The organism is Okeania sp. SIO1H4 (assembly GCF_010672695.1).
GTDB lineage: Bacteria > Cyanobacteriota > Cyanobacteriia > Cyanobacteriales > Microcoleaceae > Okeania > Okeania hirsuta.
The window spans coordinates 255743-371085 of sequence record NZ_JAAHGB010000005.1 but is presented as its reverse complement, the minus strand read 5'-3'; the positions used below and the strand labels follow the sequence as shown (position 1 = coordinate 371085).

General features: G+C 36.6%; 99 protein-coding genes, 1 tRNA gene and 4 pseudogenes (1 of these 104 cut by a window edge). 52 read left to right on the top strand and 52 right to left on the bottom strand.

Going from position 1 to position 115343, the window contains the following annotated elements; translation table 11 throughout:
• Both F6K06_RS04345 and F6K06_RS04340 read left to right on the top strand, forming a co-directional pair.
• Positions 1 to 355 carry the end of a glycosyltransferase family 39 protein gene (locus F6K06_RS04345; RefSeq protein WP_124143438.1) on the top strand. 1169 nt of this gene lie to the left of the window's left edge, so the window shows 355 of its 1524 coding nt (coding positions 1170–1524); its start codon lies off the left edge, out of view; it ends in the stop codon at positions 353 to 355.
• 359 nt (positions 356 to 714) lie between these two features.
• The gene (locus F6K06_RS04340; RefSeq protein ID WP_275670435.1) at positions 715 to 837 is read left to right on the top strand and encodes a hypothetical protein; all 123 of its coding nucleotides are present in this window, start codon (positions 715 to 717) and stop codon (positions 835 to 837) included.
• Between the two features lie 136 nt (positions 838 to 973).
• On the opposite strand, the gene F6K06_RS04335 is transcribed toward F6K06_RS04340, so the two are convergent.
• Both F6K06_RS04335 and F6K06_RS04330 read right to left on the bottom strand, forming a co-directional pair.
• Positions 974 to 1132: a hypothetical protein gene (locus tag F6K06_RS04335; RefSeq protein ID WP_205127242.1), complete on the bottom strand. Its 159-nt coding sequence runs from the start codon at positions 1130 to 1132 to the stop codon at positions 974 to 976.
• 5 nt (positions 1133 to 1137) lie between these two features.
• On the bottom strand, positions 1138 to 1422 hold the full coding sequence (locus F6K06_RS04330; protein ID WP_205127241.1) for a hypothetical protein: 285 nt from the start codon (positions 1420 to 1422) through the stop codon (positions 1138 to 1140).
• 111 nt (positions 1423 to 1533) lie between these two features.
• Here F6K06_RS04330 and F6K06_RS04325 point away from each other — a divergent pair, with 111 nt between their 5' ends.
• From F6K06_RS04325 to F6K06_RS04315, 3 genes are all read left to right on the top strand, one after another.
• A complete protein-coding gene (locus F6K06_RS04325) occupies positions 1534 to 2337 on the top strand; it encodes an EamA family transporter (protein WP_192901045.1) in 804 nt (267 codons plus the stop codon).
• 539 nt (positions 2338 to 2876) lie between these two features.
• The gene (locus F6K06_RS04320; RefSeq protein ID WP_287241490.1) at positions 2877 to 3560 is read left to right on the top strand and encodes a Crp/Fnr family transcriptional regulator; all 684 of its coding nucleotides are present in this window, start codon (positions 2877 to 2879) and stop codon (positions 3558 to 3560) included.
• Between the two features lie 23 nt (positions 3561 to 3583).
• Complete coding sequence (locus F6K06_RS04315; RefSeq protein WP_287308787.1) at positions 3584 to 3778, top strand: hypothetical protein; 195 nt, start codon at positions 3584 to 3586, stop codon at positions 3776 to 3778.
• Here F6K06_RS04315 and F6K06_RS04310 read toward each other — a convergent pair.
• Positions 3759 to 3890 (bottom strand): hypothetical protein, encoded by a 132-nt coding sequence (locus F6K06_RS04310; protein WP_287241488.1) that lies wholly within the window; start codon positions 3888 to 3890, stop codon positions 3759 to 3761. The two genes, F6K06_RS04315 and F6K06_RS04310, sit on opposite strands and share 20 nt — an antisense overlap.
• A 32-nt stretch (positions 3891 to 3922) precedes the next feature.
• On the opposite strand from F6K06_RS04310, the gene petC reads away from it, so the two are divergent.
• On the top strand, positions 3923 to 4456 hold the full coding sequence (gene petC / locus F6K06_RS04305; protein WP_287241486.1) for a cytochrome b6-f complex iron-sulfur subunit: 534 nt from the start codon (positions 3923 to 3925) through the stop codon (positions 4454 to 4456).
• A gap of 354 nt (positions 4457 to 4810) precedes the next feature.
• Here the strand turns inward: petC and F6K06_RS04300 are convergent, their stop codons facing one another.
• A complete protein-coding gene (locus F6K06_RS04300) occupies positions 4811 to 5047 on the bottom strand; it encodes a hypothetical protein (RefSeq protein WP_124143435.1) in 237 nt (78 codons plus the stop codon).
• Entirely contained in the window at positions 5029 to 6189 is a 1161-nt protein-coding gene (locus F6K06_RS04295; RefSeq protein WP_124143434.1) for a radical SAM protein, read from the bottom strand. Before F6K06_RS04295 ends, F6K06_RS04300 begins: the two co-directional genes overlap by 19 nt.
• A 196-nt stretch (positions 6190 to 6385) precedes the next feature.
• Between F6K06_RS04295 and F6K06_RS04290 the strand changes: the two genes are divergently transcribed.
• Positions 6386 to 7102 carry a Uma2 family endonuclease gene (locus F6K06_RS04290; RefSeq protein ID WP_161564351.1) on the top strand — a complete coding sequence of 239 codons (717 nt, stop codon included), beginning with the start codon at positions 6386 to 6388 and terminating at the stop codon, positions 7100 to 7102.
• Between the two features lie 478 nt (positions 7103 to 7580).
• Positions 7581 to 7784, top strand: coding sequence for a hypothetical protein (locus tag F6K06_RS04285; RefSeq protein WP_287308786.1), 204 nt, complete (start codon positions 7581 to 7583; stop codon positions 7782 to 7784).
• Positions 7785 to 7792: 8 nt separating this feature from the next.
• On the opposite strand, the gene F6K06_RS04280 is transcribed toward F6K06_RS04285, so the two are convergent.
• Positions 7793 to 7877 (bottom strand) — tRNA-Ser (locus tag F6K06_RS04280).
• 184 nt (positions 7878 to 8061) lie between these two features.
• Positions 8062 to 8994: a TIGR04168 family protein gene (locus tag F6K06_RS04275; RefSeq protein WP_124143431.1), complete on the bottom strand. Its 933-nt coding sequence runs from the start codon at positions 8992 to 8994 to the stop codon at positions 8062 to 8064.
• A gap of 217 nt (positions 8995 to 9211) precedes the next feature.
• On the opposite strand from F6K06_RS04275, the gene F6K06_RS04270 reads away from it, so the two are divergent.
• The 10 genes from F6K06_RS04270 to F6K06_RS04225 all read left to right on the top strand — a co-directional run bounded on the left by F6K06_RS04270 (position 9212) and on the right by F6K06_RS04225 (position 16346).
• On the top strand, positions 9212 to 9841 hold the full coding sequence (locus F6K06_RS04270; RefSeq protein WP_124143430.1) for a TIGR04282 family arsenosugar biosynthesis glycosyltransferase: 630 nt from the start codon (positions 9212 to 9214) through the stop codon (positions 9839 to 9841).
• Positions 9842 to 10182: 341 nt separating this feature from the next.
• Positions 10183 to 10869, top strand: a complete 687-nt coding sequence (locus F6K06_RS04265) for a TIGR04283 family arsenosugar biosynthesis glycosyltransferase (protein WP_287241484.1) — start codon at positions 10183 to 10185, stop codon at positions 10867 to 10869.
• Positions 10870 to 11088: 219 nt separating this feature from the next.
• Complete coding sequence (locus tag F6K06_RS04260) at positions 11089 to 11571, top strand: photosystem I reaction center protein subunit XI (protein ID WP_287241483.1); 483 nt, start codon at positions 11089 to 11091, stop codon at positions 11569 to 11571.
• A 164-nt stretch (positions 11572 to 11735) separates the two neighbouring features.
• Positions 11736 to 11852 carry a photosystem I reaction center subunit VIII gene (locus F6K06_RS04255; RefSeq protein WP_124143427.1) on the top strand — a complete coding sequence of 39 codons (117 nt, stop codon included), beginning with the start codon at positions 11736 to 11738 and terminating at the stop codon, positions 11850 to 11852.
• Positions 11853 to 12443: 591 nt separating this feature from the next.
• Positions 12444 to 12638 (top strand): hypothetical protein, encoded by a 195-nt coding sequence (locus F6K06_RS04250; protein WP_287241481.1) that lies wholly within the window; start codon positions 12444 to 12446, stop codon positions 12636 to 12638.
• Positions 12628 to 13848: an AAA family ATPase gene (locus tag F6K06_RS04245; RefSeq protein WP_287241479.1), complete on the top strand. Its 1221-nt coding sequence runs from the start codon at positions 12628 to 12630 to the stop codon at positions 13846 to 13848. Before F6K06_RS04250 ends, F6K06_RS04245 begins: the two co-directional genes overlap by 11 nt.
• Positions 13849 to 14343: 495 nt before the next feature.
• Positions 14344 to 14556 carry a hypothetical protein gene (locus F6K06_RS04240; protein WP_287241478.1) on the top strand — a complete coding sequence of 71 codons (213 nt, stop codon included), beginning with the start codon at positions 14344 to 14346 and terminating at the stop codon, positions 14554 to 14556.
• Complete coding sequence (locus F6K06_RS04235; protein WP_124143423.1) at positions 14553 to 14966, top strand: hypothetical protein; 414 nt, start codon at positions 14553 to 14555, stop codon at positions 14964 to 14966. Before F6K06_RS04240 ends, F6K06_RS04235 begins: the two co-directional genes overlap by 4 nt.
• Before the next feature lie 501 nt (positions 14967 to 15467).
• Positions 15468 to 16202 (top strand): 2-phosphosulfolactate phosphatase family protein, encoded by a 735-nt coding sequence (locus F6K06_RS04230; RefSeq protein WP_124143422.1) that lies wholly within the window; start codon positions 15468 to 15470, stop codon positions 16200 to 16202.
• Positions 16203 to 16346: a hypothetical protein gene (locus tag F6K06_RS04225; RefSeq protein WP_205127853.1), complete on the top strand. Its 144-nt coding sequence runs from the start codon at positions 16203 to 16205 to the stop codon at positions 16344 to 16346.
• A 367-nt stretch (positions 16347 to 16713) separates the two neighbouring features.
• Here the strand turns inward: F6K06_RS04225 and F6K06_RS04220 are convergent, their stop codons facing one another.
• From F6K06_RS04220 to F6K06_RS04195, 6 genes and pseudogenes are all read right to left on the bottom strand, one after another.
• Entirely contained in the window at positions 16714 to 17889 is a 1176-nt protein-coding gene (locus tag F6K06_RS04220) for a U32 family peptidase (protein WP_287241475.1), read from the bottom strand.
• 309 nt (positions 17890 to 18198) lie between these two features.
• Complete coding sequence (locus tag F6K06_RS04215) at positions 18199 to 18372, bottom strand: hypothetical protein (RefSeq protein ID WP_161564350.1); 174 nt, start codon at positions 18370 to 18372, stop codon at positions 18199 to 18201.
• 30 nt (positions 18373 to 18402) lie between these two features.
• The gene (locus F6K06_RS04210) at positions 18403 to 18948 is read right to left on the bottom strand and encodes a hypothetical protein (RefSeq protein ID WP_287241473.1); all 546 of its coding nucleotides are present in this window, start codon (positions 18946 to 18948) and stop codon (positions 18403 to 18405) included.
• A 924-nt stretch (positions 18949 to 19872) separates the two neighbouring features.
• A complete protein-coding gene (locus tag F6K06_RS04205; RefSeq protein WP_287323176.1) occupies positions 19873 to 23196 on the bottom strand; it encodes a tetratricopeptide repeat protein in 3324 nt (1107 codons plus the stop codon).
• 620 nt (positions 23197 to 23816) lie between these two features.
• Positions 23817 to 24470 (bottom strand): annotated as a pseudogene (locus F6K06_RS04200) (cytochrome b N-terminal domain-containing protein).
• A 575-nt stretch (positions 24471 to 25045) separates the two neighbouring features.
• Positions 25046 to 26002 carry a bestrophin family protein gene (locus tag F6K06_RS04195; RefSeq protein ID WP_124146227.1) on the bottom strand — a complete coding sequence of 319 codons (957 nt, stop codon included), beginning with the start codon at positions 26000 to 26002 and terminating at the stop codon, positions 25046 to 25048.
• Between the two features lie 803 nt (positions 26003 to 26805).
• Between F6K06_RS04195 and F6K06_RS04190 the strand changes: the two genes are divergently transcribed.
• A complete protein-coding gene (locus F6K06_RS04190) occupies positions 26806 to 31305 on the top strand; it encodes an AAA family ATPase (RefSeq protein ID WP_287241470.1) in 4500 nt (1499 codons plus the stop codon).
• A gap of 71 nt (positions 31306 to 31376) precedes the next feature.
• Here F6K06_RS04190 and F6K06_RS04185 read toward each other — a convergent pair whose 3' ends face one another.
• Both F6K06_RS04185 and F6K06_RS04180 read right to left on the bottom strand, forming a co-directional pair.
• Complete coding sequence (locus F6K06_RS04185; RefSeq protein ID WP_240039080.1) at positions 31377 to 31793, bottom strand: AMP-binding protein; 417 nt, start codon at positions 31791 to 31793, stop codon at positions 31377 to 31379.
• A gap of 89 nt (positions 31794 to 31882) precedes the next feature.
• Entirely contained in the window at positions 31883 to 33391 is a 1509-nt protein-coding gene (locus F6K06_RS04180; RefSeq protein WP_124146228.1) for a UbiD family decarboxylase, read from the bottom strand.
• Positions 33392 to 34201: 810 nt separating this feature from the next.
• Between F6K06_RS04180 and F6K06_RS04175 the strand changes: the two genes are divergently transcribed.
• From F6K06_RS04175 to F6K06_RS04155, 5 genes are all read left to right on the top strand, one after another.
• Positions 34202 to 34444, top strand: coding sequence for a hypothetical protein (locus tag F6K06_RS04175; protein ID WP_124146224.1), 243 nt, complete (start codon positions 34202 to 34204; stop codon positions 34442 to 34444).
• A 137-nt stretch (positions 34445 to 34581) separates the two neighbouring features.
• Complete coding sequence (locus F6K06_RS04170; protein WP_124146223.1) at positions 34582 to 35172, top strand: hypothetical protein; 591 nt, start codon at positions 34582 to 34584, stop codon at positions 35170 to 35172.
• A gap of 14 nt (positions 35173 to 35186) precedes the next feature.
• Positions 35187 to 35936, top strand: coding sequence for a hypothetical protein (locus tag F6K06_RS04165; RefSeq protein WP_192901161.1), 750 nt, complete (start codon positions 35187 to 35189; stop codon positions 35934 to 35936).
• Between the two features lie 250 nt (positions 35937 to 36186).
• Complete coding sequence (locus tag F6K06_RS04160; RefSeq protein ID WP_124146222.1) at positions 36187 to 37125, top strand: RimK family alpha-L-glutamate ligase; 939 nt, start codon at positions 36187 to 36189, stop codon at positions 37123 to 37125.
• A 492-nt stretch (positions 37126 to 37617) separates the two neighbouring features.
• Complete coding sequence (locus F6K06_RS04155) at positions 37618 to 38526, top strand: DUF1350 family protein (protein ID WP_287241465.1); 909 nt, start codon at positions 37618 to 37620, stop codon at positions 38524 to 38526.
• 56 nt (positions 38527 to 38582) lie between these two features.
• Here the strand turns inward: F6K06_RS04155 and F6K06_RS04150 are convergent, their stop codons facing one another.
• From F6K06_RS04150 to F6K06_RS04130, 5 genes and pseudogenes are all read right to left on the bottom strand, one after another.
• On the bottom strand, positions 38583 to 39119 hold the full coding sequence (locus F6K06_RS04150) for a hypothetical protein (protein ID WP_124146220.1): 537 nt from the start codon (positions 39117 to 39119) through the stop codon (positions 38583 to 38585).
• 412 nt (positions 39120 to 39531) lie between these two features.
• Positions 39532 to 39960 carry a DUF1822 family protein gene (locus F6K06_RS04145; protein ID WP_338043218.1) on the bottom strand — a complete coding sequence of 143 codons (429 nt, stop codon included), beginning with the start codon at positions 39958 to 39960 and terminating at the stop codon, positions 39532 to 39534.
• A gap of 72 nt (positions 39961 to 40032) precedes the next feature.
• A pseudogene (locus tag F6K06_RS04140) lies at positions 40033 to 40484 on the bottom strand (DUF1822 family protein); the annotation flags it as partial.
• Positions 40474 to 40782 carry a hypothetical protein gene (locus F6K06_RS04135; protein WP_124146217.1) on the bottom strand — a complete coding sequence of 103 codons (309 nt, stop codon included), beginning with the start codon at positions 40780 to 40782 and terminating at the stop codon, positions 40474 to 40476. The gene F6K06_RS04135 and the pseudogene F6K06_RS04140, both read right to left, overlap by 11 nt.
• Positions 40783 to 41004: 222 nt before the next feature.
• Complete coding sequence (locus F6K06_RS04130) at positions 41005 to 41367, bottom strand: hypothetical protein (protein ID WP_124146216.1); 363 nt, start codon at positions 41365 to 41367, stop codon at positions 41005 to 41007.
• A 393-nt stretch (positions 41368 to 41760) separates the two neighbouring features.
• On the opposite strand from F6K06_RS04130, the gene F6K06_RS04125 reads away from it, so the two are divergent.
• The gene (locus F6K06_RS04125; RefSeq protein WP_124146215.1) at positions 41761 to 42345 is read left to right on the top strand and encodes a Uma2 family endonuclease; all 585 of its coding nucleotides are present in this window, start codon (positions 41761 to 41763) and stop codon (positions 42343 to 42345) included.
• A gap of 312 nt (positions 42346 to 42657) precedes the next feature.
• Positions 42658 to 43545, top strand: a complete 888-nt coding sequence (locus F6K06_RS04120; RefSeq protein ID WP_124146214.1) for an Rpn family recombination-promoting nuclease/putative transposase — start codon at positions 42658 to 42660, stop codon at positions 43543 to 43545.
• Between the two features lie 58 nt (positions 43546 to 43603).
• Here the strand turns inward: F6K06_RS04120 and F6K06_RS04115 are convergent, their stop codons facing one another.
• From F6K06_RS04115 to F6K06_RS04085, 7 genes are all read right to left on the bottom strand, one after another.
• On the bottom strand, positions 43604 to 44005 hold the full coding sequence (locus tag F6K06_RS04115; protein ID WP_124146213.1) for a type II toxin-antitoxin system VapC family toxin: 402 nt from the start codon (positions 44003 to 44005) through the stop codon (positions 43604 to 43606).
• Positions 44002 to 44259 carry a hypothetical protein gene (locus F6K06_RS04110; protein WP_124146212.1) on the bottom strand — a complete coding sequence of 86 codons (258 nt, stop codon included), beginning with the start codon at positions 44257 to 44259 and terminating at the stop codon, positions 44002 to 44004. Before F6K06_RS04110 ends, F6K06_RS04115 begins: the two co-directional genes overlap by 4 nt.
• A 304-nt stretch (positions 44260 to 44563) precedes the next feature.
• Positions 44564 to 49189, bottom strand: a complete 4626-nt coding sequence (locus tag F6K06_RS04105) for a caspase family protein (RefSeq protein WP_287241460.1) — start codon at positions 49187 to 49189, stop codon at positions 44564 to 44566.
• A gap of 217 nt (positions 49190 to 49406) precedes the next feature.
• Positions 49407 to 50201 carry a phosphate ABC transporter ATP-binding protein PstB gene (gene pstB, locus F6K06_RS04100; RefSeq protein WP_287241459.1) on the bottom strand — a complete coding sequence of 265 codons (795 nt, stop codon included), beginning with the start codon at positions 50199 to 50201 and terminating at the stop codon, positions 49407 to 49409.
• Positions 50195 to 51139 (bottom strand): phosphate ABC transporter permease PstA, encoded by a 945-nt coding sequence (gene pstA / locus F6K06_RS04095; protein WP_287241457.1) that lies wholly within the window; start codon positions 51137 to 51139, stop codon positions 50195 to 50197. The genes pstB and pstA overlap by 7 nt, the downstream gene beginning before the upstream one ends.
• Positions 51140 to 51465: 326 nt before the next feature.
• Complete coding sequence (pstC, locus tag F6K06_RS04090) at positions 51466 to 52395, bottom strand: phosphate ABC transporter permease subunit PstC (RefSeq protein WP_287241455.1); 930 nt, start codon at positions 52393 to 52395, stop codon at positions 51466 to 51468.
• Between the two features lie 1248 nt (positions 52396 to 53643).
• The gene (locus F6K06_RS04085; protein WP_287241453.1) at positions 53644 to 54627 is read right to left on the bottom strand and encodes a PstS family phosphate ABC transporter substrate-binding protein; all 984 of its coding nucleotides are present in this window, start codon (positions 54625 to 54627) and stop codon (positions 53644 to 53646) included.
• 167 nt (positions 54628 to 54794) lie between these two features.
• On the opposite strand from F6K06_RS04085, the gene F6K06_RS04080 reads away from it, so the two are divergent.
• The 4 genes from F6K06_RS04080 (at position 54795) to F6K06_RS04065 (ending at position 58240) form a co-directional block, all read left to right on the top strand.
• Positions 54795 to 55775, top strand: a complete 981-nt coding sequence (locus F6K06_RS04080) for a UDP-3-O-acyl-N-acetylglucosamine deacetylase (protein ID WP_287241451.1) — start codon at positions 54795 to 54797, stop codon at positions 55773 to 55775.
• A 388-nt stretch (positions 55776 to 56163) separates the two neighbouring features.
• Positions 56164 to 56688 carry a 3-hydroxyacyl-ACP dehydratase FabZ gene (gene fabZ / locus F6K06_RS04075; RefSeq protein WP_287241449.1) on the top strand — a complete coding sequence of 175 codons (525 nt, stop codon included), beginning with the start codon at positions 56164 to 56166 and terminating at the stop codon, positions 56686 to 56688.
• Positions 56689 to 56691: 3 nt separating this feature from the next.
• On the top strand, positions 56692 to 57519 hold the full coding sequence (lpxA, locus tag F6K06_RS04070) for an acyl-ACP--UDP-N-acetylglucosamine O-acyltransferase (RefSeq protein ID WP_287241448.1): 828 nt from the start codon (positions 56692 to 56694) through the stop codon (positions 57517 to 57519).
• 460 nt (positions 57520 to 57979) lie between these two features.
• The gene (locus F6K06_RS04065) at positions 57980 to 58240 is read left to right on the top strand and encodes a hypothetical protein (protein WP_287241446.1); all 261 of its coding nucleotides are present in this window, start codon (positions 57980 to 57982) and stop codon (positions 58238 to 58240) included.
• Between the two features lie 137 nt (positions 58241 to 58377).
• Here the strand turns inward: F6K06_RS04065 and F6K06_RS04060 are convergent, their stop codons facing one another.
• The gene (locus tag F6K06_RS04060; RefSeq protein WP_275670412.1) at positions 58378 to 58536 is read right to left on the bottom strand and encodes a transposase; all 159 of its coding nucleotides are present in this window, start codon (positions 58534 to 58536) and stop codon (positions 58378 to 58380) included.
• An 826-nt stretch (positions 58537 to 59362) separates the two neighbouring features.
• Here F6K06_RS04060 and lpxB point away from each other — a divergent pair.
• Both lpxB and F6K06_RS04050 read left to right on the top strand, forming a co-directional pair.
• Positions 59363 to 60562: a lipid-A-disaccharide synthase gene (gene lpxB, locus F6K06_RS04055; protein WP_124146198.1), complete on the top strand. Its 1200-nt coding sequence runs from the start codon at positions 59363 to 59365 to the stop codon at positions 60560 to 60562.
• Positions 60563 to 61096: 534 nt separating this feature from the next.
• Positions 61097 to 61228, top strand: a pseudogene (locus F6K06_RS04050) (photosystem II q(b) protein); the annotation flags it as partial.
• Positions 61229 to 61857: 629 nt separating this feature from the next.
• Here F6K06_RS04050 and F6K06_RS04045 read toward each other — a convergent pair.
• Together F6K06_RS04045 and F6K06_RS04040 are read right to left on the bottom strand one after the other, a co-directional pair.
• Positions 61858 to 62193 carry a hypothetical protein gene (locus tag F6K06_RS04045; protein ID WP_124144647.1) on the bottom strand — a complete coding sequence of 112 codons (336 nt, stop codon included), beginning with the start codon at positions 62191 to 62193 and terminating at the stop codon, positions 61858 to 61860.
• A gap of 1121 nt (positions 62194 to 63314) precedes the next feature.
• On the bottom strand, positions 63315 to 64703 hold the full coding sequence (locus tag F6K06_RS04040; protein WP_287239176.1) for an ATP-binding protein: 1389 nt from the start codon (positions 64701 to 64703) through the stop codon (positions 63315 to 63317).
• 1431 nt (positions 64704 to 66134) lie between these two features.
• Between F6K06_RS04040 and murI the strand changes: the two genes are divergently transcribed.
• From murI to F6K06_RS04005, 9 genes are all read left to right on the top strand, one after another.
• Complete coding sequence (gene murI, locus F6K06_RS04035; RefSeq protein WP_124144649.1) at positions 66135 to 67037, top strand: glutamate racemase; 903 nt, start codon at positions 66135 to 66137, stop codon at positions 67035 to 67037.
• An 803-nt stretch (positions 67038 to 67840) separates the two neighbouring features.
• Positions 67841 to 69205 carry a spondin domain-containing protein gene (locus tag F6K06_RS04030; RefSeq protein WP_287239180.1) on the top strand — a complete coding sequence of 455 codons (1365 nt, stop codon included), beginning with the start codon at positions 67841 to 67843 and terminating at the stop codon, positions 69203 to 69205.
• A 675-nt stretch (positions 69206 to 69880) separates the two neighbouring features.
• The gene (locus tag F6K06_RS04025) at positions 69881 to 70957 is read left to right on the top strand and encodes an AAA family ATPase (RefSeq protein ID WP_124154657.1); all 1077 of its coding nucleotides are present in this window, start codon (positions 69881 to 69883) and stop codon (positions 70955 to 70957) included.
• 92 nt (positions 70958 to 71049) lie between these two features.
• Positions 71050 to 71325 carry a hypothetical protein gene (locus F6K06_RS33775; RefSeq protein ID WP_339379539.1) on the top strand — a complete coding sequence of 92 codons (276 nt, stop codon included), beginning with the start codon at positions 71050 to 71052 and terminating at the stop codon, positions 71323 to 71325.
• Between the two features lie 39 nt (positions 71326 to 71364).
• Positions 71365 to 71718 carry a hypothetical protein gene (locus F6K06_RS33770; protein WP_339379538.1) on the top strand — a complete coding sequence of 118 codons (354 nt, stop codon included), beginning with the start codon at positions 71365 to 71367 and terminating at the stop codon, positions 71716 to 71718.
• Positions 71719 to 71808: 90 nt separating this feature from the next.
• Positions 71809 to 71976: a hypothetical protein gene (locus tag F6K06_RS33765; protein WP_339379537.1), complete on the top strand. Its 168-nt coding sequence runs from the start codon at positions 71809 to 71811 to the stop codon at positions 71974 to 71976.
• Complete coding sequence (locus F6K06_RS04015; RefSeq protein ID WP_124154656.1) at positions 71973 to 72263, top strand: hypothetical protein; 291 nt, start codon at positions 71973 to 71975, stop codon at positions 72261 to 72263. The genes F6K06_RS33765 and F6K06_RS04015 overlap by 4 nt, the downstream gene beginning before the upstream one ends.
• Before the next feature lie 118 nt (positions 72264 to 72381).
• Complete coding sequence (locus F6K06_RS04010) at positions 72382 to 72993, top strand: hypothetical protein (RefSeq protein WP_124154655.1); 612 nt, start codon at positions 72382 to 72384, stop codon at positions 72991 to 72993.
• 195 nt (positions 72994 to 73188) lie between these two features.
• On the top strand, positions 73189 to 75912 hold the full coding sequence (locus tag F6K06_RS04005; protein ID WP_124154654.1) for an AAA family ATPase: 2724 nt from the start codon (positions 73189 to 73191) through the stop codon (positions 75910 to 75912).
• Positions 75913 to 76648: 736 nt separating this feature from the next.
• Here the strand turns inward: F6K06_RS04005 and recQ are convergent.
• Positions 76649 to 78844: a DNA helicase RecQ gene (gene recQ / locus F6K06_RS04000; RefSeq protein ID WP_124154653.1), complete on the bottom strand. Its 2196-nt coding sequence runs from the start codon at positions 78842 to 78844 to the stop codon at positions 76649 to 76651.
• A 120-nt stretch (positions 78845 to 78964) separates the two neighbouring features.
• Here recQ and F6K06_RS33760 point away from each other — a divergent pair, with 120 nt between their 5' ends.
• The 3 genes from F6K06_RS33760 to F6K06_RS03990 all read left to right on the top strand — a co-directional run bounded on the left by F6K06_RS33760 (position 78965) and on the right by F6K06_RS03990 (position 79804).
• Positions 78965 to 79093, top strand: a complete 129-nt coding sequence (locus F6K06_RS33760) for an element excision factor XisH family protein (RefSeq protein ID WP_353734833.1) — start codon at positions 78965 to 78967, stop codon at positions 79091 to 79093.
• Between the two features lie 202 nt (positions 79094 to 79295).
• Positions 79296 to 79478, top strand: coding sequence for an element excision factor XisH family protein (locus F6K06_RS03995; RefSeq protein ID WP_240038919.1), 183 nt, complete (start codon positions 79296 to 79298; stop codon positions 79476 to 79478).
• A complete protein-coding gene (locus F6K06_RS03990) occupies positions 79466 to 79804 on the top strand; it encodes a XisI protein (RefSeq protein ID WP_124144653.1) in 339 nt (112 codons plus the stop codon). Before F6K06_RS03995 ends, F6K06_RS03990 begins: the two co-directional genes overlap by 13 nt.
• 190 nt (positions 79805 to 79994) lie before the next feature.
• Here F6K06_RS03990 and F6K06_RS03985 read toward each other — a convergent pair whose 3' ends face one another.
• On the bottom strand, positions 79995 to 80927 hold the full coding sequence (locus tag F6K06_RS03985) for an Rpn family recombination-promoting nuclease/putative transposase (protein WP_124144654.1): 933 nt from the start codon (positions 80925 to 80927) through the stop codon (positions 79995 to 79997).
• 531 nt (positions 80928 to 81458) lie between these two features.
• Here F6K06_RS03985 and F6K06_RS03980 point away from each other — a divergent pair.
• Positions 81459 to 82310 (top strand): methyltransferase, encoded by an 852-nt coding sequence (locus F6K06_RS03980; protein WP_124144655.1) that lies wholly within the window; start codon positions 81459 to 81461, stop codon positions 82308 to 82310.
• Positions 82311 to 82498: 188 nt separating this feature from the next.
• Here F6K06_RS03980 and F6K06_RS03975 read toward each other — a convergent pair whose 3' ends face one another.
• The 4 genes from F6K06_RS03975 to F6K06_RS03960 all read right to left on the bottom strand — a co-directional run bounded on the left by F6K06_RS03975 (position 82499) and on the right by F6K06_RS03960 (position 86063).
• A complete protein-coding gene (locus tag F6K06_RS03975) occupies positions 82499 to 83059 on the bottom strand; it encodes a Uma2 family endonuclease (RefSeq protein WP_124144668.1) in 561 nt (186 codons plus the stop codon).
• 85 nt (positions 83060 to 83144) lie between these two features.
• On the bottom strand, positions 83145 to 84290 hold the full coding sequence (locus F6K06_RS03970) for a glycosyltransferase (RefSeq protein ID WP_287239191.1): 1146 nt from the start codon (positions 84288 to 84290) through the stop codon (positions 83145 to 83147).
• 443 nt (positions 84291 to 84733) lie between these two features.
• On the bottom strand, positions 84734 to 85393 hold the full coding sequence (gene nfi / locus F6K06_RS03965; protein ID WP_287239302.1) for a deoxyribonuclease V: 660 nt from the start codon (positions 85391 to 85393) through the stop codon (positions 84734 to 84736).
• Between the two features lie 286 nt (positions 85394 to 85679).
• Complete coding sequence (locus tag F6K06_RS03960) at positions 85680 to 86063, bottom strand: hypothetical protein (protein WP_124144670.1); 384 nt, start codon at positions 86061 to 86063, stop codon at positions 85680 to 85682.
• A 1047-nt stretch (positions 86064 to 87110) separates the two neighbouring features.
• On the opposite strand from F6K06_RS03960, the pseudogene F6K06_RS33755 reads away from it, so the two are divergent.
• The 3 genes and pseudogenes from F6K06_RS33755 (at position 87111) to F6K06_RS03945 (ending at position 89265) form a co-directional block, all read left to right on the top strand.
• Positions 87111 to 87895 (top strand): annotated as a pseudogene (locus F6K06_RS33755) (sensor histidine kinase).
• Positions 87896 to 88484: 589 nt separating this feature from the next.
• The gene (locus tag F6K06_RS03950; RefSeq protein ID WP_124144661.1) at positions 88485 to 89147 is read left to right on the top strand and encodes a M23 family metallopeptidase; all 663 of its coding nucleotides are present in this window, start codon (positions 88485 to 88487) and stop codon (positions 89145 to 89147) included.
• On the top strand, positions 89104 to 89265 hold the full coding sequence (locus F6K06_RS03945) for a hypothetical protein (RefSeq protein WP_287239197.1): 162 nt from the start codon (positions 89104 to 89106) through the stop codon (positions 89263 to 89265). The genes F6K06_RS03950 and F6K06_RS03945 overlap by 44 nt, the downstream gene beginning before the upstream one ends.
• A 312-nt stretch (positions 89266 to 89577) precedes the next feature.
• On the opposite strand, the gene ftsH is transcribed toward F6K06_RS03945, so the two are convergent.
• On the bottom strand, positions 89578 to 91569 hold the full coding sequence (gene ftsH / locus F6K06_RS03940; protein WP_124144662.1) for an ATP-dependent zinc metalloprotease FtsH: 1992 nt from the start codon (positions 91567 to 91569) through the stop codon (positions 89578 to 89580).
• A gap of 455 nt (positions 91570 to 92024) precedes the next feature.
• On the opposite strand from ftsH, the gene F6K06_RS03935 reads away from it, so the two are divergent.
• The 3 genes from F6K06_RS03935 (at position 92025) to F6K06_RS03925 (ending at position 95156) form a co-directional block, all read left to right on the top strand.
• Complete coding sequence (locus F6K06_RS03935) at positions 92025 to 92609, top strand: PadR family transcriptional regulator (protein ID WP_124144663.1); 585 nt, start codon at positions 92025 to 92027, stop codon at positions 92607 to 92609.
• A gap of 30 nt (positions 92610 to 92639) precedes the next feature.
• Positions 92640 to 94541 (top strand): efflux RND transporter periplasmic adaptor subunit, encoded by a 1902-nt coding sequence (locus tag F6K06_RS03930; protein WP_124144664.1) that lies wholly within the window; start codon positions 92640 to 92642, stop codon positions 94539 to 94541.
• A 378-nt stretch (positions 94542 to 94919) separates the two neighbouring features.
• Positions 94920 to 95156: a hypothetical protein gene (locus F6K06_RS03925; protein ID WP_124144665.1), complete on the top strand. Its 237-nt coding sequence runs from the start codon at positions 94920 to 94922 to the stop codon at positions 95154 to 95156.
• 240 nt (positions 95157 to 95396) lie between these two features.
• Here the strand turns inward: F6K06_RS03925 and F6K06_RS03920 are convergent, their stop codons facing one another.
• The 5 genes from F6K06_RS03920 to F6K06_RS03900 all read right to left on the bottom strand — a co-directional run bounded on the left by F6K06_RS03920 (position 95397) and on the right by F6K06_RS03900 (position 97855).
• Positions 95397 to 95600 (bottom strand): glycosyltransferase, encoded by a 204-nt coding sequence (locus F6K06_RS03920; RefSeq protein ID WP_275670351.1) that lies wholly within the window; start codon positions 95598 to 95600, stop codon positions 95397 to 95399.
• Positions 95601 to 95678: 78 nt separating this feature from the next.
• Positions 95679 to 95903 (bottom strand): glycosyltransferase family 4 protein, encoded by a 225-nt coding sequence (locus F6K06_RS03915; protein ID WP_124154645.1) that lies wholly within the window; start codon positions 95901 to 95903, stop codon positions 95679 to 95681.
• Positions 95904 to 96319: 416 nt separating this feature from the next.
• Positions 96320 to 96703 (bottom strand): glycosyltransferase, encoded by a 384-nt coding sequence (locus F6K06_RS03910; protein ID WP_124147325.1) that lies wholly within the window; start codon positions 96701 to 96703, stop codon positions 96320 to 96322.
• Between the two features lie 209 nt (positions 96704 to 96912).
• Positions 96913 to 97068 carry a hypothetical protein gene (locus F6K06_RS03905; RefSeq protein WP_161564717.1) on the bottom strand — a complete coding sequence of 52 codons (156 nt, stop codon included), beginning with the start codon at positions 97066 to 97068 and terminating at the stop codon, positions 96913 to 96915.
• A 304-nt stretch (positions 97069 to 97372) separates the two neighbouring features.
• Positions 97373 to 97855 (bottom strand): thioesterase family protein, encoded by a 483-nt coding sequence (locus tag F6K06_RS03900; RefSeq protein ID WP_124147324.1) that lies wholly within the window; start codon positions 97853 to 97855, stop codon positions 97373 to 97375.
• Between the two features lie 104 nt (positions 97856 to 97959).
• On the opposite strand from F6K06_RS03900, the gene F6K06_RS03895 reads away from it, so the two are divergent.
• The gene (locus F6K06_RS03895) at positions 97960 to 98814 is read left to right on the top strand and encodes a universal stress protein (RefSeq protein ID WP_287239203.1); all 855 of its coding nucleotides are present in this window, start codon (positions 97960 to 97962) and stop codon (positions 98812 to 98814) included.
• 72 nt (positions 98815 to 98886) lie between these two features.
• Here the strand turns inward: F6K06_RS03895 and psbM are convergent, their stop codons facing one another.
• The 10 genes from psbM to F6K06_RS03845 all read right to left on the bottom strand — a co-directional run bounded on the left by psbM (position 98887) and on the right by F6K06_RS03845 (position 115064).
• A complete protein-coding gene (gene psbM, locus F6K06_RS03890; RefSeq protein ID WP_124147322.1) occupies positions 98887 to 98991 on the bottom strand; it encodes a photosystem II reaction center protein PsbM in 105 nt (34 codons plus the stop codon).
• A gap of 54 nt (positions 98992 to 99045) precedes the next feature.
• Positions 99046 to 99351, bottom strand: a complete 306-nt coding sequence (locus F6K06_RS03885; protein ID WP_287239205.1) for a 2Fe-2S iron-sulfur cluster-binding protein — start codon at positions 99349 to 99351, stop codon at positions 99046 to 99048.
• 596 nt (positions 99352 to 99947) lie between these two features.
• The gene (locus F6K06_RS03880) at positions 99948 to 103412 is read right to left on the bottom strand and encodes a TolC family protein (RefSeq protein WP_287239207.1); all 3465 of its coding nucleotides are present in this window, start codon (positions 103410 to 103412) and stop codon (positions 99948 to 99950) included.
• An 86-nt stretch (positions 103413 to 103498) separates the two neighbouring features.
• Positions 103499 to 104842, bottom strand: a complete 1344-nt coding sequence (locus F6K06_RS03875; protein ID WP_124142992.1) for a TIGR03279 family radical SAM protein — start codon at positions 104840 to 104842, stop codon at positions 103499 to 103501.
• Positions 104843 to 105048: 206 nt separating this feature from the next.
• Positions 105049 to 105417, bottom strand: a complete 369-nt coding sequence (locus tag F6K06_RS03870; protein ID WP_287239210.1) for a hypothetical protein — start codon at positions 105415 to 105417, stop codon at positions 105049 to 105051.
• Positions 105362 to 105619, bottom strand: a complete 258-nt coding sequence (locus tag F6K06_RS03865) for a hypothetical protein (protein WP_287239212.1) — start codon at positions 105617 to 105619, stop codon at positions 105362 to 105364. The genes F6K06_RS03870 and F6K06_RS03865 overlap by 56 nt, the downstream gene beginning before the upstream one ends.
• Before the next feature lie 447 nt (positions 105620 to 106066).
• Positions 106067 to 106864: a precorrin-4 C(11)-methyltransferase gene (gene cobM, locus F6K06_RS03860; RefSeq protein ID WP_287239214.1), complete on the bottom strand. Its 798-nt coding sequence runs from the start codon at positions 106862 to 106864 to the stop codon at positions 106067 to 106069.
• Positions 106865 to 107564: 700 nt separating this feature from the next.
• Positions 107565 to 108449 (bottom strand): prolipoprotein diacylglyceryl transferase, encoded by an 885-nt coding sequence (gene lgt, locus F6K06_RS03855; protein WP_124142989.1) that lies wholly within the window; start codon positions 108447 to 108449, stop codon positions 107565 to 107567.
• A gap of 955 nt (positions 108450 to 109404) precedes the next feature.
• The gene (locus F6K06_RS03850) at positions 109405 to 111138 is read right to left on the bottom strand and encodes an iron uptake porin (protein WP_287239216.1); all 1734 of its coding nucleotides are present in this window, start codon (positions 111136 to 111138) and stop codon (positions 109405 to 109407) included.
• A 1721-nt stretch (positions 111139 to 112859) separates the two neighbouring features.
• Positions 112860 to 115064, bottom strand: coding sequence for a PhoX family phosphatase (locus F6K06_RS03845; RefSeq protein ID WP_287239218.1), 2205 nt, complete (start codon positions 115062 to 115064; stop codon positions 112860 to 112862).
• Positions 115065 to 115343 lie beyond the last annotated feature (279 nt).

The window sequence follows — 115343 nt, the reverse complement described above, 5'->3', positions numbered from 1 at the left end:
CCTACTCAGAAAAACCCAACAAAGACAGTATCAACGTTTATCTACTAATAGTTCCCGATTAGAAAAAGTCATCTCAAAATTGCCAATTCAACCACAGGTAGTTATGTCTGAAAAAAATCTTTATTTAGCGATCGCTAATTATCCAACTCAAGTAATTTGGCAATTACCCCAAACATTACATGAATTACGAGAAGTAGAAAAAAAAGTGAGAGTAGAATTGATAGAATTAAAAGATTCTGACCCAATTTTTCAAGAAAATTTACAAGTTTATCAGAATTTAAACCTATTAAATAACCGTTACATCTTACAATACCAAGACCAAAATTTTTATTACTATTTAAGATTGGATAAATAATATACATCAGATAAAATAATTTTCTAAATATGGAAGTATATTTTATGAAATATTCGCCGTTTTTTTTAGATAAAAAAAATGCTTATGTATAAAAAGAATCTATCAATTTATCTCTTTTAAATTCTGACTTATAGCATCCTAATATAAACGATACCAGAAGTAATTTAATCTCAAAAAATTCAAACAGGTAAATTTATATTGGTCACTAATATCTTCAACAAAAAACAGATGGAAATTTACAACCATTAAAACCTGGGAAACTAAGGTTTAGTCATTTGACAAATGCGGAACTAGACTTAAGATAACTAGTATCAGACTGTTGCTAATACTAAGTTATACCAGTTTGAAAAAATAATGCTTTGAAGAAGGAGACAGGAGACAGGAGACAGGAGACAGGAGGAAAATTACATGGGGATTCGCTCCCCCAAGTAATTTTGAACACTCCAGTTGACGGTGGGGTATTAAACCCACAAAGAAAATGATAAAAAGTGCATCTTGATCGGATATGCTTAAAAATAGCTTATCCAGTTCATTTTAGATAGTTATATCTATCGTTTTCCCTTTTTTTTCAATATTTATCCTTCTTCCTTCTTGCTTCTTCCTTCCTTCTTACTTCTACTATTTGTAACAAACGTTGATCAAATTGGTATTAACAATTGCATGGGGTTCTTCGCTGAATTTATATTTAGCTTCTACCCAATTTTCTCCTTTAGAAGTTTCCAGAAGAGTTGGTTTGACTTTTCCCATAAATCTTCGCTGTAAAAATTGATGATTCATATCAATTAAATTTTCTTTAATAAATGAATAATGAAAATTACCCGACGGGAAAAATACATGGTTTTATATTCATTATTAGACCAATTTTTAATGTCTGGAAAGGGCACGGTTTTAGCTAATTCTGTTTTTCTAGAAAAGACAAAAATATGACCATAAGCTTCCTGACAAGGATAACTTTTTACTCCTTTTGGTAAAGGGCAACCTGTTGGTAAATAAGAAACTTTTGTTATTTTTCCTGTGTTATCGTATTGCCATCCATGATAACTGAAGCAAACCAGATTTAATATCAATTTATGGGTAAAGCAGAAACTACTCAATATCTAGATGCAAAAAATTCCTAAATTCACCGATAATTGATATAATTAAGCCCATATAATATTACTATTTTTTTTGATTTAATAATGGCAAATTTAATCTTACTATTTCTGTTAAGTATTACTCAGGTTTTAGGAGATATTTGGTTAAGTAAAGCCATGAAACAATTTGGGGTAGTAAATCTAGTTAATTCTGAAAATTGGATACCATTAATATCTTATTTACTGACAAATTTTTGGATTTGGTTAGGAGTAATTTTTCTCATGCTTTCTCTGGGGTTATACCTCACTGTTATTTCTAAACTTGACCTGAGTTATGTACTATCAATACACTCTTCAACTTATTTATTAAATGCTTTATTTGCTTGGTTGATTTTAGGCGAAACAATTTCAAATATGCGGTGGATAGGAACTTTAATTATAACTATTGGTGTATTGATTGTGGGTTTAAGTAAAACTCTTTATGAAGACCGACGAAACCATAATTTTTATCTCCTCTTAATGGCATTATCTTTGAGTTTTTATCGGTCTAAAACTTGGTTGGCGATCGCGATTATTGCCTTGGCTGATTCAACAGGAGATTTGTATCTTGCCAGAGGAATGAAAGAAATCGAAGAAGTAAATTTACAATCAATGAAAAATCTCATTAAACAAGTAGGTATAATCCTCATAAATCCTTTAATTATTAGTGGAGTTTTTTGTCAAACAATTGCTTTTTTATCATTGATTTCGGTCTTAAGTTGGGCAGATGTTAGTTTTGTGCGACCTGCCACAGCTTTGACTTATGTTTGTAGTATTTTAGGAGCGAAAATTTGGTTAAAAGAAAAGGTTTCTCAAGGGAGGTTGATCGGAATTATTTTTATTGTAATTGGTCTGATAGTTAATCGATAAGGAAGAAGGAAGGAGGAAGAAGGAAGAAAGAAGAAGGATAAATATTGAAATTATATTACCGAATAATTAATAATTAATAATTAAATAATTCTGGTTTAAAGCCGACCCTTTTAAGGGGAAAAAAAGCCGTCGTTAGCGGAGATTCCCGTAGGGTGGGATGGATGGGTTTCCTAACCATATCCAATCGACCAAGAGAAGAAATAATATTTCCTTATATTCAATTCCGTAACGGTTTTAACCAGAGGTAATTATCAATTATCAGTCAATGAAAGTAGATTCCAAGTATATAAAGTACAAATATTAACAATTAAATGAATGCAAGTGCGTGCATCTTGCCCGCTTCGGGGTGTACTTCACCAAGGTAGAATCCGCTGTAAATCCAGCTCACCCTGTGAGCAAACTGAAAGTATAGATAGAGAAAGAGATTTAATGAATTGCCGGAATATTATTCAACTACAAGAAAAAGGTGATTGAGAATGAGGGGATAATTTGGACTATATTTTGGGTTAAATTAGATAAATAGCGGAGATTTAATACTGATGAATAAAGCAATAGCTCAAACCATTGCTTCTACATTTCATTTTTGGGAAAACCTAGATTCTGAAGCCAAAACAAACTTTCTTAACAAATGTCAACAAATCAGTTTGTCGCCCAGTCAATTTGTCTGTTTAGAGGGAGATATTTGTCATCATTTACCACTCATAATTTCTGGAAATGTTCGTGTTTACAAAATAGGAGAAAGTGGTAGAGAAATTACTCTTTATCATTTAGAAAAAGGTGATAGTTGTATTATGACAGCTTCTTGTATCATCAGTCAAAAAGTATTTCCAGCATTTGCCATTGCCGAGACGGAAATTGAAGCTTTGATTATTCCTGCAAATAGCCTCAAAAAATGGGTAAGGCACAACACCATTTGGCAAGAATATATCTTCGGAATACTTTCCCAACGATTAGCTAATGTAATTGAAATAATTGAAGAGGTTGCTTTTCGTCGCATGGATTCTCGAATTGCATCATATCTTTTACATAATGTCAATAGTAAGATACAAACTTTACAGATAACCCATGAAGCGATCGCTCAAGAATTAGGCAGTTCTAGAGAGGTAGTTAGTCGAATTCTCAAAACTTTTGAAAAACAAGAATTATTATCTCTTTCAAGAGGAAAGATTGAACTATATAACTGGGAAAAACTTGAGAAGATTGCCCAGTTAGGAAAATATTAATTAGAAAATTTATCTTTTTCCTTATGGGTTTAATACCCCACCGTCTACACGGTGCAAATTTGGTAGGTGAATTGAGAATCCTCATCAACCCAAATCTTCTGACTCCTGATACTAAATCCGGTTATACAGCGATCGCACTTTCTACTTCCATTCAATGCAGACAGAAAATGCCGGAATATCCCCAGATAATTCTCACTCTCATTCTTCCTTTCTCCTGACTCCTGACTTCCCCTCCTGGGAGGGGTTAGGGGTGGGTTGACTCCTGACTCCTTCTTCAATATGTGACTTTATCACAGAACAAATAGAGATAAATTGGCTATTGTTTTTCATAGATGACTAATTATTAGGAGGTCAAAATCACTATGGAAGAAAGTCTCCCTCTAGAATACCCTTCAATTTCTCGCCGACAATTACTTAACTTTCTAACTGGTGCAGTTGTCGCAACTACCGCTAGTGTCGCACTCTATCCTGCAGCAAAATTTTTTGTCACCCCAGGAGAAAGTAACGAGGATGGTTCAATTATTGCCAGAGACCGCTTGGGATATCCCATTCCTGCCAGTCAGATTTTAGCACAACCAAAAGGAACTCGTGCTTTAGTCGCAGGAATAGCTGGAGAACCAACATATCTGGCGATCGCAGAAGATGGTAAGTTAGACACCATGGGAATTGTCGATAATTGTACCCATCTCGGTTGTACTTTTCCCTGGAATCCCAATGACAATCAATTTCAATGTCCCTGTCATGGGTCTCGTTATGCTGCTGATGGTTCTGTTGTAAGAGGTCCTGCTCCTCTTCCTCTGAAGCTAGTACAGGTCAAAGTACAAGAAGATGTCATCTGGATTTTTCCTTGGACAAAAAATGATCCCCGAACAGGAGAAAAACCTTGGTGGATTTAAGCATCAATAGACATCTCCAGAAAAGAGGCAGTAGGCAGCTTTGCTGTAGGCAGTAGGGAACCCACCCCTCGCCCCTCCCCCTCCCACGAGGGGAAAGAATTGATATATCTAGTGTGAGAATTGATTTGATTTTTTATTATAGGAGATGTCTAATTTACATTTACAGCGGTTTTCATTTCGGTAGACTACAGGGCGAATGGCCATTTGCTAACTCAAAGCTCCGCTATCGCCTCTACAGGGTTTTGATGTGGTTCATCAATCAGCAAAAGCGCTGTAGTAGATCAAAAACTCTTCTATAAACTTTAAATAGATTAGTTTTTTGTATTTTTTTAGGCTATATTTTGAAGTGTGATATCAAATCCGTTTAATTGGACATAAAAAAATTCTTAAATCGTCATAACTACGCTCATCAAAGTGATTCTCTCTCCTCCTGACTCCTGACTCCTCTTGACTTAACCAATCTATAACTGTTTCACCGGATTTGATATGAAATGTGGGCGATAGACTAACTTTGGTTGAAGGTGCGTTGCAACGCACCCTACAGGTATAATTCCTGTGTAAGTTCTGAATAATTAAAACCGCATAATCCAAGGCAACTCTTCCATCACTGCCCGCAGAGAATCTACATTACCTTTTCTTATTAAAGCTTTTGCCGTATCTAACAACTTACCTTTTTTGATTGACTGATAAGCATCCTGCATCGACACTGCAATATTTTGCATTAGACTCGAATCTCGATAACAATTAATCATACATTTTGTACAACCATCCCTTACCAACTTTGAACTATCAAACTCATAAATAGAACACATCGGTTCATGCCAAAAATGACAACGCCATAAGTTTAAATCCCAGTCCAGAAAAAAGAAGCGATAACCCGCCAAACAAGGATAACGCTGTTCCTCATCCTGGACAAACCTCTGCATTTCTTCCAGAGAAAGGGTCGGATTAACTACACGAAATTTCTTTTTCAGTTGCTTCACCTTTTCATAAGCTTGCCAGAGACTTTCATTTGTGTGAGTGACCAGACCAGCATCAGAAAATCCCAAAAAATTAGAATCAAGTTTAGTTAATGGATAAGAAAAAACCACTGACTCAAAACCAAGTGATGTCAGAAAATCAGGCAGTGCATCATAATCAACCAAATGACTCATGGTTACAGAAGCAGTCGAATACATACCAATATCTTTCAGCACTTGGTTAGCTTCTTTGATTTTATTGCATACACCAGGCAACCCACGATTTTTCTCGTGAATTTCTTCAGTTGCGGCATCAACTGATATGATTAAACTAGACAAACCTGCATCAGCTAATTCGTGAATTTTGCTCGGCGTTAACAACCCACCGTTTGTCACCACCATGCACTTGATACCCAATTCTGCTGCATGGTCAACGAATTTTATAAGATTGGGATTAAGAGTAGGTTCCCCACCTGTAAAAACTAGATATCTAATACCTTCTCGAAACAGGATATTAATTGAGTCTAATCCCTCATCGAGGCCGACAAACTGTGTTTGTTCTTTAGGAAAAGTATCCCGTGCAAAGTTGCAGAAACCACAATTAGCGTTACAAACATTGTTAATGGCAAATTGACAAAATCCTGGTCCTCCTGCCTGAAAAACTAGCTGTAAGGTATCTATAATGCTAGTTGTAGTTGACATACCACGATGTTTTTGGTTGGCGGTGAGTTTTGTACTGCTGTTCTCAGGTGTGTTGTGGATGTTTGTTTTCATAGTTATTGGTAGTTACTTTACTTTCTAGGGGTGGGAAAATGGGTAGAGGTTTGGTAACCAAGATCCTACAGGAGTCATACTAACTTAAACCATGAGCGATCATCCTGTAAACTAAACTAGAAACTTGTTATTGTTTTCAAATTGAAATAGTGGTGCTGAAATACCTATAAATGTTCCTTTTATCGTTGCTGCTAATGTGGGTTTATTTTCTCATCTCCGAGATTCAGGAATTGTACCAGATGTGTTTTTAAGCTTAAATATTATTGGCAGTGAAGAATGGTGGGAACGTAATGTTCGTTCTTATTTATTCTGGGAATTTGGTAAACCACCAGATGTAGTAATTGAAATTGTTTCTCCCGCTCCCGGCAATGAATTAGGAAGTAAATTAACAGACTATGCAGAGTTACGAATTCCTTATTATGTTGTCTACGATCCATTGCAAAAACTCAGCCAAACTGTACTGCAAGTATTTCAACTTTATGGTAGTTCTTATATTCCTAAAAATGATGCTTGGTTTGCAGATGTTAATTTGGGATTAACTCTTTGGAATGGTGTATTTGAAAATCTGAATGGTACTTGGTTGCGTTGGTGCGATGCCGATAGAAATGTGATTAAAACAGGAGATGAAATAGCAGCAGAAAAAAATGCTGAAATCTCTCAAAAGGATACTGAAATATCCCAAAAGAATGCTGAAATATCCCAAAAGGATACTGAAATATCCCAAAAAGACATTCAAATCAAACAGGCGTTATTATTGGCAATTGAAATGGGATTAAAACTCAAGTTTGGTGATGAATATGTGGAGATATTATCTGAGATTTCCAAAATAGACGATCTGAAATTGTTGGAGGCGTTAGCGGAGCTTTGCGTCAACAATCGCTTCTCAAATTCCTCAGATGTCCTCAACGGATGAATTGCGCAAACTATAGCGCTGCGCGCAGGCAACAGCTCATCTGGCAACAGGCAACAGGCAATAGGGGGAATAAATTACCGATAATATAAGACTTTTGGGGTTGGTGATTAGGTAATGCCATTAAATATTTATGAACGGTACAATTTGGGGTTGGTGATTAGGTAATGCCATTAAATATTTATGAACGGTACAATTATAGTTTTTTTCATAGATATTTGAGACAAAAGCATTACGCATTCACCAATGCCAGACTTTTAGCTATTGGACACCTCCTGCAATTTGTAAATATGCCAGCCCACATTGCTATATATACTGAATAGCTCAAAAATCTGGTGCGAAACACACACTCTCATACCAGACCCGATAAATGTTTGCTGCAAATACACACCCGGTAGGGGCGAATGGCCATTCTCCACTACAAAGTTTTGGTTGTGACAATGTGGTTCAGAGATTGGAAAAAGCGCTATAAGTTAGGGCGTTGCTGAAGCACTTGTATGATATCGATCTTAATTATTTAGGAGTCAACCCACCCCTAACCCCTCCCAAGAGGGGGAGTCAGGAGGACCGAGTCAGGAGGGAAGAAATAAGAAGAAAGAGTAGTAAGAGTAGTAGAAGAGAAACTTTTTTGTTCACTAATTATCCAGGCATGATTCATACCTCAAATAACCAACGCCTAAGTTAGAAAAAAAACGGAGAGGGTGGGATTCGAACCCACGGAGGTTTGACCCTCACTCGATTTCAAGTCGAGCGCATTCGACCACTCTGCCACCTCTCCATTAATAAGTCAAAAGTCAAAAGTCAAAAGTTAAAAGTTAAAAGTCATTTTTAATTTTTGTTCAGGAGTTAGAAATACTCTATAGCGCTACCCGCAAGTCAGAAGTAATCTCTGACTGAGTTTGAGCATTTAGGAATGTCCTAAGCTTTGATTCGACTGCTATAACTGTTTTGACATTTATATATTATAGCACTTGTGCAGGCTCAACAACAGATTTGAATTGGGAATATAAAATTTCTTCAGAAACTACTTTCAAATCATGGCCAACCCAAACCAAAGCAGCTTGAGATACAATACCTGCCTTCATAGATACAATTGAGAAATTCCGTTCTTTCTGGCCCTCATTTTCTATGATGCGTGGCACACTTGCTGCATTCAAATATAATGTCCCTTCGGTATCTACATCAACACGCTTACGCAACTTTTCCTGAATATGTCTCAATCTATGGTGCATGTGACCAAAAGTCACTAAGGAAATATTCTTGCCCAATTGCCGAGATTTTACAATGGCATCCCTAAAATCAGGGTCGCCGAAATCTCCACCTCTGGGTTGCCAGTCACGTCCCACTGGATCTTCGGGGGCATCTCCTAAACCAACAGGCCCATTATGGCCAAGAAAAATTATATTTTGACATACTGCATTCTCTACTGCCTTGACTATTAAATTAGTAGATTCCTCAAAACTATTAACTCCAAACCTTTGCTGATAAAAATCTTGATATTTCCATTCTGGACCTCCCCAACTAAAAGGACGAGTCCCAATAACTGTCAAGTCTAACTCTGGAAAATCTCGCTTTCCATAACCTACATGAGCTTCTCCAAATAAGTCTATTTGTTGTTGTACTCTGTCTTCTTGAGTTTGGTCATAAGGGCATTTTTTTCTGCCCCATTCTGTTGCGGTATACCAAGCATCGTGATTACCAAAAACTACTGCTTTAGGGATATCAATAGCAGCGATCGCTTGTACCACTTCTACTGCTTCATTACCAAAATCTCCCACAAATAGTACTAAGTCAACTCCTAGATATTTGAGGGCTATTTCATCTTCTGGTTCCCATTGATCGTGAACATCTCCAACAATGGCAATTTTACTCAACTTTTCTAGATTATCTGTCATTTTTGCTTTTTTTTGCCAATATTATTTTCTGTGAATTACTAGAAATATTTGGAATACTTTAAAGATTAGCTGCTATTTGCTAAATCCAATCTATCTAATCATATTTTTTTTGAGATAGTGAATAACTCTATTGAAGTTTTATTTACTTATTTGTTGTAGAATTGAAATCAAATTTATTCTCAAAAATAGACTTAAATCTAGTTTATATTGTATCACAATGGAACATCAACAACTAATTATTTTTACTCGCTATCCAGAACCAGGAAAAACTAAAACACGATTAATACCTGCTTTGGGGGCTGAAGGTGCAGCAAATTTGCAACGTCAGATGACTGAAACAACTGTAAAAAAAGCTAATAAGTTATTTGATTTTATTTCATTATCTGTTGAAGTTAGATTTGTCGGTGGCGATTTACAATTAATGAAAAATTGGTTAGGTTCAGATTTAAAATATCAAGAACAAGGTATGGGGGATTTAGGGGAACGTATGGCAAGAGGGTTTCAATCTGCTTTTAATCGGGGGATGAAATCTGTGGTAATTATTGGTATAGATTGCCCTAGTTTAACTTCTGAAATTATTTTACAAGCTTTTGCTAAACTGACTGAATCTGATGTGATAATTGGTCCTGCAACAGATGGGGGTTATTATTTAATTGGTCTGAGAAAAATTACTCCAGAATTATTTCAAGGAATTAATTGGGGAACGTCCGAAGTATTGTCAAAAACTGTAGCGATCGCTCAAAGTTTGAAGTTAGTTATTGATTATTTACCTAAGCTTTCTGATATTGACCGTCCAGAAGATTTAGAAAAATCACAGTTTAAAATTAAGGGTACATCTCAGTTTTGAAGAAAGCCAAAAACTTATAGCTTTTAGGGAACAGAGAATAGGGAATAGAGAATAGGAGAAAAGTATTTTTGTAAATATGAGATGCACCCCAAAAATTAGGATGCTCTATAGTCTGAGTTTATACAGCATATTCCAAGTATATGAAGTACAAATATTAATAATTAAATGAATGCAAGTGCGGGCATCTTGTCCGCGAGGGATGTACTTCACCAAGGTGGAATCCGCTGTATCATATTCGGATAATCAGTTATAAAAAAAACTTCTGTCCTGGAACCTTTCTTTACCTTCTGCCTTCTGCCTTCTACCTTCTGCCTTTCTTTAACTGATAACTGATAACTGAAATGACCAGTATTTCGATTATTATTCCTGTTTTAAATGAAGTTAGTACGATTACCCAAACAATTTCAACAGCTCAAACGGCAAAAGATAAAGATATAGAAATAATAGTTGTTGATGGTGGCAGTAATGATGGAACAATTGAGCTGATTAAATGTTTAAATATCCAAGTTATTTCTTCTCTTCCTGGTCGTGCCACTCAGATGAATTGTGGAGCAAAAATAGCAAGGGGAAAAATTCTTTTATTTCTACATGGAGATACCCTTTTACCTTCAAACTTTGACCGAATGTTGGAAGAGATATTGGTCAAACCAAAAATTATTGCAGGTGCTTTTGAACTAAGTATTAGAGGAACAACAAAAAGTTTACGAATAGTTGAAAGAATGGTAAATTGGCGGTCGCGTTATTTGCAAATGCCTTATGGAGACCAAGGAATTTTTCTCCCAGCCAAAATTTTTCAAGAAATTGGTGGTTTCCCAGAAATACCAATTATGGAAGATTTTGAATTGATACGACAGTTAAAAAAAAGAGGACAAATAGCCATTGTACCAGCTCCAGTATTCACCTCTGGTCGTCGGTGGCAAAAATTAGGAATACTCAAAACTACTTTTATTAATCAAATAGTTATCATTGCTTATCTACTTGGGGTATCTCCAAAAAGACTAGCGCGATTTTACCGTAGCCATATTTAAGGAATCAATCAGAAGGTTTTGGACTTTCAGAACTACTACCAAAGGAGAATCACAAAATATTCAATAAACAAAAATTAAAAATTTATTAATAAAGACCAGATTAGATTAATTTTTTTAAAGTTGAAAACCAATTTTGAGAATAGAATGCACCTACCTCGTAAAATATGAGCTTAATATCTTCTAAAGATTTTTGAACTTCAATTCAGAGGAAAGCTAAGTATGCCAGAAGCTACAGATACAGGATTTGTTCAACCCTATAATGGAGACCCTTTCGTTGGTCATTTATCTACTCCAATCAGTGATTCTGACTTTACCAGAGCATTTATCGGTAATCTACCTGCTTACCGCAAAGGTCTATCCCCAATTTTACGGGGTCTAGAAGTAGGTATGGCCCATGGTTATTTTATCGTTGGCCCTTGGGCAAAGCTTGGTCCATTACGAGATTCTGCAGTTGCTAACATTGGGGGATTAATTTCTGCGATCGCCCTAATTCTAATTGCCACTATTTGCCTATCTGCTTATGGCATAGTTTCCTTCCAAGGAGAGAGCGCTGAAGATGCAGACCCACTAAAAACTTCTGAAGGTTGGAGTCAGTTTACTGGTGGTTTCTTCATTGGTGGTATGGGTGGTGCCGTTGTGGCTTTCTTCCTAATAGAAAACTTTGAAATTGTAGACTCTATTTTCCGAGGTGTATTTAATTAAATACCTCTTAATAATTAGGATGTAAATCTGATTTTTACACTTACATCCTGCTTCAAATGCTGGAATAATTACAATTAAAGTTTGCACAAAAAACAAGTCAAATTTTTTTTGTTAGACTAGATAACCACCTACTTTGAAATAGTGCAATTTAAGGAGAATTTGAAATGACTGGTTCTTATGCAGCAGCTTACTTACCTTGGATTTTAATTCCTGTAGTTACTTGGTTAATGCCAATTGTAGTTATGGGTTTATTGTTCATTTACATTGAGAGCGAAGCCTAGTTTTTTATCGTTCTAGGTCAATAAATTAATTGAATAAAGTGGCGTATGAATATCTATCTGATAATGCAGGGGGTAAAAACGCCACTTTTTTTATGTTTTTTGGGGTGGATTTTGGTAATATTTTCCATTATTAATTGTCAGCATTAGGAATATTAAAGTTATCGTATAATTACGGAGATAAAATAAATTTATAATATCTTATATATAGATTTTTCCGTATAAATATCAATGCTTTTCTTCCGATAAAGTGTTTCGATCAAAGTATATAGAATTTCTGCTTCTACTAGCTCGTCTAAACTAAAATTGTGAGTAAAACCCAACGCTAAAATCCCCTCCAACCCCCCTTGGAAAGGAGGGAGAGGTCTATATTTTCTAAAATTTACCCACATTTTTAAGCTAGGCGAGCTACTACATGAGGTAAAAAATTTTTGGATTTTAGGGAACACCTTAATATAGAAAAAAGACTGTATTCCATTAATATGAGAATCACTATAGTCATAATTAATAAATTAATAACTACAGAATATCTGTGGTGACCTGTAGAAAATAACTAATACTATTGAAATTTACTGAAGAATATCGAGTTAAGAAGTGGAAGAAAAACTACAAGAATTAGCAGAAAAATATGAAATTCCTCTGGGACTAATTACAGCAGCAATTGAACTTGAAAAACAAGAAATTTTCAAGCAAAAACGTAAGACTGCTCCGACAAAATTACTCGAAATGATTGAACGTTATACAGACTCATCACAATCATTTATGGAGGATACTAATTATGGCACTTAAACTCAGAAGTATTCGTCTAAAAAACTGGAAATGTTATCAAAATGAAGAAATAAAATTTAACCTAAATACTGATAAACAAATCTGGATTGTTTTTGGTCAAAATGGATTTGGCAAAACATCTCTACTAGAGGCAATTCAATGGTGTCTTTACGGTGCAAAAGCTGTTTCTGATTCTAAATTATTAGACCATTTTAATCGGGTAATAGTTAAACAGAATCCTAACTTAGAAATGTCAGTAGAACTTGTTTTTGAGCGTAATGGAGATATTTACAATATTAGCAGAGTTGCAAAAAGAGAAAAACAAGGCAAAACAGTTAGAGCAAAAGTAGAATTACCAGTAATCAATAAAAATGGTAAAAATATTAGAGATGTGCCAGAAAAAATTGAGGAACTATTGCCAAATTCCTGTAAAGAATTTTTCTTCTTTGATGGTGTAGAAATTAAACGTTATGCTCAAAGAATTCACACTAAAGAAACCCACAAAGCCATAGAACGAATACTCGGAATTACTGAATTACTAAATCTCCGGCACGATGTAAAAATTACTAGAAAAAAATTAGATCAAAAATTGAATGATGCAGATTCGGCTAATGAAAGTCTTAGACAAGTAAAACAAAAACTTCGAGAAATTCAAGAAAATATAGATGTAAAAACAGCACAACTTGAGGGAGCAGAATCAGCTTATGAGGAAGCTATGATTGACCTGAAAGAAACAAGAGAAGAAGCAAATAAAATTGAAGCACTACAACAGAAATTAGAACAATTAAAGGATTTAGAAAGAGAGCAAGAACGCTGTAAAGAAAACCTCAAAAAAGCCACAGAAAAATTAGAAAGTGGGTTGAGACAAGCACCTATTCCGCTATTGATAGAATTTGTGAGAGAAGTTGCAGATGATATGCAAAGTACAGCTATTACCACTGCTCGACGTTCTGGTTCAGTTAAGCTTTTACGAGAATTATTAGAAGATAAAACTTGTGTTTGTGGTCGTTGTATAGATGAAGATTCTCGTCAATTTATTATCAAAGAAATTGAAAGCTTAGAATCTTGTGTTAGTAGTACCCAAGAAGTAATCCGTCAGGATGAAATACGCAACCGTTTAGAAACAATTTCCGACTATAAAATACCTAATTTTGAAGACCTTTTGTTGGAGCGTGATTGTCTACAAGATGAACTAGAAACAATCAAACTAGACGCATATCGTCTGAAATGAGAAACTAAAGGAATTAATCAAGAAGACGCTCAAGTAACTTGGCAATTGGTAGGAACAGCAGAGCAAACTGCCAGACAGAAAAAAGAACAAATTGAGAGATTAAATAAGGAAATAGAAGATTAAAAAAAAGACGAAGAAAAACAGCGCCGAGAAATAGAAAAATTAGCCACTCAAAATAAACAAACAGAAACTTTAGCAAAGCAACTAAAACTAGCAAGAAGTCTTTATGAAGCCACAGATGAACTAATACAATGGCGCACAGAAGAAAGAAAACAAACCATCGAAGATAAAACCTCTAAAATTCATCGCCAAGTCACTAATAAACCAGAAGAATATCAAGGTATAAAAATTCAGCCAGACTATACTTTAGGAGTCAAAAATGCAGTAGGTCAAATTATCGACCCAGAAACCTTAAGTGCAGGAGAAAAAGAAGCTTTAGCCTTCACTTTTATCACAGGATTAAATTTAGCATCTGGTACAGCAGCACCTTTAATTATGGATACTCCTTTTGGTCATCTAGACACCAAACATCAGAAAAACTTAATTAAATCATTACCAGAAATTCCATCCCAGGTAATAGTTTTAGCAACAGACCGAGATTTTCCCTCGCATCTTTTAAATATTGTGGAACCTCACATTGCAGGTACTCTCAATATTCGCCGTCTTGGGGCAACAAAGGATGCTTCCGTAGTAGAGGAAGAAAAATGAAACGTATCGACCCCAACGCAACTATTCGCCCCACACCAGAAGCGAGAGGTTATTTGGACGCCCTCAAAAGTCAGGCCGTTTTCGGACGCATGATAGATGCTTATGTCTTTGCAGCAGCTTACGCCATCAAACAAAATGCTGATATCTCCCAAGTTACTCTCACAGGTCGCCAGGATATGGCAATTATGAAAATTGTTGATGATGAGGTACGTCTGGCACTAGAAGCAGGAGTTTATGCCATAACTAAACGCAACGGTCAACCCCAACCTAGTGAAAGTCGGGAAGTTCTGGAAATTATCACAAAATATGCAGAAGTGGGACTGAATTTGTTAAAAGTACGATGGGAAAGAAAGACTGGTACTCAAATTCAAGACGACATTCGCAGAATTATTACTGGCAAAACAGAATAAATGTCCACTTGACGAAGTCAGAAGTCAGAAGTCAGAAGCGAGTGTGTAATTCTGAGGTCCCCTCAGAATGTAAGACACACTTCATTTCAGTCAGAAGTTAACCCACCCCTAACCCCGACCGTGGAGGGGAAGTAGGGGATTTGAGCAACTCTCCAAAAACCCGATCGCCTTAAAAAGCGGGGTTTTAGACCCATATTATTTTGATTAGGACTTACGCAGATACCCTATATATAGTACTCATAACTATTGTCCAATAGTTACTGTACTCTATACACAGTGTCTTTGCGTAAGTCCTGTTGATAAAGCAATGTGCGCTGGTATATTTACAAAATTCAGGAGGTGTCCAATAGCTAAAAGTCTTATATGATCAGCAATTTATTCCCCTCCTGGGAGGGGGAGGGGCGAGGGGTGGGTTGCCTATTGCCAGATGAGCTGTTACCTGTGCACAGCGCTATAAAGCAATACAATAATTAATCAATAATATTACTCAGAATGTAAACCGTGAAAATATTCATCTACCACACTCCCGAAGAAACCCCCACCGAAAATATGCCAGACTGCGCGATCGCGGTTGATGTCCTCAGAGCAACAACAACAATGGCCACAGCATTAAATGCAGGTGCAGAAGCAGTACAAGTATTTAGCGATGTTCAAGAATTAATGGCAGTCAGCGAGCAATGGCCTGCTGACAAACGCATTCGTGTAGGAGAAAGAGGAGGCAAAAAAGTAGAAGGTTGTGATGAAGGCAACTCACCCCTCAACTTTACTTCAGAAGTTGTCAAAGATAAACGTTTATTTATGACTACTACTAATGGCACTCGTTGTCTTCAGCGGATTCAAAATGCTAAAGTTGTCCTAGCAGCAGCACTTGTCAATCGTCGCTCTGTAGTTGAATATCTCAAAACCAACAAACCAGAAACTATTTGGATCTTGGGTTCTGGGTGGGAAGGTAGTTATTCATTGGAAGATACAGTCTGTGCAGGAGCGATCGCTCACACCCTAATTACAGAAACTAATTCTCTCCCAGATGAAACTGTAGGAAATGATGAAGTATTTGGCGCAGTATCCCTCTATCTTCAGTGGGAGCAAAAATTATATGAACTATTAAATTATGCCAGTCACGGCAAACGTCTCCAACGCTTAGAATGTTATGAAGACCTCAAATATTGCTCTCAAACTGACACCTTAGATATTTTGCCTATGCAGAAAGAACCAGGAGTTTTAATTAGAGCATAATTGAAGAAGGAGTCAGGAGTCAGGAGTCAAGAGACAGGAGGTAAGAGGGTAGATGTGCGGAGAAATGATACAAAAAACACTCCTTACTTCAGATTTTCGGTCAAAATTGATGCGCGAAAAGACTTGACTACCATAATTATATAGGTCTCAAATGGGTTCTATAGAACCCATTTATAGCAACTTCCAGGTTGGTGTTTGACAATTAGTGCGAGCATCTTGCTCGGGTCATACAGCGGTTTTCATTTAGGTAGACCACAGTAGGGACGTTCCATGGAACGTCCCTACAAGGTTTGATGTGTGAAGATGTGGTTCATCAATTTGAAAAGCGCTGTAAATCATCATAATTACTCGATGTCCTAACTATATTGGCGACTGCTATAGTATCTTTGTAGGCGGTATGTGCTTTTGGCATCAGCAGTCAGTCCTCAGTCCTCAGTCCTCAAGAAATTCAGAAATAGGATAGGGGAAAAAGGTAAAAAAATGCTCCACTCTCCCCCACTCCGCTACTCCCCTACTCCCCATTTTTTCCCAGCAATAATGAACCTGGCATCGCTTTTTTGATCCAGTCTGTAATTAGAATTTGTTCCCGATCGCATGATTCAATTACCTGACCATTTAAGTTACGAAATACTATTTCTTCTGGAATCTCTATTTCTTCCCCAGTAGGTACAATTATTTTCTCAAGTTGAGAAACGGCAAAAGGTCGCAAAGAGTGAAACACCACATAATTTCCACTCTCTCCAGCTAAAACCTCTGCTAAACCAACTTCTTGTCGATACTGAATTAACTTATGCTTAGACTTCATCCGAGAAAATATAGAAGTAGTGCGGTTGACATTAAAAAAAGGCGACCGCGTCGGTCTTGGCCAATTTTTTCGCAAAGAAATGGGGTCAGTTAAAATCTGACTACAAATTTGCTCAATATCTACTGCCACATCAGCATCTTTCCCCAAATGTCGCAAGTCTAAACAGACAGTATGTAAACCAGCTTCCTGTAAGCGATCGAGTTTATCCAGAATAAACTGGTCTTTATCCAAAAACATAAACGTACCATGTACCGTTTCCAAAGTAGGGAAAGCTCGGTTATTGCTATCTTCCGATGACACTGTAGTTTGCAGAGGTACTTTTTGCTGAGACTCAGAGTCTAATAAATGTTGAGATAGTAGGGAACGTGGCGAATAAAACAACAAAATTTGCCCCACTCCCAAAACTTCGCAACCGATAGGAAGAGTTTGGCAATATTCAATTAGCTTTTGTTCTGGCAGTTCAATGGATAGTATTAAACGTTCCAAGGAATCAGAAAAAATCTCGCACCAACCCCGTAACGCTTCCAAGTTGTGATTACCTGTTTCCACAACAAATTGTAGCGCTATAGTTGGATAATGAGTTTTCAACCACCAGGCAGCACCTGGATCGCAAACCCGAACTGCTTCAAACTTGCTCAAGTCCCACTGAGTCAGTTGTTCGCAAATTCTATTCATCACCTTTTCTGGCATCAGAATATCCCAGACCAAAACCGGGCGCAAACCAAATTCTACTGCTGTTGATGCTAAAGACTGTACCTGTTGTTGTGAGAGTTGCCCCTGTCTGGCAAGTAGGGTAGGTTGTAGTAAAATTTCTTGCAAGTTAGGGGCGTTGACGCACCTTTTTAAATCTTTGATGGATGAGACAAAAGTGTTAAATTGCATTTTTTTTTAGGAGATAGAAATGATTAGTTGTTGTTTTCTATATCCTAATTTAATTTGATGAGAAACAGGATATTTTTTGACATCTTAATTTATTTATCAATTAATCCTTTTATTTCCAGATAATCAATAATTAAATAAGTTGTTGTTTTGTTTGGATCGTAAAGTTCATCGTATGGTTCTTTAACACCTTTTTGACTTTGATATTGTGCTAATTTTCTTGTAGCTTCTCTACAGTCCTTATTAGGATTTCTGTTTCTTTCTAGTTGACCAATAACTTTTAAAAGCTCTTGGATAGTTTGACAGTATTCTTTATTCTTTTCTGGTCTCTATTTCCTTTGTTTGCTTGCTAAGAATTGGGTCGTATGTATCCATTGGGTCAAATGTTCTATCCGGAGGAAGGCTTCTAGCATAATCATCTATTTTAGCTATTTTACCAAAAAAGCTTTTATCTATTTTTACAGAATCTGCAATTTGAGCTTCCAAAGTAATAATTTTTTTGTTTTTGCTATCAATTTATTTGTTTAGTTCTTGAATCTTTTCATCTTTTGCCACCAGCTTAGATTCTTGGTCTTGGCATTTCTTGATTTCAGCCAAAACATTGTTTTCCTCTGTTAAATTCTTTATTTTATTCTCTAAGTCCTGAATTATATCATTGGGAAAAATAATTTCCTGCCTCCCAAATGCTAATACTGCCGGACATAATCCTTCTATTAAAACTGCAATAAATAAAGCACCGAGAAATTTATCCTTTATTTTAATTTTTTCTGTAATTCCTCCCAAAGCAATTAAACCAGAAATCACAAACAAAAATAGAAATGAGGCAAACAGAGCGATTACCATCACTTTTTGATATTCTGGTTGTTCTTTTTGTTTTCGATCTTCTGGTGGATTATTTTTTTGTGTTTGAGTTATCAAGTAAGTTTTCTTTTGTCCGGGAAATGAAATAGGTAAAGTTGATTGTTGATTTTGATAATTGATGATTTCAACTTGATTATAGTGGTGTTTGTTTTTGAGGTTGTCTTTCTCAATAATTATGGGCAGGCAACTAGAAGCGACCATCAAAAAAGTTGAAATTAATAAATAATATCAAATCCGGTTAAACAGCCATAGAATGGTTAAGTTAGGAGGAGTCAGGAGTCAGGAGTCAGGAGTCAGGAGGAGAAAGAATTACAAAGATCAACGTAGTTATGGCGATTGAAGATTTTTTTTATGTCCAATTAAACGGATTTGATATAAATTGATTTCATTTTATTGACGGGAAATTGCTAATTTTTACTTCCATGGTAATTTGTATAACATCTTGATGAGAAGTGGTAAGTAATAATTATCGGGACTTTGATATTTTTTAGGCTGAAAATGGCTTCAAACTCAACCGTAGCAATGAAAACACGTTGCTCTAGCTAAAAATGGCTCAAATCTAGATATATCAAGAAATAGGCTTTTTTGACGTTAAAGCATTACACAGCAAGGGTTTAAAACTATTTTTAAGGCATTTTTTGCTAAAGTCCCGTTATTCATAATTACCCAGAAAACATTTTTATATGGCCACTAATATAAAATAGTCAATCTATGAGGTTATTTAGTCAGTTCTATCCATACATTTAACCTCTGTCCATTTATACCTTTTTGTCTTTTGAAACGATGAAAATATCGACATTAGTTATTTGGAAAAATTTACCTTTTTATAAGTAAATTTTGTCTTCAATGATTGAATTTTAACTGAAAGATTTAAGTCAGAGCGCTCCTTTTCCACAGGCACTTTACTAACGCTCCGACTGGCGATCGCTCAATGGAAAGTCAATGGAGGTACTCCAACACCCAGAAAGCTTACCAACTTTGAAAAACTTCTCGTTGCCAAAGGTACTCCGTCATTGATTTATTTGAGCTATCCATAATAACGATCGCCTGTAATTGTGACTTATTATTTCCTTCTTTTATGCCCAAATTCCATACCTGAATCTTGACGTTTTCAAAAAAAAATCATTACTTATTTAATTTTCTAATCATTTTCATCACTTCCTGATAATCCTCATTTTTTCCTTGTTGTTGATAAAAAACGGCCGCTTTTTCAAAGTCATCTATTGCCTCTTGATATTTTTTGGTAAAGTAACGAAGTATACCACGATTATAATAAGTTTTAGCATCTTTTGGTTCCAGCTTAATTGCTTCTGTATAATCATCTATTGCCTGCTGATAATCCGCTATTTCATAATTAGAAATGCCTCGATTATTATAAGCATCTGCATAATCCGGATTAATCTTAATTGCCTCAGTAAAATCAGCGATCGCCCCATAAAAATCCTTCATTTCATAAAGACAAATACCTCGATTATTATAGGCATCAGCATCTTTGGGATGAGATTTGATCACTGTAGTAAAATCAGCGATCGCCTCCTGATAATTTCCCATGACAGAGTGAAGACTTCCTCGGTTGTGGCAAGCGTTAGGATCGCTAGGATCGATTTTAATCGCAGTAGTAAAATCAGCAAGTGCCTTCTGATAATCTTCTAAATGTGAATAAGCAACACCTCTTTCATTATAACAGGTATAAATTTGATAGGGATCGAGATTAAATGTGAGTGCTTCAGTAAAATCAGCGATCGCCTCCTGATAATTTCCTATTTGAGACTGTGTTTTACCTCTCTGGTAGTAAATATCGGCTGGATTAAGTCGAAGTGCTTCAGTTAAATTAGCGATGGTTTCTTGAGGATCTTTTTCTTGAGGCAGAATTTGTTTTTGCTTGTAGCGAGCATCACTCTTTGGCGCAAGAGGCCAAACATTCTTCAAAACTGGTTCTGGAGATGTTTCCATCTCATTATCTGATGTCTGTGATAAAGTCTCCTCTACTGATACACCTCTCTGTAAATAACTATTTAATTTTTGCTCAAGGGAATTATAAGTTTTAGCATATTTTGGTTCCAGTTTAATTGCTTCTGTATAATCATCTATTCCCTGCTGATAATCTCCTATTTGATAATTAGAAATGCCTCGATTAATATAAGCATCTGCATAATTCTGATTAATCTTAATTGCCTCAGTAAAATCAGAAATCGCTCCATTAAAATCCTTCATTTCATAAAGACAAATACCTCGATTATTATAGGCATCAGCATCTTTGGGATGAGATTTGATCACTGTAGTAAAATCAGCGATCGCCTCCTGATAATTCCCCATGACAGAGTGAAGATTTCCTCGGTTGTGACAAGCGTTAGGAACGCTAGGATCGATTTTAATCGCAACAGTAAAATCAGCAAGTGCCTTCTGATAATCTTTTAAATATGAATAGGCAACACCTCTTTCATTATAACAGGTATAAGTTTGATCTGGATCGAGATTCAATGTGAGTGCTTCAGTCAGATCAGCGATCGCCTCCTGATAATTTCCTATTTGAGAATGTATTTTACCTCGCTGGCAGTAAATATCGGCTTCATTTTGCTTAAGTTGAAGTGCTTCAGTTAAATTAGCGATGGTTTCTTGAGGATCTTTTTCTTGAGATATAATTTGTTTTTGCTTGTAGCGAGCATCACTATCTTTAAAATTAGAAACATCATTTTTTGATGTCAAGGGCAAAACATCCTTCAAAATTGCTTCTTGAGATTTCTCCTTTTCCACATCAGTCTGTGGTGTTGGCACCGTTATTTCCTCCACAGATGCTTCTGGAGCTAACTCAGTCTGTGGTGTTGGCACCGTTGTTTCCTCCACAGATGCTTCTGGAGCTAACTCAGTCTGTGGTGTTGGCACCGTTGTTTCATCCACAGATGCTTCTGGAACTTTGTTCATCTCCGCATCATTTTTTTGTCTCTGTTGTAAAGCATTATCTACTGATGTATCTCTCCGTAAATAACGATTTAACAAACTTTTCACAACGGAGTTTGAATTATCGGAGATGTCTGATGTTTCTGGAGATTTCTCTATTTCTGTCTGTGGTATTTTTGCAGTACTCTCCTCCACAGACACATCTGGAGATTTCTCAATTTCTGTCTGTGATATTTCTGGGGTACTCTCCTCCACAGACACATCTGGAGATTTCTCAATTTCTGTCTGTGATATTTCTGGGGTACTCTCCTCCACAGACACATCTGGAGATTTCTCAATTTCTGTCTGTGATATTTCTGGGGTACTCTCCTCCACAGACACATCTGGAGATTTCTCAATTTCTGTCTGTGATATTTTTGCAGTACTCTCCTCCACAGACACATCTGGAGATTTCTCAATTTCTGTCTGTGATATTTTTGCAGTACTCTCCTCCACAGACACATCTGGAGATTTCTCAATTTCTGTCTGTGATATTTCTGGGGTACTCTCCTCCACAGACACATCTGGAGATTTCTCAATTTCTGTCTGTGATATTTTTGCAGTACTCTCCTCCACAGACACATCTGGAGATTTCTCAATTTCTGTCTGTGATATTTCTGGGGTACTCTCCTCCACAGACACATCTGGAGATTTCTCAATTTCTGTCTGTGATATTTTTGCAGTACTCTCCTCCACAGATACATCTGGAGATTTCTTCATTTCCGCATCATTTTTTTGTTTCTGTGGTGAAGTCTTCTTTACTGATCGACCTCTCTGTAAATACTGATGTAACACACTTTTCATAGGTGAGTTAGCTGAACTAGGAGATTTTTTCATCTCCACATCATTTTTTGATTTCTGTAGTAAAGTCTCCTCAGCAGATACATCTGGAGATTTCTCTGTCTCAATCTCAGTCTGTGGTGCTTCTGTTGTTGTTTCTTCTGTTGTTGTTTCTTCTGTTGTTGTTTCTTCTGTTGTTGTTTCTTCTGTTGTTGTTTCTTCTGTTGTTGTTTCTTCTGTTACTGCTGCACTCTGACTCTCTATCAGAGAAAGCAGATACTCTCGTTTTTGATTAGCTTCATCATAATCAGGATTTATTGTTAGTGCTTCCGTGTATGAGGCAATAGCTTTTTCACAATCTGCCATTGCCTCATATACAAAACCTCTATTGTAATAACTATCAGCATCATTAGGATTAAGTCTAAGTGCTTCATCTAAGTCAGCGATCGCTTCGGTATAATACCCCATTTGAGAAAGAGCTAAACCACGATTATTATAAAAATCGCTATTACTGGGATTAATTTTAATCGCTTCGCTATAATCAAAAATTGCACCTTGATAATCTTCTATTTGATGCTTGGTAATACCTCTATTGTAGTAAAGATCTGCATTACTTGATTCCATCTCTATCACTGTCGTATAATCAGCGATCGCACCATAATAATCTCCCCATTGGTAACGAGCTAGTGCCTGCTCATAAATAACTGCAATATCAATTTGATTATTTTCCATCTTGTTTACTAATTTTCTTCAATTAATTTTTTATCCTTTACCATATAGTAAATCATCTATGTTAAATATTTTTTATCAATGTCAAAAAAATTCATATATTGGCCAAAAATTTCCCATTTTTTATAATACTTATACTATGATTAATAGTATAATAATATTTTACTTTGAACAAATAAAAAGATAGTAATATCACTTCCGGTTGAATACTTATAAATAAGTTAGTAGGGAGGGGGGAGCTAAGAGAGGCGAGAATAGAGAGATTTGCCCTGTGTAACGAGGATAGGTTTTTTCATCACTAATTATCCGGACTTGATATAAATCATTCAAAATCAACAGAAGGAGAACAATTACATTAAACCCTCTTTTCTCTCAAAGATTTTCATCTACAAGTTCTCAAAGTAGGACTAATTTTATAGCAAAGAATGGGTTGTTTAAGACAGAGATTGATGATGAATCTTAAGTGAAGAAAGGTTTTTCCCACTATTGCTTGTTGCCTGCTTTGAAATAGCAATCAGCAATTTCTATTCCAAAAGAAAAATCTCTCCAGAAGTCAATCTGAAGAGATGAAATAAATGATTGAATTACTATTTTTTCAGGGAACAGTTTTGTGCTGATTCTATCTATGATGCTGAAGCATTGAAACTTTGTCCTGCTTCCTGCTGTTCATTATTATCTGATTGATTTTTTTGATCCTGAACTGACTGCCAAATCAATCCACCTAAATGAGTAAATGCTAAAGCGATCGCTGACACGGACAAAAGATAACTATGTAAAGTGTACTGATGCAATACAGTCATTGTACTAATACCATTACCACCTGTTAAAATATATAGTAGTAAAGAACCAATAAAAGGAATAGTTTCTACAGTAGATAATTCTATAGAAAATCTCCAAAAACCTTCTTGAGACCAGTCAAGAATCATTGCTGTCCAACCCAAACCAATTGCGACTAAAACAAGGAAAATTCCACTAATCCAAGCAATCAACTAACTAGAGCGAAACTGCCGACTTAAAAACATAATTACTATTTGAATTAAGCCGAGAATAATGATACTGTTACCAGCATAATTGTGTAAATCTCGAATTATCCATCCGAAAGGAATTTGACTGGTAATCATTTCTAGAGATTTGTAAGCACCACCAGTGGTGGGTTGATAATTAAACGCTAACAATGTTCCAGACAAGGCAGAGATTAGAGTTAATGTCAAAATTGAGACAGCTACAATGGTAGCTAATCTCCGTAAACTCAAGGTCGAATTAATATTGTTAATCATTATGATGAGTGAAAGTCGATAAATTATTGCGGATATTAAAATTAGGATTTACCTACCTGCAACATATTTTCGCCATTGTTACCGATAGGGTTTGCGCAGCAGTCCGGAACGGAAAGCAATCTCAAATCCTAGTTTTTTGTACCTGATGTGTAAGTCCTGAAAATTAAGCAGATACAGCATTAAAGCCATGTGTGTAAAGTCTGCAAAATTAAAGATAGATAAAATCGCCACTCTGGATTTAGAGCGCTATTAACTTTATTTGTGACCGTATTATGTAAATCTTAAACATAACTTTTTTTTGTTGCAATTTAGGCAAAATTATCAAACATAATTAATAGCGATCGCTCATACCACAAAACGCAAATTAATTATGTATAAAATTATACTTTTATTAAGATAGATAAAAAAAAAGCGTTTCGGTCCGGAATGCTCCGCAAATAGCAATTGCTGCAATCAGAATTTTCTAAAGTCATGCTCTGCAAACAGCTTAGATTTATACTGAGACCGAGAGAAATGCAATTTCAAAGAGGATTTCAACCCAAGCTGATAGCTGAAAACTTTTAGTCCAGAACTAGTTAAAAATTATGGGTTTCTAAATTAACTGATATACGTTTCCAATGTCTAACACTAGGAGCTAAAGTAATTAAATCTTCAATATTGCGGTGCATTGCAATACAAATAGCATCTAAAGGTAAATCATTAGGGTCGTAACCGAAAGGATTTTCTATTTCTAGAGCAATTTCTTCAATTCCAAATACTGTAAAACTGATTAAGGCAACTACTATACCAGTCCAAAAATGAAACTCATTAACTATTTGAAATGGTAATGATAAACAATAAATTAACAATAATTGCCTTAGATGAATTGAATATGCTAAAGGAATTGGTGTATTTAAAATTCCCTCACAACAAGTTAATGCTTCAACCATTCTATCCAACAACTTAAACATCGCAGTAAGTTGATAAGGATTAATACAACCACGTTCATATTGATGCTGGAGATAATCACTAATCCAAAAAGCAATATGAATAGGAGGATGATTCATTTTTTTGAGCTTTTCATACCACTGTTTAGGCATATATCCCTCTAATTCTCTATTTACACTCTGACGGCGCAAATATAATTTACTAGCGATAGCAAAGGCTACTAATAACCTGATTATTTCCTCTTTTACTTTTCTATCTGCTGGTTCATTTTCTTCAACAGAAACCCAAATTTGTCGGGCAAAATTACGAACTGTATTAACAATTTGCCCCCACAGTTGCCGACCTTGCCAGAATCTTTCATAAGCAGTATTTGTTCTAAAAACTAATAGTAAACCCAAAACTAAACTAGGAACAATACTACTTTTCGCCGGCAAAGTCACAGGAAAATTAAAATAGTTAAGTAAAGAAATCAAGCCACCAAAAAATCCGCAGAATGTCACCCGAAAAATAATAGCTGGAATGACCGAATATCGCATTTGCAGAATAACCGTCAACCATTCTCGCTTTTCCCTATAGCGACCATCTATCACGCTGTTTGTAAACATATTAATTTAGCAAAATTTAGACAGATCGAAATAATCTGTGCATTCATACACACCCAAATTAATCTTACTCTCCTTTTTCTATCAGATAAAGGAAAGCTTCAAAAATGATAACTCTTGGGTTATATTATGTCCAGTCAATTAGCCTTGAAGGAGTAGTCATATCATGTCCGTTTAATTAGTTATAATAAAGTTCTTAGGTCGTAGGTGTAAATTCAATAGGACTTACGCATTACAAGGTATTTTCGTCATTGCGACCGACAGGAAAGCAATCTCAAGCCCTAGTTTTTCGTACCTCATGCGTAAATCCTGTTCAAGTGAGAATACTGGAAAGGGAGCACAAATTTGGGATATTCCTTCAACATCGCTTCAATAGAACATTTTTATTATACTTAATTATCCGGACATGGTATCAGTAGGACTGAGAATGGGGTCGATGGGAATTTAAGCAATCGCATTAAACCTACAACTTTCTTCAATCTGTTTGTATGTCCAACCGTATATATGTTTTTTTTCATGTATAATTTTTAATATACAACCATATAATTACTGATAACTAAAATAGTGTTTGGTGTTTATAGTGTACTAGAGCCAAAATTTTACGCATATTTCATTATTGACTCTTTCCCAATTTTCTTCACCAGAGTTTTTTTTTTGACAATTGTTGATATTATAGAAGAACAAAAGTTAAGCTATATATCCTATTTATTTATTAGCTGTTAAGACTATTCGGTCTGAGTCACTTTTTTCTTTTCCAAGCTACTTTGAAATACTGCTGCTGGACAATTCTGAAGAAAATAAAAATTATGCTATATATCCCTGGCTATTCAAATTTACAAACCTTATACCGAGGCAACAACAGCATAATATATAGGGCATTACAGCAGTCCGATCGCACCCTAGTTCTCCTCAAAACACAAATTTCTGAATACCCAGCTCCAGAAGAAATTGCGCGCATCAGACATGAATACAACATCCTCAAAAACCTCAACTTTGAAGGAATTGTCAAATCTATAGACCTGACCCACCAGGAATATCGCCTCATCCTCATCCTCGAATACTTCAATTCCCTATCTCTCAAACAACATATAACAGACTCATTGATCGCAATTCCTCAATTTATCAACATAGCCATCCAACTTAGTGACACCCTAGATAAAATACACCAACAACAAATAATCCACAAAGATATTAAACCCCACAACATCCTGATCGATCCCACCACACAAAAAATAAAAATCATCGACTTCAGCATCGCCACCCGTCTAAAAACAGAAACTCAGGCCATCATCAACCCAAGTTATATAGAAGGCACTCTAGCCTATATATCTCCAGAACAAACTGGACGCATGAACCGCTGCATAGACTATCGCAGTGACTTCTACTCCTTAGGTGTCACCTTCTACCAAATGCTCACTAAACAGCTTCCCTTCTATAGCAATGATCCAATGGAAGTCATCCACTCACACATAGCTAAAACCCCTATCTCCCCACACCAAATTAACCCAGAAATTCCCATTGCTATATCCTTAATAGTGATCAAACTGCTATCAAAAAATGCTGAAGACCGCTATCAAAGTGCCCTCGGATTAAAAGCAGACCTTGAATATTGCTTGAGTAAACTACAAAGCATCAAAAGACTTCAAGCCTTTACTCCAGGGAAAAAGGATAAAAAAGGTCAATTTAGTATCCCCCAAAAGCTCTATGGTAGGAAAACAGAGGTCAGCCTCCTCTTGGAAGCTTTTGGTCGTGTAAGCAATACCGATGACGAGAGCATCAGTCAATGCAATAAAGAAATCATTCTAGTTACAGGTTACTCCGGGATCGGTAAAACCAAAGTAGTTAACGAAGTACATAAACCCATAGTTAAAGCCAGAGGCTATTTCATTGGTGGCAAATTCGATCAATTCAAACGGGACATTCCTTATGCTGCTATCAGCCAAGCTTTTCAACAGTTAATCAGTCAGTTACTTACAGAAACTACACTAAAAGTTGCCGAATGGAAGGAGAAACTATTAACCGCATTAGGAGAAAATAGTCAAATCATCATTGATGTCATCCCAGAATTAGAATTAATCATCGGTAAACAAGAAAAAGTAGGCCAGTTAGGGACAACTGAATCACAAAACAATTTCAATCAACTATTTGGAAAATTTGTCCGTGTCTTTGCTCAACCAGAACATCCATTAGTTTTATTTCTTGATGATTTACAGTGGGCAGATCTAGCATCATTAAACCTGATCGAACAATTAATGACGGACAGCGAAACCAAACACTTATTATTGATCGGAGCTTATCGAGATCACAAAGTTAACCCAGTACATCCGACCATCCAAACCATAGAAAAAATCCAAAAAACCAGCACAACAGTTAATAAAATTATATTAGAACCCCTAAAAATCAATTACATCAGACAATTAGTAGCAGAAACATTATCAGAAGAAGCTACTACAACTAATGAGCGACTCACTCAATTATCAGACTTACTATACAGTAAAACCCAAGGTAATCCGTTTTTCTTAACTCAACTACTCAAAACATTATATACAGACAAATTGTTAATATTTGATTTTACAGTTGGATATTGGATGTGGGATATTGAACAGATTCAAAGTGTGGGAATAGCAGATTTAGGAGTAGTAGAATTAGTTGCTAGGAATATTGAAAAACTATCAACAACTACCCAAAAAGTTTTAAAACTAGCAGCTTGTATTGGCAATAAATTTAGTTTAGATGTATTGGCAGTTGTTAACGAAAAATCTGTAACTCAGACAGTAAAAGATTTATGGAGTGCTTTACAAATAGGTTTAATATTACCACTCACTCAGGATTATAAAATTCCCTTATTATTTTCTGAAAATGACAATTCCCGAGAATTATTATTTGATGAATCTAGAGTAAGTTATCGTTTTTTGCATGACAGAGTTCAGCAAGCAGCATATTCACTTATTCCCGAAGAAAATAGAAAAAAAATCCATCTAAAAATTGGTAAGTTGTTGTGGAAAAGTCTGCCCTCTGAGCAAATAGAAGAGAACATATTTGATCTTGTAAATCAGTTGAATATAGGGCGAGATTTCATCACAGAAACAGAGTTACAAGAAGGGTTGCTAAAATTAAATTTATGGGCAGGGAAAAAAGCCAAAGGAGCTACAGCTTATGAGGCTGCGGGTAGATATTTGAATGTGGGGTTAGAGTTGTTACCCACAAATAGTTGGGAGAGTAATTATGAATTGACGCAGGATGTTTATTTTGAGATACTAGAAGTTGAATATTTGAATGTGAACTTTGAGTCGGCGCAACAATTGTCGGAACTACTTTTGTCTAAGATTCAAAGCAATCTGGATCGAGTGAAAGTTTATGAGTTACAAATTCCATATTATTATTCTCAGAATCAACCCCAGCCAGCTATAGATATTGCCTTGTTAGCGTTAAAGTATCTAGGAGTGAGCTTACCGGCAAAACCAAATAAACGCGATGTTTTAGTGGAATTAGCTAAAACTCAATTAGCTCTAAGTAGTATAGAAATCAAGGATTTAGCAAATACTGCTATCATGAATGATTCCGAACAGATAGCAACTATGCGACTGTTAATGGCAATGATTCCGGCTGCTTTTAATGCTAATCCAGCTTTGTTTCCTTTAGCTGTATTTAAAATGGTGAGAATCTCTTTGAAATATGGTAACTCTCATCTGTCTGCTTTTGGATATGTCAACTATGGCTTAATTTTGTGTAGTATTTTGGGAGACTTTAATTCAGGCTATGAATTTGGTCAACTAGCTCTAGATTTATTAGACCGACTTAATGCTAGAGAAATTAAAGCAAAAGTATATTTTACTTTTAATAATTTTATTCGACACTGGAAAGAACATCTTCAGGAAACGATCAACCCATTACTTGAGGGATTTCAAAGTGGTCTATCAGTGGGAGATTTAGAGTTTGCTTCTTATTGTCTTTGTTTTTATACGAATAATAAATTTTGGGTGGGTGAACATCTAGATACTGTCGCTCAAACCCAAAAACAATCTATTGATGTGATGTTGAAATATAAACAAAAACTTGTTGGCGATCATCTGACGACTTGGAGCCAACTTGTGTCAATGTTGAAAGCTGAAGTGCAGCCAACAGATGATTTATTGAAGCTAGGAGAAAAATTATCTGTTTTAAAACAGGCAAATGATAGTAGAGGGATAACTAATATTTACCTATCGCAACTAATTTACTTTTATTTGTGGAAAAATTATGTGGCAGCTCTAGAAAACGTAGGAGCAATGGCAGAATATCTAGAAGGAATGAATGGGTCAATTGAAATTGTGCAATACAACTTCTACTACTCTCTTTCCCTGCTAGCTAACTACCTCACTGTCTCTCCAAAAGAACAAAAACAATACCTAAAGCAAGTCAAATCCAACCAAAAACAAATGAAAGCTTGGGCAGAGCACGGCCCCATGAACTTCCAACACAAATACGACCTAGTGGAAGCAGAAATAGCCAGAGTTTTAGGTGAAAATGAAACAGCAGCAACCTACTACGAAAAAGCAATTTCTGGATCCTCAGAAAACGACTACATCCATGAAGAAGCGATCGCCAACGAACGAGCAGCAGAATTTTATCTGTCTCTTGGCAGAGAAAAAGTAGCCAAAACCTACATGACGGAAGCCTATTACTGCTATATTAGTTGGGGTGCTACTGCCAAAATCAAAGACTTAGAAGAACACCACTCCAACCTAATTATTCGTACCCAAACAGCAGAAATAACAAAACTTGACATCACAAAAACTATATCTTCAATCACCAGCAAAACTAGCAAAAACCTCGACTTTTATACTATTATTAAAGCTTCCCAAACTATCTCAGAGGAAATCGAACTAAATAGCTTGCTTGATAAAATGATGCACATCCTCATGGAAAACGCTGGAGCAAACAAAGGAACTTTAGTTTTGAACAGCTCTGGTACTTGGGAAATTCCTATTCAATGCCTGAGCGACGACTCTGACTCATCCATCACACATCTCGATCCAACTAAAAGTTTACCCCATACTGTTATCAACACCGTCAAACAGACTCAACAAACTGTACTCATCAATCAGCTTGAAACAGAAACTACCTTCGCTGGAGATCCATACCTGATCGAACACCAGCCAAAAAGCCTCTTGTGTACTCCGATCGTCAAGCAAGGAAAATTTATTGCTCTCCTTCTCCTAGAAAACAGCCTCGCGACAGGAGCATTTACTCCAGACCGCATAAAAGTCCTCCATCTACTTATGAACCAAGCGAGTTTGTTGCAATTTAAGCAGGGTTTGCTGTAAGTGCAACATTTAACCTACTCAAAGCTATACACTGCTATATTTACCCCATATAGTAGATCGACAACAAATGTTTATCCAAGGGTTGCTCCTTTAGGAAAACCAGTGGTGCCAGAAGTGTAAACAATAGCAGCAGGAGCTTTCGGTTCCATGGAAACTGCCTTGAAATTAGAACTCCCTTTTTCGAGCAGAGTAGACAAGCTGATATCTGTATCTGTTCCACCCTCAGCAATTAAAACATTTTTGAGAAAAGCTAAATCCCCATAGGGTATTTGCTCCCTCAAAGATTCTGTTGTCACAACTGCTACTGCTTCACTATCATTGAGGATGAAGCTAACTTCATCACTTTTCAGCATTGAATTGACAGAAACAACCACGGCACCACGTTTGAGAATTGCCAAATAAGTAATGACAAATTCAGGAATATTTGGTAAAAACAAAACTACGCGATCGCCACATTTTATTCCCAAATACCGCAAACTGATCCACAAACTAACTCTAGAATTGCTACCATAAACAGCAATTCGATATTTGAAAAGCTAAAGGCATCAATCAGTTTGTGATTGAGCAATCAGTAGAATTACTGAATATCATATCCAAATAAATTCGGGTCAACTTCTCCCAAATTCAAATCATTCAACCCATATTCAGACCAACGTCTATCAACCATTGCAGCAACATCGGCATCAGACTCCAAAGCTGCACCCCACTCATGGTCAGTTTCAGGAGGGATTTTTGTAGTTGCATCTATTCCCATACGACCACCCAAACCAATTTTTTCGCTAGCAAAATCTAAACTATCAAAAGGCGTATTCGGCAAAATAAACACATCCCTAGAAGGATCGACCTTAGAGCTAATTGCCCAGACTACTTGACGCGGATCTCGAATATTAATACTCTCATCTACCACAATGACAAACTTTGTATAAGTAAACTGTGGCAAAGCACTCCAAAAAGCTAATGCTGCTCTTCGTGCCTGACCTGGATATGCTTTCTTAATAGAAATTACGGCAGCTTTGTAACTCAGAGCTTCCATGGGGAGGAAAAAATCAACAATTTCTGAAACTTGCTGTCGGAGAATAGGGGTATATATCCGGTTAAGAGCGATCGCCATCATTGCTTCTTCTTTCGGCGGTCTCCCACTAAAAGTTGTTAAATAAATTGGGTTTTTGCGGTGAGTCATGCAGTGAAATCTAACAACCGGAGAATCTTCCAATCCACCATAATAACCCATGTGGTCGCCAAATGGTCCGTCAGGTAACATTTCCCCAGGAGTAATAGTACCTTCGAGGACAAATTCTGAATCTGCGGGTATTTCCAAATCTAAGGTTTTACACTTATTTAACTTTACCCCAGAACCACCGTAAAGTCCTGCGAATAGCCATTCTGACAAGTCTACTGGAATTGGAGTAGCAGCAGCCATAATAATTAATGGGTCTACTCCCAGAGCGATCGCTATCTCCAGTTTCTTACCATTTTCTGCTGCTTTTCGCAAATGTCGCGCTCCACCACGGACTGATAACCAATGCACGCTCATGGTATTACGAGACTGTAACTGCAACCGATAAACTCCCACATTAGGAGTACCTGTTTCACAATCTTTTGTAATTACCAAACCAAGAGTTATAATTTTACCTGCATCTCCGGGATAGGGGCGAATCATCGGAATTTTGTTTAAGTCGAGAGCGTCTCCCTCAACGACGACTTGTTGACAAGGAGGGAAAAAGTCGCGTCCTGGTTTTGCCTTAACCACATCAAATAGGACTTTACCAAATTCTACTGCTTGAGAAATCTTTTTTGGTGGTTTGGGTTGTTGCAGCATTCCGAGTTTTTTACCCAAGGTTTCTAACTCCTGGGGTTTTTCCATATTCATTGCCCAGCATACTCTTTCCTCCGTACCCAAGAGATTTATTGCTATGGGGTGGTCAGACCCTTTAACATTTTCAAATAGGAGAGCAGGGCCACCCTTCTGTAGCATTCGGTTACAAATTTCTGCTATTTCTAGGTCTGGGTCAACTAAAGCTTTGATTCGGTATAGTTGTCCTCGGTCTTCTAAAATTTTCAGGAATCCTCTTAAGTCGCGGGCCATAGTTTTATTAATTTTTGTTAAACAACGGTATGATATCACAGGAGTCATATAAGTTATCAGTTATCAGTAGGTAGAAAGGAATTTTTTTTTAATCTGAAGAGTATGTCAACCATCAACCAAATTTTACCTCTACCCGCTCTACAAAAGCTTTGTTATTTAATCATTGGCGATTTTATAGCGCTGCGCGCAGGCAACAGCTCCGGAAGGCAACAGCGGTGCGACCCCGCGACTATGCCAGCTCGCTTGCGGAATGCGCACTCCTGTGAGGCAATAGGGGGAATAAAAATCTGTTTGCGCAGCATCTCCGTTGGAATAATATAAGACTTTTCGCTATTAGACATCTCCGAAAATTAAAAATCAAATCAATTATCATCCAGAAATCATCTATTCTTTCTTCCTGTTCCCTGTTCCGGTGTTCCCTGTTCCCTCTTTTCTGGAGATGTCTATTGGACAATTCCTACAATTTATAAATATGCCAGCGCACATTGCTATATATCATGTGCTCCCTCCGGGGGAGCTACGCTAACGGGTGATTAGTTATAAAAAAAACATACCTCTAGCTTCAAAGGCAAATCTGTCGATTTTTTCTACTCCTGTACGGGCGTTTCATGTCGCGGAGCGTTAACGGCCAACCGAAGACGATCTTACTGCATACCTATGGCAGTTTCAAAAATATGAAAACTAATAGGACTTACACAGCAATTAAACTTTACCCTACAGGATACTCTACCGCAGTTAGGGAATAACACTTAAATTGTGAGTAAGTTCTGAGTAGTATAAATGACAAGTTCTAATTTGGAAAAAATTTTTATGTCCAAAACTATAGCGATTTCACGAATAGAAGCAGAAACTCAAGAAATAGACCCTTTAACATTACTTTATATTAGAGAAGGATTAACCAGAGATTCCTTAGCTTTAATGTTAGGAGTGGCTAGAGATACAGTAGACAAATGGGCAGCACAAAGAAGGCAACCATCTCGGCCTATTCGTCGTCTTGCTGCAGAAATTTTGGCACGTTGGCAACGTGATCGCCTTACCGATAGAAAAATGTAAATCACTTTTAGGTTTTTGTCCTACACAGTTAATAATTATCAGGCTAAGGTAGATACAGGTGAACAAAAAACACCAAAAAAAATCAAAGTTATCAATCATATTTGATAACCAACACTACTTTTTGTTGAGGATAAATAATGCTAGTTTCAACTTTTGAACTACTCTTAAAAAAGATCACTCCTACTCCGGGAAATATTCCTAATTCTGACCGTCAAGTTCTCCAAGGTTACTTTTTAACTATTGCTAATCCTAATAACACTGACTTGAGGCTTCGACTCCAATTTACAGCGACAACACCTAATTTAAATGTAGCTGATACTATTACTATTCGTGATGTAGCAGGTGCTAACGTATTTGGCAATTTAATTCCCACCCCAGACCCTCGTAAATTCACTCTTGATGTAGGAATAGCTGCCCACGATACAGGATTAGTGATTTTACAGCCAGATATTACTACTCTCGATCCACAGGTAGATGAAGTCGAAATTCGTGGATTTGTGGAAATCTTTTTGCGCGCTCCTGCTGGTAATTTTAATTTGCTACTAACTCCCGAACACCGAGGCACATTTGTCAATAATAATCGACCTCGTCGTGCTGACTTTGACCAACTGGTTTATGCTCTACCAACTCCTAATGGAGGTAGTCTATTTCAACTAGCAACACAAGAAGCGTTCATATCTTCTCAAGAGCGCCCTGTTGTTGGTGAAACTGCTGTTAACAACGGATAAAAAGGAGTAGAGTAGTGCTTGTTGTTATTGCCAATAGCTATGACAAGTCTGCTCGGTCTTTTGTTGAACATTCGGTAAGTGATGGTGTAACGCTACTAACCCCTGAAGATTTATCAGTGGTTGGGTGGCGACACCATCTGGGAAATGCGAAAAATTCTACGGCGGTAGTGGGAGGAAAAATTATAGAAGTTGCACAAATAACAGGTGTGTTAACTCGCCTCCCTGTAGTTTTTCCAGAGGAACTTTTTCATATTGTTCCCAACGATCGCTCTTATGTAGCTGCTGAAATGACAGCATTTTTGGTTTCCTGGTTAAATACACTAAAATGCCCAATGCTCAACCGACCGACACCAACTTGTCTACTTGGATCGAATTGGCGATCGCCCCAATGGATTTATGCTGCTGCTCAAGTGGGGATGTCTGTGCGTCCTCTGCATCAACATATTGCTTTAGGGAAGGAAAGTTTGCCAGAGGTAATTCCAGAAAATTCAGCAACAGTAACTGTTATTGGTAAACGTTGTATTGGTGAAGTTGACCCCACCTTAGCAAATCAGGCAATAACTCTTGCTGATGCTGCTGGAGTTGAGTTATTGACTGTTCAATTTAGTCAAGCTGATGCTAATGCAGAATTTATTGATGCTAATTTGTGGACAGATATTTCTCAACCAGCGATCGCTACTGCCATTCTGGAGTATTTTATAGAAGAAGGCAGAAGGCAGGAGGCAGAAGGCAGGAGGAAAAACCTTGCTTTGTCTTACTTTTAACTTTTTTAGGACTTACGCATGAACGCTATTAGTAGTAGAATGACACGTCTAAAAATGTAGGTTGGGTAGAACGAAGTGACACCCAACAAATCCTGATTCTGGTTGGGTTTATCCTAGCGGATAAGCTGGCGCTAACCTACGTCAACCAAACCTACGCTTATTGCACTAGGTCATGCTGCACAAACAGCTAGAGGTGCTGATAACTGATAACTGATAACTGAAATGACCGCTTTTTTAACGAGGAAAAAAAATGTTAATTCTGTTGTGGGGATTACCTGGAGATTCACCCTTAGCAGCAGTACAGAAAGAATTGCAAAATTTAGGTATACCTCATGTACTGCTCAACCAACGAGAAATTATTGAAACCGAAGTTAAGCTTTCTGTAGGGGAAAAAATTACAGGGGAAATCTGCACTCCTACTGACAAAATAGACTTGAATGCAGTCACAGGAGTTTATTTGCGTCCCCACGACTCTTACAAACTCCCGGAAATCATGGAAGCAGGACCTGAGAGTTATGCTTGGCAACACGCGACGGCAGTAGATAATGCTTTGTTGTCATGGGTAGAGATGACTTCTGCCTTAGTTTTGAATCGTTTTTCAGCAATGGCAGCGAATAATTCTAAACCGTATCAATTACAGCAAATTCGTAAGTTTGGGTTTCAAGTCCCTGACACTTTAGTTACTACGACTCCCAATGCGGTGCATGAGTTTTGGCAAGACCATGGCAGTGTGATTTACAAATCTGTCAGTAGTACCCGCAGTAAGGTTTCTCAGTTACGACCGGAGCGCGCGGAACGTTTAGATAATGTTGTTTCTTGTCCAACTCAATTTCAGCAATATATACCGGGTAGGGATTATCGGGTTCATGTAGTGGGTGGAGATGTATTTGCCTGTGCTATTAGTTCTGCTGCAGATGATTATCGTTACGCGGGAGTTACCAATGCTCCTGAAATTTTTAGTTATCGTTTACCGGAAGATATAGAAAATAAATGTAGAGTAATGGCGGCAGAAATGGAATTATCTTTAGCTGGCATAGATTTGCGAGAAACTCCAGAAGGTGAGTGGTACTGTTTTGAGGTTAATCCTTCTCCAGGATTTACATATTATCAGCAAGAAACAAATCAACCTATTAGTAATGCCATAGCTAGATTATTGGCATCGGGAAAGACCGTTTCACGCAAGTTATAAGTCAAAAGTTAAAAGTTAAAAGTCAAAAGAAAGATTTTATCAACTCAGAACTTTGATACTACAGTAATTTACGGAAGTTATTTAACATTTAAAGTTTGAAACTATTTGTGACATCTTTAAAGTGAATTGGTATAGCTACATTGCTGCTGAAAGGATAAGTAATGTTATGTCCGTTAATAGCGTTCAGAAAAAACTTTCTTCTCCTCCTCCTTCTTCTTCCAGGACTTACGCAAAATATCAAATTATACGCCATTTGTAGGGATAAATTGCCATTCGCCCCTACTAGATAGCGGTGCGACCCCGCGTCGGCGTCAGACGCAAGGGAACGCGCACCAAGAGATGGTGGTTATGCGTAAGTCCTCTTCTTCCCTCCTGTACTTCGCCTATCCGACAGTCCCCTACCTGATTTCTGACTCCTCCGTCGTTATTTATAGCGCTACGCAAATACGCTCTGTTCCCTGTTCCCTGTTCCCTGTTCCCTACTATAAAACTATGAATTTAAAATTTACACCACTTTCTTTCAGTTGGGTCGCACTTCACCCTCAACCTCGTGGAATTATCCAATTTATCGGCGGAGCTTTTTTTGGTAGTTTCCCAACGATTTTTTATCGCTATTTCTTAAGTCAAATGTATGCTAAAGGATATAGCATTATTGCTTTACCTTTCCGCTTTAGTTTCCAACATTGGCCTATTGCTATTAGTTTATTAAAAGAACAAAGTATTTTAGCAAAAGCTATGCCAGAACTTGCTGAAAAATTAGGTTATAAAAATAATATCTATACTGACAAATCAAAATATTTTTGGGTTGGTCATAGTTTAGGCTGTAAATATATTGTGCTGCTAGAATTCCTGAGTGAAAATGGATGGCAAGACAAACTCAGAAAATATGCTGATGCTGGCGAGGTAGAAAAAGTAGAAAGAATTTTCCATCAAATTCATCCTAGTATAACTACTATTTTAAATCAGCATTCTTTGTTAATAGCTCCAGATATTAGTGACACAAATAGCGCTATACCTGTCCCTGCTTTAGCAAAATTAATAGACCGAATTGGTTTAGGAGCAAAACCCAATCGAAAACAAAGCCAATCTTTGATTAAACATAGTGATTTATTTCAGTTAATTTCTATGATTTCTTTTTCTAAAGATACTGTTGCAGGGAGTATCACAGATCGAGAAAAAAGTAAAGAAATTCAAGATAAAAGTGATGTACTTTGGTTAATAAATACCTTAAAAAATAGAGGGTTATTACATCAAGAAATCCAGGGAAAACATTTAGAACCAGTGGGAATAAAAGTAGGCAACTATATTGTTGATTTGAATCCTTTAGATAAATTTATTCAGCCAATTGAGCGCAGATATTTAGAACAAGTAGCTTTACATTTATTGGATAATAATAGGTGATACAGAAGGAAAAATCTGGCTTTTTCTGAGTTTTAAGCTTTTGAGATGCCCTAACATTATTGTAACAATTGGTAATCAAAAATATATTGAGAACCTTGATCCATTTTGATGCGTAAATAACCTGCTGTATCCCAATACCATTTTCCACCATATTCAATACTATTTGTCCACACCCGAACTCGGGAATTTTCTAAGAATAAAACATTAGATTGAATTCCATCATTCCAACAAATAATTCCAACTACTCCACTATCTTGACTAATTAGTTTTTTCTGAATCCTGATTCTCTCAACTTTTCCCACAAACTGTCCGTTTTGACCAAAGGAAGTAACTTTTTTTCCATTTATATACCGAAGTTTTTGGCTGGATTTGCTTAAGTTGAAAGATGAAGATTTTTCAACAGAATTAATAACTGAAGATTCTTGTCTATAGTTTTTGCTTTCCGGTTCTTGGTAAGGATTTGGGTTATCATAAATTTCTTCTACAAGTTTGATAATTGGTGTCATTATTTCCATAATAGGAATAGCTGTTTGAGGAAAAATTATTGAGGTGCCCAGAAGTATCAGAAAAGTACCAATAATTTTATTGTCCATGATATTTTAACTTCTTTGTGAGTCCTAGGTTTCTATTTTTATCGAACTAAATAACTCTCATTTTGTAGATTTGAGGTGATTTTATAATTCAGTTTTTTTAAGTTATACTCAAAAATAGGCTGTTTTCCAGCAAGCATTTCAAATCAAGTTTTTCCCATCTATGCTTGAATATTTAAGACTTACTGGAAACAAAACCTTTTATATATTTAATGTGAATTGAGGCTAAGAAAAATTTCTATTTTTCTCCTGATAAATAATATATAAAACTATCCTCAAGTCAGATTTTTGATTGTAATTTGTTGTTCTACTTATTACTCTGTAAAGTTGATGGAATTTTATTCAAAATAATAGGGAAATTCCATGGAACTTCCCTACTACAAAGATTTGATTTTCCTATTATTGAGATGTCAAATTAAAACCGCAAAATTTCTCTACTAAAATCATCAGGAATCGGCTCAATTTCCCAGATTAAACCTTCCCCTGGTTCTAAAATTACATCTACATATAGCTTTTCTACAGCATGGGTAGATACAGCTTCATTATTTTCAAAATTTTCTCCATACTCTGTCAATAATCGCAACTTAAAGCCTGCCGGAATTAAACCTCCCACAGCTATATTTTGCAGTTCAAATCGCCAGATAATTTCACCATCTTTCACTCGACTAATTACCCGCAAAATAAAATATTGTCCGGCAATTTTGAGTTGTTTGGATAAAAAATTATCTGTGGGAATTTCTAATTCTTTTGTGCCTACTTCCTTGTCAAATGCTAAATCTGTTTTTTTGTTGCGTAATAGCCAACCAATTTGTTCAGCTAGTTCGTTAATTCCTTGTTTGAGCAATTCTAAAACATTTATTTCTAATACTTCTGACTCATTTTGCAGTTTTAATTCTTCTAAAATTGCAAATAAATTATCTAGAGGTTGTAGTTTTTCCAGAGGAATAGTTTCTGGTAAATTATCCACATTTTTTACAGGGAAATATCCTAAAACTTTAGCTTTATCCAAAACTTGCTCGAACTGCACCTCTACAAAACCAATGATATTGTCTGGTACATCGGGAGGTACAGAAAATTCTGTTTTTCCAGGCAAAATTGGAATACAAAAAATCTCTTGTTTTCTACTACTAAGTCTGTGGCATTTAACACTCCACTCAGAATTGGATTTAAACTTTTAACCTGTTGTAAATCTGTAGAAAAATCTAACCATTTCAATAAATTATTAACAGCCTTAACAGCAAGAATATTAAAATAAGTTTGTTTGCCAATTTCTGGGTTAGATTGTTCGGCAGCTACACTGGCAGCTTGTTGATGTGTTTCAGCATCTAAAGTTACAAAAACTGGTTGTAATTCTGTTCTATTTATCATTGTCATTTTCTCCTAATATTTCTTGGATTTTTTGTGCAAATAGTTTGGTGTACTTGTCGAAATTCTGCTCAATATCCTGATTAATTTCCTCAAATATACTCTCATCATGTCTGCGCCAATAGGTTTTGAGAGTTTGATATTTAATATCATGTTCCTTAGCAAAACTTGTCCAATTATTTTTATTCTCCGGTTCAGAAAGATTGGTTATTTTTTTGCTTTTTCTGATGTATTTTCCTTTTTGCTTATCAACAATAATCCAGTCCTCTTTTACTGTTACTTTGTCACCTGCATTGCTCAAATAAAAATACTGAATTATTGTTTGGGCGTTACATTCTGGATATCCTTTGGGATGAAATTTCTGTAATTTTCCTTCTGGATCGTTCTCAATGTAAAGTTCTAAAATTAGACCTTTTCTTTGAGTTTTATGATTTTGTATATGGGTAATATAAGTCTCAAAACCATCTGATGTAGAAATATTAAATCCTTCATTAGCTAATAAGTCTATCCAATTTTATTTTTGCTATTCACCTACTGGAGTATCGAGACTAATATCTTGATTCGTCTTGCGGTATAAGTCAAGAATGTCATATTTTAAATATCCATTTATCCACATTACATAACGCTGTCGTACCAGTAGAGGTGAATTTTGAATAAGATCAATTCTCCATCTTTTTTTGTATTCCTGGAAAAACTTATCAATATTGTGTTTTACAGAGAATAAAGTGTTATTAACTGCGTGTAAATAATCTGGATGTTTGTCTTGACAAATTCCTGGCAATTTGGGAGTAATATTTAGTAAACTGTCAATGGTTTGGTTTCTTTGGTCTCCCCTTTGGTTTTTGATGTCGATTAATAGTTGTTTGACTTTTGCATCTTTGTCCATAATTTTATTTTCATAGAATATTAGGGTTTGAGTGTCTCTATATTTAATTTCGATATCTCTTGGAAAAGTTATTCATAATTTGAGTTTCATGGAATATTCAAGTTTGAGTGTCTCTATAGTTAATGTCGATATCCTTGGGAAAAATTATTCATATTTAGAGGAGTTAAGCGTAGGTTGGGTTGAGGGACTCCGAAACCCAACACCAAATAATTAATTGAGTAGACCACAAAGTTGTATGCAACGTCCCTACAAGGTTATCATTTTTTTTATGTGGTTCACTGACCTAAAAACTTCTGTAAATTGTAGCTGTCTAATGCAATCTACTATTAATTATTAATTGGGAGAAAAAAATACTGTAACGAGCTTTTTTTAATTTCGTATTAGAGGTGAAAAATGGTACAGGTAAAAAATCAACTCACATTACAAGAATTTATCGAACTTCCACCAGGAGAGGGAGATATTACTTATGAATTTATTGATGGAATAGCAGTAGCAAAAATGTCGCCAAAAAAATTTCATTCTAAACTGACTCGTGCATTACTTTATTTAATTGATGAATGGTGTCAAGGTAAGGGAGAAGTCTACCCAGAATTGGCAGTTAAATTAATCAGAAAAGGAAAAGATTGGATGCCTGTTCCAGAATTATTATATCTTGCTGCCGAACGTTTTCCTGAAGATTGGGAAGAAGATGTTGCTTGTTCTGTACCGCCAGATTTAGTAATAGAAATTATTTCTCCCGGTCAAACTTATGGTCAACTTAATGCTAAAGCTAAAGATTATTTAGATGCAGGTGTATTAAGAGTATGGGTTATTGATAGTAAAGCTCAGAGTATTACAGTTTTTTATCCAGATGCACCGCCACAAACTTATATGGGAGATACTCTACTGATAGATTCTTTATTTGGAGGATTGGAGTTAACTGCTGAACAAGTATTTAAAAAAGCAGGAATTAGTAATACAATTGTTCCCAATCTTTAGAAAAGATTCATTTATATCTAGAAAAAAAGTTCAGTATCGTTGCTAGAATATTTACTATAATTTCTGGCTTGAAAAGGATAAAAACTACTATGAAATTTGTTATTCGATATCTCTGGAAAAAGTTATTCATATTCAGAGGAGTCAGGCGTAGGTTGGGTTGACCTTAAGGAAACCCAACACAAATTTATAGTTGTTGGGTTGCGCTGTCGCTTTTCATGTCGGCGACAGCCGAAACCCAGCCTACACCTCTTGTAAGTAGAGTTGCTAAAATATTTACTATAATTCCTGATTGTTAAAGGGAGAAAAAATACTATGAAATTTGTTAGTCCTAAGATCGATTATGCTTTTAAAAAAATATTCGGTTCCCAACAAAGTCAAGATATCTTAATCAGTTTTCTCAATGCGATTATTTATGGGGGAGAAAAAATTATTCAGTCTTTGACAATTGTTAATCCTTTTAATCCTGGTCAATTGCTCAGTTTAAAAGATACATATTTAGATGTTAAAGCTGTTTTAGTAGATGGTTCTATTGTAGTGATTGAAATGCAGGTTGCTAGAATGGCTGGTTTTAATAAACGAGTAGCTTATAACCTAGCTAAAGCTTATGCAAATCAATTAGAAACAGGAGAAGATTATCTTCTACTTAATCCAGCTATAGCGGTAACAATTACAGATTTTATCCTATTCCCAAATACTGAGGATGTGATTAATCAATTTGTCTTTCAGGAGAAGACTAAAAAGTTTGAATGTCTGGCAGACCAATTGCAGCTAATTTTTGTAGAATTGCCGAAATTTCAGAAAGCTTTGTCTGAGTTAAATAGTTTGAGTGATAAGTGGATTTATTTTCTGAAAGAGGCTACTCATTTGGATAGTATTCCAGAGAATTTAGGAGAAGTTTCGGAAATAGGAAAGGCTTTAAATATTGCTAATAAAATTAACATGACAGCGGAAGAATTAGATATAGTTGAGCGCCGAGGAATAGCAATGCAAGATGAGAGAGGACGGATAACTTATGCCGAACAACAAGGTAGATTGCAATTAATAATGCGTCAACTTAAAAAGCGTTTTGGAGAAATTCCAGAGGCAATAATTAGTCAAATTGAGGATTTATCTGTTGAAAATTTGGATGATTTAGGAGAAGATTTTTTAGACTTCAATAGTTTGGAAGATTTGTTGAATTGGTTGCAGGATAGATCATAGACCACAGTAGGGACGTTCTATGGAATGTCCCTAAATGGCTTTAGGAGCGATCGCTCAATTAGTAGCGCCAAACAGATACTAACATTACATCAAAATGATAGTCATAACTCCATACTGGTAAACTCAGACGATTAGAAATAATTGCTGTTAAACCATCAAATAAAGTAATTCGTTGATCGGGAAAATTTTCAACTAATTTTGTTGCTGCTAAGTAGTCATCAACTGTGGGATTAATTAATTCAACTCCGGCAAAAATTTGCTGCAAAAATGCTCTGGCAGTTTCATTTCCTAGACGATACAAAACTAAAGTATAGGCTTCTAAAAGAGTCGGATAAGTAACAATAACTCCTAAGTTTTCTTGTTGGAGTTGGTTTAAGTCTGCTTGGGCCTGTTGATGATATTGGTCATCTGGATCGATCGCAGCATAAAGGGGGCCAGTGTCGGCAATAACAGCTCTCATGGTTGTTGTTGAGTGGGAAGGTTGGCAATAACTGAGTCGTGGTTAATTGATGTCTTGTGGTATCCACTGCCTTTTGATGCTGGCGTTATTTGTAGATGTTTTTTGGGTGGGGATAAATAACCACGTTGAGTTAGAAATTCTTCTACTGCTGCTTGTATAACTATATTGGGTGTGGGGGAGTCTTGGCGATCGCGCATATAGGATAATAATGCACTTGCTAGAGGTTCGGGTAAGTTTATGGTTTGTGGTTCCATTTTTTTTGAGTGTGAGGTTTTGGTTGATGATTTTCTAACACAAATTTTGAGTTTTGTCAATTTGGAGGCGATCGCTCAATTTTACTACCGACATATAGCAACTGTAGGGGCGGGTTCCAGTTCAAATTAACAATAGCAACCATTAAATCAAATGAACCCGCCCCCATGTTTATGAATTAAATCAATGGTGGGGGCAGGTTTACATGACTAAACTGCTAATTGACAAAGCTTTCGGCTAAACCCGCCCCTACAATTTTTTTGTTTGGTTTCTAACTTCTGACTTCTGACTTCAAACTTCTGACTTCTACTCAATTCCCTCACACAAACGTTTATCTTCTTCGCTGACATTGGGATTATTCCTCAAATAATCGCCCACCCAGTCGCAGCCTTCTTTGAGGAGGGAGTCGAGGTTTAAATTCCATAGGCGCACGGTGCCATCATGGCTAGCAGAAGCCAGCAGTTTGCCATCGGGGCTGAAACTGAGGTGATTGACCCAATCTTTATGCCCCTCTAAAGTAGCAACAGCAGTGCCATCTGGAAGCCACAGACGCACTGTGCCATCACCGCTTGCAGAAGCCAGCAGTTTGCCATCGGGGCTGAAGAGGTGATTGACCCAATCTTTATGCCCCTCTAAAGTAGCAACAGCAGTGCCATCTGGAAGCCACAAACGCACTGTGCTATCACCGCTTGCAGAAGCCAGCAGTTTGCCATCGGGGCTGAAACTGACGTGGTAGACCAAAATTTTATGCCCCTCTAAAGTAGCAACAGCAGTGCCATCTGGAAGCCACAGACGCACTGTGCTATCACCGCTAGCAGAAGCCAGTAACTTGCCATCAGGGCTGAAACTGACGTGGTAGACCAAAATTTTATGCCCTTCTAAAGTAGCAACAACAGTGCCATCAGCTTGCCACAAACGCACCGTACCGTCATCGCTTGCAGAAGCGAGCAACTTGCCATCGGAACTGAAACTGACGTGTATGATTGAGTATTCATGCCCATCTAAAGTAGCAACAGGAGTGCCATCTGGAAGCCACAGACGCACTGTGCCATCATCGCTTGCAGAAGCCAGTAACTTGCCATCGGGGCTGAAACTGAGGTGATTGACCATACCTTTATGTCCATCTAAAGTAGCAACAGGAGTGCCATCTACTTGCCATACACGCACAGTGCGGTCTTCGCTGGCAGAAGCGAGTAATTTGCCATCAGGGCTGAAACTGACGTGTCTGACTGAATCTTTATGCCCCTCTAAAACAGCAACAGGAGTACCATCTACTTGCCATACACGCACGATGCCGTAATAGCCAGCAGAAGCCAGTAACTTGCCATCGGGGCTGAAACTGACGTGGTAGATTAAACTAGGATCTAATAAAGTCTTAAATTCTTTCCACTTCTCAAAATCAAAGGTCTGTTGCAGCAACACTATACCGCGCACCCTATTTTCCAGACTAACCCAACCAGCTTTTAATTTTTTCCCCAAGGCAATAACATCCAATTGCCTCCCTAAACTCGTAGCTCCCAAATATTCTAAAGTTGCAATTTCCCCTTTAAGTACAGCATTCATCTCCCCAACAACAGCCCGACGCCACTGCCAAACCGCCCCAACCGCCAATAATGACACGATCGCCAAACCACTCACTAACCCCAATATCGTCCTTCGCTTACCCAGTCGTTTCTCCTCTTCCTGTCGTTGACGCAACGCCATCCCCGCCTCAATAAATTCTTGAGTCAACTCAGACAACTCATCACCATATTTAATATAAAGTTCCTCCGCATTCTGCAATGCCACACCCCGCAGCAAAAAATCATCTACTCGCCCATGTTGTACCCACTTTTTAGCATCCTGCTCCATCTGTCGTTGCTGTTGTAGGCGACTTCTATTTTCATCCAACCACCAACGTAAAGTTGACCAATGACAGATTAAGATTTCGTGAGCAACTTCCACAGTAATTTCTGATCCCCCCAAACCCTCCTTGGGAAGGGGGGCTTTTTTGTTGTTATCTTCTAGTGTGGAGTGGGGTGTTGTTGCATCGGGTAAACTTTCCTGTGAGATAGTGATTTTTAATCCCCCCAAACCCCCCTTTCCAAGGGGGGCTTTTTTGTTAGTTTCCTCTTCATTAGTTCCCCCCTTACTAAGGAGGACTAGGGGAGATACATCCCCATACTTAGCAACATCACCATACTCTTCCAAACTTTTTCCCTTACCAAGGGAAACTTTTTCCTCCTGATGAGTCCCCCCCTTACTAAGGGGGGTTAGGGGGGATAAACCACCAACAACAATTAACCGCGCATCACTCAACTTTTTCAACACAGACTCCATCACCTCCTTCCCATACTTCTTACCCAACAACTCCGACTTCAACACCCGACGGCGAGTATCCTTCCCCTCTTCTCCCAACTGCACCAACTCCAGAAAAATAAACTGAGCGCAACTCTCCTCCTCTCGATGCAAACCCCGCCTCACATCCTCCGCTTTATTTTCCAACACCTCCTTAAAACCACCAATTTCCTCCTGATAAACCTGCAAACTCAACATTCCATCCCGGCGCTTTTCCCACAACTCCCGCAACACAAACTGCAACAAAGGCAAACCTCCCAATTCCTCCTGCACTCCATCCAACAACACATCCACCAAACCAGACTCTACCTTTAACCCCACTTTCTCAGCAGGTTTAACAATAGCGTCTCGATATTCCTGCTCCTGCAAATTCGGCGACACCAACATCAAATTCTGCTGCACCAAAACCTGCAACTCAGATACCTCCAAACAATTACCAATAAAATCATCCCGCAACGTTATTATTAACTTCAACTTATCGGACGTTTCCCGCAAAGCACCCAACAGCAAATTCAGAAATTCCGAACGTTCGTTTTCAGCAGTCAAAGTAAATAATTCCTCAAACTGATCCACCACCAAAACCACCATCGGTTCCACGCGACGACGCAACCACAATACCAACCATTCCACACCCAAATGCAACGAACCCTCCATTTCATCAACTTTCCCATCAGTCGCCAATACCCGAGCTAAAGCATTTATCGGGGTTGCACCAGGGCGAAAATAACCACACCAACATTTACCAGGAGGTTGCTTTCCTGCCGCCAGTTTTGGCAAAATACCAGCTTGCACCACCGAAGACTTCCCACTACCCGAAGCACCTACCACTGCCAAAAACGAACTATCCCGCAACCTTGCCAAAATCTCCTGTATCAGCTTTTGCCTACCAAAAAAGAACTCCGCATCCTGTTGACGAAACGCCTCTAAACCTTTATTAGGGCAGATATTAGCATCAAAAATTGTATTAGTTGCCTCCCCAGGAAGCAAAATATCGATAGCATTTCCAGACAAATAAGTTGTAATAGGCAACCGTTGCTGCAACTCAATAACCAACCCCGCAACAGTCAAACCATGTCGAGCATTTCCGAATATTTTCACCAATTCCTGAGAAAACTGTAACGACGAGGAAGCAATAATACATTGAGACTTATTCTTTTCTTGATGCAAATATTCCACCCATTGAGTCAGCACATGATTTTCAGCATTGGGAAAATCAAGAATGATCGCTTGTTGGCGCACCTGAGAATTCCATAACTTTCTCTGCAACCAAAAACAACTAATACGCACCCCATCTCCCAAAACCAGATAATGCTCATGCTCATTATCATCATTAATGACACTTTCAACCTCACCGCGGATGTGCAAAAATGCTGTTTCTAATTGGGTATGGGGAGGGTGGGGAGAGGGGGTAGAGTGGGAAGAGGGGGTAGAGGGGGTAGAGGGGGGAGAGTGGGGAGAGTGGGGAGAGGGGGTAGAGTGGGAAGGGTGGGGAGGATCGATATTTAAACATTTCAATATTCCAGCTTTTACATCTTGCCAAGAGCGGTTAGGTTGCGCCCAATATCCTACATTAAATTCACCCCGACTGTGCAAAACACCTGATAAAGAAACAGTCTCTTCACATCCTACCAAACCATTAATAATTACAGCTTGTCGCCGACTATTTTCATTACTATTAATCGGCACAATTCCTAACACAAACTCCCCCGCTCCCTCCACAATTCTTAGAGGAGTTTGCCCAGGAGATTCTGACTGAATATTTGATTCACCACGATTAGCTTTTTGTTGATTAGTCAAACGAATTTGCTGATTAGTTTTATCAATATATTCCAAAGTGCGATGATAGACATATTTATATAAACTATCCGCCTCAATTACTCCTGACTTATCCGCAGCCTGACCCAAAAAACCTTGAATCAAATAATAAGTAAATAATCCATGTTTTAAATTTTTCCATTCTTCAGATTGTTCGTACTTATCGCAAGACAAAAGCGCATAAAAACCTTGACTTTTAGCAGCCCTTTGCCAAAATAATTCAATTAATTGTGGAGCAATACTAGATGTTTCAGATTCAGATAATTTCTTGCTTTCAGACAAATGCTGAAAATTAATACTTGTGCCACCACTATGACAAGCATCAATAAAAATCAATTGATATTTAGCACCACTTTCTGCCAACTTTTGCAAAATTTCTGATACTGGCAAACCTGTTGTAGTTAAATTATTAGTTTGAGTATTTTTCAGACATAATATTGGTTGTTGAGTTTGTTTGTCTAAAAAACCATGACCGGAAAAATAAATTAAAATAGTATCTTCTTTAGTAGCTTGAGAGACTAACTTTTCTAAGCTATTTTTCACCACGTCAAGATGAGGATATTCAGGAGTATTATCGTGATGGATAATAATAGTTTTATTGGTGAATAATTTTGTAGCTAATTCTAATGCAGCCTTTAATTCCTGACAATCATTAACACAATAATTTAAGTTCTTTATTCTGGCATCATCATATTGATTAATTCCCACTAAGAGAATTAAAAGTTTAGCTTCACCAGTTTGAAGTTTTTCTACATTAGAATTACCAGCCGATCTAGGCATATATTATTCTCCTGGAAGAAGGCAGAAGTACAGAAAGGCAAAGAATCTGGGAATCTTTTCAGTGGCCACTCCGCAGACTCAACCCCCTGACCTTAACCTATACAATATATACGATGACAATAGGAAAAGTTATTCAAACTTTGCTGAGAGCTGAATATTTACCTTCCTTCTTCCCTCTTCCTTCTTCCCTCTTCCTTCTTCCTTCTTCCTTCTTCAATTAACCAATTCTGCCATGCAAATAATCCTCTGTTTTCTGATTTTTAGGGTCAGCAAATAAATCTTTAGTTTCACTAAATTCTATCAATTCTCCTAAATATATAAACGCCGTATAATCAGATAATCTTGCAGCTTGCTGCATACTATGAGTCACAATTAAAATAGTTATCTTTTCTTTTAATTGACTCATCAACTCTTCAATTTTAGCAGTAGCAATTGGGTCAAGAGCAGAAGTAGGTTCATCCAATAAAATCATCTCAGGTTCTCCTACTAAAGCACGAGCTATACATAAACGTTGTTGTTGACCTCCAGACAAATTAAAAGCTACTTCTTTTAACCTATCTTTCACCTCATTCCACAAAGCTGCTCCTCGAAGAGCTTGCTCTACTTTTTCATCAATTAAACTCCGTTTTTTTTCACCACGCACGCGCAAACCATAAGCTACATTTTCATAAATTGATTTGGGAAACGGATTGGGTGTTTGAAATACCATGCTAATGCGCATTCGTACTTCTATTGGGTCAATATTTTTAGCCAAAATATTCAGAGAATCTAGCCATATTTCCCCTTCATAGTAATTTCCAGAATACAAATCGTGCATCCGATTAAAGCAACGTAATAAAGTAGTTTTTCCACACCCTGAAGGTCCGATTAATGCAGTAATTTGTTTTTCTGGTACAAGCAAATTAATATTTTTTAAAATCTGGGATGAACCATAATAAAAATTCAGTTTTTTGACTTCTGCTTTGGGCTTTATAGTAATTAATTCTTGTTCTTTTCTATCAAAATTTACCATTTGATACCTTTACGAGTTAGATAACGTAAATAAATAGCTAGAGTATTGATTGTCAAAGTCATAATAGTTAATATAGTACCTGCTGCTGCTGCATTTATTTCAAATGCTTTTTGTGGGCGAGAAACCCAGTTAAACATCTGAATTGGCATTAATGTAAATGGAGCTTGGAGCCAGGAAAAAGAAATAAACGGAAATTCACTTTTCACCGGAGATTCTGGTAAAAAAGCAATAAATGTCAATGCACCAATAGTAATAACTGGAGCTGTTTCTCCTATTGCCCGTGATAAACCAATAATTATACCAGTAAGAATAGTACCAAAAGAGTAAGGTAAAAGATGGTCCCAAATCATTTGCCATTTACTTGCTCCAAGAGCATAAGCAGCTTCTCGTAAATTAGTCGGAATGGAACGGAGAGCTTCACGAGTAGTGACAATAACTATCGGTAAAATTAATAAGGCTAAAGTTAAGCCTGCGGTGAGAATACTTTCTCCTAAGTTTAACTTATAAACAAAAAATCCTAATGCTAATAAACCATAAATAATTGAAGGTATACCTGCAAGATTTGTCACATTAATTTCTATTAGATCGGCTATCCAATTTTTCCGAGCATATTCTTCTAGATAAATACCAGAGGCAACTCCTAAAGGTATTGCTACTAATGTAGTTACTAACATCACTAAACAAGTGCCTACCCAAGCTGATAAAATTCCTGCTTCTTCCGGTTTTCTACTAGGAAAAGAAAATAATAAATTCCAATTTAGACGTGGCAACCCATCAATCATCATTTTAATTATTAAAGCAGCTAATATTAATATTGAACCCGTAATTACTAACAAACCAATTATGGCAAAAATACTATTAACCAAATTTCGTTTATTAAGATTACTTTGAAGATGATTGAAAGGTAAATATTTCTTGGTAAAATCTTGATTTGACATCTATATCAAGTTCCTCTAATTTATCGATCTATTGCCAAAAATATTTGCTTCTTTACTACTGACTACTGTCACTCACTTCAACTAACTATAGCTGTAGCGAAACTAGATAAAGCTGGTATTATAGCAATTTCCAAAAAGCTTGAGTTATGCACATTCCTTGGTTTTAGAGATTAGGGAGTAGTAATTCGGTAAACAGGAAATAGAAAACAAGAAAACAACTTTACCTCAATAACTTGAGAAAGACTGTATCTGTTACCTAGTACCAATAACAAATTTAAAAGCATCATACTTCCTTCTTCCCTCTTCCTTCTTCCCTCTTCCTTCTTTTAATATATTTCGCGATAATGTTTAGCTAGAAAATTACCGATTATATTTAATATTAAAGTTATCAATACTAAAGTTAGACCAGCAGCAAAAATTGTTTGATAAGCTAAAGTACCATGAGGTAAATCACCAAGACTAACCTGCACAATATATGCTGTAATAGTAGCAGCTTGGTCTGTGGGATTCAAAGTAAAATTAGGCTGTAAACCAGCGGCAATAGCAACAATCATTGTTTCTCCTACTGCACGGGAAGCTCCCAGAATATAAGCAGAAGAAATACCAGAAATAGCAGCCGGAAATACAACGAATAATGATGTTTGAAACCTAGTTGCTCCCATAGCAAAAGAGCCTTCTCGTAAATCTACTGGAACAGAACGCATGGCATCTTCACTTATAGAACTAATAAATGGAATAATCATTATCCCTATTACTAATCCTGCACTCAACATATTAAAAGTCGGCAAATTTGGAAATATTTTTTGTAAGAATGGAGTGACATATAAGAGTGCAAAATAACCATAAACTACTGTGGGAATAGCAGCCAATAATTCCAAGAAAGGTTTGAGAGTTTCTCTAAATTTTATGGGTGAAAATTCACTCAGATAAATTCCTGCTATAGTGCCTAGTGGAATAGCTATCATTAAAGCAACAATTGAAGTTACTAAGGTTCCTGAAACTAAAGGTAAAATTCCATATTGTGGATTTTGAAATAAGGGAGTCCATTGTGTACTTGTTAAGAAGTCTAAGATAGATATTTCTTGAAAAAATAAAACTGATTCTCTGACTAAGATAAACAGAATTGCTATTGTAGTTGCTACAGAGGAAAAAGCTGCTAAAAATAAAATATATTCAATTATTTTTTCTCGTGTATTTTGAACTAATCTTGGTGAAAATTTTGGTGATTTTATTACTTTTAAAAGTTTATTTCTCATTCAATACTCAGGAATTAAGTAAATAATAATGGTTAGCATTCAGTAGTTATACCATTTCTCAAAAACTTTTCAACTTGGCTATTGAGTAGGGAACCCAGCCTTAATGAAGTCAGAAGTCAGAAGTCAGAAGTTAACCCACCCCTATTCCTCCCAGGAGGGGAAGTAGGGGATTTGAGCTTCGCTCCAAAAATATTTCCCCTTAAAAGGCAGGGTTGCGCGACCCAATTATTTTGATCGCCCCTCCGAAAAGGGTAGGGCTAATTCTTTGTCGTCAAAGAATATTTAGGGTTTGCTGAAAAAGTCTTTTTTAGGAGTAGGGGAGCAGGGGAGTGGGGGAGTAGGGGAGTAGAGAGTAGTTAGGGTTTGCTGAAAAAGTCTTTTTTAAGGAGTAGGGGAGCGGGGGAGTAGGGGAATAATTTTTTTTGGCCCAACTATGCACCAGAAATGCTAACTTTTTGAGCACCAAGAGCTGAAAACCAAGGTATTTCAGACCTAAAAAGACACTTACCTTGTTAAGCATTAATGTATGGGAATTGGTATAAAAATAAATTAGGGTGAGGATTCGTTACATAGCTAAAGTTAGCTGATATAATTTTATTAATACTTTTAGTTCTGTCTTATTCTCTCAAAACTTACTTATATAACAGTTGAAGAAAAGGTTAGAACATACCAAGAGCTTAAAACTAAGACAGTGCCAGATTTTTCCCATTTCGGTTCTTTCTTCTTCCTTATGCTATAGTAAGCATTCAGCCGTCAGCTATTGATTTTAGTTTACTATAAAAACTTTATTAATTTTCTTACTAGAAAAGTTGGCTCCTTTGTCCTTCAAGTCTATTTGAATTTAAATACTGTCCTTAAGGAGAGAGTATTGTTGCTGATAGCTGACAGCTAATAGCTGTTTGCGCAGCATTCCGCAGGAAATGCTTACCTGCTATACGACTGAATCTTAAATGCTTACTAGCAATAAAAAATAAAAATTGCTGCTTATGCCAAATTAATATTAATTTGCAGATAATAATAATTTAATCAGAGTTGACTGTAGCTCTAGACAAACAAGTGAATAAATTTCATAATTCTGTACAGCCTTACATAAAATTTATGCTTAGACATTAGCCGATAATTTATCTAATTTTTAGCATAAACTTACATCATAAAATATGTTTAGCCACTTGATTCTAGTTTGGTCTTAAAAATAGAATAATTATTCTACTTAAAAATGCTTAAATGCCTCATTATCAAATTTAAAACTTAACTACCACTCCCAATAACACGATTTTTAAAACGTTCCATTACTCGCTGATATTCTCGTTCCGAAAGAGGTACAGAATTTACTTCTTTAACTAACTGAGGAGCATTCTTGAGATAGAATTCAACAAACTCTTTAACTTCAGGACGCTCTGTAGCTTTAGCATTAACATAAATAAAAATTCGTCTAGCCAGAGGTTGATATTCTCCATCTCGCACTGTTTCCAATGAAGGTTTAACAGGTCCATTACCATTGTCTATAGCTATTGCTTTTAGTAAGTCTCGGTTCGCTTCATAATAAGAATAGCCAAAATAAGCAATAGCATTAGAGTCATTAGCAACACCTTGAACCAAAACATTATCATCTTCACTAGGCGTATAATCAGAACGGCTAGCCTTAGACTTACCAACTATTTCATGAGTAAAATAGTCAAATGTACCTGAATCTGCACCTGGTCCATACATTCTCAATTCTGCATCAGGCCAATTAGAGTTTACCTGATTCCATCTCATAACTTTACCTTGAGCCTCAGGTGCCCACATTTTTTTTAGTTCCTCCACAGTCATAGTATCAACCAAGTTTTCAGTATTAACAACTACAGTAATAGCATCATAAGCAATAGGTAGTTCAATAAATTCAATTCCTGCAGCTTTACATTTTTCTATTTCAGATGGTTGAATAATTCTGGAAGCATCAGAAATATCTGTTCTAACGGAATCTTCTTGAGAACAAAATTTTTGAAAGCCTCCTCCTGTTCCAGAAATTCCAACCGTTACCCGCATAAAACCTCTTTTCTGTTTTTGAAATTCTTCTGCTACTGCTTCAGTAATAGGGTAAACTGTGCTAGAACCATCCACTTTAATTGTAGATGGACTTTGAGACCTAACTAAAGAAATAGTTGTAGCTAATGTTGTAGCTACTAGAACAAAGACACTAGCTAATTTCCGCTTATTGAGCTTCAAATTCTTTATTTTGGTAGTTACCATACTCTTGTTTTCCTAGAGTTTTGATCGGATATCTAGACAATTAAACACTTATATAATTTAAAAATAATAATTGTTATTCAGAGTATTATGATAATTCTTTGAGAATAAGTAAAGTTTAAGTAAAGTTTAAGTAAAGTTTAATAGCTAACAATAATTATGACAAAAATATGGATAACCAATATACTTTGGCAGCAGAATTTTCACAGTGGGGAGTAGGTCTACATAGCGGTATTAAATCTCATATTAAAGTTATACCTGCCCCCAAAAATTCAGGTAGATATTTTGTTAGAGTTGACTTACCTGAGACTCCTAGTATTCCAGCTCTAATAAACTTTGTAGTTTCTACTACTCTCTCTACTGAATTTGGTATTGAAAATATTCGTATTCGTACTGTAGAACATTTGTTAGCTGCTTTGGCTGGAATGGGAATAGATAATGCTCGAATTGAAATTGATGGCCCCGAGGTGCCTCTGTTGGATGGCTCGGCTAAAGTCTGGGTAGAAGCGATCGCTTCTGTAGGATTAGTTGCTCAACCAGAGGAGGGAGATGGGGAGATGGGGAGATGGGGAGATGGGGGGATGGGGAGATGGGGAGATGGGGAGATGGGGCAAAAAAATATTAACAATACTTATCGCCCACAGCCAATAAAGCACATTCTTAACCCAAAACTAAGGACCGAAAATTTGATCGATCGACCAATTTGGATAAACCAAGATGATGCTTTTGTTGCTGCCTTACCTAGTCCAGAAACTCGGTTTACTTACGGAATAGATTTTAATCTACCAGCTATTGGTAATCAATGGCATAGTTGGTCTCCAGAAACAGAAAGTTTTGCTGAGTTTATTGCCCCAGCTCGTACATTTGCCTTAGCACATCAAATTGACCAATTACGAGAAGCTGGTTTAATTAAAGGTGGTAGTCTAGATAATGCTCTAGTTTGTAATAAGTCGGGATGGTTAAATCCACCCTTAAGATTTGAAAATGAACCTGTACGTCATAAACTCTTGGACTTAGTAGGTGATTTGAGTTTATTAGGCAGTTTTCCTCAAGCTCATTATCTGGCTTACAAAGCTAGCCATAAATTACATATCCAATTAGCTCAAAAAATTTCCGAGTTATTTGTAAGTAAGACTAATTTTAGGTCGTAGGTCGTAGGTCTTAGATTGTATGAACTATAAGCTAAAAATTTAAAGTCAGGATTACTTTTGACTAATAAATATCTCCAGAAAATAAACTTGCTCTTTATTTAACATAAGCTAGAGTTGTAACAGTCACTTATATTTTCAAATAGATAGACTACAGTGCCCAAAGCATTCTCCTATTCCCTACTTACTACTCCCGCGCACCAAAAGAATTTTGTAGTCTACTTAAATTAAAAGCGCTGTAATAAAATCATTTTTCGTAATCTTTGGCCATAAAAATCTATTCCCTATTCCCTGTTCCCTATTCCCTATTCCCTACTCTTGCAAAAAGTCTATATCTTTTTCGCAGATGTCTAATGGTAAAATCAAGACTGCCAATCAAGAACTGTACATAATGTCAATCTCTGAAAAAACTACAACAGATTCAGCACAAACCACAGAAAATTCTTCAACTCCGCAAAATCAGGATACTGCCACTACTGGGGCAAATATTCTGACTATTGAAGAGATTCACAAAATATTACCCCATCGATACCCTTTTGCTTTAGTAGACCGCATCATAGAATATATACCAGGAGAAAGAGCAGTAGGTATTAAAAATGTCACATTTAATGAACCCCATTTTCAAGGACATTTTCCTGGACGACCAATTATGCCAGGGGTATTAATCATAGAAGCAATGGCTCAAGTTGCAGGCATAGTCTTTGCTCAAATGCCAGAGCTTCAGAAAGGATTATTTGTCTTTGCAGGTATGGATAAGGTAAAGTTTCGTCGTCCAGTAGTTCCAGGAGACCAGCTAATATTAAAGACAGAATTATTATCTGTTAAAGGTGGCAGGTTTGGCAAAGTGCAAGGTCTTGCAGAAGTAGATGGTCAAAAAGCCGCAGAAGGAAATTTGATGTTTTCAATAATGGATTGAAGTATGCCTACTCTGATTCACCCAACAGCTGTTATAGCTGAAAGTGCCGAATTACATCCCACTGTACAAGTGGGTCCTTATGCTGTAATAGAGGAACAGGTCAAGGTAGGTGCGGGAACTACCATTGGTGCTCATGTCGTGATTGAAGGGCCAACAGAAATTGGCTCTGGTAATCGAATTTTTCCTGGAGCAGCTATTGGTATAGAACCACAAGATTTAAAATATGCGGGTGCTCCAAGTTGGGTAAAAATTGGCAACAATAACAAAATCAGGGAATACGTTACAGTTAATCGCGCTACTTATGCAGGTGAGAGTACTGTTATTGGTAATGACAATTTACTGATGGCTTATGTCCATGTGGCGCACAATTGTATTATTGAAGATTCTGTGGTCATAGCTAATGCTGTGTCTTTAGCAGGTCATGTCAAAATTGAGTCTAAAGCTGTAATTGGTGGAGTCTTGGGCATTCATCAATTTGTTCATATTGGCAAAATGGCAATGGTGGGCGGTATGAGTCGTATAGTTAAAGATGTACCACCGTTTATGTTGGTGGAAGGTCATCCTTGTTTGGTGCGATCGCTTAATTTGTTAGGATTAAAGCGTGCAGGTTTGACAAGTGCAGATTTAGCAATATTGAAGAAGGCTTTCCGAACTCTCTATCGTTCTGGTAGGTCTCTGACTGAAGCTTTAGCAGAATTAGAGTTAGATTCTCATAACAAGTATATTCAAAAATTGTATTCTTTTTTAAGTATGTCTCTTGAGTCTAAACGTCGTGGACCGATGCCGGGAAAAATGTCTAAGGGAGCAAGGTTAGAAGAGATTGATCGTTAATAGAGTTTTTGTTAAATAGAGGGAAAAAATTGCTCCAACTGATACAAAGCAATACTTCCCAAACTTTTTCAATTATGTCTATCATTTCTATTAAATTGTCTATTGGGACTTACACAAGTAAATGAAGAAAAAATGTTGAGAATTCAAAAGTGACATCTGAGTGAATAGTAAATACTTACTCAAATAGAAATTGGATAGAGGTTTTTTACGGAGAAGCCAAAGGGTGGTTGGGGTTAAAAGAATATCAACTTGGATATGTCTTCCACAAAGATAGTCTCAGCCATGTCACATAATTTATGGGCTAATTTGAACTGATAGTCTTTGCGTTTGAATGCAATATGATTTTGCTGTTTCTCTACTTTAATCCTTGCTTTCTCGTAGTTAGCAGAACTCTTATTTTTCTTAGACAATCTGTGTTGTAGCACTTAGCTTCGAGAGATCCAAAATTAGAGCTGGCAAGTTGGATGAATGGTTGCAGGAGGCTCTAGAAAAGCACGACCTCAAAGACAAACCAGGATACACTTTGAACTTAGGAAAGTACAAAGGAGAATGTTCACCCAAGACTAAACAAGAGACAGCTCCTCAACCGAGAATTATTATAATCGGTATTATAGATAGAGACAAAGACGTAAATTTATCTGAAGCTCTTAGTAATGCTATGGAAAAGAGGCAAGATTTGTCGTTTTATATCAAGAATTATAGTCTCTTTAAGTTGGATTGACATCCTCCCGACGCTCCTCTAGGAGACAGCTCGGGATTCCCGCTCCATTGCTGGTAGGGGTTTTCTGCTGCCTCTTTACAGAGAGAGGAGTTGCGCTAACAATGCACCTGCCTTCCAAGATTTATTCCCTTCCGGCCTTACAGTTGAGTATAGTCAAGCCTTAAATCTTTGATTTTTGCGTGTATCCTAGCTACTTTGACCCTTGCTTTGTGATAGTTATTAGATCCTTTGGTTTTACGAGAAAGTAGTTTTTGGGCTAACCTTAATTTTTGGCATTGCTGAGGGGCGGGATGAATATAAGTGATAAGTGGGGGCAGGCATCCTGCCTGTCCTTGCCTGCAGTGAAAATATTAGGAACGGGCAAGATGCCCATTCCACTTCCACTTCCACAAAACTATTAAAATCATCCCGCATTTATACAATGCTTAATTTTTGGCGTTGCACAGCGACGAATGATTTGAGATTTTTGATTGAATTGGATTGTGGATTAATCAATTGTCAGAATGATTAATTAATGGTTATTTTTAGTCAAAGTCTAAACAAATTTTTGGCAATATCATTCCATAATGTGCAACCCCTAATTTTTTTGTGTAACTTGTTCAGGTTCTTTTGCGACATTTGCTTTAACTGCTCTACTATGAATAATATTTCAAATCATTTTAATGAGCACCTACGCAGAGCTACAGACTTGTACTCAATATACATCAAAATTGACCGAGCGGCAAAAATCCTGTATTTATTGCATATCAAGACTTGTAGCGTTTATGAAAAGATTGCTCATATAGGCGCGAAATCGCAATTTTTCCCTCAAATTTGGCTTTCGATAGCTCATTTGAACTTTTTTTGTCAAAATCAATTTAAATTATCAATATTTTAATCAATTAATTATAATTTTAATTAATATACTATTATTTAAAAGTCTTGTTGCGCTATGGACAAAGCAAAAGTCAAAAATAATCTATGATTGAGTTCAATTATCTAGAAATGTCTTAATTTTTGCTTCGATTGGTATATAGTTTATTTCAGTTGGAATGAAGTAACTGAGGTTTGAATTTTTATATTTGCACCTCTTTTGCTGATAACTGATAACTGACAACTGAAATAACCAGTCCCCCATGTCTTATGAAAATTTTTATTAGTACAGGTGAAGTTTCTGGAGATTTACAAGGGTCTCTATTAGTTGAAGCACTCTACCGTCAAGCTCAACTTCAAGGTTTAAATTTAGATATTGTCGCCTTGGGGGGCGATAGAATGGCTGCTGCTGGTGCTACTTTATTAGGAAATACAACAAAAATTGGTGCTGTCGGAATTATTGAGTCTTTGCCTTTCGTTTTTCCTACTCTGAAATTACAACAAAAAGCAAAGGAATATTTACATAACGAATCCCCTGATATAGTTGTTTTGATTGACTACATGGGACCTAATATTAGTATTGGTAATTATATCCGTAAAACCTGGCCGAATTTACCGATTATTTGGTACATTGCTCCTCAAGAATGGGTTTGGTCTCTGGGAAAGGGTAAAACAAATAAAATAGTAAATTTAGCAAACAAAATTTTGGCAATTTTTCCGGAAGAAGCAAATTATTTTCGACAAAAAGGAGCTAAAGTTACTTGGGTAGGTCATCCCATAATTGACAGAATAAAAATAGCTCCTAGTCGGAAAAAAGCACGTCATAATTTGGGCATAAAATCAGATACAATAGCGATCGCTTTATTACCAGCATCTCGACGACAAGAAATTAAATATTTAATGCCAGTAATATTTCGAGCAGCACAAATAATTCAGGAAAAATTACCTCAAGTTCATTTTCTAATTCCTCTTTCTTTAGAAAGTTATCGTCATCCTATTGAAGAGGCAATTAAGAAGTATCAACTACAGGCAAAAATTTATCCATCTCTGCCACAAAATAATCAAGAAATACAAGAAAGTAAAAATTTAGAAATTCTGGCTGCAGCCGACTTAGCGATCGCTAAATCTGGTACTGTAAATTTGGAAATAGCTTTGCTAAATGTACCGCAAGTAGTAGTTTATAAAGTTAATCCAATAACTGTTTGGATTGCTAGGAATATTTTGAGATTTTCAATTCCATTTATGTCGCCACCAAATTTGGTACAAATGAAAGCTATTGTGCCAGAATTGTTTCAAGAAAATGCTACTCCTGAAAAAATTGTTTCTGAAGCTTTGGAACTTCTATTAAATTCTCAGTGCCGAGAAAAAATGATAGTAAATTATCAGGAAATGCGTCATGCTTTGGGAAAAGAAGGAGTTTGTAGTCGTGCAGCTCAAGCAATTTTAGATTCAGTTTTGAGCGGAAAATAAAGATATTTTTGAGACAATTAAAGGCAATTATAGTTTTGTGTTTTGTGGAATGGGCATCTTACCCGTTCCTTATATTTTCACCGCAGGCAGGATACACATCCCACTGATATTCATCCCGCCCCTCAGCAATGCCGTGAAGATGGAGAATGTTTTTATACCGAATTAAATGGATTTGATATTAAACCCGGCACAGAAAAGATAATTATTTGTAGAAGAGAATTTGAGCAAATAGTTCTTCATAATTAATATCATGTCCGTTAGTATAGTTTGTGTAAATTCAAGGGTGAATATCTACAGGAAATTTAGGTTTTTTTTTGCTTAATAGCCTTCCTCCTTCTTCCTTCTTCCTTCTTCCTTCTGGTATATATTATGTCTGGTTGAATAGTTATAAATAGCTATAAAGCTAAATAGGGCTTGCTGATTAAATATAAAAGCATTGACATATAAAGACAAGTGCCTTTTTGGGAACGAAAAAAGTGCGCCTGTTTCAGCTCTTCACGCTCATGCATGGAGCGTATTTTAGGCGCATAGTTGGGCAGAACGGTAAATACTTGGGCAGACATCATTAACCGGGCTAACTTAGGAATGGAAGTAATGCACGAGCGTAATGCTCACAACTTCCCTCTAGATTTGGCTGCTGTAGAAGCTCCTTCTATCAATGGTTAATTTCTAGTTGATTGATTGAATTAAAAAAGTCCTCTATTTGGAGGGCTTTTTTTTTGCTTAAAAGTTTAATGAGCGATGGGTAACATGATCGCCTTTTTCAAAATCCCCTCTATCAAATATCACATGACTTGCGCAAAAACACCAGGTAGACAAAGTTCAAACTATAGTGTTTAAACTAAAACAGAGGTTAATTCAGAATTAATGGCTTAAGGTGTTCTTAGTAGTTTAGTAGTAAATTTTTTTAGCTTTTCAACCTCCTAATGTGAGGAAATATGCTGAATTTGCTAGTTTTTTTTAAAAGCCACAATTTCTGATTTGTTTTGTTTTTTACCTCCACTATAAAATGAAATTTAATTAATTCTTGCTCTATTTATTCAGTAGTTTTTTTGCGAGTAATTAACTTCATTAAAATGAGTGAGATAAATTTATTGAAAGTTTGTTAAAAAAAGATTATTGTAAAATTTGTTTATCTTTGTTCTTTATGGGTTTAATTCCCCACTGCCTACATGATGTCTAGAATTGCTTGGGGTAGATGCGGAGTGGCTTGTAAAAGACTTATTCTAATACACTTTTTTTTCCTTGTTCCTTCTTCCTTCCTCAAGCTCAAATAAATTATTTAATCATTAGAACTAAGTGCTTAAACCAAGAGTGCTTTCTAGAAATCTAACTTCAATATTTGCAATTTGTTTGCCTATATCGTGAAAGCCATTTAAATATTTAATTTCATTAGCATCATTTTCAGATGCTATATTTGCGAAAATACTGAGTTGATTTAAAGCAGAATTTGTATCAGTATTTTCAAGATAGTTATCTAGTAAAATTTGAAAATGTGCCATCAGCATTTTATTTGTTGTACATCTGATAATTTCTTTGAGGTTTTCTACTGAAAGTTGCTGATTATGGTTATTGGGATCGATTTTAAACTCCTCGCAGATTTGCTGAATAACTATTTCTTGAATATTCATTTTTATTTCTCCTTAATAATTGAGTGACTTGGCTCAGATAGATTCAGTTTCTCAATTTACTAGTGAAGAAGGCTGATAGCCTCATTTTACCTACAATTTGCATAATAGCCAAGGCTAGCAATGGATGTCAAGGTATTAGTGTAGATAAACAAGGTATTAGTGTAGATAAATAATAGAGTTGTCGCTAAATAAAGGGAAAAAATCACTCTAACCTAGACAGAGCAATAATTCCCAGCATTTTTGCCATCCAATAGCTACAATCATTACATAACAAGGTTTTTGGGGAATTTTTAAGTTATAAAGCGATTCGTCAGAAAACACTTTTTAATATACACGAAAAAATCTAAAATTCTTTCTTAAATTAAGCTGTCTTATCATTAATTAATATATTTTCATACAACCGTATATTAAAGACTTCTATAGCAACTGCCATTACTACTCTTGACTTATGAAATATCTAAAACAACAGAATATTAATAATTAGGGTTTGCGCTCAAAAGTCTTTTAGTAGGGGTAGGAGACAGGAGACAGGAGACAGGAGACAGGAGAAATGGGAATGAGTGAGGAGGTAGGCGTAAGAATTGTCCCTTGATTTTTCTGCCATAATCGTCCCAAAATACTAGCTTTTTGAGCGTTTTAGACTGAAACAGGTACACTTTTTAAAGGCCCCAAAAAGGCACTTGTCTTTATATATCAATGCTTTTAGATTTATTCAGCAAGCCCTAATTAACTTTCTTCCTTCTTCCTTCTACTATATATAATTTTCAAAGAAGTTTTTAAGTTACCTTGAATGCTAGATATAAAAGATAATTTTGAGCGGCCGCTATAGACAAAAATAATCATTTCTCTTGCTTACCCTTTTAAGGAAATAAAAAGCGGTCGATTTTCGGAGTTTCCCGAAGGGTGGGATGGCAAGGAAACCCGCTCTTGCAGAGCAGCTCCGCTAACACCATATCCAATCCACCAAGAGAAAGAAAATTTTTGCATCTTATTGCCTCTCTATTACAGGAGGTACTGATAACTGTTAGCACAGTTCCTCCAAAGGAGGCTATCTGATAACTGAATTGATATACGTTCAAATTTTTTGCTAAATAAAAAACAACTAATTAACCTCATAAGTTTTACTTTATAGGCAACAATATTTCAAATTCAGTTCCTACTCCTGGAGTTGAGTTAATATGTAATTTTCCCTGATGGTTATCAACAACAATTTGATAACTAATTGCCAGTCCTAAACCAGTACCTTTACCTACAGGTTTTGTAGTAAAAAATCTATCAAAAATTTGCTTTTGAATTTCGTAGGCAATACCAAGACCATTATCAACGATACGAATTGAGAGCCAACCATAAATTTCTTTAGAATCTTCAGTAGAAGTTACATTACCTTTCATCTGATAATTAGAATTTAATTCTATGTCATGAGCAGATTTATCCACATTTTGATCTGTATTTTCAGATAAATCTTTAGCTTTAGTATGAATCCATATTTTACCTGGTCTACTATCAGTTTCTTTTTCTTGATACTCTTCTAGAGCATCAAGAGCATTCGTAATCAAATTCATAAACACTTGACTAATTTGACCAGAATGACACAAAATCAACGGTAAATCCCCATAATTTTTAATAATTTCAACTCCACTAACCTTCCAACGATTCTTTAAAATTAATAGAGTACCATCTAAACATTCATTAATATTTGTTTCTTTGCGTTTAGTACCTTCCATGTGAGAAAAATTGCGGAGACTACTAACCAATTGCATCATCCGGTCAGCCGAAATTTCTATACTATTCATCATCTCCAAGTAATCATGTTTGACAAATTCAAAATCAATATCTTCTTTTAAATCTTCAACTTCTTTTATTGGTTCAGGAATATTTTTCTCATAAGTATTAATCAATTTAAGAAAGTCTTGATAATAACCAGACATAAACTTAGAATTACCTACCACACAATTAATTGGATTTCTCAGTTCGTGGGCTAAACCTGCTACCATTTGTCCTAACATTACAAGTTTCTCAGTTTGAATTAGTTGTGCTTGAGTTTGTTTCTGTAATAAATCTTTAGCAAGTTGATGAATATAAGATTGAGCAATAAGTAATTTTTGAGTTTCTAAAACTTGATAATCTTCTGGAGAATTTTCTACAATAACTGGTTCATAAATAAATTCTTGAGGTCTCTTTACTGCTTTATCAGCAGCATCTACAATAGGTGTATCTCCTGAGAAGATTAATAATTCAGACTTAATAAAGTCGTATAAGACCTTAACGGAACGATTTAAAAAAATTTCTCTTCCATATTGGCGACTCAACGTTTTGAGAAATTGCTGTTGAGAAATCATACCAATGAATTTACCAGATTTTGTTAAAATAATACCTGGAAGTAGGGGATTTTCTTCAAAAACTTTAGCTAAACTAATTCCTGATGTATCAATTTCAACCCGGATACTATGAAGTTGTAAATCTTTTACAGTGGAACCTAAATCAAGATGGTTATTTAAGTAAGAAAACATAGGTAATAAAGAATAATTAATGACTATTGTAAAGTTTGAGTAATTTGTTCTTAAATCTTTTTAGCTAAGATACCGAGTGACTTAAAATACAGTTCCAGATGAAGTAATAACTGATAAATATTGATGGTTTTATCATACCAATTTTTTTAAATAAATTTAATTTTATGCAATAAAAGCATTACTAATTGAGGATGAAGCACCTGAGTTTACTCCCAAACCTGTTTAACATTACTAATCTCTATAAGCTTAAAAATCAGTAGACAATTTATTTGTCAGAAGGTCTTATAAATTGCTTTTCAGTTTGTTGAATAAAATATTTCGTTTGTCTTGATGTTCCAATCAAATATACCTTTGCCTATTTATTGAAGAGTTAATTGCCAAGATTCTTGAATTCGCAAAAGACAAATATAAACATATTTTACAACAATTAAAAACTATTTATTTTTCCATTTTACTTCAACTTAAGTATTTATACTAAACTAACATATAAAATCTATAAATTTCTTTATAGTTTTCATCATCTCCTTAACTTTTTCTTTGCCTGAAAATAATCTTTATCTGAATTTTTATCAAATTATTTTGGGCTATTTATCTCTATATAATTATGCATAAAAATTTATTGATAGATGATAACTTCAAACCATTTATAGCAATTTTAAATAAAAAAGTATTAGACATCTGTGAATATCAATCAAAATTATTAGCTAAAGAATATTGATTATTAATAAAATGCTTGAGAGTTACTTAATTCATAAAATAGAGTAAAATTCCTTATTTACAGAGCTAAATCAAATACTTCTTAGTAGAACCCATTTGATATCTTTGCACGCGGTATGTGCTTTTGGCATAAAACTCAGAATTCAGTCCTGGTAAAGTCAGGAAATTCAGGAACGAGAATAGGGGAAAAAGCGGATGCAACCCCGTGCCGCCCTTAAGCGCAAGCTGTCGGAACCCGGCGTTCCCGTTCCGGGACCGTAGGGAACGGTGTCTTTGCCATGGGAACGCCGACCAAGAGAAGGGAACGCGCACCAAACAAGTAGAAAAATGCTCCCATCTCCCCATTTCCCCATCTCCCTATCTTTAACTATATAAGTAGTGAACACCGGATCTGGGAACAGCGGGAAAACATTCGGATCATCATCAGCATAAGTCCTAACCTAGCTGTCTATTACTATAAATAAAATTTTTGCCCTTGTGTTTTCCATGAGGAATACCTCTAAATTGACTTGTGACTTTTTTAAAAAAACTTTTGACCAGGACGAGTAATCTCAATAATTAGATTTAAGATTCATACTAAATCCGGTTTCGATCAACACTATAGTGCTTAAAGGTAAAGGGTCAGCAGCAAATCATAGATGCTAACCCTAATTTATTCCTATTTAGCAAGGTTTGGCTCCAAACCTACTATTTTTTGTCAATTCTATTGTAACGATGACAAATATTTTTTATCAATTTAATAAGGGTAAATATATTACCTCTTACCCAGGGCAAACTCAATCTAGACAACTACAAAGATATCCAATTGGCATCTTTGATAGTGGTGTGGGTGGAATTGGTGTCTTAAAAGAATCATATCGCCAACTCTCCAGAGAGACCTTTATATATTTTGCTGATACAGCACGACTCCCCTATGGTACAAAATCTCAGGCAGAAATCGTACTATTTGTACGTCAAGTGCTAACATGGATGCAACATCAGGGTGTAAAAATGGTGATCGTTGCCTGCAATACTGCTACTGCTGCAGCAATAGATCGAGTAGCAGTTGAATACAATTTTCCCATTATTGGTATGATTGAACCTGGTGCAAATACAGTTGTCAACAGAGGGAACAAAAAAATAGGTGTCATCGCCACTCGACAGACAGTCAACAGCAATGCTTATCTAAATACTATTCTTAAATTAGATCCTTCAGTTTTAGTATTTCAAGTAGGAGCACCTGCTTTAGTACCATTAATTGAACAAGGCCGCATTAATGATGTGTATACTTTTGAGGTAGTGCGACAATATCTTAAACCCCTAATGGCACAACAGATAGATACCCTGATCTTAGGTTGTACCCACTACCCCCATCTACTTCATTTATTTAGACAAATTTTAGGCAATTCAGTACAGGTAGTAGACCCTGCCATTGCTGTTGTTAGCACTGCTGCTAGGGAACTTCAACGTTTGGGGATATCAAGCGATCGCCCTCCACACTGTACTAACTTCTATGTCAGTGGTAACCCAGAAGAATTTGCAAAAAAGGTGCAGCTATTCCTGGGTTTTACTCCGATAGTAGAGCAAGTTTGTTTAGAAGTGGAAAGAGTAACAGTTAAATCTGAATCTGTCGCTTGATTCATATAGCAGGGAACAGCGGTGCGACACCGCGGGGTGCGACAGAGGTCTGAACAAAGCGCCACCTGTGGGCGCATTCGCAAGCCAATCTAGCATCTGGTAGCGCACTCGGTGTGAGGGAACAGGCAACAGTGGAAAAAGAATTTCTAGGTTTGATCATCAGTCTATTTCCTAACCAACTTGTTCCTTGCTATAGCAATCCTATTTCAGTTGCGGGTAAAAATATCTTTGAATTTAGGGGACAGGGGTAAAAGTTTCAGAGTTTTTATATATCCTTAGATTTTTTACAAATCATTTAGGATTGTTATATAGCAAGCGTTAAAATATCCTTTTTATCGCACTCCTCAAAAAGAATTCTATACTTATGCAAAACTTCAATGATTCAGTAATTAGTAAGATTCAATGACGTTCATAGCTATTATTAGCCAGTAAGTGTATATTATTCTTATGTTTACTACTCCCACTCTCCATCTCCCCATCTCCCCATCTTCCCCACTGCCCCACTCAAGAAAACATAGAAAAGTTTTTGAGATTTGCTATGATTTGGTGCCGTTCTGAGACTTACATTGTATTCAACAGCGTCAAATATTTTTTTTAGTAGAAACTAGATTAATTTGATTTTTTTAGATATTATTTTTATTTTGTTCCATTTCAATTGAGCCTTAATTAGTTGATTTTAATCAAGTTCAATTAGTTTATATGTATCAAAATATAGGCATAAATATATCCTATCTATTCACAAATTGTATTTGTTATGCTAAACTCTTGTGCATCAATATGGTCATTACTAAGGAAAAAAATTTATGGCTGATATTACAGTTTTAGTTCAGAATGTCGCTTCTGGAACAGATGCAGATAGTAGTATATTCTTCTCCGAGATGTGGGTGGGATTTCATGATGGAGACTTTGACCTTTTTAATTCAAATCCAAGTGAAGCTGCTACTCCCGGTTTGGAAAGGTTAGCTGAAGATGCTATTATTGAACCAACAGGTGAATTTACAACTACTTTATCTACTGAATTTGACGATAGTGGAGCTGGTACTGTTCAAGGAATAGTTCAAGGACCAGTTGTTGAGGGGAGCAATTTTAGGGATTTTTTCCAAGGAGACATTGGTGTTGCCCAATTTACTGTGGATGAAAATGCTGACAGCAGTAGCTACTTTAGTTATGCTTCCATGATCCTGCCTAGTAATGATGCCTTTACTGGTAATGGAAATCCTACTAGGTTTGAAATTTTTGATGACAATGGAAATTTCTTAGGACTAGATTTTGTTGCTAATGGAACAGATATCTGGGATGCAGGAACAGAAGTAAATGATGAAGAACCTGCAAATACAGCAGCGCTAGGTCAAGAAGCTCCAGATACAGGAGTAGATGAAAATGGAACTGTTTTATTACACCCTGGTTTTATTGGCAGTGTGCGAGAACTTAGCGACGCACCAGGGAATATTTTACAAGCACGCCCTGACGCTGATTTCACCACAGAAGATAATGGTGTAGGTAATGAAATCGCCCGCATCAGTGTTTTACAAAATACGATCGATACTTCTGGTGAGAATCTTCTCAACGGTTCCGATACAGAGGATTTTCTCTCCGGTCTTGGAGGTGATGATACTTTAAATGGTCTTGGTGGAAGAGATTGGTTAGTTGGTGGTAGGGGTAACGACCTGCTCAGAGGTGGTGAAGGCGATGATATTTTGGCAGGTCGCATTGGGAACGATCGTATGCTTGGCGGTAATGGTGATGATATTTTAAATGGTGGTCAAGGTCGCGATCGCATCAATGGTGGTGCTGGTAACGATACTCTAACTGGTGGTGCAAGTATTGACCGCTTTATCTTCAACACTAATAGTACATTTTCTGCGAATGATGTAGGTGTAGATACAATTACTGATTTCAATCAAGGGCAAGACTTGATACTCCTTGACAAGACTACTTTTGCTGCGCTCCAAAGTGATGCTGGAGCAGGATTTAGTATTAGCAGCGAATTTGATGTGGTTGAGTCAGACGAAGCTGCTGCTACTTCTTCAGCTTTAATTGTTCACAGTACAGAAGCTGGTAATTTGTTCTATAATCCAAATGGTGCTGCAGAAGGTTTTGGTAATGGTGCTCAGTTTGCTAATGTACTTCCTGCTTTAACTGCAGACGACTTTGTTTTGCGAGCTTAGTTCCCATTTATACCTACACTTATAAGTAATAATTAGAGGGCAGGTTTTTAGAACTCGATCGCGCTTAAGTTAAAGCTTTCAATTAAACCTGCCCCTACAATTTTTTTTTACCTTTACAGGACTTACGCATAAGGTACGAAAAATTAGGATTTGAGATGGCTTCTGTGTGGGTCGCAATGACTAAAATTCGTTGTACTGTGTAAGTCCTATTTTAATTAGAGCTACCTACTTACCTCTGAATTTAATGCTTGTTTATTCACGAAATTTCAATCCAGGAAAAGGGTAGAAACAACTGCTTTTAGTACAATCAATAGCCCATATAATCCCCATTTTCTCTTGTTTAAACAACGTTCTCTACCACATCTAAGACACATATAATGGTTGCCGTTGTTGTTATCTTTTACCCACAAGCAATTATTTTTGTTACATTATTTTTGCATGATTTTTTTGCTCCTAAAGTCAACCTACAATTTCAGGATATCTAATTGTTATTTGGCTGTACAGGTAGACTTTTTGGCTCTACCCTAATTCTAGCTAGGAGTAATTTGGGGTAATTTGAGGTAATTTGGAGTAAATAATTTACCCTTTTGTTACAAAGTACATTTTCTAGTTATACTACATTAGGATAGAGTACTAATTGAGCTGATGGGGAACTTTGAACAGTGGGATTAATTTTTGAGAACTATTGCTAACCAAGCTGATTTGAAGGGTGAAGATAGAAAATTTTTTTTAAAGATATTTGACATAAAAAATGAAAATTTGACGGAAGAAAAATTTCGCGAGCAATTCCTTAGTAATTACTCTAAATACACATTTGAATATTACAGAAAAGCAGTTTTTCGTCAATTAAAAATTATTTGTAAAGATATAGACCATGATAGAAAAGGTAAATCTAAAGAAATCTTCAATTGGCTGAAAAGAGAATATGAAACTTGGTATACTCGAAAAGAACATCCTGATATTTTAACAGAATTTCCACAAAAAGTTTCTACTTTTAACAATTTTGATGTTTTACCAGAATCTCAACAACAAGTTTATAATCCATTTATTCCATTGACAGGAATTATAGATAATCCAAAGCTCTTTTTTAATAGAGAGCGAGAAATTAATAGAATTTTTGAGGTACTTAATAGTGGTAGTAGTGTTGCTATTATTGGCAATAGTGGAGTGGGAAAGTCTTCTCTGTTGAGGGCGATCGCTCAAAAAGCTACTCAGTATCTCAGGCAACCTCGAAGGCCAATTGATATAGATTTGCAGCATATTCATAGTGATAATGATTTTTATACAGCTCTTTGTGATGAAGTTGGTATTGAAAAGTGTAGCGGTTATAAATTAAAAAGAAATATCAAGGAATATCGAATTTTACTGTTGCTTGATGTGGTAGAAAATATGATTTATGACTGGTTTACCAATCAACTTCGTGGTCAGTTACGCGCTTTAGCAAATGATATTGTTCCTCCTTTACGTTTGGTAGTTGCTGCTTCTAAGAGACTAGATATTTTATTTCCAGATAGTGGGGAGAAAACTTCTCCATTTAAAAATATTTGTATTGAAGAATATCTAGAACCTTGGAATGAGGAAACTATTTGTGCTTTTATTAAGAGTCGCCTTCGGGCTAATTTTTTGGAGCAAGAATATCAAGGAATTAAGTTTAGTGAGGATGAGATTTCAGAGATTATTAAAACAAGTGGTGGCTATCCTGGTAAAGTGAAGCATCAATGTTATGAATTATTTGAAAGGAAAAAACTATAGTATTTCTTTAATCTATGAGATATAGTTCCAAATATTCCCTATTCCCTATTCCCTATTCCCTATTCCCTCCTATAATAACTGAAATAACTGAAATGACTATATTTCCCCACGACCAATTTGCCAAACAATATTTAGAAGAATTACTATCAAGTATTGGGGAAGTAAAAGCACCTCGTGAAGTTCGAGGAGAAGTCAGACAAATAGATGTTTGGTTTTCACCCCAACCACAACTTCAAGGAAATCCAGAAGAATTAGGATTATTAGGTCGCTTGGCTACAACTTCAGCTTTATTTGAACCTTATCGTAATCCTGTAACCCCTGATGAAATTGATAGTTGTCTTCTCAAATTACTGGAAGTTAAAGGATAAATTAAACGGGAAGCGAACCGAAATAAAACTCGTATTTCTATGAATGATTATCCTAAATTATGGATATTAACTCCTACAGCTTCCCAGAATATATTAGATGGATTTAGAGCTATATTAGATGAAGAAAACTGGTGTTCGGAAATTTACTTTTTAGGAGAATATTTCCGCACAGCAATAGTAGTGATTCATCAATTACCAAGAAGACCAGAAACAATGTGGCTGAGAATATTAGGTAGGGAAAAAGTTCAGTCTCAAGCCATTGATGAATTAAAAGCATTGCCCAAGGATAATATCCATCGAGAAAATGCTTTATTGTTATTAGCAGATTTGCTGAGTAATATAGAAGCAAATCCAGATAAAGATCCAGAAGATAGGGAGTTAATTATGAGATGATCACCACTTTTTTCTCAACGTTTAGAAGAAGCTACTCAGTCAGGAGTACAACAAGGAATACAACAAGGTGTACAACAAGGAATACGACAAATGATCGAAAACTTACTTGTATTTCGCTTTGGCCAATTAGATGACCAGCTAGAGGTAATTATTGAACAGATTATGGAGTTGCAAAAAGAAGATTTGAACAGGCTAATTTTACAGTTATCTAATTTATCTCGTGACGAATTATTAGCTAGATTTAGAGGAGAGAGATGAGATTATCACCACTTTTTGCTCAAGCTTTAGAAGAGGTTAATCAGTTGGAAAAACAAGAAGGAAGACAACAAGGTATACAACGAGATATACAACTAAGAAGACAAAAAGGGTATCAAGAAATGCTCGAAAGCTTGCTTATATTTCGCTTTGGCAAATTAGATAGCCAACTAGAGGTAATTCTTGAACAGATTATGGAGTTGCCAAAAGAAGATTTTAATAGGACAATTTTACAGTTATCTCACTTATCTCGTGACGAATTATTAGCTAGATTTGGAGGTGAAAATTGATGAAATTATAGTAATAATGTGGCAGGGACGTTCCATGGAATGTCCCTACAGAGTTATCATTTTTTTAATGTGGTTAATTCTTACTTTTGACTTTTGACTTTTGACTTTTAACTTCCCTATGTCTAAGCATTCTATTCTTCAGGCAAATAAATCTTACACTTTTCGTTCTTACTTTGAGTTGCCCTACGAAACTGAGGATATTTTAGCTGAATTTGACTACAATTTCAAAAGAGCAAGATTATCTTTGCCTACATCAAGTCGGCAACTGGAACGTTTGTCAGAATTACGTCAGCGAATTGAGGAAACTTTGCCTTTAGTTAGTTTGAGTAGTGAAGCAGCACGGCGAGAAATTTTAATTGCTCCGGTACTTTTAGAGGTTGCTCGTTACTGTCAATGTCAGCTCAGAATTGAATATCCTTTGAGTGTGAATGAAAGGTTAAAGGGTAATCTTGATTACTTGCTACAATCTAATTCTCAACTGTTAGTAATTGAAGCAAAACATGAGGATATGACGCGGGGTTTTACGCAGTTAGCTGTGGAGTTAATTGCATTATCTGAATGGGAACCGGAGCAGGATTTAATTTTTGGTTGTGTGACTATGGGGGAACTTTGGATATTTGGTATTTTGGATAAAAAGCAACGTTTAATTCAGCAAAATATTGATTCTTTGAGAGTTCCTGGGGATGTGGAGGCTTTGGTTGATGTGCTTGTGGGGATTCTGGAAGGCTAAAACTACACACCTAAACAAGAAATCTGTCATTGCGAGCGGCAGCGTTTGCGTAGCATTCCGTCAGGAAAGCAATCTCCTCAACCTCTGAGATTGCTTCCTTCCACTCCGTTCCAGTCGCAATGACTATAATAACAAATTATCCAGATTTGATATAAGTCTTATTCTATTAATTTTATAACCTATTTGCCAACAATAATGAAAAAAAACTATGACTCTGTTCCCCGTCTCGATCTAGCACCACAGTTGAAGCGACCCCTCTCTATTTGGAATCCTTTGGATTATTTGCGGTTGTTGTATTGGGTGTTTTTCTTTCCCCAGGCGTTGCGGTGGTATGTGGAAAAGTATGGAGGAGGAGAAGGTTTAGCGGAAGAAACAAGCTGGCAAAGCAAGCTAGAATTTCTGCGCGAGCATCCTAACCAGTGGAAATTATTGTTTCAGGGATTAATTTTGACTGTTTGTGTTCCCTATTTGTTTTGTGGACTTCTGGAGCAAATAGGTATTACGATTAATTGGGTCGGCGTGGCAGTTGGCGTGGCGGTTGGCGTTTGGGTAGGGGTAGGTGTAGCCTCAGGAGTGGGGGCAGGTATAGCGTTTGGCGTGGCATCAGGCGTGGCATTAGACGTGGCATCAGGCGTGGCATCAGGCGTGGCATCAGGCGTGGGGGTAGGTATAGCGTTTGGTATGGCATCAGGCGTGGCATCAGGCGTGGCATCAGTTGTAGTGGGAGGCATAGCGGTTGGCATGGCGGTTGGCGTGGCATCAGGTGTGGCGGGAGGCGTGGCATCATGTGTGGTGGGAGGCATGGCGTTTGGCATGGCGTTTGGCGTGATATTAGGAGTGGTGGTTGGCATGGCGTTTGGCATAGCCTTTGGCGTGGCATTAGGTGTGGCGATTTGGCATCCAGAAAACTGGTTAATTGGCGTAGGACTTAACTTGATGTCAATTCAGAATCGTAGTTGGCTCCTACCTAGAATCACCCCTATTCCTTTACCCTTACTAACAACTCGCTTAAAATTTTGGCTAAGAAAAGATTGGCAACTAGGTCTAGAAAATATAGATCAACTCTTAAGATATAGCCTACAGTTTATTCCGGTAGTTAATGCTATTAATCAAGTGCTAGCAGAAATTCCCCCAGACGAGATGATTTATCGAATTTCCCAGCTAGCAGAAAATTCCTATGATTGGAGACTTGTAAAATTTGCCTCTGCATCTCTAGTAGAAGAGTTGAAATTAGAGTTTTTTAGAGGATTAGATATTTTTAGCCTTATAAGAGTTTCATCAGCACTGACTCACTTAGACACTCCATCCCGTGCAATAGCTGCAGGTTTCTGGCATCTCTACGAAAAAGAACCTGAAAAAGCGACAGCAGCATTTGAGAAAGTACGCCCTCTCCTCTACGGCGAGGAAATATTCCTTTTAGCTCAAACCCTAAACGAATTTCAAGCAGCAGGATCTGCTAATGCCATTGCCAAAATACAAGTTCCCAACTTTCCACCTGAAACTCATCTACGGCCTACCACCTGGGAAGCGCTCAGAGGTTTACGTCGCGTTGTTGAAGATACACAACTTGCTTTAAAAGCTACCTCAAAGTCAGCTCGTGTATCTGCTCTTTCCAGAGCTATGAGGCAATTAACAGACATCCTAGATAATGCTGATAGACTTCCCCAAATTGAACAAAGTTTAATTGTCTATATTGCTAAAAACTGGCAAATTGCTATGGATGAAGAAAACATTGCCACACAGTTTAGAGATGCATTTATTCCTAAAATTAATCCCTACGTCATTGGTGACCCAGTAGAGGGTGACTTGTTTGTAGGTCGGCAAGATATTATGAAACAGCTTGAGGAGCTATGGGTGACTAATTCTCAAATGCAGTCTGTTGTTCTCTACGGTCATCGTCGTATGGGAAAAACATCAATTCTAGTCAATATTGCCAACTTTTTTGGTTCAGATGTTGAAGTAGTTTATGTCAACCTGCAAAATTTGGGAAGTATTTCTGAGGGAATGGGTGAAGTATTTTTAGCAATTAGTGATGAAATTTCAGATGCTCTCAACATTCTCCCACCGGACACAGATGAACTCCTGAAACTCCCCCAACGAACTTTTAAACTCTACTTAAAGCGAGCAATTCAACAAATTGCTAAAAAGGGATTAATTATTTGCCTGGATGAATTTGAAACCATTGAAAACCTCATTAATTCAGGACAACTTCCTACTAATTTTATGGCAGTATTACGGGGGTTTGTACAGATGAGCCTGAAAATTGCCTTTGCCTTTGCCGGGTGGTTCACTTTTGAAGAAATGACACAGGATTATTTTCAGCCATTTTTTGCCAGCATTATTCCCATCCGCGTCAGTTTTTTAAATAGAGCTCCAACCCACCAAGTCCTTGCCAACCCAAACCCAGACTTCCGGCTTACCTACGAACCAGAAGCAATGGATCACATCTACGACCTCACATTCGGACAACCCTACCTAGTACAACTACTGGGATTTTTACTTGTCCGTCGCTACAACGACCAAACGTTCGAGCAGGGAAGACCACGAGAGTCAGTTTTTACTGTTGCAGATGTGGAAGCTATTATTCGTCAAAATGAACTATTCCCGAGTTGGCGTTATTATTTCACAGGGGTTTGGGGTCAAGCTGCTCAAGATGCACCGGGACAGCAAGATATTCTCATAGCTTTAGCTGACTATCCAGAAGGTTGTAGTCGTGCCACTATCCAGGAAATTACAGGTTTAGAAGAAAGTATACTAAATAATGCTCTTGAAACTCTTGCTCGCCACGATGTCATTATCGAAACCGAGGGAAACTTGCGGTTTGCAGTGGAACTATTTCGGCGTTGGGTAAAGAGTCAGGAGTCAGGAGTCAGGAGTCAGGAGTCAGGAGTTAAGAGTCGGGAGAATAGAAAGCAGTAAGAATAAGGAGATTTGCTCTGTGTAAGAGGATAGGTTTTTTGATCGTTAAATAATCCAGATTTTACAGTACTTCCTGCTGCTCGTGAGGTACACATCTAGCGGGCAAGATGCCCGCACTACAAACATTTTACACTTATATATCATTTGCCCGAAATATGCTGTATATCATCAACAGAAGTTACGCACGGACACTGAGGGCGAATGCCATTTGCGTTCCGCAGAGCTACCGCTAACGCCCCTACATATGGCGTTTTTAAGGTGAATTTGCGTAAGTCCCGTGTAATTATTTTGGTCAAGAACAAAAATAGTGGGAGCATCTTGCTCCCTTGGTTGTGTTTTACTCCATTGGTCGTATCTTGCTCCCTTGGATATAGGGTTTGCTCAGTTACCGAATAATTAAGGTTTAAAGTCTCTCATGAGCAAGGAGAAACAAGAAAAAAATTTTCCTTTTATTCAATCCTCTTCCTTTTAGGGAGAGGTAATTATCAATTATCCATTATCAATTATCAATTATTGAAGCTACTGCTAACACACCCTACCAATAGCTTTGTCCGTTACGCTACCGCTAACACACCCTACCAATAGCGTTCATGCGTAAGTCCTGAATTATAGCAATGTGCGCTGGCATATTTACAAATTGCAGGAGGTTTCCAATAGCTAAAAGCCTTATATTATCAACTTTTTATTCCCCTTGTTGCCTGTTGCCTGTTGCCTGTTGCCTGCGCGCAGCGCTATACTAAAAATCTAAGCGATCGCTCCGCCAATATGCTCTAACTAATTTAATTTCATTATAATTATAACGTTCTTGTAAATATTCATAAATAGGTTTCAATGCTCCATCTCCTACTTCTTCTATTGCAGCAATAATTTTTTCCTGATGTTTGGGTGTTACTAATTTATCAATATCTACTGGTTGCTCTTTTTCTATTAATTCAGCTAAATGACCAGTAACAGTGCCAGAACTAATTCCTCTTTGATTAGCAATAGCATCAATACTTAATCCTTGTTTATGCAATTCTAATGTTTCTATTTGAGTAAAAGAAGGAAAATTATCTACAACTTTTGCTAGCTCTCGGATAGGTTCTGAATTAGTAGATAAACCATTCTCTGCACAATAATTTCTAATCGCTTGAATAAACTTTTTGCCATACTTATCTTGTTTGCGACTACCTACTCCAGAAATATCCATAAATTCATCCAAAGTTTGAGGTCGTTTCTGTGCCATTTGTTGTAATGTTGTATCTGGAAATACCACATAAGGAGCTACCATTTGTTCATCAGCAATTCGTTTCCGTAATGCCCGCAATTCTTCAAATAATCGTTGTTCATCTGCAGCTAAAGAAGTAGTAGTTTTTTCGATTTTACGTTTTTTTTCTATCGCAATTTCTACCTTTTTTCTTCGCCCCATTACATCCCAACTATTTTGATTAAGTTTCAACACTGAATAACCATCAGTTGTTTCATCCATTAAACCTTGATGTAAGAGAGATTTTGCCAAATGTTTCCATTCATCAACACTTCTATCTTTACCAATAGCATAAGTAGAAAGTTGGTCATGTTTTTTATCTAAAACTTTCTGACTTTTAGAACCTCTTAAAACATCAATAATATGATTCATACCAAACCGTTCTTTAGTCCTCGCCACACAGGACAAAAACTTCATTGCCTCAATCGTCCAATCTTCTATTGGCTTAGGATATTTACAATTATCACAATTTCCACAATTTTCGGGCAAATCTTCACCAAAATAGCCTAATAAAATTCGGTGGCGACATTCAGTAGCATCAGCATAATCAAGAATTCGTCTTAACTGTTGATAACCAATTCTTTGTTCTTGTTCATCAAGTTTTTGAGCAATTAAATATTCAATACCTTTCTTATCGCCATAACTAAAAAATAGAGTACATTTAGCAGGTTCACCATCTCGACCAGCTCTCCCAGTTTCCTGATAATAACTCTCAATATTTTTAGGTAGATCGTAATGAATTACAAATCTAACATCTGGCTTATTAATACCCATACCAAAAGCCACAGTTGCCACAATTACATCAATATCATCTCGGATAAATTTAGTTTGATTAATAGCTCTTTCCTCATCATCCATTCCAGCATGATAAGGTAATGCAGATACATGATTTTGTCGTAATTTATGAGCAATTTCATCAACTTTTTTTCGACTATTACAATAGACTATTCCAGAACCACCAAGTTTTCTAATTATTTGCAATGTTTCAGCAAAAGTATTTTTAGCATTAGTTTTTTGACGGACTTCATAATATAAATTTGAACGGAAAAAACTAGCAATATGAATATAAGGTTGTTGTAAATTTAATTGAGCAATAATATCTCCCCGGACTCGTTTTGTCGCCGTAGCAGTTAAAGCCATCATCGGCACATCTGGATAACTTTCTCGTAACATTTGTAACTGTCGATATTCTGGGCGAAAATCGTGACCCCATTCTGAAACACAGTGAGCTTCATCTATGGCAAAATTAGAGATACCTTGTTGAGCATTAATTAACTCTAAAAATGGTAAAAATCTCTCTGACAATAATCTCTCTGGAGCAACATATAAAAGTTTGATTTTGCCCTGCATAATATCTGTTTCTCGTTTTCGAGTTTCTGTCAGTCCAAGACTGCTATTTAAAAATGTCGCAGCAATACCATTATCTTGTAAACTTGCTACTTGGTCTTGCATCAAAGAAATGAGAGGAGATACTACTATTGTTAAGCCTGGTTTGAGTAATGCGGGTAATTGAAAACATAAAGATTTTCCCCCACCAGTAGGCATAACAATTAGCATATCTTTTTGTTGAAGTGCTGTTTCAATAATTTGTTTTTGCCCAGGGCGAAATGAATCATAACCAAAGTAATTCTTTAAATGTTTTTCTAAAGATGGTTGATTAAATTTTGTTTGATTTTGCACCGACATAGTGATAATTAATTTAAAAATTTATTATATTGTAGGTTGGGTTAAGCGCCAGCGCAACCCAACAAAAAAATGTTAAATTAATTTTGCACAGGTACTTAAACTTTAAGGAAACTTCCTGGAATTTCTGCTAAAGATATTTTTCATCAATTAGTTAGAACTGCTCTTGAGAATCAGGGTTGGATAATCACTCACGACCCCTATCGTATTGATTTAGGATTTGTTTATTTTTATATTGAGTTAGGTGCATAAAAGTTAATTAGTGCAACAAAATATGGTGAAAAAATTGCTATTTAAATTAAAACTTTTTTGGCAGCTTCAACAATTTATGAGTTTCACACTGCAGTTGGAAAATTAATTAATTTTTGTATTGCTTTGGAGGAATAAGAGACAGAACGAAAATTATATTTAGTAATTCCATTAGAAATTTATATAGGAGTCGCCATTACTATATTTGACATATCAAAAGCTTAACACTCAGACAACACTAGATTTTTATTTCTTCCTTCTTCCTTCTTCCTTCTGCTATAAACGCTTTTTTAAGTATCCATTCATTCAAACTGTAATTCATCGTAACCAAATTCCATTAATTATTTATGATTTTGAAAAGGAGGCGATCGCTCAATGGATAAATTAGATTTATATCGTCAATTAATTCAGGAATTACTAACAGCAAGAGCTAAGTTACGTTCTCCTAATGACCCAATCAAAAGTCAAACAATTTTTGACCGCGAAGGAGAACACTATCAACTTGTTAATTTGGGATGGAAAAATAACAGTACCAGAATTTATGGTTGTGCTATTCATGTCGATATTATTGATGGAAAAATCTGGGTACAACATGATGGGACTGAAGAAGCGATCGCCGACCAATTAATAGAAAAAGGAGTTCCAGCACAAGATATTGTTTTGGCCTATCATCCACCTAATCTGAGAAAATATACAGAATTTGCCCAAAATTAACTATTATTGTAAAGTGGATGATATGGCTCGCCAAGCTCGCTAAGGATTTCAATCCTTGGCTAATAGTTTAAGTCATCTTAAGATGACTCTTGAGGAGTATGCCATCTTTTTAATCAATTTGACTTTTGATTTGAAAGTTTTGAACCTATCAAATCTTACTTTTAACTTTTGACTTTTGACTTTTAACTTTTCAGGGGTTGCGAGAATTTAACCAACTCTCCAAATCTTCTAGACTGTTGAAATCTAACAAATCTTCTCCTAAACTTTCTAACTCTTCAACAGCTAAATCTTCAATTTGATTATTTATTGAAGTGGGAATATCTTTAAATCTTTTTTTCAGTAAACGCATAACAAAAGCGATCGCTTTTGTTATGCGTCCTTCGACTTTTCCCCTAGCTTCTCCTTCTTGTTCTGCATAAGCTATTTGTCCTCTTTGATCCTGCAATGCTATGGCCCGACGCTCAACCATTTCTAACTCTTCTGGTGTCATATTAATTTTATTAGCAATGTTTAAAGCTTGTTCAATTTCTGCAACTACTCCCAAATTCTCTGGAATATAATCTAAGCGAGCAGCTTCTTTAAGAAAGAAAATCCACTTCTCTGTCAAAGTTTCTAACTCGGCCAAAGTTTTTTTAAACTTCGGTAACTCCACAAATATTAGCCGCAATTCTACATCGGGATATTTCCAGTTTTTATCTTCATGTTTAAACACAAAAGAATTAATTACATCTACTACTTTTTTGTCTTTAAAGAAAATAAAATCTGTAATTGTTACCGCTATTGCTGGACGTAGTAGAAGATAATCATCTCCTGTTTTTAACTGGTTGCCATAACCTTTAATTAAATTGTACATGACTCGCTTACTAAAACCAGTCATCGATGCTACTTGCATTTCAATAACTACAACCGAACCATCAAATAAAACAGCTTTTATATCTAAATAGGTATCCTTTAAACTGATTACTTGACCCTGATTAAAGGGGTTAATAATCCTTAAAGACTCAATTGTTTTTTCTCCATTATAAATTATGGCATTTAGGAAACTGATTAAAATTTCTGTGCTTTCCTCGGAACCAAATATTTTTTTAAAAGCATAATCAACCTTGGGACTAACAAAATCCATAGTGATTTTTCCCTTAAGAACATTTGAATTATTAAAAATATTATAGCAATTTCCAAAAAGCGTGAGGTACAAAATTCCTTGTCATATTTGACAATAATAATAGTTTTTGAGACACAATAATTATTATAAAATCAACAACTAAAAGTATCTATAAAATCATAAATTATAGTTAATTTGACCCCAGACAGGCAGTTAAAAATTCCTGCGGAAATTCAACAGCAACTTAATCCAGGCGATCGCTATACAATTACAGAAGATAGCTTAGTTTTTTAGAAGATTAAAAAGGGTTTTGACTGGGATGAATGGGAACGAAGAATTGAAGCAGCTAACCCCGAACCCAACCAATTAACAACATAAGAAATTTGCGAAATTGTGCGGGAAGTACGTTATCAAAACAGTTTAAAAAATGACTAAAAATTGTGAAATTGGAGTTGGCACTTGGTAACAGCTTCTCTAGCATTAGCATTAGACCAATTTAATTTATGGTAAAGTCGTTAAAGTTCAAATCACTATGTCATAAAAGATAAAATTATGAATTTTTTTTTCAAAAGTATTGTTTCCCAAATTCTCCAAAATGATATTGCTTGGAGAATACTTTATAATACTGTAGTTCGGGCTTCGGAATTTATTAAGTCTGAAAGGATTATCTTACAAGAACCAAACTGTAAACAGGTCGTTAATCATAAAGATGAAGTTTTATCAATATCTCCTGATTTAATCGTTAAACACGGTCCTTTTAAAGGGATGAAATATCCTGACCAGAAATCAGTTGGTAGTGCTTTAATCCCTAAAATTGTAGGTTCATATGAATCAGAACTTCATCAGATTATAGGCCAAATATGTAACACGGATTATAGTGAAATAGTTGATATAGGATGTGCAGAAGGATATTATGCAGTTGGTTTAGCAATGCGAATACCTACTGCTAGAGTCTTTGTATATGATATAAAGGGTCAAGCAATAGATTTATGTAGACAAATGGCTCAAATTAACAATGTAGCTGATAGAGTAATTACTGGATCTTTCTGTGATATAAATACCCTTAAAAGTATTCCATTTACAAAAAAAGCTCTGATTATTAGTGATTGTGAGGGCTATGAAAAACAACTATTTACACAACAAGATGTTTCCTTCCTTGTGAACTGTGATTTATTAATTGAAATACATGATTTTATTGATCCTAGTATTTCCTCTACATTGCGAAAATGCTTTTCTGATACTCATTCGATCAATGTTATTGAAAGTATAAGCCATGTTATCAAGGCAAATTGTTCTTACTGTTATGAGGAATTACAAGATTACGGATTACTGGATCGCAGACGACTATTATCAGAAGGGCGCCCAACAATGATGAAATGGTTTTATCTCAAACCAAGTCTGTAACTTTTTCATCAAAAACTAATAAATTTACAAGATTTTGTTTTAATAAAATCTTACCGATAAATTGTGGGTATGTGCCTCCCCTTTTAAAGGTATAAAAAAAAGATAATTCCGTATTTCAAGCCTCCTTATTACAGAGGTACTGATAACTGATAACTGAAATGACTAGCTAATAGCTGATAGCTGAATGCTTAGATTAATAAATTAAATCCAGGTAAAACATCTTCTCCAGATAAAGATATAGGTAAAGTTAATATTTCCACAGGTTTTTGAGGACGATAAATTTCTGCAGTGCTATCTTGAGGATTAATTAACCATCCTAATCTCAAACCACAATCTAAATATTCTTTCATTTTTTCCTGTAGAGGTTTTAATCTATCGCTAGAAGAGCGTAATTCAATCACAAAATCAGGACAAACAGGTGGAAATTTTTTCCTTTCATTGGGAGTTAAAGTTTCCCATTTTTCTCGTCTTACCCATGAAACATCAGGAGAGCGACTACCACCACCAGGTAAATTAAATATTGTTGAGGAGCTAAATACAAATCCTAACTGAGTTTTTCGATTCCAAATAATAACATCAGCAATTAAATTAGCTTCTTGATTACCACTTTCTCCACCTACAGGCGACATAATAATCAATTCTCCATTACGACTAAGTTCTAATGATACCTCTGGATTAACTTGACAGAGTTGATAAAAATCTTCTTTTGTTAATGTAATTAATGGTTTTAAATCTAAAACAGTTCTCATAGTCAATTATTATCAATTTTATTCTATTGTAGCTTGACAAACATAAGTCGTACTTATGATACTATTTCTCTGTAATAACCAGATTTTAAATGCCAGCATTTTTAAATTCTGAATAACACTTTTCCACAAAATTTAAGTAACTATTTTGAAACACTTCCGGCGCAAATCTATAGGCGTGTTTTCTAATAATTTCTGCCTGAAAATATGCCTGATAATTTTCAAATTTTTCTACCACTTCAACCAAAGCTTTTTCTGTCTGTTCGGGAAACAATAAACCTGTTGCTGAATCTGGATATTTTCTCATATCTCGCACTGTTTCTGTCGCTCCACCAACTCCATAAGCAATAACTGGCGTACCGCAAGCTTGTGCCTCCACTAAAGCCATACCAAAATCTTCACAAGCAGCATAAATAAAACCTTTTGCTTCTGACATATATTGAGTAACTACTTCTTCAGGTTGCCAACCCATAATTTTGACATTAGTTTTAGCAAGACGGCGTAATTGATTTAATTCCTCACCAGCACCAATAACTATTAAATCTCGTCCTAACTGATTAAAAGCTTTGACAATTAAGGAAATTTTTTTATAACTAACTAATCTACAAACTGTCACATAAAAATCTTGTTTCTGAGATTTAAAAGGAAACTTTTCCACATTTACTGGTGGATAAATTACCTCAGGTTCACGTCGATAACAACGCCATATTCTTCTAGCAGTATGTTGAGAATTAGCAATAAAATAATCTACTCGGTTAGCAGAAATTACATCCCATTCTCTGAGTCTATGTAAAAGATATCTGGTGAAAATTCCAGGGATACCTTTACCTAATTTACTACTATTTAGATAGTCAAAAGTTAAATCCCAAGCATAGCGCATTGGGGTATGACAATAACAAATATGCAGTTGATAGGGTGTGGTAATAACTGCTTTAGCAACTGCATGAGAAGAAGATAAAATTACATCATATTCTCGTAGGTCTAATTGTTCAATTGCTATTGGTAATAGAGGTAAATATTTTTGTACTCCGTTACGAGCTAAAGGCAAATTTTGTAAAAATGTTTTGCCAATTTTTCGTTGATAAAGATAACTTTCAGGATTGCTTGACTCAAAATCAATTAAAGCATATAAATCAGCATTAATATGCTGGAGAATTTCCTTAACAACCAATTCTGAACCACCAGTTGCTTTGGGTGTTAACCATTCGTGAACAAGAGCATATTTTACTTCCACAGTAGATTTTTAAGTATTTAAGGATTGAACAATTGTAGGAATAGGGAGTAGGGAGCAGTTTAACAATTAACAATTAATAATTAATTATTAATTATTATACTAAATCCGGTGCGCGAAGGGAGATTATTGTGAAGGTAAGGCAGAAGGCAGAAGGGTTAGAATGATTTGGACAAATTAGCTTTTCATAACCGGATTTAGTATTACCTCTCCTTGTCCTTGAAAAGAAGAGGATTGACTAAAAGGAAAATTTTTTCTTATTTCTCCTTTAAAGGAGAGGCTTTAAACCTTAATTATTCGGTAAGATAAGGAGCAGGATACAGAACAAGAAAAAAATATTTATCCCGTTAACTATACAACATTAATCTAGAATTTACTGTACAATTTTTTTGGTTATTTTCTTCTTCCTTCTTCCTTATTCCTTCTTCCTTCTTCCTTCTTCCTTCCTAAAATGAAGCTAATTTATCTGCCCAACGAGTTGTTTCAGGCAATCGATATTTAGTAGTACATTTCAACACATAATTTATGGCAGTTTCTAAGCTAATTCTATGACCTGTTGAAACATAAATTGGTTTAACTCCAGTACGAGTTCTCACAACTGCACCAATAACTTCTTCTTCATCTATTATTGGTTGCCAATTACCCCTTTCTAAACCAACATAATTATGTTGACCAATATAGTGAGATTTAGCTACACCAATACTAGGAATATTAACTAAAACTCCTAAATGACAAGCTATACCAAATCGACGGGGATGAATTAATCCTTGACCATCACAAAGCAATAATTCAGGAGTAATATTTAGCTTTTCTAAAGCATCTAAAATAGCAGGTATCTCTCGAAAAGATAATAATCCAGGAACATAAGAAAAAGAAGTAGAACGTTTAACTATAGACTGTTCTAATAATTCTAATTGTGGAAAACTTAACACTGCTACTGCTGCTTGAGTAATCTTATCTGAATCACTATAACCAACATCAATACCAGCTACATATTTAATAGTTCCAAATTGGTCTTCAGTTATTACTTGATGGCGGAGTTGTTGTTGCAGAGCGATCGCTGTTTCTACATCAGTAGGAAAAGGAAACTTTTGGTCTATTTTCATCATATTTAGTCTTTAGCAATTCAGCTAATTAAAATAATAAGTAGAACATGGTAATTTTTGAGCACTATGTATCAAATTGTCAATTAGCTCAAAAGTTTATATTCATTGCCTTTAAGAGTTTTTTGATTAAAAATGCAACGTCTTTTTTTTAGCCTGCTCTACTTAACTACTATAGACTTCTTGCAAAAGTTTTAATTAAATTAATTCAATATATGAAATCAACAATTTCATCTCCCTATTCCCCATTCCCTATTCCCTATTGCCTGACTTCTGCAAGAAGTCTTATTTAAGAAGATTTACTATCTCTTCTTCCCAATTCATAAACACCACAGATTACACAAACAATTATCCCAATACTAATTGACCAACTTTTATCTAAACCAATTTCTACACCCCAATTGCACAAACTTCCTACAATTAAAAAAGGCACAATACTAAAAATAGAAGCATAAAAAGCATTCTGAGATTCTCTTGCTTTGCGCGTCTTTTCAAATTCTTTCTCAGATGTATACAATGCTCTTTCTGCAAAATTAAACCAACGGTTAAGTTGTAACGTCACCCACTCACTCAGAGGAGAAAAACCCCAATATAAGGCCAAAGACCAGAGAGATGCACCTGCGATCGCTGTGGCATCTATGGCCAATCTAAAGGGAAAAATTTCTTCAAGTATCATTTTTTAAAATCTTATATTTTATTTATTAGGCAAAATATTAAATCCCTGAATTATAACAAATTTCAGGAATGATTATATTTTAAGTATTCAATTAAACATAAACATGAAATTAGATAATTGGTATTATCTATTGTTACTCGGTCGGAAAAATCACTTAAATTAGGATTATATCTAGAACAAGTTAATATAATTGTTAAAGAAACAGAATAATAGTTTATATCTAAAAGTTATCAGCTTTAAGACTGCTCAATCGAGCAATGAAAAAATAACTAGACAGGTAAAGTGTAGCTCTGGATTATATCTGATATGAAAGATACTTAAGAAAACAACGATTGAATAAAACATGATTACTAAATATCTCAGAACTAATACTGAGTGAACTTGAATAAATAGCCGAAGGATGATTTATGAACAAGGCAAATATATATAAATAATATCTAGAATTATATAATAATGTAATGACAAATTATGATTTTGAATCGGAATATAATTTCAAATTCATTGTTGCAGGAATTGCATCTAAAAATCGGCGAATAATTTTTTCAGGCTTGTGTTCAATACCTGGCTCAAGTTTTGCAAATAAAATATGGATTTATTGGAGAATTTATAGACAGTACTCGACCACAAATTAGGGTATTAGCTTTTTGGTCAGGAGACAGGTTTATACCTAATTTTAAATATTATATAGAAGGAACTCCTTGTAGTACCATTTATGAAACAGGTCTACAAATTTATCACCATTCAATTCAACAACTATTCCCAGAATATCGAGATTTATTAACTTTGCAAGCTGAAAGTTATTTAGGGATTTATATTGTAGATAGTCATGGAAAAAATATCGGTTATATTGCTGGCTTAGATACTAAACCTTTAAAACACAATTATGAACAAAAAAAATCTATATTAAAAATATTTGCTGCTCGCTCTGTGGCTGAAATTGAGCGTAAATTAGTGGAAAAAGCTTTAAAAAAGCAAAATATTTACTTACAAGAAACTCTGGAAAAGTTTAAAAAAACTCAAGCTCAACTCATTCATGCGGAAAAAATGTCTAGTTTAGGAGAAATGCTTGCCGGAGTTGCTCATGAGATTAATAATCCTGTAACCTTTATTTTGGGTAACTTAAATCACATTGATGACTATACGAAAGATTTATTAAATTTAGCTCATATTTTGCATAGAAATTCTTCAAATTTACCTGATGAAGTTATAGACAAAATTAAAGAAATTGAATTGGATTATATTGAGGAAAACTTATCCAAGTTATTAGGTAGAATGAGAGGAGGGGCAAACCGTATTAGTAAAATTGTTAAATCATTGCAAGTTTTCTCCAGCTTAGATACAGCAAAAGTAATATCTGTAGATATTCATGTAATTATTGACAGTATATTACTAATTATTCAACCCCGTTTACAAAATCCATTGGTAAGGATTCAAGTCATTCAATATTATGGCGAGCTGCCTCTAGTTAACTGTTTTACTAACGCATTAAAGCAAGCAATAATGAATATTATTAATAATGCCATTCATGCACTAGAAATAAAATTCTATCAGAATAAATATGGAGTAGAACAACCAAAAATTTCTATCAGAACAGAAAAATTAGAAAATGATTGGCTCGGGATTTATATTTCTGATAATGGCTTAGGTATAACAGAGGAAAATTGCTCTAAAATCTCGACCCCTTTTTTACAACTAAACCAGTCAGTCAAGGCAAAGGTTTAGGACTATCAATCAGTTATCAAGTTATTGTTGAACAACATGAAGGGAGAATAAAATGTATTTCTTCTCCTGAAAAAGGAGCGGAATTTGTGATTGAAATACCAACTTGACATTTTTTGAGAAGGAAGAGGGAAGAGGGAAGAAGGAAGAAAGGAAAATCTTGTTTTGTCTGAGTTTACAGCTTTTGATATGCTCTTCACCTTTCCTGAGACTAATATATCAATAGCGTAATTACTCTTTTGATAGAAACTACTGAAAATGATTAGGTAGTAAATTGCTTATACCTCTAAATTTACTCAGCGAAAATGAGTGAGGATTTTCGATTTTATCCATTCAAACACTACATATATATAGCACTATAGTTTTTGTTCTCTATATCTAGCGTTAATCTCATAATTTCTGGAGACAAGCTCATAGATTTGCCCATAGACTAATTCTATTTGAGCCAAATGAATAAAAATGAGTGAGGATTTTCGATTTTATCCATTCAAAAACTACATATATATAGCACTATAGTTTTTGTTCTCTATATCTAGCGTTAATCTCGAAATTTCTGGAGACAAGCTATATAGATTTGCCTATAGCTAACAATGCTATTTACTAATGGCAACATAGTTAAATTGATGATAAAATTCCTCAGAATCTTCAGATGTATCAAATCATCCATGGTCACAAGAAATTGAGGAGTGAATAAAAACCATGTCAAATCCAATCCCTCTTGGTTTGCCTTTGGTATCTAATCCTATAAAGCAGTATTTTAATAAATCAAAAAAAATTTTACTATTGCTAGGAATCATCGGAGTTGGCTTCACCACCACAGGACTCAAACAAGAATTAGTCACAGCTCAAGAACCCACAATTAATAATCAACAAATAGCCTACGTCAATAACTGGCAAAATGCTTCCTTCCCAGTCGAAAACTTTCAAGGATATACATCTCCCTTTGGCCCTAGGGGTGGGGGATTTCATTATGGGTTAGACCTAGCAGCACCCCAAGGAAGCTATATCCGAAATTGGTGGGCAGGCAAAGTTGTAGAAGTTTGGGAAGATAGGCGATGTGGGACTGGTATTGTAATTAAGTCAGGCTATTGGGAACACGTTTACTGCCATGTTCAAGGAGGCGTAGAAACTCATGGTGGACGTCGTTATTTAGTAGATCGTGGTGGTGGAATTATGCTACTTCAAGGTCAAGTGCTACCTGCTGGGACTCGAATAGCGAGAGTGGGAATGACTGGTCGAACCAGTGGCCCCCATCTTCATTGGGGTTTGAAATATGGGGGTCGTTGGGTAGACCCTGGTTTAATTTTACGAGAGATGTATGCTCAACAAACTAGGAGTCTATCAGGTTTACAAGGTAGATAGTTCAACAATTAATAATTATGGGGGTAGGAGACAGGAGACAGGAGACAGGAGACAGGAGAAATGGATCGGGAGCGAGGAGGTAGGGGTAAGAATTGTCAGAATGATTTTTCTCCCATAATCGTCCCAAAATACTAGCTTTTTGCAGCTCTTGCCACTGAAAAGCTGACACTTTTTTAGATAAAAAAATGCTATAACCAATATCAGTCAATGCTTTGAGATTTAATCAGTAAGCCCTAGTTAAAAAGGAAAAAAAGGCAGGAGTTCATTGACAACTTCAAATCTCGATATTCAACATCTACCACTCAAAACCTATAGCAAAGAATCGGTTGGTTAGGACTTATCCTGATAATAAACCGGAGACAGGGAAATATTTCCCCACTGTTGCCTGTTGCCTATTCCCTATTCCCTATTCCCTGCTATAGATTAAACTTCAACTTTTCTTTTCTAAACCAATAGAAAGTTTCTGTTTCTCAGGTAATGTTGTGTATTCCGAAACAATTCTCCGGAACTCTTCACCCTCAATAGTTTCCTTTTCTATTAAAAGGTCTACCAACCTGTCCATCACCACACGATTTTCTCTAATGATTCGGCGAGCTTCCTCATGACAATGAACAGCTATTGCTCGAACTTGATGGTCAATTTTAGTAGCTACTTCCTCAGAATATTCTGACTGTGACTGCCAACCTCGACCCAAAAAGACTTCCTCACTAGGATTCTCTAGAGCAATTGGCCCTAAATCCGACATTCCATAACGAGTTACCATTTCACGGGTTAAATTAGCCACACTCCTAATATCGTTAGCAGCTCCCACCGTTACCTCCGCAGGGCCAAAAATCTCCTCCTCTGCAGCACGCCCACCTAAAGAAATTGTAATTCTGTCTATTAACCAAGAACGGGTATATAACCCACTGTCAACCATTCCTTCATCCATAATTGGTTGAGCAAAACCACCCACTCCTCCAGAACGAGGAATAATACTCACCTTATTTAAAGGGTCAGAATTTTTGAGTACAGTCATTAACAAAGCGTGTCCGACTTCATGGTAAGCAATTAACCGTTTTTTCTTACTATCCAATAATGGAGTTAAACTCAAACCGATGGTCACTCGGTCAATAGCATCATCAACTTCCGAAGGTGTAATTGCTTCCTTACGTCTTCTAGCAGTCAGAATAGCTGCTTCGTTCAGCATATTGGCTAAGTCTGCTCCTGAAAAACCTGGTGTCCGTCGAGCGATCGCCTCCAAGGAAATCTCTGGAGTTAGTTTTTTATTCCGAGCATGGACTTCCAAAATTCCCAAGCGTCCATTATAAGCAGGCAAGTCTACAGTTACTTGTCTATCAAACCGACCAGGACGTAATAATGCAGCATCCAGGACATCAGGACGGTTAGTTGCAGCGATAATAATGATGCCTGTATTGCCTTCAAACCCATCCATCTCTGTCAGTAACTGGTTTAGGGTTTGTTCCCGTTCATCGTTACCTCCACCAATACCAGCTCCTCGTTGTCTACCCACCGCATCTATTTCATCTATAAATATGATGCAAGGAGCATTTTCTTTGGCTTTACGAAATAAGTCCCTGACGCGAGAAGCTCCCACACCCACGAACATTTCCACAAATTCTGAGCCAGAGATACTAAAAAATGGAACTCCTGCTTCTCCAGCGATCGCCTTTGCTAATAGAGTTTTACCTGTTCCCGGAGGTCCTACCAAAAGTACTCCTTTAGGAATTTTTGCCCCAATAGCTGTAAATTTTTCTGGCTTTTTGAGGAAACTGACTACTTCTTGAAGTTCTTCTTTTGCTTCTTCGATACCTGCCACATCATCAAATAATACTCCTGTTTTGGCCTCCATCTGAAAACGTGCTCTGGACTTGCCAAAGTTTAAAGCATTTCCCTGTGACTGACTAGAACGACGCAGGATACTTAGCAGCACAATGATAACTACAAAGACGATGAGGATATTGAAAATAATACCCATAGCAGCGCTATTGTCGGGAGAGCGCTTCAGTTCAAAGTCAATTTTTTGAGCGCGAACTCGATCCAGTAGTTCTGGGTTATACTCAAATACATTGACGGTATACATAGGTTCATTACTTTTTTGCCCTTTCAGGCTAACTTTAGCAATTCCTTGAGAGGGATAAGCATCTATTTCTGTAACTTCACCAGCTTTAATTTTCTCGAGTAGCTGAGTGTAGCTCAGAGAGTTTTGAGTATTACTTTTATTAGCAAAAGCTGGAGTTCCTAGTAAGGCACCTTGAGCAATTATCCCAGTCACCAAAATTCTCCATATAAGTTTTTTATATTTTTGAAAAATAATAGTTTTGGTATTTTGGGTATTAGCTTTAGGATTCCACGGTGATGGGTGATAGTTGTTAATTTTATTCGGCCCATCTGTTTTTATTTGTTTCCAGAAATTTTTCATTAGTATTCTTGAGTCGTGGCCTTTTATCTAGATTAAGGGTACATATCTATATCAATAGCGTATTTCATTATCTTTGCAGTAGTGGTAGTTTGATTCATATCTGATACCAATTACCATGCATTAATGCTGAACTTAAGTAGCACTTCAATTATTAAGTAATTAAAACAAGCAAAATTACATTTTTGGTAATTAGGGCTTGCTGATTAAATATGAAAGCATTGACAGGTAAAGGTTGTAGCATTCCGATCGCCATTTCCAGGCGGGGTTGCGCGACCCAATTATTTTGATAAATAAAACAAGTAAGTTTCCGTTCTACTGAACTTATCCAAACTTACCCCCCAACCCAACTCCCAGGGCTATAGAATATAAGTTGAAGATTTTTTAATTTTTATTTCGTCAGATGAAATAAATTGAAATATAATTAAAAAATAAACAAATATATCAGACTGATATAAATGCTTGAGTTATCTGCCCTCGGTTTACTGCAAAAGAAGCCTCTGCACGGCTATCGTTTAAAGCAACAGCTAGAGTTATTTATGAGTAGCTGTATTAGCATCAACTATGGTGCTATATATCCGTTGCTGAAACGATTAGAAGAGCGGGGTTATATTTTCGTAGTTACAGAAGAACCAGGGAAAGCCGGGTGTAGTCGTAAAATCTATCAAATAACAGAAAAAGGGCGCGATCGCTGGCGTGAAAAAATGCTAGAAAATCTCAAAGAAAGTTGGGTAAAAGGTCGCTCTAGATTTCTGATTAAATTTTTCTTTTTCAGTGATTTAGAACCCATAGAACGAGTAAAACTGATCGAACATCGTTTAATAGTTTGTCAACTACGTCAAGAATATTTAGATAGTCAACAATCTGAAAATATACAACGAGACCCCTATCAATTTTCGGCTTGGAATCGAGCAAAATCAATGCTTAATTCAGAAACGCAATGGCTCAGAGAAGAATTAGTCAAAGAATTAGAACTGATAAATTTTGATTCTAATCAAGCAAAAAAACAGAATTTTAACTCTATATTAACTGCAGAAATTTAGTCAAAATCACAAAAAATAAAGGTTAAATAAATGTCAAATTTCAATTCATCAAACTCAGCAATTAAAGACAAAACTAAACCACCAGAAAATATCCAGGAGAATACCAAAATAGAAATATATGAAGACCAGACAAAAACTACTCTGGAATGGTTTCAACCTGAGAAAAAGAATTTTTCTGGTGTACTTTGGGCAACAGTAATTATTGCCACCCTCGGAGTAGGATTTTTAGGAGGACAATGGTGGCAGTCTCAAAGTAGCGAAACAGCTAACAAACCATCAACAGTAGCTCCAGGTAGACGACGAAGTACCCTAGTTAAAGCCATACCAATAGAAACTACCTCCCTCCAAGAAATCTCAGAATTTGTCGGGAAACTCGAAGCAAAACGCTCAGTCGAAGTTAGACCAGAAATAGATGGTAGAGTAGTAGAAATTTTAGCCCAGGAAGGAACCTTTATATCCAAAGGGCAGGCGATCGCTAAACTCAAAAGTGATAATGTGGAAGCCAACTTAAGGAGAACTAAAGCAAACCTCCGGCGAACTCAAGCACGTTTAGCAGAACTCAAAACCGGAGCAAGGCCAGAACAAATTGCCGCATCTAGAGCGCGTCTTAACCAATCTCAAGCACGTTTAGCAGAACTCAAAACTGGAGCAAGACCAGAACAAATTGCCGCATCTAGAGCGCGTCTTAATCAATCTCAAGCAAGTTTAGCAGAACTGCAAGCAGGTACTCGTGATGAAGAAATTGCTCAGGCAAAAGCACAACTACAAGAGGCAGAAGCACGACTGGCCAATGCCAAGTCAGGTAGTCTGTTAGAAGAAATTGCTCAAGCTAAGGCGCAAATAGAATTACAACAAGCAGAATTAGAGTTAGCTAGCGAACAAGTAAAGCGAAATCAAAATTTGAGAGCAGAAGGAGCGATCGCTGAATTAACTTTTCAGGAAATTTTTAAACAAGAGAAGGCAGCTAAAGCAAGAGTAGAGGAAGCAAAAAGACGAGTGACCCAGTTGCAAAGAAATAGAGAATCTACAATTGAGACATTAGAAGCAGCAGTGGAACAACAACGCCAAGTATTGAGAAGGTTAGAAAATGGCACTCGTCCCGAAGAAATTGCCAGAGCACAAGCGGAGGTGGCTGAAGCTCGTAGTAATTTAGAGGAGTTACAAAACGGCACTCGTCCTGAAGAAATTGCTAGAGCAGAGGCGGAGGTTGCAGAAGCTCGTAGTAATTTAGAGGAGTTACAAAACGGTACTCGTCCTGAAGAAATTGCTCAGGCGAATGCAGATGTGGCAGCAGCACAAGCAGAGGTAGAGAGTTTAGAAGCGGAGTTACGGGATACGGTAGTTGTAGCACCCTTTGCTGGAATTGTGGGAAATATGATTGTGAAAATGGGAGATTTTGTTACTGATAATGACACTATTACTACTGTGACGGCAAATCAAGTATTAGAAATAAATTTACCAATTCCTTTGGAGCGACGAGGGGATTTAAAATTGGGTTTACCTGTGGAGATTAAGAATTCAGAAGAGAAACCTGTGGGAATGGGGAAAGTTAGTTTTATTTCTCCTACTGTTAGTAGTGACTCTCAAACTATTTTAGTTAAAGCAGATGTGGATAATAGTGCTGGAAAGTTAAGAGATGGTCAGTTTGTGCGGGTAAATGTGATTTGGGATAGACGTCAAACTGTGGTAGTACCAATGACAGCGGTAGGTTTTCAAGGAGAAGAAAGGTTTGTGTATTTGTTGGAAGGAGCGGGTGAGGAGCAGAAAGCAAAACGCCAGATAATAGAGTTAGGTTTGGTTAAGGGTGATGTGACTGAGGTGGTGTCTGGTTTACAATCTGGTGACAAGTTGATTGTTTCAGGGGTGCAAAAGTTGAAGGATGGCTCTGCTGTGAAGCTTTTAAATTCAGATAAAGGAAAGAATAAGAGATAGTTGAAACTTATATCATTTGCCCTCTCTCGGGGAGCTATGTCAGCGGATAATTAGTTATCATAAAATTTTTTTTGTAGTTTTGCTCTATCCCTTTAAATACTTGTCTTATATCATGTCTCTTTAAATACCCACAAATAACATTTATTAGGTAGTAGAGAGTAGGGGGCAATTTGATAGATTCTCAAAATAATTGAGAAAATATCATTTTTATTATGTCTAATTAATGAGACTTGATATTATGGATAGAGCAAAACTACGAGCCTCATTATAATTATAAGTTTTTTACTGTAAGCGTAGCTCCTTTGAAGAGGGAAAATGATGTTAAAATCCCCTGGCTCTCATCTTCAATTCCAGCTTTAATACCAAATTGATAAATTTTTGCTACAAATAGCTAGGATATTTCTTAGGAGTCAACCCACCCCTCGCCCCTCCCCCTCCCAGGAGGGGAAGTCAGGAGGACCGAGTCAGAATGAATGGTTTAAATACCATTTTTTAGGTCGTAAATCATTCTTTTCTCTTGGTGCGCTACCAGGTGCGACTGGCGTCGTCGCGGGGTCGCACCGCTTTGTTAAAGTGCATATCCTGCATTTGTATTTTTATTCCTCTTACTATTAGTAACATTCTTTTTTTAAATTGGTATAATCTACAGAAAAATTATAAATTTTATACTTCAATAGACATCTGATAAAATTGCAGATGTATAGCATTTTTTGTACCTTTTTTCAGAAATTTTATTTCCTATTGCCTGTTGTATACTGCTACAAAAAGTCTATTATTTTTCGCAGATGTCTAATTAATTTTAATTACATTATGATATATTTTTTCTGATTTTGCAGCATTTAATTTGAGGTTAAATTATGTTTCTATCCGTCTACGAACCAGGGTAGAAAATTGTTCTCTTAGTTCCACATTTTCAAACAAATTCAAAATATATTTAGCTAGACTCTCCCCATCTTTTTCTTGTGCTAAAAAACCCGTTTCTCCATCAATTATTGCTTCTGGAATACCTGCATGAATCGAACTAACAACAGGTAATCCCATTGCTTGTGCTTCTAGAATAACTATCGGTAATCACTCGGATTCTCCTGTAGCAGTAGTAACGCTTGGCGCTCCCAATAAAAAAGCTTTATTCATCAATTATTTGACAACTTCAGGTGGTTTAACTCCAAGAAAACAGTAATTAGATAACAAACTTCCAGCTAAACTTTCTAAAGATGAACGTAAAATTCCATCGCCAATAACTACTAATTTTATATTAGGAATAGTTTTTTGTACTTGAGCGATCGCCTGAATTAAATATTCACGTCCTTCTTCCCTGGCGTTGCTGAGTGGTAATGATTTTGAGATTAACTTTGGGCGCAAAACATCAGTTTTTCAATTTTACCTTCAGCTAATAGACATCTCCAAGAATCAAAAATCAATATCGATATCCCAAAGAAATTATCAATTCTTTCCCCTCCTGGGAGGGGGAGGGGCGAGGGGTGGGTTCCCTACTGCCTACAGCAAAGCTGCCTACTCCCTATGGGTGGAGTAGATGTCTAATTATCATTACATTTAAGCAACGCCTTTTTTTCTATTAACCGTCCGACAAATCAAACAATCGGTTCTAGTTTTACTTCTGGATTCGGTGTAAATATATCTACATCTATACCGATATAATTAACTTTAATTTTCTCTGACAGACATCCTTTTTCAATTAGTTGAGAGCGGATCAATTCAGAAACAGCAATAAAATAGTCCGCTTCTTGAAATAGGCGATCGCGATTCCTAAAATATAATTATCGAAAAAATTGACCGCGATTTTTGACAAAATCCCAGGTCTGTGCATAAAAACTTTGAGATTGATTTAGGGTTATTTCTGTGGTAGCATAATAACCATGAAAAGTTACAATGAGGGGTATGTTTAACTTTTTTGCTAGTGGCAGTGCTAAAACCCCATCCAGACCAAAATGAGCGTGAATTAACTGAGGCGATAAATCTTGCAAAGATTTCAGCCAGCGAGGATGGATAAAACCAGTTAATTTGTAGGCTGTTTTCCAGAGACCAGGAGGAGAGGCTAAGTAACCCAGAATAATCGCTCTATCCTGGGGAATCATTGATTTGGCAGTGAAAAAGCCAGATGAGCCAACGTAGAATCCTTGATAGGATGAAAAATTCTCCACTTGTGCGGGGATAAAAGTTTCTGATTAGGGAATTAATTGGTCGCGATAGATAATTACTATTGGTTTCATTAGTTGCTTTGGCAAAAAAGAGCGATATTAGACTTTTTTATGTCCTGTAAAATTATCAACATTGGCAAACAATTCTTTCAGTTTCAGCAAAGAATAAATATATTTGTAGTTAGTAAATTTTTTTTCAAATTAAATCTTGCTTATTTATATCTAAATGTAAAACCACCAAAAATATAAAGTTTGTCATTAATAACTGTTGTCGCACTTTCTAGGAGTGGGGTAGGAAGTGGAGCGCCTATCTTCCATAACCTGTGAGGGAGCATCCAATTTTCAAGTGTTTGTGTGATTGAGACCATAATTAATTGTTATAAGTAATTTTTTTGAGCAACTAAAAATTTAATTGTTTTTAGTTTGCTAACCTATAGCTTCAGTAGATGCTGCTTTCTCTTTAATTTTTTCCGCAAATTCCAACATTTTTCCCTTGCTTTTTCTGTAGCTATTTTTAATCGAGTTTGGTCAACTTTCATTTTCTTTCAAAACAGGGATAATTTTTTCCTGATAACTATGGATAATATCTCCCGAATTAGCTGAACTGGGAGGTAATTACAGACTTTATCAGTCTATTACCTCCTTAATAACATAAAAAATAAATCTCAACTATCAATAAAGCTTGGTTAAAGCTGCTTCTACTTTTGGAGGTAAACGGCGCATGATTTTGCCTTTTTCTCGGTCAACAGTTACTAATGTTACTCTGGCTGTAACATATAATTCTTTACCATCCAAAGATTGAATTTGGTAATCCCAGTCTAGTTTGACTCCTTGAGTATTTGTCATGCGAGTCCTGACTGCAACTACCATCCCAAACTTGACCGCTTTGTGATAACGTACTGAAAGTTCTACCACTGGTAAATCGCAACCAAGGTTAACCAACTCAGCATACTCAATACCAATAGAACGCAAACTTTCTATTCGTGCCTCCTCCATCCAGGAAATATAAGTCCCATGCCAAACAACACCAGCATAATCAGTGTGATGAGGATGAACTCGGACTATATATTCAAACCAAGCATCTGATTTCTGAGTAGATTGATTTTCAATCGCACTTGTGGGTAACTGAGATTGAGATTGTTCTGATGAGGCCACTTTACAAAATTTGCTAAAACGCTACATTTCTCAAAGTTATCATGGGTACAGGAGATTTATGCTATTTTTAAACGTTATTATTTGCTGATTCACTCAATTAAAAAATGATAAACAAAATTTTGTTAGCTGTTGCTGGTCGGGGACTATGTGAGCAGATGCTCAATATGTTGATGGACATCCCTTACTTCCAAGTAGCATCTGTGACTGTCTTGCACGTTGTCCCCCCTCAACCTAGTGCAGAAGGTATGTCTGCTAAGTTAGAAGAAGGTGGAAAAATCCTGGCAGAGGCTGTTCAATCTTTAAAAATAGATCCAAAAAAAGTTAATCCCCGACTTAAACAAGGAGACCCCAAGGATATTGTTTGTCAAGTAGCTGATGAAGAAGAATCTGAACTAATTATTATGGGTTCCCGGGGCTTAGGCAAACTGCAAGCTATTTTGGAAAATTCTGTTAGTCAATATGTTTTCCAGTTAACTTCCCGTCCAATGCTACTTGTGAAAGACGATATCTACGTTAAAAAAATCAGGCGGGTGATGGTAGCTCTAAATTCATCAGAAGGAGGAAAAAGTTCTCTACAGTTGGCTATTTCCTTAGTGAATCAAATTCCTGGGGGACAATTAATTTTGAGTCATGTTAAGAAAGATCCCAGTGGAAAATCAATGCAAGATTATACTGCCGATGCAGAAAAAGACCCTGTTGTAGCTGAAGCTGCAGCAGAAGCAAAAAAAATGGGTATTCAATATCGCTGTGTTGCTGCCAGTGGTAAACCTGGTCCAGAAATTTGTAAAATTTCCCAGGATTTGAATGTAGACCTATTGATATTGGGCTCACCAGACCGCCGTCCATCCAGTGCTAAGAATCTTGTGGACCTTGATAAACTATTAGGAAATTCTCTATCGGATTATGTGCGAGTTTATGCCAATTGTCCTGTATTGTTAGCTCGCCAGAGTGCTAGTTAGACAAAAACGGCAAAGTAGGAGGACAATTTTTCAAATTATGCTCCTACTCTGAGTGTGTAAACTGCTAAATTTTTAGCTTTCGTTGTTGCCAGTTTGAATATATAAAATGATTAAGAAAACGGCTGGCACAAATATGAACAAAATGGTTGCCACAAAGCCTAAATCATTAACTGCCATGATTAACCCACCTTGAATTGAAAAAAACCACAAGGTTAAGAATACCATTATTTGCTATTTGCGCTTTGGTTTTGTTTTAATAGTTACAGGACCGTTAACCATGGTTTGACAAGCTAATCTATAAGAAGGGGGTTTCTTCTTCAACTTTTTTTCTTCCACTGGAGTACGGGGTGAAAGATTTTCCAGACCTTCAACAACCTCTACAATACAGGTACCACATTGTCCATAGCCTCCGCAATTCATCATTTTTCCTGTAAAGGTGTAGAGGTCAATGCGGTTTTCTAGAGCCTTGATTCTTAAATTTGCTCCATCAGCAGCAATTATTTCCTGGTTTTCTTGTTCAAATTTGATGTTGGCCATTATGAATTATTAACTTATATTGAGATTGGTAATTCTAAAAAAATGTTAACTAATGTTGAGAAGTTTAACTTGTTCTGGTGGAAGAAGACAGAAAGAAAAAAAGCTTATTATATAGTATCCAGATAATTAGTTATTGTATGACGAGAGGAGTCAGGAGTCAGTAGGAAGATAAGGATGAGAGTTGGAATTATTCTGGGGATATTCCGGAATTTTATGTCTGCATTGAATGGAAGTAGAAAGTGCGATAACTGTATAACCGGATTTTATATTAGAGAAGAATCAGAGCAACTTTGCTTTGCGTAACCTTCAGAAATTATACTAAGGCTATTTGAGCAACCCTTGCCCTTGTAGGGACATTCCATAGGTTTATTCATTCTTTTTTCACTAAATAATTAGCTTTAATTCTCCTATCCTCTACGTTCTTGACGTTCCCTACCAGAATCTATGAGAAGCGTAATATCATCTTTGGATAATCTAGCGATCAAAATTTAAGAATTAGAAAATAAGGCAGCAACAACTCCTTCCTACTCAACTCTTTCCTGCTCTTTTCCTTTCTTCTCCTGAGGACTAAGGACTGAGGACTGAGGACTGACTCCTTAAGGAGTATCTGACAAATCTCCACCTGGAAGATTACTAACAGCTCGCTGCAGCTCTGACAAAGAACGATTATAGTCAATAATTGCAGTTAGCAAATTATTCTCAGCTCTGGTCAAGTCTGTCTCAGCATTAATAACCTCCAACTGAGTTCCCACACCTGCTTGAAATCTTAATCGCGCCAAACGTAAAGCCTCTTTGGCCTGTTCCACGCCTAATTCTGCTGTAGAAATATTCTCAAAACTGGCTTCCAAACCAAAAAAGGCTTGTTCAACTTCACGACGAACCTGATTTCTAACTTGCTCAAACCGATTTTCTGCAATATCTTGATCTAGAATACTCTGTCTAGCCGCCGCCCTAGCTGCACCACCATCAAAGAAATTCCATCTAAAGTTGAATCCTACTGTAGTTCCATCAGCCCAACCCCTGGCTGCAAAAGGACTTAAGTTATCAGTAGTTAACGCCAACACATTGTAAGTGGCAAAGAAATTTAAGCTTGGCCTGATGGCTGAGAGAGCTAATTTTCGTTGCTCATCGCTTAAGTCTCTTTGTACCAACTGCTGTTCTAACTCAGCTCGGTTTTGAAAAGCAGACACAATTGTTTCATCTAAAGATAGAGGCCAAGACCCTGCTGGCTCAATTGGGTCAGCAGCCGTTAAATTGATTAACTGACTTATATTCAATCTTTCCACTAAGCGACGTTGAGCAGTACGCTGGTCTCGAAATGCATTTGTCAGATTTTGTTGTTCGTTTGACAATGTTACTTGAGCTTGCAGTACATCAAACCTAGTTCCAACTCCAGCTCTTTCTAAAGCTTCTGCATCCTCTAAACTTTTTCTAGCGTTAGCCACAGCAGCTTCCCCAATTCTGACTCGTCCATCTGATTCTTGTAGATCGTAGTATTCATCAGATACATCAAAGCGTAATTGTTCTGAAACTCTTTCTAACTCTAGTTCTCGGAGGTGCATTTGTTCTCTAGCAATTCCAATTCTAGCAGAACGAGCTTTACCAAGGCCAAGGTCATAGTCAAATCGAAATGTATTTTCAAAAGTTGTGACTGGGAAATTTTGAATATCTGTGTCTATAAACTCTGTACCTCTACTTTCTGCAAGTCGTTGTTGAGCTTTTGCCTGTAAATCTCCAGAGGCACTTTCTGTACGTTGTAGGGCTGATTCAAAAGTTAGACTAGGCCACAAAGCGGCTTGAGCCTCTCGCATACTTGCTCTACTTCTTTCTACTTCTAATTGAGCAATTTCTATTTCTGGATTATTGCGTCTGGCTAAATCAATGGCTTGTTCTAAAGTAATTGGTATGGTTTCTTCTATCTGTACTTCATCGGGGGTAATTGGAAAGTTTAATGGGTTAGAAGATTTTGGTTGAATTTGAGGGGGAGGATTTGTTTGCAAGGTTCCATCTGGTACTGGTGGAGGAAAACTTTCTGTTGTTTGTTGAACAATGATAAAGCCAGTATCTCTTGATGAAGGTTTTTGATTTTCTACTCTGGCTAAATTAGGAACAGTATTGTTGTTTGGAGTTTGATTGAGACCTGTGGTTATCTGGGCTGATTTTTTCTGTGTTGAAGTATTCCCAAAAGTAGGTGGATTATGAATTGTTGTGGCTGAATTTCGATTATTTCTACCGGGCAATCTTAGGGGATTAGTTAAGCCTAATGCTTGGGTTTCAGTCTGTGCTAAGTCATTGACTGTTTCCATTATCGGTGCTCGATTGATGCTTGTCATTACTCGGTAAGAATTTCCTAGAATTGAATTTCTTTCTGATGTTGTTTTGGGGTTATTTGTTTCGTTTTCTTGATTCGGTTGTAAATTTGTCTGAAATTTTGCTGTTTCAATTTTAGGATTTTCTGCTTTTGGTTTTGACTGTAATAAATCTAATAAACGAGAATTTGATTTCTCTAACTCAACCAAATTTTTTGATTCTACATCAACTTTTTCAGCCCCTTTACCAGCGAGAGTAATTGACTGTTGAAATTCTGTTCCTTTACCCAGATTAATTTCCGTTTTTACCTCAGAATCATCTGAATTTGACTCTAATAAATCTAATAAACGAGAATTTGATTTCTCTAACTCAACCAAATTTTTTGATTCTACATCAAATTTTTCAGCCCCTTTACCAGCGAGAGTAATTGACTGTTGAAATTCTGTTTCGTTACCCAGATTAATTTCCGTTTTTACCTCAGAATCATCTGAATTTGACTCTAATAAATCTAATAAACTAGAATTTGACTTCTCTAATTCAGCCACATTTTCTGAATTTACATCAACTTTCTCAGTACCTTTACCAGCCAGAATAATTGACTGTTCAAATTCTGTTCCTTTACCAGGACTAACATCTGCTTCTCTGTGATAATTATCTGAATTTGACTGTAATAAATCTAATAAACTAGAATTTGATTTCTCTAACTCAACCAAATTTTTCGATTCTACATTAAATTTTTCAGCCCCTTTACCAGCGAGAATAATTGACTGTTGAAATTCTGTTCCTTTACCAGGACTAACATCTGCTTCTCTGTGATAATTATCTGAATTTGACTGTAATAAATCTAATAAACGAGAATTTGATTTCTCTAATTCAACCAATTTTTTTGATTCTACATTAAATTTTTCAGCCCCTTTACCAGCGAGAGTAATTGACTGTTGAAATTCTGTTCCTTTACCAGGACTAACATCTGCTTCTCTGTGATAATTATCTGAATTTGACTGTAATAAATCTAATAAACTAGAATTTGATTTCTCTAACTCAACCAAATTTTTCGATTCTACATCAAATTTTTTAGCCCCTTTACCAGCGAGAGTAATTGATTGTTGAAATTCTGTTTCGTTACCCGGATTAATTTCCGTTTCTACCTCATAATTATCTGAATTTGACTGTAATAAATCTAATAAACGAGAATTTGATTTCTCTAATTCAACCAAATTTTTTGATTCTACATTAAATTTTTGATTCTTGTTAGCTGCAAAACTACGATTAATATTTTGTTTAAATGGTAATACTGAGGACGAAACATTTTCTCCCTTTCTATGGGATTTTAATTCGGTCAATAAACTACCTGTATTTTCATATATATGTTCAAATTTTTTTAAAGATGAAATAATCTCTTGATTAGGTTTTGACTTAGGTAATTGTTTATTAATATTGACTTTTGAGTGTCTTGTTGATGGTGCTTTTGTACCTAATGAAGGAGCATCAGAATTTGAATTTAACTTTTCTAATAAACTGCCTTGAGGTCTTGATTGAGTAATATCCTCTAAAGAATCAGTATCTGACTTGACTTCTTGAGTTTCTGTTACCTCAATAGATTTTTCTTTGACCTCTTGTGGGTCTAAAATAGAATCTTTAGGAGTATTACTTTGGGAGTGCATAGGTGGTGGGGCAGTAGACCCCTGTCCCGCATTTGAAATAACTACTCCGATCGCTCCTACTACCAATACATTACGAAAAACACTCATGGATTTTTTTATTCGTCTCCAAGTCCAACTGATATTTTAAACTAACGAGTCAACTGCTTTGCCAAAGTCAAAAGTTGAAAATTCAATTAGCGATCGCCCATAGCAGTCAAAATTAGTTCTTCTACTCCTGCCACTGGCCAAATAGGTTTCTTCAGCCGCTCTGCTAATTCTTCTAGGGTCATATCATCCAAAAATAGATTATCTCCTGGTTTGAGCATGACTGAGGGTAAAATAATTCCTTCCCCTAAGTCTCGTCCTTGTAAACCATCTAGCAAATCTTGGCCTGTTAATAATCCAGTGACACTAATACTTTGTCCCCAATAGTTGCTTGATAAGGCCACCATATTTACTTCCAGTCCTTCAATTTGATTGAGTCGCTCGGCGATCGCTGCAAATGCTTTTTCTACTGCATTTCCTACTACCCAGGTTAGCTTTCTTTTGGTGCTTAAGCAAATGTTATTGGCTAAAATTTCTTTGACAGCAGCTTCAAATTGTGATATAAACTGGCGAATTGAACCAACTCCATTGCCAATTTGAGGATAATCTTCATATTCTGAAGCAGGGGGCAGGTCTCGACGGCCAATCAAAAACCATTCGTCAGCTAACCAGATGCAATTAGTCCCAGATGTCTGTCTCAGTTTAGCTTGAATTTCTTGGACTTGGTCTATGACTTCCTCCGCTTTTTCAGTAGTGACGGGTATTAGTTCATCTGAACTAGGGCGAAAGCGAGTTAAACCCACTGGTACAACTGCCACAGATGCTACTGCCGGAATTTCCCCAGTATGAAATTTTGCTAAATCTAATAATGTGCGTTCCAGATGAATACCATCATTAATTCCCGGACAAACTACAACTTGAGCGTGTATTTGCAGTCGCCGTTGTTGAAACCACTGAATTTGTTCGAGTATTTTACCTGCTCTGGAATTTTTCAGCAGGCGTGATCGCAATTCTGGTTCAGTAGCATGGACAGAAACATAAAGTGGTGAGAGTCGCATTTGTTCTATTCTCTCCCACTCCCGTTGTGGAAGGTTAGTTAAAGTCAGGTATGAACCGTAGAGGAAACTGAGACGATAGTCATCATCTTTTAAATAGAGAGTTTCTCGTTTACCTGGTGGTTGTTGGTCAATGAAGCAAAACGGACAACGGTTATTACATTGAATTAAACCATCGAACAGAGCGGTAGAAAATTCTAAACCCAAGTCTTCATCGTAGTCTTTTTCGATTTCAATGTGGTGAGTTTTGCCTTTAGCATCGATGACCTCTATTTCTAGATATTCGTCAGCACAAATATATTGATAGTCGATCAAATCTCGTGGTTGTTGTCCGTTGATAGAGGCGATCGCATCTCCAGGTTCAAAACCTATTTCGGCAGCGATGGAGTCGGGGATAATTTTAGTTATTAAGGCAGGTTTGATAGAAGTTTTACTCATGTTACCAAGGAACAAGGAAGAGGGAAAAAAGAAATAAGGAACAGGACTTATATAGAATCCGGTTGAATAGTTATTGTATAGTTGGGAGTAGGGGAGTGGGGGAGTGGGGGAGATTAAAGGCTTGAAGTAATTTAAGAAATTATCAACATATACTGTATAACCGGATTCTATATTACGGATGATGAACGAGTTTTAGGCATTAGCTTTTACCATTTCTGTACCGGAATGCTCCGCAAACAACTAGCCTCTTGCAGAGGAACTGCGTTAACAGCTTTTAGGGGCGAATGGCCATTTGCTGGCGCATAACTATCGTTAACGCCCCTACTTGGGTTTAAATCCCCTTCTAAACGTTTACTGCTGAGTGCTGACCCTAAATTCAGGTTTTCCTTTTTCGCTTCAACAATCACGATTATTGGAGCTGTTATGATTAACATTTCCGCAGATTTCGTGATTAAAAAGTCACAACTTCCGCTTAATCCTGTTTCTGGTTCGACTGTAAAATCTATGCCTGAAAATATATTAATTTGTTCTTGATTTTGTCTTTTGATATCTATTAATATTGGCGCAATTATCATTTCCGTTTGCGGAGCATTCCGTCAGGAAACGAGCTTTTTCACTATTACTTGCCAGGGCGATCGCTACGTTATAGTTCAGTATTTCTGTTAATAATTTACTTGGTTGTAATGGCGATATATTTGCAAAATAGTTTTGTTCTTCTCTTATATTAATTTCAAAAGTTTGTTTAATTTTTTCTAATGTAAAATCGCTGTAAGACATTTTTTCTTAAATACCTAATAAGTAAGATATATAGCGCTGCGCGCAGGCAACAGCTCATCTGGCAACAGCTCATTTGGGGGAATAAATTGCCTATAATATAAGATTTTAGCTATTGGACAATTCCTGTAATTTGCAAATATGCAAGTGCACATTGCTATAAAAATTAATAGAGTTGTCGCTAAATAGATGGAAAAAATCGCTCAAATTAAGACACAGTAATAATTCCAGAATTTTTGAATGGAAATTGCTAAAATCCTTACATGATAAGGGTTTACCAGTTTTTTATAGTTATAAAGCGACAAGTCTAATTGGTAGTGGTGCATTGTAATGGTATAACCAGTGGGAGCATCTTGCTCCCGTTATAATTATTTTTGGGTTGTCTTGCTCGCTAACCTGTGAAGATATATATTTTTTAATTTCTCCCCACTCCCCTACTCCCCTACTCCCCTACTCCCCCACTCCCCTACTTCCTCGAAATAGATGAGTATGTTGAGGACTATAAAGACCAGAACGCCCTACTTTTTCCACTTTCTCCAACGCCGGACTAATCACATAGAGCGTTGTTCTGACTAATTGTTTCTCCTCAGTAACAACTGCCATTTTCTCTAAAGGTACAACCCAAATCTGTTCATCAGGCCATCCCAAACGATAGCATATTCCAATAGGTATTTGAGGCGAGTAATGTTCTATCAACTTTTGTTGTGCTTCCCAAACATGACGAGCGCTCAAATACAAACATAAACTCGCTCCGTGAGCAGCCAAACTACCCAACTCTTCACTAGAAGGAACTCCTGTAGCTTTTCCACTAATCCTAGTTAATATGATTGTCTGCACCAACCCAGGTACAGTCAACTCCACTTTTAACTTAGCTGCTGCATCCTGAAATGCGCTAATTCCCGGCACAATTTCAAAATCAATTTCTGCCTCTGCCAAAAGCTGCATTTGCTCATAAACCGCCCCATACAAACTTGGATCTCCAGAATGGAGACGCACTACAGAACAACCTTTTTTCACTCGGTCTATCATTAAAGGCAGAATATCTTCTAGAGTTTTATTTGCCGTTCCAATAACCTCAGCATCAGGACGTACAACTCGTAACATTTGCTTAGGTACTAAAGAATCTGCATATAGAATTACATCTGCTTTCGCCAAGAGATTATAAGCTTTCACCGTTAATAGCTCGGGGTCTCCTGGACCTGCCCCTACAATGTAGACTGCTGGTTCAAGACTTTCTGTATTATTCATTTATTATATTAGTCAAAAAATTTTCTTCAGTATTCTGTGATTTTTCCTGATGTTAGTACCTATATTCAGAGAAAAGGAATGGTAGATGGACCCTGGTATAGCTCTGGACTTACTGTCTAGAGCTTTTTTTATCTTTTCTTTTGCGAGTTTAATACCAAGCGTGAAAAAATAATGTTACAAACTCTAGTTATAGGGAACAGGGAACAGGGAACAGGGAACAGGGAACAGGGAACAGGGAACAGGTAAAAGAGATTCGTCGCAAACATTTATCAAACTGGTATAATACCTCACCGTCAACGCAGGGTCAATTTATTGTCACGCTTAGAAAAATTGTATCCTCAGGACTTATGCAAATTAACCTTTGACACGCCATATGTAGGGGTGAATGGCATTTGCGCTCCGCAAAGCTCCAAATAGCGTCCTCACTTGATTTAGTGTCCGTGCGTAAGTCCTCATTCTTTGAAATTTCCTAAATCTTGCTAGAATTAGTTAACCAAAAATATAGAGTTGTAAATATTCTCTGATGACAAAGAATTAGCCCTGCACCGTCAACAGGGGTGGTGAAAATTGTTTGGGGCAATAAGAAACGAAGTAGGATGTCAAAGACTATCGCCATGCAATTTTTCCTTCTTACTTCTGCCTTCTGCCTTCCCCTTCTGCCTTCTGCCTTCTGCCTTCTGCCTTACTCATTACTAGCATTTCACTCTTTCTGTGTCTGTTCCTCCCTATACTTATTCTCTGAAGGCCATATATCAGGTAAAGGTCGCTTCAACAAATATAGCCAAGCCAAACCTGCTAACCCCAACAAAATTCCAGCTAAACTCACAAATTGGGCAATTCGCAGTGGCCCTAACATCAAACTATCAGTCCGTAATCCCTCAATCCAAATTCGTCCACTACTATAAGCTGCCATATAAACAAGAAATAAAGTCCCTACTTTAAGTCGATATCTACCCCGCAAATCTCTAAAAAATAGGAATAGTAATAGTCCAAATACCATCAAATTCCATAGAGACTCATATAAGAAAGTGGGATGAAAATAATCAAAATTTACTAATTCCGATGGACGACGTTCTGGAGGGATATATAACTTCCAAGGTAAATCAGTGGGACTACCAAAAGCCTCAGAATTGAAAAAATTACCCCACCGACCGATAGCTTGTCCCAAAATTACAGAAGGAGCCACTAAATCTGCCAATTGCCAAAAAGAGATTTTATTAATTCTGGCAAAAATTAAAGCAGCGATCGCTCCACCAATAATTGCTCCATGAATTGCAATACCTCCTTTCCAAATTGCAATCATATCTATAGGATTTTGTTGGTACTGTTCCCACTCAAACAGAACATAGTACAACCTTGCTCCAGGAATTGCAGCTAATACCAACCAAACCACTAGATCACCTAATAACTCAGGGTTAACATGACGGCGTCTAGCCAAATATTGGGAAAGAGTAACTCCGATTAATACTGCTGTGGCAATTAAAAGTCCATACCAACGGACTGCCAAAGGCCCCAATTCAAAAATAATTGGACCAGGAGAAGTAAATTGAAAGCCTAAAGGCAATATGGGAATCTCTGTTATCATAAATTTACATAGAAAAATCACTTATAAGAATACCTTAATAGCTAAAAGTCAAAAGTTAGAAATTTTGATAAATATAGCGATCGCACAGCATATAGTTAAGTAATATTATGTCCGGTTGAATAGTTATAAATAACGAGAGAGGAGTCAGCAGGGAAGAAGAAGGAGCAAAAGGAGAAAATTGTTTCATCACTAATTATCCGGACATGATATAAATAGTTTTTCCCTTTCAATGCTGACTGCTGATATGAAATCTGGTTATATCAAATCCGTTTAATTGGACATCAAAAAAATCTTCAATCGTCATAACTACCATCATCTTTGTAATTCTTTCTCCTCCTGACTCCTGTCTTCTCCTCCTGGGAGGGGGAGGGGCGAGGGGTGGGTTGACTCCTGAGGACTCCTAACTTAACCATTCTATGGCTGTTTAACCGGATTTGATATTATACAGTTATCGCACTTTCTACTTCCATTCTAATGCAGACATAAAATGCCGGAATATCCCAAGATTTTTGGCGTTGCTGAGTGGTAATGATTTTGAGATTAACTTTGGGCGCAAAACATCAGTTTTTCAATTTTACCTTCAGCTAATAGACATCTCCAAGAATCAAAAATCAATATCTATATCCCAAAGAAATTATCAATTCTTTACCCCTACAGCAAAGCTGCCTACTGCCTACTCCCTATGCGTGGTGTAGTCTACCCAAATGAAAACCGCTGTCAAGCTAAGACAACGCAAGATTTTTCCTTCTTTCTTCTTCCTTCTGCTATACATTGATATTAAAAAAGTAAACCCCTCAGCTTGATCATCAGCACTTCTAAAGGCTAGCTAAGGGGTATAAAACTATTCCAGAAACTGACTAGCTAATGGGTTGTTCTATCATTTACTAAATTGCCAAAGTTGTCGAAATAATGGAATCTGATTAACTAATATATTTCTTGTTGTTAATTCAAAGTTTTAGAATCTGAATTGAGTTCTTAATGTACCGACCCAAAGAGTGTCATTATCCTCAATGTGGTTAGGATTTGTAATCACAAATACACCGGGAGTAATAGCGATATTGTCGTTCATTTGGAAGCGATAAAAAGCTTCAATATGTATAGAAGTATCATCATCCTTCAAATCATCATTATCACCACCATCGGTAACAATTGGTGGTACACCAACAATAATACCTCCTAGACTTCCTTCTTTCAGTAGGTCTGGGAAAGCTAAAGTCAAAGCACCAGTAATAATAGTGATATCATCAGTATCATCATCATCTTCAGGACGGGCAAATGAAGCACCACCCCAGCCACCTATTTGAAAGCCATCAGTAACTCTCCATTGAGCCTCAAAGTTAACAGTATCTGCGGTAGTTGGTGTACCCTCAAAAGGGTCTCTGGCCAGAAAACTACCTGTACTTCCGGTCAAGTTCACATCGTCTTTCGGATGATAGGTACGCACATAACCCAGTTGAAAAGCTATTTTATCGTTTGGCTCAATCGTAAACTGGCCAAATCCACTAAATCCACCATTAAAAGCACCTCTACCTTCTCGAGGATCTTCAGGATCTGGTGCAGCATAACCCACAGTTACCTGAATTGCATCACTGAAGGAGTAGGCAAATTTGACACCAGCATCAGAAGGAGCACGATAATAAATAGGGTTGAATCGTCCAAATCTAGAAACAGCACCAGCACCACTACTTTCTAGAGGTGTGATAGTTCCGATAAAGTCATCAAGACCATAACCGTTAGCGGCTATCTCTACTTCACCTTTACCATTCAGTACAGGAAAACGATAGGCCAACTTGTCAATGGAAATGGTATCATCCGGACTGCTATCTGTAGCTAAACGAGTCATTAAACTATTGGTCAAATCTCCACCGCTATAGTTAGGAATGTTATTAGCTTGTAGACGAGTTCTTAAACGGTCTTCTCCTGTGAAACTGGTATCAAAGTTCAAACGAACCCGATAACCAAAGGTTGTCTGAGTTTTGTCATTGTCTGACTGTGATACACCACGGCCTCCAGCTCTTTCTCCCCAGGTATCGCTCAACCAAAACAAAACCTCTCCGTTAAGTTTGGTAGTAGTGGAGAACTGATTATTTTCTAGTTCTGCGGTTCTAGCTTCTAGAGCATCTACTCGTCCTCGCAAAGCAGCTAATTCTGCTGCAAATTCCTCTTGTAGTCTTTGTAAAACTGCTAAATCTTCTCTGGTTACTAGGTCAGAAGTTGCCGCTGCGATTAATTCTGTAATTCGGTCTAAACAAGAATTCAAACCTGCTGCAAACTCAAAACGGGTCATCGCTCGATTTCCCTTATAAGTCCCATCAGGATAACCTGCGATACAACCATAACGCTCTACCAAGGATTGTAGTGCTTGGAATGCCCAGTCTGTAGGTTGTACATCTGATAACTGAGTTACAGATGTTACCTGATCGAGTGAATCTCCATCTTCCAAGTCTGATACTGCCACTGGTGCCAATGAAGGGTCATCCATGGGCATTGAGCGAATATCTATTTGAGCTATTTCAAAGGAAGATGCGTTTTCTATCGTACTTTGGGCTAAGTTCTGATTTACAGAGTTTTCGCCACTTCCTAAAGTCTGTGGAGGAGCTTCAGCAGCGATCGCCGAACCTGCCATTAATAATGCTGCGCTAAAAACACTAGGACTGTGTTTTAGAGTTTTCCAGATAAGTCTTGTCATATTTACTAATCCTCACACCAATTTGGACTGAGCCAGGAATACCTAACTTTATACTGACATCTGCTTGATAAAACTGATACAAAGCGTCACATTAAGTGACCATCTGATGTTTACTTCCTGCTTCTACCGGAACTGTCGGCAGCACTCCGTCCACAGGCATTTTCATGTCGGCGATAGCCGAAACGGTTAAGCTAACCGCATTTCTCCCTCTTTATACTTGGGTTCAAATCACGGTCAATGGATATAATGATGGCAAATGAGCTGCAAACCTCGCAATATCATGTTACGAGCGCTGTTTCAGTCTCTATGTGGGCTATAACCACACTGAGGACATTGAAACTTTTTATTTCCACCTAACTGCTCCATAAAAATGATATAAAACGTCATATAGCGACATTTTAATCTTCACTTCCTGCTTTCCTACGGAATGCTACGCAAACAACTGAGGCCGTCGGCGGTTACTCATCCACAGGAGTCCACGGCCAATCCGACCGCATCTCTACTTTTGTTTTGATATATCAAGACTAGGGCGTTATATTTATTTGTTTTTGTTTTACAAAAAAACATTTGAATAAGTCTTAATATTTTTTTTTGATCTTAAGTTTTAAATGGCCAACTGCAAAAGTCGTTTGACAATGTTAGAGATTGGTTTACTGATTAAGCGATACTGTAAGCTAATTTCCAGCCTTTGAGGAAGACGTGAGGATTTATTTACAAAAAGCTCAACCATTATTCCTTTCTCTCTATCACAGTTTAGTTATTTTGTCTATATATACAATTTGTTTACAAGGGATGAGCTGAGAATGCCACCTTAGAAATTAGATTTTTGTTTGATTTGTAAAAATTACGGTCTCGTGGCAAATTTTACACCTAATTTGGTAATTTGCAACCTAATTTTCAGAGTATTTTTTTCAGGAAAACAAGCCGAAAACTAAGCAGGGAATAGATAGTAAGACAAACTGATAGTAAAATCTGAAATCAATATAATAATCTAACCCACATTCCGCACCACAAAATGTAGTATCGAATCAGGAGTCAGGAGTCAGGAGAGCTGGAGACAGAATTTTAGAAGAAAATCATAGCTGCCGTGATTGAGTAATCATGTATAGCAAGTATTTATGCGTAAATTTTTTACTCGGAAGCATGATCAACGAAAAAAGTAATTGAGATGATTTGCATAGTATAAATACCTGCCAAGCTACGGATTCATATACTACTTTTAATACTACAAATTGACGTGCGGAATGTGGGATCTAAAATTAGAAAATCATTCGATCTAACGACCCCCTGCTCACCACTTATCATTTTTCAGTTTCTCAATTTCTATTTAGGGCTTACTGATTAAATCTAAAAGCATTGACAGGTAAAGGATTTAGCTTTTTTACAGCGAAAAAAGTGCAACTTTTTTAAGCTTGAGCGACCAAAAAGTTAGGATAAAAGGCAGAATAATTGCAGAAAAATCAAGGGATAATATCATGTCCGGTAGCATCGGAGCGTGTATAAAATTAAGGTGACAATAGGATAAAACCTTCTGCCTCCTGCCTCCAGCATAGCTGCCTTCCTTCCAGCAAAGTCTAATTATTCAACCGGACATGATATAAAATATCCGACTACCTCCTCTAAATTCTCCATTCCTCCTGACTTCCCCTCCTGGGAGGGGGAGGGGCGAGGGGTGGGTTGACTCCTACCTCATACCAAAAGACTTATTCAGCAAACCCTATTTAAGTAATCGATGTTGAATCTAATCGACGAATAGCTACAACTGAAGGTTTCGGAGGATCGTTAACTTGTTTAGTTGGCCAGTTAGACCCCATAGGCACGGTACGAGTCTGGACTAAATCTGAACCATCAGTAGTTTTCATTGCCAACTGACGAGTTTCTGAAGCCATATTCTGGCGAATGCCGTTATATTCTCCTGGATGTTGAATAGCTAAAAACAACGTTTTCTGGTCTTTGGTAAAGAAAGGCCCACAAGTTTCACTTTCTGTTGGCGCTATTCCAAATAAATAAGCTTCTCCAGCATTAGGACCAGAAGTGGGAAGATACCAGATAGAATTATTACCAAATAAACCACAAAGAGTAGGTTGGTCTATAGGTTTGCCATCCTTACCCATTCGATTCATTGGCACTGTTTTGTTATGCTTACTGGTACTAATATCTGTCACCATCCACAGATTACCCTGTTGATCAAATTCTAAATTGTCAGGATTAGAAAATCCTAGTCCACCCTCCATAGGTTCGCCCCCAGTAGCAAACATTTCCCAACTAAATGTCATAGCATCTGGTTGATTATCATCCTCAGTCAAACGCATAATCCAACCAAATTCGTAAGCTTCATCATCCTGGCCTTTAAATATACGTTTGTCTGGACTACCATCAGATTTACTGGGAGACCCGGAGGTAAAGGCAATAAATAAGTTACCATTTTTATCTACCTGAGTATCTTCGGGACGTGCTGTACAAGTAACGCCAGCAGCATTAGCAGCTAGATGAGCATCAATGAGAATAGCTCCTTGTTTCTCGTCCGCATTACCTTCATACAAGTCCCCCAGAGTTTTATATTTCTGTTTGAACCTTTCTACTTCTTGAGCAGTTATCGCTTTGAAGCTACCACCATCAGGTCTTTGGGGTAGATTAATCATATTGTTAACATGGACTTGTGGTAAATCTGGATTCACAGGAGTATCAGATTGCAGAGGAATCCAACTACCTGTACCATCAGGATTAAATTTAGCGCCATACAACATCCCCTCTGTCAAAAGTTGAGAGTTAGCTTTATCAGTGGGGTCTTTCACTGTACCTTTACTCACAAATTTATATAGATGGCCGCTACGGCGATCGCATCCGGAATAAAATGCTAATGGTTTATCAGTTTCTACCCTAATACCTACTGCTTCGTGGCGATAACGACCTAACCAAGTATGTTTTGTACCATAGTCGTCAGGGTTAGCTGGGTCTACTTCTACCATCCAACCATACTTATTACCAGCTAAACCAAATACACTTCCCAGACCAGCGACTCCTCTTTCACCAATAAAGAGGGATTTTTCTCTGGTCGGGTCAACAGAAGTACCATCAGGATATACTGCTTCTACTACATAATTTTGAAAATTTTCTTCGGCACTAAATACTGTTCCCCAAGGTGTAGTGCCGCCTGCACAGTTAGCAAAACTACCTATAATGCGATCGCCTAATTTATCATTATAACCTTTGCCTTTTTTATTAAAAACTGCTACTGCTGGTCCTGTTGATTTTAAATAACGCCCGTCTTCTAATCCTGAAATACCTGTTATTCTGCGGTCAATTTTTGAATTTGTTCTTACCCATTTTCCATCAGGTTCGCGACGTATGGAAATTACACCTATTCCCATATCAATCATTGCTTCTTTAGCTGTTGCAATAATATTTTGTTTCAGGGAATTTTCAAGTAATTCTGAAGAATTAATTCCTGATTCTCCTACCTGTCTAAATGCTGTTGCTAATTCTGTAAAAGGCAAAGATTTACCAATAACTGCTTGATAAGTTGTTACCCAAGGCAAAGGACTAATATATTCAAAGTTTATGGTTAATAATCCTTCATTTTCACCTGTTTCAATGTAGGAAATATAGTCGTTATTGTAGCCAAAACGTGAATCACCTATTTTGTCGCCCCATGACCCAATAACATCATAAGTAAAACCTTCTGGAATTATTAAATCATCTACTACTTCGTAATTAGTATAATTTTCTATTTTGAATTCTTGATTATTTGTTGTTAAAGGCATTGGACCTTTAACTGGTTGGAAATTAATATTCTTGGTAGAAGTTCCACTAATTGGAGATTTTTCAATTGTTGGAGTAGATGATTGTTTTTGACAGGAACTAAGGGTTATTGTTCCTGCGGTAGCTCCTAGAAATATAAGGAATTCTCTACGTTTAAGGTTCATAGAAAAAGTAATAAGTTTGACGTTTTTTAATATAGCGTCGATTGATACTTTTTGGAAAGGGATAATTAGGCATAGTATGTACTCTTTTCTTTTTTGTAGTAGATTTTTTTTCAACAGCATTAAATGGATATTATCTGTAACTTTGTTTGGGGACTTAGGTTTAAGGCGGTTGAATTTCATTTTTCAAGTATATGTATATCAAGGCTTCTGTTCTTTTATTGCGTATGTCGCAATAGTCATTTTGGGCTTTTTCTAAAAAACAATGTTTTACTTGCTGGA

Excerpts from the sequence above, each read along its gene's own strand:
- F6K06_RS04335 (WP_205127242.1), bottom strand. The coding sequence starts at position 1,132 with ATGAATCATCAATTTTTACAGCGAAGATTTATGGGAAAAGTCAAACCA.
- F6K06_RS04325 (WP_192901045.1), top strand. The coding sequence starts at position 1,534 with ATGGCAAATTTAATCTTACTATTTCTGTTAAGTATTACTCAGGTTTTA.
- F6K06_RS04320 (WP_287241490.1), top strand. The coding sequence starts at position 2,877 with ATGAATAAAGCAATAGCTCAAACCATTGCTTCTACATTTCATTTTTGG.
- F6K06_RS04315 (WP_287308787.1), top strand. The coding sequence starts at position 3,584 with ATGGGTTTAATACCCCACCGTCTACACGGTGCAAATTTGGTAGGTGAA.
- F6K06_RS04310 (WP_287241488.1), bottom strand. The coding sequence starts at position 3,890 with ATGAAAAACAATAGCCAATTTATCTCTATTTGTTCTGTGATAAAGTCA.
- petC (WP_287241486.1), top strand. The coding sequence starts at position 3,923 with ATGGAAGAAAGTCTCCCTCTAGAATACCCTTCAATTTCTCGCCGACAA.
- F6K06_RS04295 (WP_124143434.1), bottom strand. The coding sequence starts at position 6,189 with ATGAAAACAAACATCCACAACACACCTGAGAACAGCAGTACAAAACTC.
- F6K06_RS04275 (WP_124143431.1), bottom strand. The coding sequence starts at position 8,994 with ATGACAGATAATCTAGAAAAGTTGAGTAAAATTGCCATTGTTGGAGAT.
- F6K06_RS04270 (WP_124143430.1), top strand. The coding sequence starts at position 9,212 with ATGGAACATCAACAACTAATTATTTTTACTCGCTATCCAGAACCAGGA.
- F6K06_RS04265 (WP_287241484.1), top strand. The coding sequence starts at position 10,183 with ATGACCAGTATTTCGATTATTATTCCTGTTTTAAATGAAGTTAGTACG.
- F6K06_RS04260 (WP_287241483.1), top strand. The coding sequence starts at position 11,089 with ATGCCAGAAGCTACAGATACAGGATTTGTTCAACCCTATAATGGAGAC.
- F6K06_RS04255 (WP_124143427.1), top strand. The coding sequence starts at position 11,736 with ATGACTGGTTCTTATGCAGCAGCTTACTTACCTTGGATTTTAATTCCT.
- F6K06_RS04245 (WP_287241479.1), top strand. The coding sequence starts at position 12,628 with ATGGCACTTAAACTCAGAAGTATTCGTCTAAAAAACTGGAAATGTTAT.
- F6K06_RS04240 (WP_287241478.1), top strand. The coding sequence starts at position 14,344 with ATGGATACTCCTTTTGGTCATCTAGACACCAAACATCAGAAAAACTTA.
- F6K06_RS04235 (WP_124143423.1), top strand. The coding sequence starts at position 14,553 with ATGAAACGTATCGACCCCAACGCAACTATTCGCCCCACACCAGAAGCG.
- F6K06_RS04220 (WP_287241475.1), bottom strand. The coding sequence starts at position 17,889 with ATGCAATTTAACACTTTTGTCTCATCCATCAAAGATTTAAAAAGGTGC.
- F6K06_RS04210 (WP_287241473.1), bottom strand. The coding sequence starts at position 18,948 with ATGGTCGCTTCTAGTTGCCTGCCCATAATTATTGAGAAAGACAACCTC.
- F6K06_RS04205 (WP_287323176.1), bottom strand. The coding sequence starts at position 23,196 with ATGGAAAATAATCAAATTGATATTGCAGTTATTTATGAGCAGGCACTA.
- F6K06_RS04195 (WP_124146227.1), bottom strand. The coding sequence starts at position 26,002 with ATGTTTACAAACAGCGTGATAGATGGTCGCTATAGGGAAAAGCGAGAA.
- F6K06_RS04190 (WP_287241470.1), top strand. The coding sequence starts at position 26,806 with ATGCTATATATCCCTGGCTATTCAAATTTACAAACCTTATACCGAGGC.
- F6K06_RS04180 (WP_124146228.1), bottom strand. The coding sequence starts at position 33,391 with ATGGCCCGCGACTTAAGAGGATTCCTGAAAATTTTAGAAGACCGAGGA.
- F6K06_RS04175 (WP_124146224.1), top strand. The coding sequence starts at position 34,202 with ATGTCCAAAACTATAGCGATTTCACGAATAGAAGCAGAAACTCAAGAA.
- F6K06_RS04170 (WP_124146223.1), top strand. The coding sequence starts at position 34,582 with ATGCTAGTTTCAACTTTTGAACTACTCTTAAAAAAGATCACTCCTACT.
- F6K06_RS04160 (WP_124146222.1), top strand. The coding sequence starts at position 36,187 with ATGTTAATTCTGTTGTGGGGATTACCTGGAGATTCACCCTTAGCAGCA.
- F6K06_RS04155 (WP_287241465.1), top strand. The coding sequence starts at position 37,618 with ATGAATTTAAAATTTACACCACTTTCTTTCAGTTGGGTCGCACTTCAC.
- F6K06_RS04150 (WP_124146220.1), bottom strand. The coding sequence starts at position 39,119 with ATGGACAATAAAATTATTGGTACTTTTCTGATACTTCTGGGCACCTCA.
- F6K06_RS04130 (WP_124146216.1), bottom strand. The coding sequence starts at position 41,367 with ATGGACAAAGATGCAAAAGTCAAACAACTATTAATCGACATCAAAAAC.
- F6K06_RS04125 (WP_124146215.1), top strand. The coding sequence starts at position 41,761 with ATGGTACAGGTAAAAAATCAACTCACATTACAAGAATTTATCGAACTT.
- F6K06_RS04120 (WP_124146214.1), top strand. The coding sequence starts at position 42,658 with ATGAAATTTGTTAGTCCTAAGATCGATTATGCTTTTAAAAAAATATTC.
- F6K06_RS04115 (WP_124146213.1), bottom strand. The coding sequence starts at position 44,005 with ATGAGAGCTGTTATTGCCGACACTGGCCCCCTTTATGCTGCGATCGAT.
- F6K06_RS04110 (WP_124146212.1), bottom strand. The coding sequence starts at position 44,259 with ATGGAACCACAAACCATAAACTTACCCGAACCTCTAGCAAGTGCATTA.
- F6K06_RS04105 (WP_287241460.1), bottom strand. The coding sequence starts at position 49,189 with ATGCCTAGATCGGCTGGTAATTCTAATGTAGAAAAACTTCAAACTGGT.
- pstB (WP_287241459.1), bottom strand. The coding sequence starts at position 50,201 with ATGGTAAATTTTGATAGAAAAGAACAAGAATTAATTACTATAAAGCCC.
- pstA (WP_287241457.1), bottom strand. The coding sequence starts at position 51,139 with ATGTCAAATCAAGATTTTACCAAGAAATATTTACCTTTCAATCATCTT.
- pstC (WP_287241455.1), bottom strand. The coding sequence starts at position 52,395 with ATGAGAAATAAACTTTTAAAAGTAATAAAATCACCAAAATTTTCACCA.
- F6K06_RS04085 (WP_287241453.1), bottom strand. The coding sequence starts at position 54,627 with ATGGTAACTACCAAAATAAAGAATTTGAAGCTCAATAAGCGGAAATTA.
- F6K06_RS04080 (WP_287241451.1), top strand. The coding sequence starts at position 54,795 with ATGGATAACCAATATACTTTGGCAGCAGAATTTTCACAGTGGGGAGTA.
- fabZ (WP_287241449.1), top strand. The coding sequence starts at position 56,164 with ATGTCAATCTCTGAAAAAACTACAACAGATTCAGCACAAACCACAGAA.
- lpxA (WP_287241448.1), top strand. The coding sequence starts at position 56,692 with ATGCCTACTCTGATTCACCCAACAGCTGTTATAGCTGAAAGTGCCGAA.
- lpxB (WP_124146198.1), top strand. The coding sequence starts at position 59,363 with ATGAAAATTTTTATTAGTACAGGTGAAGTTTCTGGAGATTTACAAGGG.
- F6K06_RS04045 (WP_124144647.1), bottom strand. The coding sequence starts at position 62,193 with ATGAATATTCAAGAAATAGTTATTCAGCAAATCTGCGAGGAGTTTAAA.
- F6K06_RS04040 (WP_287239176.1), bottom strand. The coding sequence starts at position 64,703 with ATGTTTTCTTACTTAAATAACCATCTTGATTTAGGTTCCACTGTAAAA.
- murI (WP_124144649.1), top strand. The coding sequence starts at position 66,135 with ATGACAAATATTTTTTATCAATTTAATAAGGGTAAATATATTACCTCT.
- F6K06_RS04030 (WP_287239180.1), top strand. The coding sequence starts at position 67,841 with ATGGCTGATATTACAGTTTTAGTTCAGAATGTCGCTTCTGGAACAGAT.
- F6K06_RS33775 (WP_339379539.1), top strand. The coding sequence starts at position 71,050 with ATGACTATATTTCCCCACGACCAATTTGCCAAACAATATTTAGAAGAA.
- F6K06_RS33770 (WP_339379538.1), top strand. The coding sequence starts at position 71,365 with ATGAATGATTATCCTAAATTATGGATATTAACTCCTACAGCTTCCCAG.
- F6K06_RS33765 (WP_339379537.1), top strand. The coding sequence starts at position 71,809 with ATGATCGAAAACTTACTTGTATTTCGCTTTGGCCAATTAGATGACCAG.
- F6K06_RS04015 (WP_124154656.1), top strand. The coding sequence starts at position 71,973 with ATGAGATTATCACCACTTTTTGCTCAAGCTTTAGAAGAGGTTAATCAG.
- F6K06_RS04010 (WP_124154655.1), top strand. The coding sequence starts at position 72,382 with ATGTCTAAGCATTCTATTCTTCAGGCAAATAAATCTTACACTTTTCGT.
- F6K06_RS04005 (WP_124154654.1), top strand. The coding sequence starts at position 73,189 with ATGAAAAAAAACTATGACTCTGTTCCCCGTCTCGATCTAGCACCACAG.
- recQ (WP_124154653.1), bottom strand. The coding sequence starts at position 78,844 with ATGTCGGTGCAAAATCAAACAAAATTTAATCAACCATCTTTAGAAAAA.
- F6K06_RS03990 (WP_124144653.1), top strand. The coding sequence starts at position 79,466 with ATGGATAAATTAGATTTATATCGTCAATTAATTCAGGAATTACTAACA.
- F6K06_RS03985 (WP_124144654.1), bottom strand. The coding sequence starts at position 80,927 with ATGGATTTTGTTAGTCCCAAGGTTGATTATGCTTTTAAAAAAATATTT.
- F6K06_RS03980 (WP_124144655.1), top strand. The coding sequence starts at position 81,459 with ATGAATTTTTTTTTCAAAAGTATTGTTTCCCAAATTCTCCAAAATGAT.
- F6K06_RS03975 (WP_124144668.1), bottom strand. The coding sequence starts at position 83,059 with ATGAGAACTGTTTTAGATTTAAAACCATTAATTACATTAACAAAAGAA.
- nfi (WP_287239302.1), bottom strand. The coding sequence starts at position 85,393 with ATGAAAATAGACCAAAAGTTTCCTTTTCCTACTGATGTAGAAACAGCG.
- F6K06_RS03950 (WP_124144661.1), top strand. The coding sequence starts at position 88,485 with ATGTCAAATCCAATCCCTCTTGGTTTGCCTTTGGTATCTAATCCTATA.
- F6K06_RS03945 (WP_287239197.1), top strand. The coding sequence starts at position 89,104 with ATGCTCAACAAACTAGGAGTCTATCAGGTTTACAAGGTAGATAGTTCA.
- ftsH (WP_124144662.1), bottom strand. The coding sequence starts at position 91,569 with ATGAAAAATTTCTGGAAACAAATAAAAACAGATGGGCCGAATAAAATT.
- F6K06_RS03935 (WP_124144663.1), top strand. The coding sequence starts at position 92,025 with ATGCTTGAGTTATCTGCCCTCGGTTTACTGCAAAAGAAGCCTCTGCAC.
- F6K06_RS03930 (WP_124144664.1), top strand. The coding sequence starts at position 92,640 with ATGTCAAATTTCAATTCATCAAACTCAGCAATTAAAGACAAAACTAAA.
- F6K06_RS03905 (WP_161564717.1), bottom strand. The coding sequence starts at position 97,068 with ATGGTCTCAATCACACAAACACTTGAAAATTGGATGCTCCCTCACAGG.
- F6K06_RS03895 (WP_287239203.1), top strand. The coding sequence starts at position 97,960 with ATGATAAACAAAATTTTGTTAGCTGTTGCTGGTCGGGGACTATGTGAG.
- psbM (WP_124147322.1), bottom strand. The coding sequence starts at position 98,991 with ATGGCAGTTAATGATTTAGGCTTTGTGGCAACCATTTTGTTCATATTT.
- F6K06_RS03885 (WP_287239205.1), bottom strand. The coding sequence starts at position 99,351 with ATGGCCAACATCAAATTTGAACAAGAAAACCAGGAAATAATTGCTGCT.
- F6K06_RS03880 (WP_287239207.1), bottom strand. The coding sequence starts at position 103,412 with ATGAGTGTTTTTCGTAATGTATTGGTAGTAGGAGCGATCGGAGTAGTT.
- F6K06_RS03875 (WP_124142992.1), bottom strand. The coding sequence starts at position 104,842 with ATGAGTAAAACTTCTATCAAACCTGCCTTAATAACTAAAATTATCCCC.
- F6K06_RS03870 (WP_287239210.1), bottom strand. The coding sequence starts at position 105,417 with ATGATAATTGCGCCAATATTAATAGATATCAAAAGACAAAATCAAGAA.
- F6K06_RS03865 (WP_287239212.1), bottom strand. The coding sequence starts at position 105,619 with ATGTCTTACAGCGATTTTACATTAGAAAAAATTAAACAAACTTTTGAA.
- cobM (WP_287239214.1), bottom strand. The coding sequence starts at position 106,864 with ATGAATAATACAGAAAGTCTTGAACCAGCAGTCTACATTGTAGGGGCA.
- lgt (WP_124142989.1), bottom strand. The coding sequence starts at position 108,449 with ATGATAACAGAGATTCCCATATTGCCTTTAGGCTTTCAATTTACTTCT.
- F6K06_RS03850 (WP_287239216.1), bottom strand. The coding sequence starts at position 111,138 with ATGACAAGACTTATCTGGAAAACTCTAAAACACAGTCCTAGTGTTTTT.
- F6K06_RS03845 (WP_287239218.1), bottom strand. The coding sequence starts at position 115,064 with ATGAACCTTAAACGTAGAGAATTCCTTATATTTCTAGGAGCTACCGCA.